Here is a 91,029-nt window from a genome sequence, read left to right on the forward strand (position 1 = left end):
GGGTGACGGCGGGGTTCGAGTTCGATGTGCCGGTGCGGTTTGATACCGACCGGATCCAGGTTTCGGTGGCGTCGTTTCAGGCGGGTGATCTGCCGCAGGTTCCGGTGATCGAGGTGCGGCTATGAGCGGGTATTCGGACGGGTTGCGGGCGCATCTGGCAACGGGTGCGACGACGTTGGCGCGGGCCTGGGAAATCCGGCGCCGCGACGGGCGGGTGCTGGGGTTCACCGATCACGACCGGGTGCTGCGCTTTGACGGTGTGGACTTTGCGCCTGACAGCGGCATGACGGCGCAGGCGCTGCAGCAGACCACGGGGCTGTCGGTGGACAATACCGAGGCGCTGGGCGCGCTGCGGTCAGATGCGATCTGCGAGGCCGATCTGCTGGCGGGGCGTTATGACGGGGCCGAGGTGCGGATCTGGCTGGTGAACTGGGCCGATCCGGGCGACCGGGCGCTGATCTTTCGCGGCCATCTGGGTGAGGTGGCGCGGGCCGAGGGCGCGTTCCGGGCCGAGTTGCGGGGCCTGGGCGAGGCGCTGGGTGCCGAAACGGGGCGGATCTACCATCCGGCCTGTGCGGCGGTTCTGGGCGATGCGCAGTGCCGCTTTGATCTGACCACGCCGGACTATGTGGTGGAACGGGTGGTCGAGGCGGTGACCGACGCGCGGCTGTTTCAGTTTGCGCAGATGGCGGGGTTTGCGGATCGCTGGTTCGAGAAGGGCCGGTTTGAGGTGCTGGATGGGGCTGCGGCGGGGCTGGACGGTGTGGTCAAGAACGACCGGCTGAACGCGGACGGAAGCCGCACGGTGGAATTGTGGCAGCGGTTGGGGGCGGCGGTGGCGCCGGGCGACCGGGTGCGGATCGTGGCGGGCTGTGACCGGCGGGCTGATACTTGCCGGATGAAGTTTGCCAATTTCAACAACTTCCGCGGCTTTCCGCATATTCCAGGTGAAGACTGGCTGACCTCTTACCCGGTGTCGGGGCGCAGCAATGATGGCGGGAGCCTGTTCCGATGATCGGGCTTCGGGCAGAGGCGATTGCGCGCGATTGGCTGGGCACGCCCTATCTGCATCAGGGCGCGGCGCGCGGTGTGGGGACGGACTGTCTGGGCCTGTTGCGCGGCATCTGGCGCACGCTTTACGGCGCCGAGCCCGAGGCGGTGCCGCCCTATACGTCCGACTGGTCCGAACCGCAGCGGGATGAACTGTTGTGGGCGGCGGCGCTGCGTCATCTGGTGGCACTGCCGGGATGCGTGCCGCAGGCCCCGGGTGAGGTGCTGTTGTTCCGGATGCGCGAGGGGGCGGTGGCCAAGCACCTGGGCATTGCGGCCCGGATCGGTGCGGGGGCCAGTTTCATCCATGCCTATACCGGGCATGGGGTGATCGAAAGCCCGCTGTCGCGCCCCTGGCAGCGGCGGATCGTGGCGCGGTTCAATTTTCCTTCAGGAGCCTGATGATGGCGACGATATTGCTTTCGGCGGCGGGGGCCGCGATTGGTGCGGGCTTTGGCGGCACGGTGCTGGGCCTGTCCGGGGCGGTGATCGGGCGCGCGGTGGGCGCCACGCTGGGCCGGGCGATCGACCAGAAGCTGCTGGGCGGCGGGTCGGCCAGCGTCGAGACGGGGCGGGTGGACCGGTTCCGCCTGACCAGCGCCTCAGAGGGTGAGGGGGTGGCGCGGCTGTGGGGGCGGATGCGGCTGCCCGGGCAGGTGATCTGGGCCACCCGCTTTATCGAGACGGCGCGGACCCAGCGTGGCGGCAAGGGTGCGCCGCGCCAGAGTGTGACCAGCTATAGCTATTCGGTCAGCCTGGCGTTGGCGCTGTGCGAGGGCGAGATCCTGCGGGTCGGGCGCATCTGGGCGGACGGGATCGAGCTGGCGCCGCGCGATCTGAACATCCGGGTCTATACCGGGGCCGAGGATCAGCTGCCGGACCCGAAGATCGAGGCGGTTGAGGGGATCGGTCAGGCGCCGGCCTATCGCGGCATTGCTTATGTGGTGATCGAGGAACTGGCGCTGGAGCGGTTTGGCAACCGCGTGCCGCTGTTCAGCTTTGAGGTGGTGCGCCCGGCGCAGGGGCCTTTGGTGGACCCGCTGCCGGATTTGACGCGGGGCATCCGGGCGGTCGCGATGATCCCGGGCACGGGCGAATATGCGCTGGCGACGACGCCGGTGCATCACGATCTGGGCCTGGGTGAGAAGGTGGCGGTGAATGAAAACAGCCCCTCGGGGCTGACGGACCTGCGCACCTCGCTTGTGGCGCTGGAGGAAGAGCTGCCGAACTGTGGTGCGGTGTCGCTGGTGGTGTCGTGGTTTGGCGACGATCTGCGCTGCGGGCAGTGCCGGATCAAGCCCAAGGTCGAGACTGTGGCGGTCGACGGCGTGCCGATGCCCTGGCGGGTTTCCGGGCTGGCGCGGGATGCCGCGCAAGAGGTGGCGCGGCTGGACGGGCGTCCGGTCTATGGCGGCACGCCTGCCGATGCCGCAGTGCTGGAGGCGATCGCGGCGCTGAAGGCGGCGGGCAAGGCGGTGACCTTCTATCCCTTCATCCTGATGGAGCAACTGGCGGGCAATGGGTTGACCGATCCCTGGACGGGGGCGGCGGATCAGCCGGTTCTGCCCTGGCGTGGCCGGATCACGCTGTCGGCCGCCCCCGGCCAGCCCGGTAGCCCCGATGAAACGGCGGCGGCAGAGGCCGAGGTAGCAGCGTTCTTTGGCACGGCGGCACCGGGGGATTTCGCGCCCGCATCGGGGACCGTGGATTATGGGGGGCCGCAGGAATGGTCGTTGCGCCGTTTCATCCTGCATTACGCGCGGCTGTGCGCCATGGCGGGCGGGGTGGATGCGTTTTGCATCGGGTCCGAGATGCGGGCGCTGACGCAGATTCGGGGGCCGGGCAACAGCTTTCCGGCCGTGGCGGCGCTGCGCGCGCTGGCCGCGGATGTGCGCGCGATTCTGGGGCCGGACTGCAAGATCGGCTATGCCGCCGACTGGTCGGAATATTTCGGCTATCAGACCGAGGCGGGGGACAGGTTCTTTCACCTGGACCCGCTTTGGGCGGATGAGAACATCGATTTCATCGGCATCGACAACTACATGCCCCTGTCGGATTGGCGCGCGGGCGAGGATCATGCCGATGCGCATTGGGGATCGATCTACAACCCCGATTACCTGCGCGCCAATGTCGAGGGTGGTGAGGGCTATGACTGGTTCTATGCCTCGCAGGCGCATCGGGATGCGCAGATCCGCACGCCGATCGAGGATCCGCTGGGTGAACCCTGGATATGGCGTTACAAGGACATCCGTTCGTGGTGGGACAACCCCCACCACGAACGGATCGGGGGCCTGCGGCAGGTCGAGGCCACGCCCTGGGTGCCGCGATCGAAGCCGGTCTGGTTTACGGAACTGGGCTGTGCCGCGGTGGACAAGGGCACGAATGAGCCCAACAAGTTTCTGGACCCCAAAAGCTCGGAATCGCAATTGCCGCACTATTCGGACGGGCGGCGCGATGAGCTGATCCAGATGCAGTATCTGCGGGTGATGACTGATTACTGGACAGACCCCGCGGTGAACCCGGTGTCCGAGATCTATGGCGGGCCAATGCTGGATGTGGCGCGGTCGCATGTCTGGGCCTGGGATGCGCGGCCCTATCCGCAGTTTCCGGGCAATCTTGATCTGTGGTCGGATGGCGGGAACCATGCCCGCGGGCATTGGATTTCGGGCCGGGTCACGGCGCAGCCGCTGGCCAATGTGGTGGCCGAGATCTGTGGCGCGGCGGGGCTGGCAGATGTGGATGTCAGCGCGCTTTATGGGGTGGTGCGGGGCTATCAGCCGGCCCCGGGCCTGAGCGGACGGGCGCTGTTGCAGGCGCTGATGCTGGCCTATGGCTTTGATGCGGTCGAACGCGACGGGCGGCTGGTCTTTGCCATGCGCGATGGGCGCGTTGCGGCGCGGCTGGGCCCGGATAGCCTTGCGCTGGGCGAGGGGCCCGCGCTGGAAGCGGTGCGCGCGCCCGAGGCCGAGGTGGCGGGGCGGGTGCGGCTGGCCTATGTCGAGGCCGATGGCGATTATGAGATCCGCGCGGTCGAGGCGCTGATGCCCGATGAGCGGGCCAGCGGCGTGGCGGGGACCGAGCTGGCGCTTGCGCTGACGCGGTCCGAGGGGCACCGCATCGCCGAACGCTGGCTGGCCGAGGCGCGGGTGGCGCGCGATGGGGTGGCCTTTGCGCTGCCGCCGTCACTGGGCCATCTGGGGGCGGGCGATGTGGTCGAGCTGACGCATCAGGACCGTGTGCGGCGCTATCGCATCGACCGGGCCGAGGTTGCGGGGGCGCGGCGTCTTGAGGCAGTGCGGGTCGAGCCGGGGATCTATCAGGCCTCGGATGAGGCGGAGGAGCGGGTTCTGCCCGCGCCCTTTGCTGCCCCCGTGCCGGTTTTGCCACTGTTCCTGGATCTGCCGCTGCTGACCGGCGAGGAGCTGCCCCATGTGCCGCATCTGGCGGTGGCGGCGACGCCCTGGCCGGGCAGTGTGGCGGTTTATTCCGCGCCCGAGGACGCAGGTTATGCGCTGAACCGGCTGATCGAGCGACCGGCCGTGATCGGGCAGACGTTGGTGCCGTTGCCGGCGGCGCGGCCCGGTCTGTGGGACAGGGGCCCGGTGCTGCGGGTTCGGGTCAAGGGCGGCACGCTGGAGGCGGCATCCGCCGCGCGGGTGCTAGCGGGGGCGAATGTGCTGGCGATCGGCGATGGCAGTTCTGACCGCTGGGAGGTGATGCAATTCGCTGAAGCCCTGCCGGTGGAGCCGGGGGTGTGGGACATCTCGATGCGGTTGCGCGGTCAGGCGGGCAGCGATGCGATCCTGCCCGAGGTCTGGCCCGCGGGCAGCATGGTCGTGCTGATGGATGGCGCGCCGCAGCAGATCACGCTGGCGTCCTCGGCGCGGGATGTGGCGCGGCATTATCGCATCGGCACGGCGGCGCGGCCCTATGACGATCCTTCCTATGTCCACCGGGTCGAGGCCTTCAAGGGGATCGGGCTGCGGCCGCTGTCGCCCTGCCATCTGCGGGCGCAGCGGTCGGGGGCGGATTGGGCGATCCGCTGGGTGCGGCGCACGCGGATCGATGGCGACAACTGGTCCGCGCTGGATGTGCCGCTGGGTGAGGCGCGCGAGGCCTATCTGGTGCGGGTGCTGCAGGGGGGCTCGATCCGGCGCGAAGCGGTCACGACCGCGCCGGCGTGGGACTACACCGCCGCGATGCGCGACAGCGATGGCCTGACGGGGGCCTTTGAAATTGCGGTTGCACAAATCTCTGAGGTCTTCGGGCCCGGACCATTCACAGGAGTCACGATCAATGACTGAGACAAACCGACTGGCGCTGCCGCTGCTGCAACCGGCGCAGGCGCAAAAGCATGTGACCGTGAACGAGGCGCTGGCGCGGCTGGACGGGCTGGTGAACCTGGTGCTGCAATCGGTCACGCAGGCGGTGCCGCCGGGGGTGGCGGGCGATGGGGTCTGCTATGGTGTGCCCGTCGGTGCGGTCAATGCCTGGAGCGGGCAGGAGGGCAAGGTTGCGATCGGCACGAACGGTGGCTGGGTCTTTGCGACCCCGGGCTATGGCTGGCGCGGGTTTGTCGCCGATCAGGGGCTGCAGGTGATGCACGATGGCGAGGATTGGGTGCCCGGGGCGCTGACGCTGTCAGCGCATGGTGCGGGGCTGGTCGCGGGGCTGGCCGAGATCGACCATATCGTGACAGGGGGGGACCTTTCTGTGACGCAGGCGATCATCCCGGCGGGCGCGATGGTGATCGGGGTCAGCGGGCGGGTGACCGAGGCCATCGCGGGCACGCTGAGCGGCTGGCGGCTGGGCAATCCGGGGGCCGAGGATCGGTTCGGCACGGGGCTGGGCCTGTCGGGCGGGTCCTGGGTGCGGGGGATGTTGTCCGCGCCGATGACATTTTATGCGCCCGAGCCGCTGGTTCTGAGCGCCGAGGGCGGGGTTTTCGCGGGCGGCGGCAGGGTGCGGCTGGCGGTGCATTACCTGCAGATCAGCCTGCCGGGGCTGTAGGGCGCGTGGGGGCGGATGCGTGCGGTTCTTTGGGGAGATCTGATCGCCGCGGCCCGGCGGGTGTGCGATTTGCCGCAGGCAGAGGCCGAGGCGGCGCTGGGCCGGTTGCTGGATCGGGCCCATGCGGCCGATCTATACCGCAAGCGGTTTGGCCGGGCGCATCCGGCCTGGGGCAATGGCAGCCTGTGGGGGGCGGCGCAGGCGGGGGCCCTGCTGCCCCCCGAACCGCGGCTGTCGGATCCGGGGTTTCTGGCGGCCATTGCGCTGGTTGCCGGGGCATTGCATCAGCGGCGTTGCAATGGCGGGTTTTTTCCGCCCGCGCCTTCCGCTATCAGGGCTGCGACCTATGTGATAGGTTGGACGCACAAGCCGAGAGGTGCCGAGATGGTGGAAACCAAAGCGAAAGTGACCGCGATCGATCCGGTCTGGTCGCGGATCTGCGACGAGGCCCGCGCCGCGGTGCGCGATGAGCCGCTGTTGGGCGGGCTGATCCATTCGGGCGTGCTGCATCATGGCAGTCTGGAACGGTCGCTGGCCTATCGGTTCTCGCTCAAGCTGGCGTCGGGCGAGATGAGTGAGCAGATCCTGCGCGAGATCGCCGATGAGGCCTATGGCGCGGACCCCGATCTGGCGCAGGCGGCGCGGGCCGATCTGGTCGCGGTGTTCGAACGCGACCCGGCTTGCCATCGCTTTTTGCAGCCGCTGTTGTTCTTCAAGGGGTTCCAGGCGCTGCAATCCTATCGTGTGGCGCATTGGCTGTGGCGGCAGGGGCGGCGGGACATGGCCTATTTCGTGCAGATGCGCACCTCGGAAATGTTCGGGGTCGATATTCACCCGGCGGCGCGGATCGGGCGCGGGGTGATGATCGACCATGCCCATTCGATCGTGATCGGCGAGACGGCGGTGGTGGGCAACAACGTCTCGATGTTGCATTCGGTGACGCTGGGCGGCACCGGCAAGGAAGAGGAAGACCGCCACCCGAAGATCTGCGACGGTGTGCTGATCGGGGCGGGTGCGAAGGTGCTGGGCAATATCCGCATCGGCGCGAACAGCCGCATCGCGGCGGGGTCGGTCGTGTTGCAGGACGTGCCCTGCTGCAAGACGGTGGCGGGCGTGCCGGCGCGCATCGTGGGGGATGCAGGCTGCGATCAGCCTTCGGTGTCGATGGACCAGCGGCTGAAGGATCTGGATTGTGGGGGGTGACGGTGTGATCCGCGCCTAAGGCGGGGCGATGCGCACCCGAAGAACGCAATGGGGCCGCCGGGATGCCGGCGGCCCTTCATGTTTCGGGGGGGGCTGGGTCAGGCCAGCATCGCCATCGGGTTTTCCAGATTGGCGACAATGGCCTGCAGCAGTTCGGCCCCCAGCGCGCCGTCGATGACGCGGTGATCGACCGACAGGGTCATCGACATGACGGTGGCCACCTCGATCCCGCCTTCGGCGTTCACCACGGGCTTTTTCAGCCCCGCGCCGACGGCCAGGATCGCGCCATGGGGCGGGTTGATGACGGCGTCGAAGTTTTCGATCCCCATCATGCCGAGGTTCGAAATGGCAAAGCTGCCGCCCTGATATTCCTGCGGGGCGAGCTTGCGCGAACGGGCGCGGGCGGCCAGGTCCTTCATCTCTTCGGAGAGTTTCGACAGGCTTTTCGCCTCGGCATCGAACAGGACGGGGGTGAAGAGTCCGCCCTCGATCGCGACGGCGACGGCAACATCCGAGGCTTTCATCTTCAGCACCCGGTCGCCCGCCCAGACAGCATTGGCAGCCGGCACGGCCTGCAGCGCCAGCGCGCAGGCCTTGATGATGAAGTCGTTGACCGACAGTTTGACGCCCCGGTGTTCCAGCTGTTTGTTCAGCTGGGCGCGGAAGTCCATCAGCGCATCCAGACGCACCTCGCGGCGCAGGTAGAAATGCGGGATGGTCTGCTTGGCCTCGGTCAGGCGGGCCGCGATGGTCTTGCGCATGCCGTCGAGGGGGACTTCCTCATAGCTGCGGCCTTCGTAGAGTTTCGCGACCGCGCTGGCGGACACCGGGGCCGGGGCGGGGGCCGCGGCGGTGGTCGGTGTGGGCGCGGGGGCTTGGGCGGCGGCCGTGGCGCCTTCGACATCTGCCTTGACGATGCGGCCATGCGGACCCGAGCCTTGCAGCGCAGACAGGTCGATGCCCTTTTCCGCCGCGATGCGACGCGCCAGCGGCGAGGCGAAGATGCGCGGGCCAGCGGGGGCCGCGGCAGGGGCGGTCTCAGGCGCTGCGACAGTGGTGGGTGCCGCGGCGACGGTGGGCTGCTGCGGTGCCGGGGGGCTTGCCTTGGCGGCGGGGGCGCTGTCTGCGCTTTCGCCATCTTCCAGCAGGACCGCGATCGGGGTGTTGACCTTCACGCCTGCGGTGCCTTCAGCCACCAGAAGGCGGCCGATGGTACCTTCGTCGACCGCCTCGAATTCCATCGTGGCCTTGTCGGTTTCGATCTCGGCGATGATGTCGCCGGATTTGACCGCATCGCCTTCCTTCACCAGCCAGCGGGCCAGTGTGCCTTCCTCCATCGTGGGTGACAGGGCGGGCATCAGGATTTCGGTTGCCATGGTGCTTCCCCCTTAGCGATAGGTGACTTTTTTCACCGCCGCCACGACCTCATCCGAGGTCACGAGCGCCAGTTTTTCAAGGTTGGCCGCATAGGGCATCGGCACATCCTTGCCGGTGCAGTTGATCACGGGCGCGTCCAGATAGTCGAAGGCGCGTTCCATGATCACCGCCGAGAGGTGATTGCCGATGGAGCCGACGGGCCAGCCCTCTTCCACGGTGACGCAGCGGTTGGTTTTCATGACCGAGGCCAGAACCGTGTCATAGTCGATCGGGCGCAGCGTGCGCAGGTCGATCACCTCGGCAGAGATGCCCTGTTCGGCCAGCTTGTCGGCGGCTTCCAGCGCGTGGACCATGCCGATGCCGAAGGAGACGATGGTGACATCGCTGCCTTCGCGCCAGATCTTGGCCTTGCCGAAGGGAATGGTGAAATCATCGATCGCCGGCACATCGAAGCTGCGGCCATAGAGGATTTCGTTTTCGAGGAAGATCACCGGGTTCGGATCGCGGATCGCGGTCTTCAGCAGGCCTTTGGCATCGGCGGCGGAATAGGGCATCACCACCTTGAGCCCCGGGATCTGGGCATACCAGGCGGCATAGTCCTGGCTGTGCTGGGCGGCCACGCGGGCGGCGGCGCCGTTGGGGCCGCGGAACACGATCGGGCAGCCCATCTGGCCGCCGGACATGTAAAGTGTCTTCGCCGCCGAGTTGATGATCTGGTCGATCGCCTGCATGGCGAAGTTGAAGGTCATGAATTCGACGATCGGCTTCAGCCCGCCAAAGGCCGACCCCACCGCGATGCCGGCAAAGCCGTGTTCGGTGATGGGCGTGTCAATCACGCGCTTGGCGCCGAACTGATCCAGCAGGCCCTGGCTGATCTTGTAGGCGCCCTGATATTCGCCGACCTCTTCGCCCATCAGATAGACGTCTTCGTCGCGGGTCATTTCCTCGGCCATGGCCTCGCGCAGGGCTTCGCGGACGGTCATGGTTTTCATGGGGGTGCCTTCGGGCCAGTCGGGGCTGGTGTCGGCTTTCGGTGCTTGGGGCGCCGGGGTGGCCGGTGCGGCGGCGGCTTGTGCCTTGGGGGCGGGGGCCGCCTGCGGGGCGGCATCGGCGGTTTCACCTTCTTCGATCAGCACGGCGATCGGGGTGTTGACCTTGACGCCCGCGGTGCCTTCGGCCACCAGGATCCGGCCCATCACGCCTTCGTCGACGGCTTCAAATTCCATCGTGGCCTTGTCGGTTTCGATCTCGGCGATGATCTGGCCGGCGCTGACGGTATCGCCTTCTTTTACCAGCCATTTTGCCAGGGTGCCTTCCTCCATCGTCGGCGACAGGGCGGGCATCAGGATTTCGGTTGCCATTCGTCTCTCTCCCTTACGCGTAGATGTCGGTCCAGAGCTCGGAAACATCGGGCTCGGGGCTTTCCTTCGAGAATTCGGCCGCGTCGTTCACGATGGCCTTGATCTCTTTGTCGATGGCTTTCAGGTCTTCATCGCTGGCATGGCCGCCCTGCAACAGCATCTCGCGCACGTTTTCGATCGCGTCGCGTTCGTCGCGCATCTTCTGCACCTCTTCGCGCGAGCGGTATTTTGCCGGGTCCGACATGGAATGGCCGCGGTAGCGGTAGGTCTTGATTTCAAGGATGTAGGGGCCATCGCCGGCGCGGCAGTGGGCCACGGCGCGTTCGCCCGCCGCCTTCACCGCAAGCACATCCATCCCGTCCACGGTTTCACCCGGGATGCCAAAGGCCTCGCCCCGGGTGTAGATGTCGGGGGTCGAGGTGGAGCGTTTCTGCGACGTGCCCATCGCATATTGGTTGTTCTCGATCACGAAGATCACCGGCAGTTTCCACAGCGCGGCCATGTTGAAGGTTTCATAGACCTGGCCCTGGTTCGCCGCACCGTCACCGAAGTAGGTGAAGGTCACGCCGCCGTTGCCCTTGTAAAGATCGGCAAAGGCCAGGCCCGCGCCCAGCGGCACCTGCGCGCCCACGATGCCGTGGCCGCCGTAGAAGTGCTTTTCCTTGGAAAACATGTGCATCGAGCCGCCCTTGCCCTTGGACAGCCCGCCGATCCGGCCGGTCAGTTCGGCCATGACCCCGCCCGGGTCCATGCCGCAGGCCAGCATGTGGCCGTGATCGCGGTAGGAGGTGATGCGCTTGTCGCCTTCCTTCGCGGCGGCTTCCAGCCCCACGACGACGGCTTCCTGACCGATATAGAGGTGGCAGAAACCGCCGATCAGGCCCATGCCATAAAGCTGACCGGCCTTTTCCTCAAAGCGGCGGATCAGCAGCATGTCCCGGTAGTATTTCAGAAGCTCGTCCTTCGAGACATTGGCGCGGCTGGCGCCTTTCGTCTCGGGGTTCTTGCGTGTCGCCATCAGGCAGCCTCCCCTGCGAATGGAATAGTTCAATGTTAAACCATTCCATAGCGCAAGGCCCGCGCCGATGCAATCAGCGGATCACGATCTCATCCGGGCGCACGGTGCCCAGAACGTCACGGGCGCGTTCGTCCAGCAGATCAAGGTCCAGATAGGCATCCGACAGCCGGCTGGTCAGGTTGGCCATCCGCGTCAGGTCCGCGCGCAGGCGGTCGCGTTCAGTCTCCAGCGCGGTGATTTCAGCCTCGATCTGGACGCGCCGGAAGATCCCGTAGGATCCCTGCACGGCGGCGAAGGTGAAATAGGCCCCCATCGCGATGGCTGCGGTGAAGAAGATCAAGGGTCCGAACCCGCGGCGCTTATTGCTCATGTGCCTGTCCCATAGCCGCCCATCCCGCCTCTGCTGGGCGAGTATTCGAATCATGCCACAGGGGCGGGGGAAAGGGAATCCCTGTGGGCGGGGAATTGCCGGAATTCGGCGTCCAAGATGCGAACGGGGGCCGATTGGCCCCCGGTTCCGGATCGTTCATCCTGGCTGCGTTGCGCCGATCAGCCCGCGACCGAGGCGGCGTGGATCGCGTCGATCGCCGCCCCCAGCACCGCGTCGAATTCGGCGTCGGTCTGTTGCGCGCTCAGGCCTTCGGTCAGCGCGCGGCTGAACGAGGCGATGATGCCGGTGTTCTGCGCCAGGATCCGGTTCGCCTCATCACGGCTATAACCGCCCGACAGCGCCACCACCTTCATCACGCGGGGATGATCGACCAGCGGCTTGTAGAAATTGGGCTCGCTGGGCAGGGTCAGCTTCAGCATCACCTGGCGGTCGGCGGGCAGGGCGTCCAGCGCGCGCAGCAGTTCCGCGCGCAGGATCGCCTCGGCCTCGGCCTTGTCGGCGATGGAAATCGTCACCTCGGGTTCGATGATCGGGATCAGGCCATGGGCCAGAACCTGCGCACCCAGATCGAACTGTTGATCGACCACCGCGCGGATGCCCGCGGGATTGGCGGCGTTGATCACCGAACGTTCCTTGGTGCCAAAGATGCCGGCCTTGGCGGCGCGCGCCAGCAGGTCATCCAGCCCCGGGATCGCCTTCATCAGCTGCGCACCGTCGGCCTCGGCCTCAAGGCCCTTGTCGATCTTGAGGAAGGGCACCACGGCGCGCTTGTCCCACAGATAGGTGGCGGTCGGGATGCCGTCGATGTCGCGGTCCATCGTCTGTTCGAACAGGATCGCGCCGATTACCTTGTCGCCGGTGAAGGCGGGCGATTTGATGATCCGGGCGCGCATCGCATGGATCAGGTCGAACATTTCGCTTTCCGAGGAATAGGCGCTTTCCTCAACGCCATAAAGCCGCAGCGCCTTGGGCGTCGATCCGCCCGACTGGTCCAGCGCGGCGATGAACCCCGCCCCGTTGCGCATCTGTTCGGCCTGCTTGGCATTCGGCATGATCTGTCCCCTGCGATGAACCTGTTGAACGGGCAATTCCTTGCGCCCGCAGATAGCCGCTCGGCGCTGGCGGTGCAATTGTGATCGCGCTAACGGGCGGGGCGCCCGGCCCCGTCCCGCAGATCCTTAGCCGGTCTGGCGCATCAGCGCGGCGACGCCCGGCAGGTCCTTGCCCTCCATCCATTCCAGGAAGGCCCCGCCCGCGGTCGACAGATAGCTGAAGCGCGCCGCGACCCCGGCCTTGTTCAGCGCCGCGACCGTATCGCCGCCCCCCGCGACGGAAATCAGCTTGCCCGCCTCGGTCAGCTCGGCGGCCTTTTGCGCGGCGGCATTGGTGGCGGCATCGAAGGGCGAGATTTCGAAGGCCCCCAGCGGGCCGTTCCAGATCAGCGTGCGGGCGCGATCGAAGACGGCGGCGATATCGGCCACCGCCCGGGGGCCGGCATCCAGGATCATCGCATCCGCGGGGCAGGCATCGGCGGCCACCACCTCGGTTGCGGCGCCGGCGCGGAATTCGCGCGCCACCACCACATCGACGGGCAGGTGGATCGTGCAGCCCGTGGTTCCGGCCTTGGCCAGGATCGCGGCGGCGGTGTCGGCCATGTCATGTTCGGCCAGCGACCGGCCCACATCCAGCCCCTGCGCCACCAGGAAGGTGTTGGCCATGCCGCCGCCGATCACCAGGTGGTCGACCTTCTCGATCAGGTTGCCCAGAAGATCCAGCTTGGTCGACACCTTGGCGCCGCCTACCACCGCCGCCACCGGGCGCTGCGGCTTGCCAAGCGCGGATTCAAGCGCCTTGAGTTCCGCCTCCATCAGCCGGCCGGCGGCGGCGGGCAGGATATGGGCGATCCCCTCGGTCGAGCTGTGCGCGCGATGTGCCGCCGAGAAGGCATCGTTCACATAGACCTGACCCAGCGCGGCCATGGCGGCGGCCAGTTCGGCGTCGTTCTTTTCCTCGCCCGCATGGAAGCGGGTGTTTTCCAGCAAGACCACCTCATGGTCGTTCATCGCGGCCACCGCGCGCTTGGCCGGGCCGCCGATGCAATCTTCGGCGAAAGTGACCTTGACCCCCAGCGCCTGCGCCAGCGCGGGGACCAGGGGTGCCAGGCTCAGATCCGGGACGGGTTTGCCCTTGGGCCGGCCGAAATGCGCCAGCAACACCGGCTTGCCGCCCTTGGCCATGATGTCGCGCACCGTGGGCACGATCTTTTCGATCCGCGTCGCGTCGGTCACCCGCCCGTTTTCCAGCGGCACATTGATATCGACCCGCACCAGCACGACCTTGCCGTTCAGATCCACTTCGTCGAGCGTCTTCCAACCCATCGCGAAAACTCCGTTCCTGATTTGGCGCATACTTGCCCCGCGCGGGCGCGAAAGGCAACGTCTGCCCCGCGCTTTGCCCTTTTCTTGGCCCTTCGGGCGGCATAATGTCCCCCCAAAGATCCCGAGGAGAATGACATGGCCGAGATCAAGGACCCCGAAAACACCATCATCATCGAGCTGAAGGACGGCCCCGTCGTCATCGAGCTGCTGAGCGATGTCGCGCCCAAACATTGTGAGCGCATGAAGGTGCTGGCCCGCGCCGGACAATATGACAACGTGGCCTTCCACCGCGTGATTGACGGCTTTATGGCCCAGACCGGCGATGTGGAAAATGCCAATATGGAAAAGGGCTGGGATCCGCGGCGCGCCGGAACCGGCTCGTCGGACCTGCCCGATCTTCCGGCAGAATTTTCCAAGCTGCCGCATGACCGCGGCACGCTGGGCGCGGCGCGCTCGATGAACCCGAATTCGGCCAACAGCCAGTTCTTCATCAACTTCAAGGACAACCACTTCCTGAACGGCCAGTACACCGTCTATGGCCGGGTGATCTCGGGGATGGAACATGTCGACAAGATCGCGCGCGGCGAGCCGCCGGCGAACCCCGACCGGATGATTTCGGTCAAGGTGGCCGCCGATGCGTAAGGCGGGGCTGTCGATCATCGCGGCGCTGGCGCTTTCGGGCGCGGCGCTGGCGGAAGGCACCGGCATTGCCGATACGCCCGGCCCGAACCTGGTGCTGGAGGTGGGCGGATCGACCACGGGGCAGATCGTCATCGACCTGCTGCCCGATGTCGCGCCCAAGCATGTCGACCAGATCACCGCGCTGGCCCGCGAAGGCGCCTATGATGACGTGGTCTTTCACCGCGTGATCGAGGGCTTCATGGCCCAGACGGGTGACGTCCAGTTTGGCAAACGTGGCGGCGACACGCAACTGGCCGGGATGGGCGGGTCCAACCGCCCCGACCTGCCGGCGGAATTTTCCAACCGCTCGTTCGTGCGCGGCATGGTGGGCATGGCGCGCAGCCAGAACCCGGATTCGGCCAACAGCCAGTTCTTCATCATGTTCGACGCGGCCCCGCATCTGGACGGGCAATATACCATCGTCGGTCATGTGCTGGACGGGATGCAGGTCGTCGATGCCCTGGCCAAGGGCAATCCGGCGGCGAACGGTCTGGTGGCTGACCCCGATTACATTGTCAGCGCGACGGTGGTTGAATAAGGCCAAGCCGGGGGGCCAGCCCCCCGGACCCCCCCCGCCGGAGGGTTTTGCACCCTCCGGACCACCTGCAGAGTATTTTGCCAAGAAGAAGCCCGGCCATTTCGGACCGGGCTTTTTTCGTTTCATCAGGGCGGGCTCAGCCCAGTGTGACCAGCGCGTGGCGTTTCTTGCCGGCGGTCAGTTTCAGCGGCTCGACCAGATCGCCCGCGCCGAACATGCGCCCCGGATCGGCCTCGACCTCATCATTGACGCGCGCCGCGCCTTCCAGGATCAGCCGTTTCGCATCCTTGCCGGTCTTGGCCAGGCCCGAGCGCAGGATCAGTTGGGCAAAGCTGATACCCTCGGACACATCGGTCGGGGTCAGCGCCAGCGTCGGCAGATCATCACCCACGCCGCCCTTTTCAAAGACCTCGCGTGCGGTGGCCTCAGCCGCCGCAGCCGCGTCCGCCCCGTGTAGAAGCGCCGTGACCTCGTTCGCCAGGATGATCTTGGCCGCGTTGATCTCTGACCCCTGCAGGGCGCCCAGGCGGTCACATTCTTCCACCGGCAATTCGGTGTAAAGCTTCAGGAACCGGCCCACATCGGCATCGGTGGTGTTGCGCCAGAACTGCCAGAATTCATAAGGGCTCAGCATCTCGCCGTTCAGCCAGACCGCGCCACTGGCCGACTTGCCCATCTTCTTGCCGTCGCTGGTCGTCAGCAGCGGCGAGGTCAGGCCGTAGATTTCGTGGTCCAGCACCCGGCGCGTCAGGTCGATGCCGTTGACGATATTGCCCCACTGGTCCGACCCGCCCATCTGCAACAGACAGCCATAGCGGCGGTTCAGTTCCAGGAAGTCATAGGCCTGCAGGATCATGTAGTTGAATTCCAGGAACGAGAGGCTTTGTTCCCGGTCCAGCCGCGATTTCACCGATTCGAACGACAGCATCCGGTTCACGCTGAAATGCCGCCCGATGTCGCGCAGGAAATCGAGGTAGTTCAGCCCGTCCAGCCATTCGGCATTGTTAAGCATGACCGCGTCATTCGCACCCTCGCCGTAGCGCAGGTAGCGGGCAAAGACCTGCTTCATCCCGGCGATGTTCTCGTCGATCTTGTCGGGTGTCAGCAGCGGGCGTTCTTCCGACCGGAAAGACGGATCGCCCACCTTGGTCGTGCCCCCACCCATCAGCGTGATCGGCTTGTGCCCGGTCTTTTGCAGCCAGCGCAGCATCATGATGTTGAGCAGATGGCCCACATGCAGCGATGCCGCCGTTGCATCATAGCCGATATAGGCCGGCACGACGCCCTTGATCAGCGCCTCGTCCAGGGCCTGATAATCGGTGCAATCGGCCAGATAGCCCCGCTCGATCATCACGCGCATGAAGTCCGATTTCGGATGGTAGGTCATCGTGCTTGTCCCTCTTTGACGGGAATGCGTATATCGGGGCAAGGGTCGAAGGGGAAGTCATGTTGAAATCGGGGCCGGTCTGGGCGGTGGGGGCGATGTCGGGCACGTCGCTGGACGGGGTCGATGCGGCGCTGCTGCTGACCGACGGACGCGCGATCCAAGAGTTTGGCCGCCACGCCTATCGCCCCTTCACCGGCGCCGAACGCGCGGTGCTGCACGCAGCCCTGGGCCGCTGGCCCGGTGAGGCCGGCGTGGCCGAAGCGGCGGAAGTGGTCGAGACCGCCCATGCCGAACTGCTGGCCGGTTTCCCCGAGGCGCAGATGGTCGGCTTTCACGGCCAGACGCTGGCGCATGATCCGCAAGGCATTCAGGGCCCGCCGCGCACCCATCAGACGGGTGACGGCGCCGTGCTGGCCGAGGTGCTGGGCCGCCCCGTGGTCTGGGATTTCCGCACGATGGATGTCGAACTGGGCGGGCAGGGCGCGCCGCTGGTGCCCTACTTCCACTTCGCCTGTGCGAAATGGGCGGGGCTGACGCAGCCGGTGGCCTTCCTGAACCTAGGCGGCGTGGGCAATGTCACCTGGGTCGATCCGCGCCAGCCGGGGCCAGAGGCGCCGGGCGCGGTTCTGGCCTTCGACACCGGCCCCGCCAATGCCCCGGTCAACGACCTGATGCGCGCCCGCCTTGGCCTTGACCGCGATGAGGGCGGCGCGCTGGCGCTGTCGGGGCTGGTGGACGCGGGCGTGCTAGAGGCATTCCTTGCGCATCTCTTCTTCCTGCGGATGCCGCCGAAATCCCTGGACCGCAACGATTTCCACGATCTGCTTTCGGCGGTTTCCAGCCTCGGCAATGCCGATGCCGCCGCTACCCTGACCGCCTGCGCCGCCGCCGCCGTCGCGCGCGGGGCGGAACATTTCCCCGTTCCCCCCGCCGCCGTCTATGTCGCAGGCGGTGGACGGCTGAACGAGGCGCTGATGGTTGAACTTGCGCGCCGCCTGTCCTGCCCCGTGGCGCCGGTCGAGGATCTGGGCCTGAACGGCGACATGCTTGAAGCGCAGGCCTTCGCCTTCCTGGCGGTCCGCGTGGCGCGCGGCTTGCCCACATCCGGCCCCGCCACCACAGGCGTCGCGGCGCAGGTGGGCGGCGGGCGGATCAGCCGTCCGGCCTGACCGACCCTGTTCCGCATCTGGCTTCTTCTTGGCCCAAATACTCACGGCCCGCGGATTGCCACCCGCGGGCCGTGAGTATTTTTTCCAAGAAGAAGGGGGCAGGGCGGGCCTTGCCCCCAGCGGTCTTCAGCCGCGCAGGATCGAGCGGCCGGCGTATTCGGCGGTCTCGCCCAGCATTTCCTCGATGCGGATCAGCTGGTTGTATTTCGCCAGCCGGTCCGACCGGGCAAGGCTACCGGTCTTGATCTGGCCGCAGTTGGTGGCGACCGCCAGATCCGCGATGGTGGCGTCTTCCGTCTCGCCCGAGCGGTGCGACATCACGCTGGTATAGCGCGCGCGGTCGGCCATGCGGACGGCGTCCAGCGTCTCGGTCAGGGTGCCGATCTGGTTGACCTTGACCAGAAGCGAGTTGGCACAGCCTTCCTTGATGCCACGGGCCAGGCGCGCCGGGTTGGTCACGAACAGATCGTCGCCCACCAGTTGAACCTTGTTGCCCAGACGTTCGGTCAGCAGCTTCCAGCCGGCCCAGTCATCCTCGGCGCAGCCATCCTCGATCGAGATGATCGGGTAATCGGCGCAAAGGGCGGCCAGGTAGTCGACGTTTTCCTCGATCGAGAGCGATTTGCCCTCGCCCTTCATCTCATACTTGCCGCCCTTGAAATATTCGGTCGAGGCGCAGTCGAGTGCCAGGTGGATGTCGTCGCCGGGCTTGTAGCCTGCCTTTTCGATCGCGCGCAGGATGAAGTCCAGCGCGTCGCGGGCCGAGGACAGGTTCGGCGCAAAGCCGCCCTCATCGCCGACGCCGGTGGCCAGACCCGCGGCCGAGAGTTCCTTTTTCAGCGTGTGGAACACCTCGGCGCCCATGCGCACCGCCTCGCGGATGTTGCCCGCGCTGACCGGCATGATCATGAATTCCTGGATGTCGATCGGGTTGTCGGCATGTTCGCCGCCGTTGATGATGTTCATCATCGGCACCGGCAGGATGCGCGCATTGGTGCCGCCGACATAGCGGTAGAGTGGCTGCGTGGTGAAATCGGCCGCGGCCTTGGCAACCGCCAGCGACACGCCCAGGATCGCATTGGCGCCCAGACGCGACTTGTTCGCGGTGCCGTCCAGCTCGATCATCATGCGGTCGATTTCAACCTGCTCGGTGACGTCCTCGCCCACCAGGTTTTCGGCGATTTCGCCGTTCACCGCCATCACCGCTTCCAGCACGCCCTTGCCCAGGTAGCGCGCCTTGTCGCCATCGCGCCGTTCCACCGCCTCATGCGCGCCGGTCGAGGCGCCCGAGGGCACCGCGGCGCGGCCCAGCGTGCCGTCTTCCAGGATCACATCGACCTCGACGGTCGGGTTGCCCCGGCTGTCCAGGATTTCGCGCGCGTGGATGTCGATGATCGTGCTCATGGCTCGGGTCCCTTCGGGTGTGTTCCGTTGGCCGCTCTATAGCCCGGGGTTCGCGCCACGGGAAGGGTATGGTGGCGATAACGGCGGTGTTAGCGGCGCAACCGCGCCTCACGCAGCAGGGTGTAAAGCCCCGAGGCCACGATCACCGCGCCGCCCAGCAGCGTGGCGGTATCGACCGCCTCGTCAAAGACCAGCCAGCCGATGATCAGCGCAAAGACCAGCCGGGTATAGCGGAAGGGGGTGATCACCGCGACCTCGCCCAGCCGCATTGCGGCGATCAGCGCGTAATACCCGGCCGTGCCCGCCACTAGCGCACCCGCGATCTGGGCCCATTCGACCGCGTCGGGCGCCACCAGCGGCGTGCCCATCACCCAGGCCAGGATCAGCCCCGCCGGCACCAGGACGCCAAAGCCATAGGTCGCCAGCTGCAAGGATGTGATCGCGCCGGGCACGCGGCGGGTGGCCACATCGCGCCCCGCAAGGCCCAGCACCGCCACGACGGCAAACAGCGACAGCGCAGAAAACCCCTCGGTGCCCGGGCGGATCACGATCAGCACGCCCACGAACCCCACCGTGATCGCCGACCAACGCCGCCAGCCGACCGTTTCGCCCAGGAACAGCGCCGCCCCCAGCGTCACCGCCAGCGGCGTCGCCTGCAAGATCGCCGAGGCCTGTGCCAGCGGTGTGAAGACGATGGCCGAGACAAAGGCGATGGTGCCCACCAGTTCGCCCAGATTGCGCAGGATCACCGATCCCGCGATCAGGTCGCGGTTGATCAGCCGCTCGCCGCGGACGCGCGCGAAGATGGCGTAGATGATCGCCCCGCCCGCGCCCAGCAGCGCCAGGATCTCGCCCACGGGCAGGCGCGCGGACATGGATTTGACGAACATGTCCTCGATGGCAAATCCGGCCATCGCCGCCACCATCAACAGGCTGCCGCGCAGGTTTTCCATGATCTGTTCCGAACCGCCCTTGTCCCTGCGGTCAAATCCCGCGCGGGCAGGCTTTAGCGCGCGGCGGGGGGCGGCGTAAAGCGCGCGATTGTGTGGGTCACATGTTGCTGCCGGGGGGCAGGTTCAGCCGCGCAGCCCCGCAACATCGGCCCAAAGCGGCAGATGATCCGAAGCGTGGCGCGACAACGGCGTGTCCAGAACGCCCGCCCGCACCACCTGCAGCCCCGGGCCCAGCACCAGCCGGTCCAGATGGCCAAAGGGCGCGCGGGCGGGAAAGGTCGGGGCGGGGGCGTGAACGGTGAAACCGGCCAGCGGTTCAAAGCCGCGCTTGCGCGACCATTCGTTGAAATCGCCGATCGCCAGCGCCGGGCGCGGCGCGGCCGCCACCAGATATTCGCCGATCCGGTGCAACTGCGCGCGCCGGTCCACCCGCCGCAGCCCCAGATGCGCCGCGATCAGCCGGAACGGCGGCAGGCCCGCCTCGGACACCTCAAGGGCCAATGCGCCGCGCGGCTCCAGCCCCGGCAGGGTGATCGGATGCACCTGCGAGACCTGCAGCCCCCGCCGCGCCAGCACCGTCTGGCCATGCCAGCCCAGGCTGTTGGGTCCGGTGCGGTCGAAGGGGACCACCTCGAAATCGGTTTCCTCTTCGATCATGCGCGGCGGCAGGGCGGCGGGGCGATGGCCCATCCGCAAATCGACCTCTTGCAGGGCGACGATATCGGCCGAGAGCGCATTGATCACCGCCACCGCGCGATGGGGATCGCGCAGCCCGTCCGAGCCCACGCATTTATGCACATTGTAAGAGGCGATCCGGATGGTCATGTTGCAGATATGGGGGATCATGCGCGCGATTGCAGCGCCAAAATGCACCCCCACGATCAACTTGGTGTGGATGGGGGGCGATGAAGGATCACTGGCGGCGGGTACGGGCGCAGCCCCTGGCGATCCAGATAATCTGGGCGGCGCTGGCGGTGGAATTCCTGGCAGCGCTGTGGGAACGCCAATGGCCGCTGGCGGGCGTCGCCGCGATCACCGGGGCGCTGACGCTGGCGCCGATCTATCTGTCCTCACGCGTGGGGCTGCGTCTGCCGACGGCCTTTCTGGTCGGCATCACGCTGTTCATCTTTGCCACGATCTTTCTGGGCGAGGCGTTTGATTTCTATAACCGTTACTGGTGGTGGGATGTGGTGCTGCACGGCGGCTCGGCGCTTGGGTTCGGGATGCTGGGCTTCCTGTTCGCCTTCATGCTGTTCGAGGGCGACCGCTTCGCCGCCCCCGCCTGGGCGCTGGCGCTGATCGGCTTTACCATCGCGGTCACGATCGGCGCGCTGTGGGAAATCTTTGAATTCGGCATGGATCAGATCTTTGGTCTGAACATGCAGAAATCGGGGCTGGTGGATACGATGGGCGACCTGATCGTGGACGTGATCGGCGCCAGCATCGGCGCGCTGGCGGGCTTTGCCTGGCTGAAGGGGCGGCAGTTGGGCGGCTTTACCGGGGTGTTTGGCGATTTCGTCGCGCGCAACCGCCGCTGGTTTCGCAAGCACCGCGACTGATCAGGTGCCGCAAAAGGTGCGGTGAACGATCTGGTCGGTACGCGGCGCCAGGCTGTAGTCGGCAAAGGCGGGATCGTCGTCAAAGGGCCGGGCCAGCGCCGCGTTCAGGCGCTGGAACGGGGCCAGATCGCCCGCGACCGCGGCCCCGATCGCCTCTTCCACGCGGTGATTGCGCGGGATGCGGGCGGGATTGGCCCGGGCCATCACCGCGCGCGGATCGGCCTCTTGCGCAAGGCGGTCGCGCCACAGGCCCTCCCATTGGTCAAAGGCCTCGGCTTCGGCGAATTCCGCGCGCGCCGTGTCCTCCAGCAGGCCGCGGAAGGTCCGCGTGAAATCGGCCCGCAACAGCGCCATGCGCGACAAAAGCGTCTCGATCAGGTCCAGATCGGCCTCGGTCGCGGCCGCGATGCCGATCTTGGCACCGAAACGCGCCAGCCATTCGGCCTGAAAGGCAGGGCCAAAGCCATGCACCGCCTCGGTCGCGGCTTCAATCGCGGCCTCGCGTTCGCCCATCAGCGGCAACAGGCAGGTGGCGAATTGCGCAAGGTTCCAGGCCCCGATCTGCGGCTGGTTGGCATAGGCATACCGTCCCCCCCGGTCGATCGAGGAAAAGACGCGGTCGGGGTGATAGGCATCCATGAAGGCGCAGGGGCCATAATCGATGGTTTCCCCCGACAGCGCCATGTTGTCGGTGTTCATCACCCCGTGGATGAAGCCAAACGACATCCAGCCCGCGATCAGCCGCGCCTGCGCGGCCACCACCGCGCGCAGCAGGTCCAGCGGGCCATTGGCCTGCGGATAATGGCGTTCGATCAAGTGGTTGCACAGCGTTCTTATTGCGTCCTCGTCGCCCCGCGCGGCGAAATACTGAAACGTGCCCACCCGGATATGGCTGGACGCGACGCGGGCCAGAACCGCGCCCGGCATCGCGCCGGTTTCGCGCAGGACCGGCTCGCCGGTGGTGACAGCGGCCAGCGCGCGCGTGGTGGGCAGCCCCAGCGCCGCCATCGCCTCGGATACGACATATTCGCGGATGACCGGCCCCAGCCAGGCCCGCCCGTCGCCCCCGCGCGAAAACGGTGTGCGCCCCGCACCTTTCAGCTGCAGATCGAACCGAGCCCCATCGGGGGCCACAACCTCGCCCAGCAGGATCGCGCGGCCATCGCCCAGCTGCGGCACCCAGCCGCCGAACTGATGCCCGGCATAGGCCTGCGCCAGCGGCTCGGCGCCTTCGGGCACGGCATTGCCCGCCAGCATCGCAACGCCCGCAGGGCTTTCCAGCCAGTCGGCATCCAGCCCCAACCGCGCCGCCAGGGCCCGGTTCACCGCTACCAGCCCGGGTTCCGCCACCGGCACCGGGGCCTGTCGCGCATAAAACCGATCCGGCAGGCGGGCATAGCTGTTGTCAAAGCGCAGGGTCATCACATCCTCCTTGCCCGCGATATAGGCTGCGCCGCCCCTGTCGCAAGGCAGCGCCCCTGGCGGGCCGGGTCTGAGTATTTTTGCCAAGAAGAAACATGCGGCTTCTTCTTGGTCCAAATACTCCCCCGCCGGAGGCGTCCCGCAGCCGACACCGGCGCGCCGGGGTCAAAGCCGGGCGATCCGGTCGGTCAGCAGCGTATAGAATCCTTCGGCATCGACGCTGCCCATGAGCATCGCATTGGCGGGCCGGTCGGTGACGCGCCACCAGTCGGCCACCGTCATGCCGCGGGTCAGATCGGATTGCGTCTCGATTTCCACGTTCACATGGCGGCCCTGGAACAGGTCGGGGCGCAGCAGATAGGCGATCACGCAAGGGTCGTGCAGCGGCGCGCCCTGACTGCCGTATTTCGCCATGTCGTAGCGTTCGAAGAAATCGGTCCAGCTGGCGACCGCGTGGCCAACGCGGGTGCCAAGCGCGCGGAAGGCCTCGACCCGGGGGCGGGTGGTCAGCACCTTGTGGGTCACGTCCAGCGGCATCACCACCAGCGGCACGCCCGATCTGAAGACGATCTGCGCGGCTTCGGGGTCGACATAGATGTTGAACTCGGCGGCGGGGGTCACGTTGCCAACCTCGAAATAGGCGCCGCCCATCAGCACGATCTCGGCCACGCGGGGGATGATGTCGGGCGCGCGGGCGAAGGCGGTGGCGATATTGGTCAGCGGCCCCAGCGGGCAAAGCGTGACCGCCCCTTCGGGCAGGGCGCGCAGCGTGTCGATGATGAAATCGACCGCGCTCTGGTCCTGCAGCGGCATGGTGGGGTCGGGCAGGGTGATGCCGTCAAGCCCGGTCTTGCCATGCACATATTCCGCCGTCACCAGCTTGCGCGTCATCGGCCGGTCGCAGCCGGCGAAGACCCGGATGTCGGGCCGTCCGGCCAGTTCGCAGACCACGCGGGCGTTGCGCGCGGTCAGCTGCAACGGCACGTTGCCCGCCACGGCGGTGATGCCCAGCACCTCAAGGTCAGGGCTGGCCAGCGCCAGCAGGATCGCCACGGCATCGTCCTGGCCGGGGTCGGTGTCGATGATGATCTTGCGCGGCGCGGTCATGGGCTCTCCTGTTCTTTGGCGGCACAGTGGCTTGGGTGCGCGTTCTTGTCCAGATTGCCCAAAGCGAAAGCCCCGGCGAGGGCCGGGGCTTTGCGGTGTTTGCAACGGGATCAGCCGTCGAAATTGACCTCTTCGATCAGCTTCAGCGCGGCGGGGCGCAGCTTGGCAACGTCAGTCAGGGGCAGGGTGTCGGCGGTGAAGTCGCCCCAGCCCGCGACCAGATCCGAACGTTTCACGCCCTCTTTCAGCGGGAATTCGTGGTTGCTTTCGGCATAGATCGCCTGCGCGCTATCCGAGGCGAGGAATTCCATTAGCTTGAGCGCGGCCTCTTTGTTCGGGGCCGCAGTGGTCATCGCCACGCCCGAGACGTTCAGATGCGTGCCCGTGCCTTCAAAGACCGGGAAGACGATGCGCACGCTGTCGGCCCATGCCTTCTGTTCCGGGTCGGCCAGCATCTGGCCCATGTAATAGGTGTTGCCCAGGCTGATGTCACATTCGCCCGACCAGATCGATTTCACCTGGCCGCGGTCATTGCCCTCGGGCTTTTTCGCAAGGTTGGCCTTGACGCCTTCCAGCCAGGCGCGGGTGTCGGCCTCGCCGTGATGGGCCAGATGGGCTGCGGCCAGGGCGACGTTATAGTCATTGGTGAAGGGGCGGGTGCAGATCCGGCCTTTCCATTTCGGATCGGCCAGGTCTTCGTAGCTGGTCACTTCGCCCTCGGCGACGCGGTCCTTGCTGGCATAGATGATGCGCGCGCGTGACGTCAGGCCATACCAGTGACCGGCCGGGTCGCGGAATTCCGCCGGGATCGCGGCTTCCAGCGCGGGCGAGGCGACGGGCTGGGTCACGCCCGCCTCGACCACCTGCTGCAGGCGCGCGATGTCGACGGTCATCACCAGATCGGCGGGGCTGCGCGTGCCCTCGGCCTGCAGGCGTTCGACCATGCCCTTGTCCACGAAGGCCACATTGACCGCGATGCCGGTTTCCTGGGTGAAGGCGTCAAACAGCGGCTGGACCAGTTCGGGCTGGCGGTGCGAATAGACGTTCACCTCCTCGGCCAGCGCGGGCAGGGCGATCAGGGCGGTGGTGAGGGTCAGGGCGAATCGCGCGGTCATGGGGGACTCCTTTAGTCGGGATATGGGCTGTGTAAACCTGACAAAACTGATCGGGTCAATACCTGATTGGAAAAATCGGGTTTGTGGCGGGCGGGGTCGGGGGGGCTGTCTGCCCCCCTCTTGGCGCGGTGCGCCAATTCACCCCCCGAGGATATTTGCGCAAAGCCGAAGGGCAGGCCGTGGTGCGGCAGTGCGCCGCATCGAGAAAGCATATCAAAACAGTCAGGAATTGGGCGCACCGTTGAAAGGAGATCCCGATGCGCCCGTTTGTCCTGCTGTCCCTTGCGCTGTTGCCAGCCCCTGTTCTGGCCGACAGCGCCCCCCTGCCGCTGAGCTATCAGATGTTCGAAGCGGCGGTGCCGCATGTCGATCTGGAGCTGTGTCCCGCGGATCTGGCGGGTGAGGGGCGGTTTTGCCGCATGGCGATGCTGCACGATGAAATCCACGTCTTTGCCTTTTCCGAAGAGGGCGACCAGCCGATGGTGGGCTTTCGATCCTGGCCGGTCGAACGCATCGCGGCGCAGCTGGACTGAGCCCTGCCCGGGCCCTGGGGCAATTGACAAGGCCCGCGCGGTGCTTCATCGCTCGGGCCCATGCTGAAGATCACCGACCTGACCTATTCCGTCGAAGGGCGCCCGCTGTTTGAAGGCGCCAGCGCCACGATCCCCGATGGCCACAAGGTGGGCCTTGTCGGGCGCAATGGCGCGGGCAAGACCACGCTGTTCCGCCTGATCCGGGGCGAATTGGCGGCCGAGGGCGGAGCGATCAGCCTGCCTGCGCGCGCGCGCATCGGTGGCGTGGCGCAAGAGGTGCCCAGTTCCGCCACCAGCCTGCTGGATACGGTGCTGGCCGCCGATACCGAACGCGCCGCCCTGCTGGCCGAGGCGGGGACCGCGACCGACCCGCACCGGATTGCGGAAATCCAGACCCGGCTGGCCGATATCGACGCCTGGTCCGCCGAGGGGCGCGCGAGCGCCATCCTGAAGGGCCTTGGCTTTGACGCCGAGGCGCAGCGCCGGCCCTGTTCGGATTTCTCGGGCGGGTGGCGGATGCGGGTGGCGCTGGCGGGGGTGCTGTTCGCCCAGCCCGATCTGTTGCTGCTGGACGAACCGACCAACTATCTGGATCTGGAAGGCGCGCTGTGGCTGGAAAGCTATCTGGCGAAATATCCCCATGCCGTGATCATCATCAGCCATGATCGTGGCCTTCTGAACCGGGCCGTGGGCGCGATCCTGCATCTGGACAACCGCAAGCTGACGCTGTGGTCGGGCGGCTATGACCAGTTCGCCCGCGCCCGCGCCGCCGCCCGCGCGGCCCTGGCCGCCGAGGCCAAGAAGCAAGAGGCGCGGCGCGCCCATCTGCAAAGCTTTGTCGACCGCTTCAAGGCCAAGGCCACCAAGGCCGCCCAGGCCCAGGCCCGCGTCAAGATGCTGGAAAAGATGGAGCCGATCACCCCGCCCGAGGAAGCGGCCAAGCAGGTCTTAACCTTCCCCGCGCCCGAACAGCTTTCGCCCCCGATCATCGCGATGGAGGGCTGCGCCGTGGGCTATGGCGGGGCACCGGTGTTGAAACGTCTGAACCTGCGGATCGACCAGGACGATCGGATCGCGCTTCTGGGCCGCAACGGCGAGGGGAAATCGACCCTGTCGAAGTTGCTGGCGGGCAAGCTGGAACCGTCAGAGGGCCGGATCACCCGGTCGGCCAAGCTGCGCATCGGCTATTTCGCCCAGCATCAGGTCGATGAGCTGGACCTGAATGAGACGCCCCTGCAGCACATCCAGCGCCTGCGCCCCGATGAAGGCCAGCCCCGGCTGCGCGCGCGGCTGGCGGGGTTCGGCCTGCTGGCCGATCAGGCGGAAACGCAGGTGCGCAAGCTGTCGGGCGGGCAGAAGGCGCGGCTGTCTCTGCTCTTGGCCACGATCGATGCGCCGCATCTGCTGATCCTGGATGAACCGACCAACCACCTCGACATCGAAAGCCGCGAGGCGCTGGTCGAGGCGCTGACCGCCTATTCCGGGGCGGTGGTGCTGGTCAGCCACGACATGCACCTGCTGTCGCTGGTGGCCGACCGTCTTTGGCTGGTCAAGGGCGGCGGCGTCGCGCCCTATGCGGGCGATCTGGAAAGCTACCGGGCGGAACTGCTGGCCGGCGATCCGGCGGAAAAACCCGCGCCCAAGGCCAAGGACAGGCCCGCGCGCCCCTCGCGCGATGCGATCCTGGCGCTGCGCGCCGAGGTGCGCAAATGCGAAGACCGCGTGACCACGCTGACCGAGATGATCGGCAAGCTGGATGCAATCCTGGCCGATCCGGCGCTTTATGAACCCGGGCGGGCGCAGGATGCGGAAAAATGGATGAAGAAACACGCCGAGGCGCGCGAAGGTCTGACCCGCGCCGAGGCGCTCTGGATGGATGCGCTTGAAGCGCTGGAGGCGGCCGAAGCCCCCTGACCGGGCGGCCCTTTCATCTTGCCCGAAATACCTCGGGGTGAATTGGCCGCAGGCCAAGAGGAGCAGCGCCCCTTGCCCCCTTGGCGAACCGCGCGGCGGGGGGCTTTTCATCGCGCCAGCCCCGTGTTAGCAGGCGCCACAATGCGCGCCGGGGGACCGGTGCACCCGTAACCATTCCAATCGAAAGGCCAGCGCCATGGCGATCGAACGCACGCTTTCCATCATCAAACCCGATGCAACCCGTCGCAACCTTACCGGCAAGATCAATGCCAAATTCGAGGACGCGGGCCTGCGCATCGTCGCGCAAAAGCGCATCAAGCTGTCGCTGGAACAGGCCGGCAAATTCTACGAAGTGCACAAGGAACGCCCCTTCTATGGCGAGCTGTGCGAATTCATGGCGTCTGAACCGGTCGTCGTGCAGGTTCTGGAAGGCGAAGGCGCCATTGCCAAGAACCGCGAAGTGATGGGCGCGACCAATCCCGCGCAGGCCGCTGAAGGCACGATCCGCAAGGAATTCGCGCTCTCGGTCGGGGAAAACTCGGTCCACGGGTCGGATGCGCCGGAAACCGCAGCGCAGGAAATCGCTTTCTTCTTCTCGGGTCTGGAACTGGTCGGCTAAGACCGCCGCGCCGGGGCCCGCAAGGGCCAGAACTACGGGGCCGCCTCTGTCAGGGGCGGCCTTTTTGCTGCGCATTGGCCGGGCCGCGCATCAGGGGGCGGGTTCGGGCATGGGACGTCCGGGGCAGGGCGGGACGGTGGCCGTGCCGGGCAGACGCAACAGCGCCTCAAGCGCGCAATTGTCCGTCACCAGATCGGCCAGCGTCACCGGGTCCAGCGCGGCGTAAAAGGCATCCAGCGCGGTTTGCAGCGCGTGGCGGAACCGGCAGGCCGCGCTGAGCGGGCAGGTGCTGGTTTCGGGGTCGAAACATTCGGCAAAGGGCACGCCCGCCTCAAAGGCGCGTAGCACCGCGCCCACGCTGATCCGGTGCATCGGTCGGGCCAGTCGCAGCCCGCCGCAGCGGCCGCGCTGGGTGTCCAGGAACCCCTTTTGCGCCAGCGTGTTGATCACCTGCGCCAGATGGTTTTCCGAGGCATTGCACAGATCGGCAATCTCATGCTTGCGCACGATCCGCCCGTCATTGACGGCGCAGAACATCAAGGTGCGTATTGCAAGATTGCTTCGGGTCGTCAGTCGCATTCCATCGCCCCCCCCAGGGCCTGTCGAAGACACAGTCTAGCCCCGCGCGCGCCTTTGCGACTTGATCAAGATCAGGCATTCGGGCAGGTTTTATTGATTTGGGTCAAATGCATCATTTCGAAGGCATGTTAATTCTTGAATATAAATGCGGAGGACATCCATGGACACGAAAGCTTTCCCGACCTCGCGGCGGGCGTTTCTGGGGCTTGCCGGCGGGGCGGCGGCGGTGCTGGGGGTCAGCGCAGAACCTGTGGCGGCGGCGAAGGTGCGCACCAGCGCCAAGATCGTGATCGTCGGCTCGGGCGCGGGGGGGACGGCGCTTGCCAACCGCCTGGCCGAACGTCTGGACGGGGCGCAGATCACCATCGTCGACGGGCGCAAGCAGCATTGGTATCAGCCCGGGTTCACGCTGATCGGGGCGGGGCTGAAGCCTGCGTCCTATTCGGTGTCGGGCACCGGCGACTGGTTGCCCAAGGGCGTGACCTGGCTGGCCGAATATGCCGCCGGGATCGACCCCGAGGCGAAGGTGGTCACCACAGAAGGCGGCACCAAACTGCCCTATGATTTCCTGGTCGTGGCCACCGGCCTGACGCTGGACTGGGCCGGGGTTGAAGGGTTTTCGCTGGACATGGTGGGCAAGGACGGGATCGGCGCGCTTTATGCCGGCCCCGATTACGCCGAGGCCACCTGGCGCGAAATGGACCGCTTTACCGACACCGGGGGCGTGGCGCTGTTCGGCCGGCCCGCGACGGAAATGAAATGTGCCGGCGCGCCGCTGAAATACACCTTCCTGACCGACGACTACCTGCGCCGCAAGGGCACGCGCGACCGCTCTCAGGTCGTCTATGCCGCCAACAACAAGGGCCTGTTTGGCGTGCCGATCGTGAATGAGAAGGTGAAACTTCTGTTCCGCGACCGCGGCGTCGATGTGCGCTATGACCACGTTCTGACCGGGATCGATGCGGCCAGCAAGACTGCCTATTTCAAGACCCCCGAGGTCAGCACGATCAACCCCGACGGCACCGTGACGGTCACCCCCGGCACGACCGAGGCGATCAAGTTCGATTTCACCAACGTGATCCCGCCGCAGCGTGCGCCCAAGGTGGTGCGCGAATCGGGCCTGTCCTGGGCGGACAAATGGGTCGATCAGGGCTGGATCGAGGTCGATCAATCCACCCTGCGCCATCTGCGCTACCCGGATGTCTTTGGCGTGGGCGATATCAACGGCGTGCCCAAGGGCAAGACTGCGGCCTCGGCCAAGTGGCACGTTCCGGTGGTCGAGGATCATCTGGTCGCCGCCATCGAGGGGCGCGAGGGCACGGCCGTCTTCAACGGCTATACCTCTTGCCCGATGATCACCCGGATCGGGCGCGCGATGCTGATCGAATTCGACTACAAGGACAATCTGGTGCCGTCCTTCCCCGGCGTGATCGCGCCGCTGGAGGAGCTGTGGATTTCCTGGCTGATGAAGGAAATCGCGCTGAAACCCACCTATAATGCGATGCTGCGCGGCAAGGCCTGAGGAGGGCGGACCATGAAGGAACTTACACTTGGCATGTTGCTGGCCGTCTTCGAGGAAATCTTCGGGCGCGGCCTGTTCTGGACCATGGTCGCGGTGGCGGCGGTGGTGACGGTGCTTTACCTTTATGTGCTGATCCGCGACCGGCACATGTCGGCGCGCAAATTCCTGCTGGCGCAGCTGTTCATGCCGGTGGGGGCAATCGCGGCGGTGGTTTTCGTGCAAAAGGTCACGAATTCCGGCTTTGGCGACATTGGCGGGCCGATCGACTGGCTGGTGTTGCTGGGCGTGGCGGCGGCGGGGGCCATCGGGCTTGCGATCCTGGTCTATACCGCGCAGGCCCTGTTCACCGGCAAGCGCACCCAACCCTGAGGCGGCGCGGCTTTCGTCGCCCGCAAGATGCGATCGAACCGGCGCCCCTTCGGGCGCCGGTTTTTTCATGCGCAGGCGTCCTGCACGGATGTCCGGGTGCGGGGGCAGAGGACGGGGACAGGGGGCAGGGGCGGGGTGCGGCCGCTGACGACACATTGGGGTGGCACGCAGACCTTTGCGCCAAAGGGTGCCGCTGCGCCAAACGCAAAGGCACACCGGATAGGGTGACGCCACAAACACAAAGGGCGCGGATTTCCCGCGCCCTTTTACCACGATACTCGTTATCTTAACCGTCTTACTCGTTACAAAACTTATACGACTTGGTCAGACCCGCGGATCACATATCCTCGGGCTTGGGCGTCGCGGCGGTGCGCACCGGCAGCGTCGGATGCACGACCTCCGGCTGTTCGCCCGTCAGCGTGCCCAGGAAGGCGACGATATCGTCGATCTCCGCGTCGGTCAGCTCGGCGCCCAGCTGCGAGTTGGCCATGATCGCCACGGCTTCCGTCAGATCCCACACATTGCCCGAGTGGAAATAGGGCGCGGTGATGGCGATGTTGCGCAGGGGTGCTGCGCGGAACACATAGTCGTCGCCCGCGGTCTCGGTCACAGCAAAACGACCCTTGTCGCCTTCGGGCAGCACGCTGGCACCGGGCTTTTCAACCACGCCGAAGGGATAGTAATCCTGACCGCCAAAGTTGATCCCGGCGTGGCAAGACGCACAGCCCGTATCGACAAACAGCTGCAGACCGTTCTTTTCCTGATCGCTCAGCGCGCCGTCCTGGCCCATCAGGAACTGGTCAAAGCGTGAATTCGGCGTGATCAGCGTGGCTTCGAACGCCTCGATCGCCTTGGCGAAGTTGTCGAAGGTCACCGGGTCTTCTTCACCGGGGAACGAGGTCTGGAAGGCCTCGACATAGGCGGGCATGGATTTCAGCGTCGCGACCACATTCTCGGGGGTGTTGTTCATTTCAACCCCGGCCTGGACCGGACCCTTGGCCTGTTCGGCCAGGTCGGGCGCGCGGCCATCCCAGAACTGGGCGACGTTGAACACCGCGTTCAGCATGGTGGGCGCGTTGCGCGGGCCCTTTTGCCAGCCGTGACCGATCGACACCTCAAGCCCGTCGATGCCGCCCATGCCGACGTTGTGGCAGGTCTGGCAGGAAAACAGGCCCGATTTCGACATGCGCGGATCGAAGAACAGCATCGCGCCAAGATCGACCCGATCGCGCGAGATGATATTGCCTTCCAGCATCGGCGCCTGCAGCGGGATCGCCTCGAACAGATCCTTGGCCGTGTCGCGCAGCGCGGCGTCATCGGCAAAGACCGGCCCGGCCAGGGCCAGTGTGGCAAGTGGGGCTAGCAACCGTTTCATCGTGAGTCCCTTTCAATCGATGTAGACTAATTCTAATTTCACCGCATCGTGATCGACCTTGATCCAGATCAGATTTGACCTTGGTCAACCTGCGACATCCTGTCCACTGCCGCTTGACCTTGGCCGCGCGCCGGGCAAGGCTGGGGCCAAAGCCGGGGGGTGCGATGGCGCTGGAAGATGCGAAAAATCAGGTAGATATGGCCTTCACGCGGACAGATCCGCGCGGGCTTGCCTTTGAAAACGCCTTTGGCGGCGCGACCAGTTTCCTGCGTCGGCGCTATACCAAAGATCTATCTGGCGTAGACCTTGTGATCACCGGCGTGCCCTTTGATCAGGCCGTCACCCACCGCCCCGGCACCCGTTTCGGCCCCCGCGCCATCCGCGAGGCATCGGCCCTGCAGGCCTTCGATGCGCCCTATGGCTGGTGCTATGATCCGCTTTCCGAACTGACGGTGGTGGATTATGGCGATCTGGCCTTCGATTATGCCCATACCGCCAGCTTTCCCGACCGGGTGACCGACCATATCCGCACGATCCTGGCGGCGGGGGCGGGCACGGTCACGCTGGGGGGCGATCACTTCATCACCCTGCCGATCCTGCGCGCCTATGCCGAACGGTTCGGGCCGATCGCGCTGATCCAGTTTGACGCCCATTCCGATACCTGGGTCGATGACGACATGTCGCGCATCGACCACGGCACATTTCTTTACAAGGGGATCCGCACCGGGCTGGTCGATCCCGCCGCGACCGTCTCGGTCGGGATCCGCACCGACAACCCCGACACGCTGGGCGTGACCATCCTCGATGCGCCCTTCGTGCATCAGGCGGGCGTGGCCGAAACCGTCGCGCGCATCCGCGCCGTGGTGGGGGACCGGCCCTGCTACATCACCTTCGACATCGATTGCCTTGACCCCGCCTTCGCGCCTGGCACCGGCACCCCGGTTTGGGGCGGGCTGGCCAGCTGGCAGGCGGCGGCGATCCTGCGGGGGCTGGCGGGGATCATGCTTCTGGGCGGCGATGTGGTCGAGGTGTCGCCCCCCTATGACAGCACCGGCGCCACCGCCATCGCGGGCGCCCATGTCGCCACCGAACTGATCGCGCTTTATGGCTGGACCCGGCGGCAGGGAGCGGGCGGATGAAGATCGCGGGGCTGCTTCTTGTCGCGCTGGTGCTGGCGGGCGCCGCCTGGGTGCGGCTGGCCCCGTCTGATCCGGCCCGCTGGCATGTCGATCCGCAAACCACGACGGACCCTGGCCGCCCCAATTTCGCGCGCCTGGACCCCGGCCAGATCACCGCACCGCTGCCTGCCCCCGATCTGGCCGCCCGGGTTCAGGCCGCGATGCTGGCGCTGCCGCGCACCCGGCTGCTGGCGGGGTCCGCAGCCGAAGGGCACATGACCTTCCTGACCCGCTCGGCGATCTGGGGCTTTCCCGATTATACCTCGATCCGGGTGCTGCCCACGCGCGACGGCGCCACGCTGGCCGCCTTCGCGCGCGCCCGCTTTGGCCATTCCGACCTTGGGGTGAATGCCGCGCGCCTTGACACCTTGCGCCGCGCGCTTGTTCGCCCCAGATAACCCGCACCCCTTCGGCTTTGCCGAAATATCCCGGGGGGAAAGCGGCCGCGGGCCGCTTGGGGGGCAGCGCCCCCCGCGCGCTTGCCACCCTTGACCCCGCCCAAAACACAGGCCAAACCGCCCCCATGTTGCCGCAAGAGAAACTCGACCAGATCCTCGCCCGTTTCGAGTACCTCGAAGCGCGCCTGTCCGCGGGGGCCACGCCCGCCGAAATTGCCCGTATCAGCCGGGAATATTCCGACCTCAAGCCCGTCGTGACACAGATCGCGGCCTGGCGTCAGGCGCGTGCTGATCTGGCCGAGGCCGAGGGCTGGCTGGCCGATCCGGAAATGCGCGAACTGGCCGAGGATGAACTGCCCCGCCTCAAGGCCCGCATCCCGGACATGGAACAGGCCCTGCGCCTGGCGCTTTTGCCCAAGGACGCCGCCGATGCGCGCCCCGCGATCCTGGAAATCCGCCCCGGCACGGGCGGCGAAGAGGCCGCGTTGTTCGCCGGTGATCTGTTGCGCATGTATCAGCGCCATGCCGAACAGCAGGGCTGGTCGTTTCAGCTTCTGGACCTGACCCAGACCGAACTGGGTGGCGTCAAGGAAGCCACCGCCCGGATCGAGGGCGAGGGCGTCTTTGCCCGGCTGAAATACGAATCCGGCGTGCACCGCGTGCAGCGCGTGCCTGAAACCGAGGCGGGCGGGCGCATCCACACCTCGGCCGCGACGGTGGCGGTGCTGCCCGAGGCCGAAGAGGTCGATATCGACATCCCCGCCGCCGATATCCGCATCGACACGATGCGTTCCTCGGGCGCGGGCGGCCAGCACGTGAACACTACCGATTCGGCGGTGCGCATCACCCACCTGCCCACCGGGATCGTTGTGACCAGCTCGGAAAAGTCCCAGCATCAGAACCGCGCCAATGCGATGGCGGTGCTGCGCGCGCGGCTTTACGACATGGAACGCGACCGGCTGGCCAGCGAACGCGCCGAAAACCGCAAGTCGCAGGTCGGCTCGGGCGACCGCTCCGAACGCATCCGCACCTACAACTTTCCGCAAGGGCGCCTGACCGATCACCGCATCAACCTGACGCTTTATGCGCTGGGGCAGGTCATGGATGGCGATCTGGGCGCGGTGATCGATGCGCTGGTGGCCCATGACCAGGCCGCGAAACTGGCGCAGATGGAGGGGTGATTCCGTGGCGCAAGACCCCAGCGCGGCCCGATCAAACGCCGCCCCTTTTACCGTTGCCGAGGCCCTGCGCAACGCCATCGCGCAGCTGAAGGCGGCGGGCATTGACAGCGCTGCGGGCGACGCGCGCCGGCTTCTGGCCCATGCGATGGGGATCGGCGCCGACCGGCTGACGCTGCATCTGCCCGATGCGCTGGACCCGGGCCCGGCGGCGGCCTTCGCGACGGCGATCGCGGCGCGCTGCGCCCGCCAGCCGGTCAGCCAGATCACCGGCAGCCGCAGCTTTTGGGGCCGCGATTACCGCGTCACCCGCGACACGCTGGACCCGCGCCCGGAAACCGAAACGCTGGTGGCGCTGGCGCTGCAACAGCCTTTCGCGCGGGTGCTGGATCTGGGCACCGGCACCGGCTGCATCCTGCTGACGCTGCTGGCCGAACGGCCCGCCGCACGCGGGCTTGGGGTTGATCTGTCGCCCGCAGCGCTTGAGGTGGCGCGCGACAATGCCGCCGGCCTGGGCCTTGGGGACCGCGCGGAATTCGCCCTGTCGGACTGGTTTTCCGCCATCCGCGGCCAGTTCGACCTGATCGTGTCGAACCCGCCCTATATCGCCGCAGAGGAAATGCCCGACCTTTCCCCCGAGGTGCGTGACTGGGAACCGCATCTGGCGCTGTCGCCGGGCGGTGACGGGCTGGACCCCTACCGCATCATCGCCGCCGGCGCGGGCGCGCATCTGGCGCCGGGCGGGCGGATCGCGGTGGAAATCGGCCCCAGCCAGGGCGCGGCGGTGGCGGGATTTTTCCGCGCCGCAGGGCTTGAACAGGTGCGCGTGCATCCCGATCTTGATGGCAGGGACCGGGTTGTTTCGGCCCAATGCGCGCAATTTGCCGATAGTTGTGGCAAATAGCTGCCAAAATTCGCGGCGTTGCGGCGATTCTCACTTGTCAGGCCGCGCGCGCCATGATTAGTCAGTCGCGCGCTGGTTGGAAAAGGCTCCGCCGCGCGGCTCAGCTTCATATTGCGGGTCTTGTGTTCCGGGGCGTCTTGCGGCGCATCGGAACGGGACCGGCACAGGCCACGATCCCGTCAGGGGTCAAGACACACGAAAGCACATGAGATCATCCAAATCCCGTTCGCGTTCCAAGTCGAACCGCCAGCGCACGATCGGCAACATCATCAACCGGGTGTTTGACAGTTCCGGCCCCGAGGGGAAGGTGCGCGGCACGCCGCAGCAGATCATTGACAAATACCTGATGCTGGCGCGCGATGCCCAGCTGTCCAACGATCGCGTGGCCGAGCAGAATTTCCTGCAGCACGCGGAACATTACACCCGCATGCTGGGCGAGGCGCAGCGCGAAATGGCGCGCGAACAGGAAGCCCGCCAGCAGCATCAGGGTCAGCAGACTCAGGGCCAGTATGGCCAGGGTCAGCAGAATGGCCACGGTCAGCAGGGTCAGGGTCAGCAGGGCGGCAATGGCCACGGCCAGCCGCAGCAGGGCGGCCACCCCGCCCGCGACCGGGCCGAGCCGCGCCACGGCGAGGATCAGCCCGATCTTGCCGCGGATACCGCAGATCTTGCCCCGGTGATCGAGGCGACCGAGGAAGACCGCTCGAATCTGGTGGAAACCCCCGAAAGCCGCCCGGCCCGTCCGCGCCGCGAACCGCGCCCGCCGCGTGGCGAGCGTCCGAAGGACGGCGCGCGCCATGCGCAAGCCGCTGCCGAGGCCGCTGCCGATGCGCCCGCCGCGCCAGCTGCTGCGGAACCGGCCCCGGCCCAGCCCGCGGCTGAGGCCGATGCGCCGGCTGCCGCCGCGAAACCCGGGAAATCTGGTGACAAGCCCGCCGCCCAGCGCAGCCGCAGCCCGCGCAAGCCGCGCGGCGAAGCCAAGCCCGTGCAGCCCGCCCCGGGCGAGGCCCCGGCGGTCGAATGACAGGCCGCTGACCGGGTCCGGTCGGTCGCAGGAAACAGCAAGGCCGCGCCCCGGGGGCGCGGCCTTTGTCATTGGGTCATCGGACGGGCGCGGGGCGCGCGCGCGCTCAGCCCTGCGCCGCCGCGATCACCCGGGCCAGCGCGCAGAATCGTTCCAGGCTGATTTCCTCGGCCCGGGCGGTGGGGGCGATGCCGGCCGCGTCCAGCTTGGCCTCGATATCCGGCGCCACACCCTTCAGCGAGGCGCGCAGCATCTTGCGGCGCTGGTTGAAGCCCGCGGCCACCACCCGGCTAAGGATCGCGGCATCGGCGGGATAGCGCGGTTCGGGCAGGGCGGTCAGGCGCACCACGGCGGAATGGACCTTGGGCGCGGGCACGAAGGCCTCGGGCGGCAGGGTCATCACGATCTTCGCTTCGGCCCGCCATTGCGCCAGGATCGCCAGCCGGCCATAGGCCTTGGACCCGGGTTGGGCGACGATGCGTTCGGCCACCTCTTTTTGAAACATCAGCGTCAGGCTGTCCCAGAAGGGCGGCCAGTCGCGCGGGGTCAGCCAGCGCACCAGCAATTCGGTGCCCACGTTATAGGGCAGGTTAGCGACGATCTTGATCGGCGGGGTCAGATGCGCCAGCACGTCCACCGCCAGCGCATCGCCGTGGATCACCTGCAACCGGCCCGGATAGGCGGCGGCGATCTGGTCCAGCGCGGGCAGGCAGCGTTCGTCCTTTTCCACCGCCAGCACGCGGCGCGCCCCCTCGGCCAGAAGCCCGCGGGTCAGGCCGCCGGGGCCGGGCCCTACCTCCAGCACATCGGCGCCAGTCAGATCGCCCGCCGCCCGCGCGATCTTGGCCGTCAGGTTCAGATCCAGCAAAAAGTTCTGGCCCAGTTGCTTTTTCGCGATCAGCCCGTGGGTATTGATCACCTCGCGCAGCGGGGGCAGGCCGTCGATCGCAGTCATGCTGGCACTCCTGTTGTCGCTTGGGCAATAGGGCAAGCGGTGGCCAAGGGCAACTAGCGCGCCCGGGCCGCGCCCATGCTGGCGGCCATTTTCAGCGCCGCGATCAGGCTGGCGGGGTTGGCCAGGCCGCGCCCGGCAATGTCGAAGGCCGTGCCATGATCGGGCGAGGTGCGCACGAAGGGCAGGCCCAGCGTCACGTTCACGCCGCCGTCGAAATCCAGCGTCTTGATCGGGATCAGCGCCTGATCGTGATAGGCGCAGATCGCCGCGTCATAGCGGGCGCGCGCGGCGGGGTGGAACATCGTGTCGGCGGGCAGGGGGCCGGCGATGGCATGGCCTTCGGCGCGCAGATCGGCGATCAGGGGCGCGATCCAGTCGATTTCCTCATGCCCCATCGCGCCGCCTTCGCCGGCATGGGGGTTCAGCCCCGCCACCGCAAGGCGGGGGTTTTCGATGCCGAAATCGCGGGAAAGGCCAGCCGAGGTGATTTCGACCACCTCGCGCAGCAGCGCGGGCGTGAAGGCGCGCGGCACCTGTGACAGGGGGATGTGGATCGTGGCGGGCACGACGCGAAGGCTGGGGCAGGCCAGCATCATCACCACCTTGGCCCCGCCCGCCAGATGCGCCAGATATTCGGTATGGCCCGGAAAGGCGAAACCCGCGCCATCCTGCAAGGCCTTCTTGTGGATCGGCGCGGTGGCCAGCGCCAGACCCTCGCCGCGCAGCACCAGATCGACGCCGCGCGCGATCACGTCGATCACGCCATGGGCATTGGCCGGATCGGGCTGGCCGGGCCGGGCCGCGGCGGGGAAGGGATGAGGCAACACCGGCAGCGCCGCGCCCGCATGGGACATCGCCTCGGAGGGGTGGGCAATTTCGCGGATCTTCGTGCCGCGCGGCAGATGCGCGGGATCGCCGATCCAGACAAAGGGCAACGCGGCGCGCAGGCTGTCCCAGGCCTTGGCGGCAATCTCGGGGCCGATGCCCGCAGGTTCACCGCAGGACAGGATCACGGGTCTGTCGATGCCGCCGATCATGCCCGCCCCCGCCGCCCGAAGATCAGTCCCGCCGCCGGATCACGGCCTCGGCGCGCAGATCGGCCAGATAGGCATCGGCCATCGCCGTCAGGCGGGCGTTCTGCAGCCGGTTGCGCACCGCATCGCGCGTGGGCGCCGGGGCGTCTTCGCTGGCCAGCGCCTCGCGCTTGCAAAGCATCAGGAATACCGTATCGCCGCCGCGCGTCAGGTTCGTGGACACCTCGCCGGGGTCAAGGCGGGCCAGTTCCACCGCGATATCGGCGGGGATCTGGTCTTGCGGCAGCGTGTCATGGATCAGCCGCGCTTCGGGCTGGCCCTTGACGGCGGCGAACAGATCGACACAGCCATCCACCTGCCCACGCAGGCGCGCGGCCTCGGCCAGGGCCGCGTCAGATCCCGCGCCGGGGATCAGATATTGCGCGAAGTCAAGCTGTTGCGGCGCATCTGTCACCGCGCCGCCTTCGTCAATGGCGCGCAGCATGAACACCGCGACCGCCCCGCCCAGTTCGACCGGCTGGCTGGCCTCGCCCGGGGCAAGCGCCAACAGCGTGCCGCGCAGCGCAGGCGGCAGGTTGGTCAGCGGCAGCCAGTCCAGCCGCCCGCCTTGCGCGCGTGATCCGGCGGCCGACACCTCACGCGCGGCGGCGCCAAAGGCCGCCTCGCCGCGCAGGGCCGACATCTGACGCGCCAGCGCCATCGCCTCGGCCTCGCGGCCGGGGGGGGCGGGTATGATGATTTCGGAAATCAGAACCCGCGCGCCCTTGCCGGTTTCGGCTTCGGGGGCCAGGGCGCGGTCGATATCGGCCTCGGAAATGCGGACCCGCGGCAAGAAGCGGGCGCGCACCACGTCGCGCCAGGCCAGGCCCGCCTCGACGAAATCGCGGAAGGTCTGCGCCTCGACGCCTTCCTGGCCGATCGCCTGGATGAACTGTTCGGTTGCCATGTTCGCGCGACCGGCGAATTCGGACATGCCTTCGGCCAGCGCCTCTTCGGACACGCGGATGCCTGCGCGGCGCGCCGCATCCATGCGCAGCCGGTCGTCGATCAGCGCCTTTTCCGCCTCGACCCGCAGATCGCCGGGCGCGCGCAGAACCCGCAGGAACCGCATCCGCTGGTCGATTTCATAGCCGGTGATGCCCAGATCATTGACCTGGATGATCGGGGCGAACAGATTGCCGCCCACCCCCTGCGCCGCCACGCGGTCCGCCGGAACCAGGGCCGTCAGCGCCAGAAAACCGCCAAGAAGAAAAGAAGCGCGCACCATGTCTTCGTCCGTCCGTCGTCCGTTCCTGCCCGATCCGCCTAGCGCAGACAGCTGCGCCGGGCGCGGTCGATGGTGTCGCTGGTGCCAAATCCGGCCAGCTGCACCGAAAGCCCGATGTCGGTTTCGGGCTCCACACTAGAGGAGGATGTGAACCGACGCGAGAGGGAAAGATCCACGGTGACGCATTCGTTGGCATATTGCACGCCTAGGCTCGCGTTTGCCGCGCGGTCGGCGGTGAAATCGTAGCGGGTTTCCAGCCGGGTCGACCAGCCGTTGCCCCAGCGCCAGCCGCCATCGAGGGTCAGTTCCGATGTGCGGGTCGGGCGGCCCTCATCGGGGTCGGCCTCCATCCACAGATAGCCCGCGGCCAGATCGTGGCGCGCGCCGCTGGTGGCCAGGCGCAATTCGTTGCGCGTGAAGGACCAATCGTCATCCAGCAGTGCCCGGTTCGACAGCGTGATCCCCGCCGCCGTGGTCAGATGCGCCGCCATCAGCCAGTCCGACAGCCGCCCGTCAAGGCCCGATCCGGCGCTGAACTGATCCAGATCTTTCGCCCGCCAGACCCGGCCCGCCTGCACCCCGACCGACCAGCCCGCCGCATCCTGCCGCGTCCAGCCGATGCCAAGGTTCGCGCGCAGGCCCCGTTCGCGCATGTCCGCGCCCGGGAAACGCGACAGCGAAAACAGGTTGCCTTCGTCGAATTCGACCAGAAGGCTGTCGTCATTGGGCACGGGGGTCAGGCTGTCGCGGCTCCAGATCAGCTGGACGACGGGTTCGATCACATCTGTTGCGCTGCCCGCGCTGCGCAGCCAGGGCCAGCGCAGTTCCACCGCCGCCGTGGGCAGGGCGCGGAAGGTGGACCCGTTCATGTCCGGGTCCAGGTCCTGGCTGATGCGGTAGGCATCCAGCGCCAGTTCCCCCTGCGCCGCGGCCAGAATACCCCCGCCCAGCTGCCAGTTGCGCCGCCAGTCCGCCACCAGCGAGGCGCGCACCATGTCGCGCCCGTCGGGCAGGCTGTCTTCATCCGGCCCGTCCGCCAGCAGGTTCGAGGCGCGTTCATGGGCATGAACCTCGGCGGTGACGCTCAGTTCACCGCCGATGGCGCGGGGGCGGTAGATGCGCGTCCATTTCAGATCGCCCGCCAGCGAGGGCTGGGTCTGGTCCGTCTCGCCGTCGCGCAGCGTATGGGTATGGCCCGCCCGGCCCCAGATCATGCGGTCGGCGCGCACCCGGTCCACCGTCATGCCCGACCACAGCCGGTCATCCTCGGTGATGTCATAGTTCAGCAGATAGGACCGGTCCGAGGTCAGCCGCAGCGTCACCCCCAGCCGATAGTCGCGCGGCAGAAAAAACACTCCGTCGCCAAACAGATAGCCCCGGGTCTCGCCCTCGCGGATGTCGTCGCGCGTCACCGCGCCGTCCAGCACGAAGGCGCCCTGGCGCAGCGCCTGGCGATAGCGCAGGCCCAGCGTGCGCGTCCATGAGGTGGCGACATAGGGCGTCACCGTCAGATCGGCGGCCTCCCCCAGCGGGAAGAAATAGGGCAGCTTGATTCCGGTGCCCAGGCTGGATGTGGTGCGTAGCGTGGGCCGCAGCAGGCCGCGCATGCGTTCCACCGTGGGGTCGGGCATGCGCAGATGCGGCAGATACATCAGCGGCACCCCGGCGGCCCGGAACTGCGCGCCGGTAAAGCGGATCTGCCGGGTTTCGGCATCATGGGTCACGCGGCGGGCGCGGATTTCCCACAGCGGCGTGGGCCGGTCGGCACAGATCTGGCACGATGAGGCCACGACCTGGTCAAGATGGGTGTAGCGCCCGGCCTCGCGCCGGATCGAATTGGCCGCCATCTGCAATTCGCGCGCCAGCACCAGTCGCGCGCCCGTCAGAATGCCATCGCGCAGATCGGCCGACAGCTGCGCCTGATCGGCCAGCACGATCGCACCGCGCTGGCCCGGCTCGGTCAGGCGGATCGGGCCCGCGATGGTCAATTGCTCGGTGGATCGGTCATAGACGATGCGCGTGGCGGTCAGCCGGCTGCCGCGAAAGAACACTTCGACCGTGCCTTCGGCGGTGATCCGGTCGTCGCCGGTCAGGATGACGCGATCGGCCAGCAGCGTCGCCGGTGTCTCGGCGGTGGCAAGGGCCGGGGCCGGTGTGGCCAGGTTCTGCGCGGTGGCTGGCGTGGCCAGCGGCGCCAGCGCCAGGACGGGCAGGGTGACAAGCGCCGCAAGGGATGCAATCGTCGCCAGCCGGGCCCGGGCGGGCCACTGGGCGGGCAGGGGGACGATCCGCCCCCGGGGGGCGGGCTTTCGCATCGGGTGGATCTTTGCCATCAGCCTTCCTCCAGATGCAGGATCAGTGCCAGCGCCAGCATCAGCGCCGCGACCGGCGTTGCCCAGGCCGCCAGCGCCACCGGGATCTGCCCGTTGTCGCCCAGAACCTGCGCCATGTTGCGCAGGAAGAATACCGCCATGCCCGCGCCAAGCGCCAGCAGCACCATCATCCCCGACCGGCCCATCCGCGCATAGCGCATGGTGAAGCCCGCCGCGATCAGCACCATCGCCGCCAGCATCAGCGGCAGCGCCAGTTCCATCTGGAACCACACCATATGCCGGCGCGCCGAAAAGCCCGCATCCTCCAGCCCCGCGATGAAGGCGGGCAGATCCCAGATCGGGATCGCATTGGGCGTGCCAAAGCTGTCGCGGATGCGATCGGCCGTCAGATCCGAGGGCAGGCGCAACGTGGGCATGGTGGTGGCGGCGCGCTCGGGGTTCTGCGCGCCCTCCAGCGGCCAGTCCTTGACGTCGCGCAGATCCCAGGCGCCCGCAACCAGCGCGGCCTCGGCGGCGGCGATGCGGCGGATCGGGCCGCGGTCGGGGCCAAAGATCAGGAAGGTCACATCATAAAGCCGCGTCGCATCCAGATTGGCCCGTGCCGCGCGGATCACCGCCTGGGTGTCATCGCCCGCGCCCGAGCCCTGGCGCATCCACACGCCCTCGCGCCCGATCGAGACGGTCTGCTGACCCGCGCCCCCCGCATCGGCGCGGAATTCATCCGACAGCGCCTCATAGCGCTTGGCGGTGGCCGACACGATCGGGTTGCCCGCCGCCACCGCGACCACCCCGATCAGCGCCGCCACCGTGACCGGCGCCACCAGCATCCGCAGCGCCGACCGGCCCGCGGCGCGGATCACCACCAGTTCCGAACTGCGCGCAAGGCCCAGAAACAGCACCACCCCCGACAACAGCATGATCAGCGGCAGGATCAGGTAGAAGGTCGCGGGCACGTTCAGCGCCGCCAGCAGCGCGGCATCCAGCAGGCCAAAGGTTTCGGCCTGAAAACGGCCGACCTGCTCGACCATCTCGATCAGCATCAGGATGCCCAGGAACGTCCCCCCCACCAGCGCAAAGGCCCGCAGAAACCGGCGCGCGACGTAAAACGACAGCGTCATGCCGCGCCCTCCGCCGCCCGGGACCGGCTGCGCCGCATCCGCCGGGGCGCCGCCGCGTGCCACAGCATCGCCCCCGCCAGCGCCGCGCCCACCAGCGCGGGCAGATAGGACAGCGGCCACAGCGTGGCGCGGCGCGCGATCATGTCCTCGGTCGCGTTCGACAGGAACTGCACCGCGATGATCGCCACCACCGCGATCCCGATCTGGCGCCAGACCCCGAAGCGCGAGAAACTGCCCAGCATCAGCGCCGCCACCCCCAACAGCGCCGCCACCGGCGCCAGCAGCGGCTGGGCCAAGCGGTCGTGCAATTCGACCCGGCCGGCCTGCGGCGTGCTTGCGGTCAGCGCCAGGGTCGCGGCATCGGGGGCGACCAGCCGCCAGCTTGGCAGCTCGGCCCAGCTGCGCCGTTCGCGCGTGGTCGGCGTGATCAGCCCGCCGATGTCATAGGTGAAATCGGCAAAGCGCGTCACCGCCAGACGGTTGTCGCTGGCCCGCAGCGTCTGCGCCATGCCTTCCAGCATGATCAGCTTGGGTCCCGTGGCCGACCGCACGATCAGCGCCTTTTCCGCGGTGTAGATCGTCTGCGTGCCGGGCTGGCGCGCATCGGACAGGAACAGGTCCAGCAATTCGCCCGTCGGCGCGATTTCGCGGATATAGATCGACACACCATCGGCAGGGTGCTGGAAACTGCCCTCGGACAGAAAGCGCGCGGTGACGTTTTCGGCGATCTGCGCCTGCCGGTCGGCCAGCCGCGCACGCGCCGCCGGTTCCAGCACATGCACCAGCATCGCCATCAACGCCGCCACGATCAGCCCGAACACCGCCACCGGCCGCGCCAGCCGCCAGGGCGAGGCGCCGGTGGCCTGCATCGCCACCAGTTCCGATTCCTGCGCCAGCCGGTTCACCGCATAGACCGTGGCCGCAAAGGCCGCGATCGGCAGCACCAGGCGGATGACGTAAGGCAGGGTCAGGGCGGTGAATTCCAGCACCACCCGCGCGCTTTGCCCATCCGAAATCAGCTGATCGAACAGCCGCACCGCGCGGTTGACCCAATAGACCGACACCAGCACAAGCGCAAAAAAGCCGAACAGCGCCATGAGCTGCGACAGGATATATCTGTCCAATCTCGTCAAATCCGCCAGCCCCCGGGTCTTTGGTCCTTCTGTAACGCGATGCGGCGCGCGGGGAAAGGCCGACGGGCGCCCGCTTTCCATTTTCGCCCGGCCTCGCTAGGGTCTGGCAAGACCCTGCCGACCCCCGCCCGCAGGCCCCGCCCGCAGGCGCGCGGTCGGCCCGTGCGAACAGACACCGCGTCAGAACAAAGGAACCGCCATGACCGCCCCCGTCGCGATCCGCTTCAGCCAGACCGACCCCGCCGCCTTCGCCACCCGCGAGGGGCGCATCGCGTTGCTGCATCCGGGGGGGGCGCTGTCGGCCACGGCGCGCCGGCTGGACCGGCTGATGCGCGGGGCGCTGGCGCGGGCGGCGGCGTCAGATGCCTTTGCCAAGCTCAAGCCCGGCGAATCGCTGGATCTGTCCTGGCCCGCGGGACTTGCGGCCGAAGCGGTGCAGCTGATCGCCCTGCCGCGCCGCGCCACCCCGGCCGAGGCGCGCAAGGCCGGTGCCGCCGTGGGCCGCGCGCTGGGGCCCAAGGGCGCGCTGGTGATCGCCGAGGCCCATCCCCGCGCCGCCGACGTGGCCTTTGGCCTGGCGCTGCGCGCCTACAGCTTCGATTATCACACCAAACCGAAAGAGGCGCCGGGCCCGGTCGAGGTGATGGCCGCCAAGCCCGAACCGCTGGCCGCGCGCGCCGCCCCCCATGCCGCCCTGGCCGAGGGCGTGTTCTTCACCCGCGATCTGGTCAATGAACCGGCCAATATCCTGACCACCACCGATTTCGCCGCGCGTCTGGCGGCGATGCACGAACTGGGCCTTGAGGTCGAGATCCTGGATGAGGCGGAACTCGACATGCTGGGCATGCGCGCGCTTTTGGGTGTGGGGCAGGGCTCGGACAGCCCGTCCAAGGTTGTGGTGATGCAGTGGAAGGGCGGCAAACCCGATCAGGCGCCGCTGGCGCTGGTGGGCAAGGGCGTGGTCTTTGACACCGGGGGCATTTCCATCAAACCCGCCGCCGGCATGGAAGAGATGACGATGGACATGGGCGGTGCGGGCGTGGTCGCGGGCGTCATGCGCACATTGGCGCTGCGCAAGGCGCGCGCCAATGTGGTGGGGCTTGTGGGGCTTGTGGAAAACATGCCCGACGGGCGCGCGCAACGCCCCGGCGACATCGTGAAATCGATGAAGGGCGACACGATCGAGGTGATCAACACCGATGCCGAGGGGCGGCTCGTGCTGGCCGATGTGCTGTGGTATGCGCAAGACCGCTTCAAGCCCGCCGCGGTGATCGATCTGGCGACGCTGACCGGGGCGATCATCATCGCGCTTGGGCATGAAAACGCCGGGGTGTTCAGCAATGACGACGCGCTGGCGCAGGATCTGCTGAAGGCCGCCGCCGCCGAGGGCGAGGGCGCCTGGCGGATGCCGCTGGCGCCGGCCTATGATGCGCTGATCAAATCGCGCCTGGCCGATATGAAGAACACCGGCGGACGGCCCGCGGGCTCGATCACCGCGGCCGAATTCCTGCACCGCTTCATCCAGGACGGCACGCCTTGGGCGCATATCGACATCGCGGGCGTCGCCCTGCCGCCCACGGAAACCACGCTGGCGCCGAAAGGGGCGACGGGCTGGGGGGTGATGACGCTGGACCGGCTGATCCGCGACCGCTTCGAGGGCTGATCCATGGGCGCCGCGCTCTTCTATCACGTCACCCGCAGCCCGGTGGAAGAGGTGGTGGTGACGCTCTTGACGCGGGCGCTGGCGCAGGGCTGGCGGGTAGACCTGCGCGGCGCCGACCCGGCCCGCATGGCCGCGCTGGATGACCGGCTGTGGCAGGGCCCGCCCGAGGGCTTTTTGCCCCATGGCCGCGCGGGCGGCCCGCATGACGCCCGCCAGCCCGTGCTGCTGACCACCGGCGCTGCGGGGCGCGCGGCTAATGACCCGCAGGCCGTCATGGCGATCGACGGCGCGACGGTCACGCCCGAGGATCTGGCCGCACATGAACGCGTCTGGATCCTGTTTGATGGCAACGACCCCGCCGCGGTTGATGCCGCGCGCGGCCAGTGGCGCGCGCTGACCGGCGCCGGCGCCAAGGCCCAATACTGGAGCGAGGAGCAGGGCCGCTGGGAAAAGAAAACGGAAACCTGACGGCGCGCCATCTGCGCGACCGGTCCCCCGCGGCACCCGGCGGATGCCTCCGGCGGGAGTATTTGGGCCAAGAAGAAATGCGATGCGGCTTCTTCTTGGCAAAAATACTCAAATCGACCGCGGTCCCGGGCGGGCGGCGCGGCGTGGGTTCGGGCGCCGGGGCCGATTGACTTTGGCGAAAGCCCTCCCGTAGCCTGTCGCCATGCGGGTCCATTCCGGATCGGCGCAAAATGCGGGGATACTGAACCCCGCGCCAACACAACACGGGAGATCACAGTGAAGCGAGTCATCCTTTTGTCCAGCGCGCTTGTGGGCCTTGGCCTGCCGGCCATGGCGAATGAAGTGGCGGTTCTTGGCTGGGGCGGCGCCTATACCGTCAGCCAGGTCGAGGCCTATCACAAGCCCTTCGCCGAAAAGACCGGCGTCAAGGTGATTTCGGTCGATACCGACAACCCGGCCACGCCGATCAAGGCGCAGGTCGAATCGGGCAATGTCACGACCGATGTGGCCAGCGTGGAATATGCCGATGCGGTGCGCCTGTGCGATGAGGGCCTGCTGGAGGTGATCGACCCCGCGATCCTGGAACCCGGCGTCGACGGCACGGCCGCGACCGAGGATTTCCTGGACGGGGCGTTGGCCGAATGTTTCGTGGCCACCGACGTCTTCTCGACCGTTCTGGCCTATGACGCGAGCAAGTTCCCCGAGGGCGCGGGCCCCGCGACGATCGCGGATCTGTTCGACACCCAGAAGTTCCCCGGCAAGCGCGGCATGCGCAAGAGCGCCAAGGTCAATCTGGAAATGGCGCTGATGGCCGATGGTGTTCCCGCCGCCGAGGTCTATGACCTGCTGCGCACGCCCGAGGGTGTGGACCGCGCCTTTGCCAAGCTGGACACGATCAAGGGCGACATCATCTGGTGGGAAGCCGGTGCCCAGCCGCCGCAGCTGCTGGCCGATGGCGAGGTTGCGTTGACGGTGGCCTATAACGGGCGCATCTTCAACGCGGCGGTCACCGAGGGCAAGCCCTTTGAGATCGTCTGGGACGGCCAGGTCTATGAGATGGAAGGCTGGGTCATTCCGAAGGGCGCGCCGAACATGCAGAACGCGCTGGATTTCGTCGCCTTCTCGACCGGGTCGGCGCCGCTGGCCAAGGCGGCCGAATTCATCAGCTATGGTCCGCCGCGCAAATCCTCGGCCCCGCTTGTTGGCAATTTCCAGGGCACTGACATGCCGATGGCGCCGAACCTGCCCACCAGCCCGGAAAACCTGGGCAATGCGCTGGCCTCGGATTACGAATTCTGGGTGGATCACGACACCCAGCTGAATGAGCGGTTCAACGCCTGGATTGCCGGCTGATCGCAGCCCAGGGTCTGAAACGTCAGGACCGCGCCTTTCGGGGCGCGGTCCTTTTCTTTCCGGGGTGGGGGGATCGGCGCGCTCAGTCGCTGCCGCGCACTGCGATCATCGCATCGGGGCGCGGGCGAAAGACCCGCTGCACCGCCACGGTGGCCACGGCCAGCCCAATGCCCGCCAGATCGGTGAAAAGCCCGCCCTCGATCATCAGCAATGCCGCGATCAGCAGGCCCGCGCGGATGAACCAGGCCGCGCGCGCGCCCAGAAGCCAGCCCTGCACCGCGCTGGACAGGAAGAACACCCCCACCGTCGCGGTCGCCACCGCGCGCAGGATCACCGGCCAGTCGCCCTGCATCAGCAGCGCGCCGTTGTAGAAGAACATGAACGGCACGATGAAGGCCGACAGCCCGATCTTGAATGACGTGACCGACGTCCGCATCGGGTTGGCGCCCGAAATCCCGGCCGCGGCATAACTGGCCAGCGCCACGGGCGGGGTGATGGCCGACACGACCGCAAAGTAGAAGACAAAGAAATGCGCTGTCAGCATCGGCACACCGAGGTTCACCAGCCCCGGTGCCACGACCGAGGCCGCCACCGCATAGGCCGCCGTGGTGGGCATGCCCATCCCCAGCAGCACCGCGATGCACATCGCAAAGAACATCGCCAGCAGCTGCGAGGTGGCCGCGATGCCCAAGAGCAGGTTCGAAAACCGCGCGCCGACCCCGGTCAGCGAAATCACGCCCACGATGATGCCCGCACAGGCGCAGACCACGATGATCTGGATCGACATCACGCCCGCGATTTCAAAGGCGCGGGCAATGGCGCCCGGGCCCATCCGCCAGGGCGTCAGCCAGCTGACGACGGCGGCCGCCACGGTGGCCAGCGTGCCCGCGCGGATCACCGAATAGCCCATGAACAGCGCCGCGATCAGGATCACGATCGGCAGGAACAGGAAGGCGCGGCGGGCCAGTTTGCGGAACTTGGGCAGCTCATCTTCGCGCATCCCGCGCATGCCCATTTTCGCGGCTTCCAGATCGACCATGAAATAGACCGATACGAAATACAAAAGCGCCGGGATGATCGCGGCCACCGCAATGTCGGTATAGGGGATGCCGGTCACCTCGGCCATGATGAAGGCGCCCGCGCCCATGATCGGCGGCATGATCTGCCCGCCGGTCGAGGCGGCGGCCTCGACCGCGCCGGCGGTGTCCTTGCGATAGCCCAGCCGCTTCATCAGCGGAATGGTCAGCGACCCCGTCGCCACCACATTGCCCGCGCTGGTGCCGTTGATCATGCCCATCAGCGCGCTGGCAAAGATCGCAACCTTCGCCGGGCCACCGCGCGCGCGCCCGGCTGCGGCGAAGGCGAAGTTGACAAAGTAATCGCCCACCTTCGACGCCTGCAGGAAGGCGGCGAAGATGATGAACAGGATGATATAGGTCGAGGACACCGCGGTCGTCGCCCCCAGGATGCCGACATCGGTGTAGACCTGGCTGAAGAACCGCTGCCAGGCGATGGCGGGCGAATTCAGGAAGCCCGGCAGATATTGGCCGGTAAAGACATAGACCAGGAAGATGCCCGAGATCACCACCAGCGCCAGCCCCGCCACGCGGCGCGTCAGTTCCATGATCAGCAGCGTTCCGGCCACCGCGGCGATGGAAATGCCGATCGGCGCAAAGGGGGTGCCGGTCGAATTGCGCATCAAGGTGCCGTAGATCGTGATCAGATAGGCCGCGACAGCCAGGCCACAAATGCTCAGCACCACATCGGGGATCGCCAGCACCGCCCGACCGCGGCTATGGAACCAGCCCAGAACGATGCCGCCCACCGTGGCCAGCATCAGCGGAGCGCCATAGACCCAGGTTTCATTGAAGCGGATGCGTTCGTCGATGCCGTTCCACATCAGCCCGCCCGCGATTTCGCGCTGAAACGACAGCGCGGCACCCAGCGACCACAGCGCCGGGATCAGCAGCGCATAGCCGATCCAGGTGGTGATCTTCGCCCGCCCGTCATCGCGTGGCGCAAAGCGGGTGGCCGAAAACAGCGTGAAGCCCAGCAAAAGCGCCCCGGCGATGTGGACGATGCGGAAATTCCACGTCTCCATCGGCAGGCGCGGCAGGAAGGGCAGGTTCACCGCCCCCCCCGTCATGCGCGAAATCGACAGCCCGTTCAGCGCGGCCAGATGGAAGAACGCATAAAGCCCCGCAATGACCGACACGGCCAGCAGCATCCGCCCCTCAAACAGGCGGCGGTTGCTTTCGACGGGTTCTTCGTCGACGCCCTGGGCGATGATCAGCTCATCATCCTGGCTTTGGGTTGGCGTGGCGTTCATGGATCTGTCCCCCGTCCTGTGACCGCGTTGTTCCGATGGTGCCGTGTTTGGCGCAAAAAGTCGAACGGGGCCGACATCCCGCAAAGGACCGGCCCCGCCCAAGGTCTGTGCGGGATCAGCCGCCGTAGATCATGTCGGCCGGGATCGAGGCGCCGTTTTCATTGAACCAGCGCGCCGCACCGGGGTGCCATTTCAGCACGTTGTTCTTGTCCCAGTGCTCGGGCAGCGATTCCGAGGCGGACGAGTGGATGTTGACCATGCGGGCATTGTCTTCCATCGCGATGCGCGTCGCCTCATAGACGAAGGTTTCGGGCAGGTCGCAATTGGCGATGGCAAAGTTCCACATCGCGACCGAGGCCAGCGGCGCTTCCAGCGTCTTGTAGACGCCCGCGTCGATGTCATAGCGCGACACCGGGAAATCGGCGGTGACCTTGGCCAGTTCATCCTCGTTGAAGCCGATGATGTTGATGTTGGTCTGCACCTCAAGCTGGCTGACGGTCGGGATCGGCACGCCCGCGGCAAAGCCGATCACATCCAGCAGACCGTCCTGCATCTGGCCGCCCAGATCGTCCCAGCCGCCGTTGCGCCGTTCATATTCGACGCCCAGATCGGTCAGCATGCGCGGGAAATAGGTGTCCGCGCTGGACCCGGCCGGGCCAAAGCCGATGCGCGCGCCCTTGGGAATATCGGCGATCGAGCCGATGTTCGAGGATGCCAGCGCCGCCAGGTGGAAGGGCGTCTGATACATCGGGAAGATGGCGCAGGCCTTGTCCATCGCCAGCCCCGGCGCGATCGGGTTCAGGCCGGCCAGCGATTCCGCCGCCGGGCCCAGCGTGGTCAGGCCAAAGGCCAGATCGCCGGTATGCACCAGCGCCATGTTCTGCATCGGCCCGCCGGTCACCTCGCCCGCGCCGGTGATGCCCAGTTCCTCGGCGACAAGGTTCGCCCAGCCCGAGCCATAGACGAAGAAGGTGCCGCCCTGCGATGCGGTGCCCACGGTAAAGCTGCTGGGCCAGCCGGTGCGATCGACGTCTTGCGCAACGGCGCTGCCGGCGATGATGGCGATGGCCGCAACGGACCCCGCGAAAGCGTGGAATTTCATGTGTTCCTCCTCAGCAAGTTTGGCTCAGCGTCTGTGGCTGAACCTGTTAGGTTCTTGTCACGGGTCATGTCACTGGTGACGCAACGGGCCGGTGGCAGCCTGTTGTCAGTCTTAGGCCCTGATCTGGTAAGGTCAACTGTCCAGATCGCCGGATTTTGCCGCAAGGGCCGGTTTTCGTTACGGCAAGCGGCGGTCCGGGCGCGGCGTCCGGGGCGCATCTGTGCACAGATCCCCTGCGCCGATTGGGGAACCGCAACGCCGCCCGCCGTGTTAGCCTTGTTGGCGGTGCCTGCGGCGCGATGCCGCGCCGCGCGGCCCGTTGGCGAACCATAACCCAGGGAAGGACCGCTGCATGAGCAAAGTCAAACTCGCCGTCATCTTCTATTCCACCTATGGCACCAACCATCAGGTCGCCGAAGCCGCCGCCGAGGCGGGCCGTGCCGCCGGCGCCGATGTGCGGCTGCTGCGCGTGGCCGAAACCGCACCCCAAGCGGTGGTCGATGGCCAGGACGCCTGGCGCGCCCAGGCCGACCGGATGGCCGATATCCCCGAGGCATCCGCCGCGGACATGGAATGGGCGGATGCCTATTTCTTCGCCTGTCCCACCCGCTTTGGCGGCGCGGCCAGCCAGATGCGCGCCTTCATCGACACGCTGGGCGGCGTCTGGTCCAAGGGCGCGATGGCGGGCAAGCCGGTGACCGCGACCACCAGCGCGGGCAATGCCCATGGCGGGCAAGAGGCCACGATCCTGAGCCTTTACACCAGCTTCATGCATTGGGGTTCGGTCATCGTGCCGCCGGGCTATACCGACCAGTCGATCTATGCGGCGGGCGGCAACCCCTATGGCTATTCCACCAAGGCCGGCGAATTCGACGATGCGGGCCGCGCCGCGGTGGCCCATCAGGCGCGCCGCCTGCTGGATGTGGCCGCGCGGCTGGCGGGCTGATCGCGCGCGCAACCGCCATTGATGCGCCCCCCAATGCCCCCAAAGCGCGCGGCCCCTAGGCGTGGGCCGCGCGCTTCGCTATGCAGAACACCGATGCCAAGCGTGAGGAGGGGGCGATGACCCAGGCCGACATGAAGACGATCTACATCCTGAACGGGCCGAACCTGAACCTTCTGGGTCAGCGCGAACCCGAGATCTATGGCCATGACACGCTGGCCGATGTCGAACGGCGCTGCGCGGATCTGGCGGCGCGCAAGGGCTTTGCGCTGCAGCTGTTCCAGTCGAACCATGAAGGCGTGATCATCGACACGATCCATCAGGCGCGCCATTCCGCCTGCGGCATCGTGATCAACCCCGGCGCCTTCACCCATACCTCGGTGGCGATCCTGGATGCGCTGAACGCCTTTGCCGGGCCGGTGATCGAGGTCCATATCTCGAACGTCCACAAGCGCGAGGCGTTCCGCCACCAGTCCTACGTCAGCCTGCGCGCCGACGGGGTGATGGCGGGCCTTGGCGTCGAGGGGTATGAGCTGGCCGTGCGCCGGATCTGTTCGCTTTGCAGCGGGGGTGGCGCATGACCATGCCGCACAACAGTTTCAAGGCCGCGCTGGCCGCGGGGCGGCGCCAGATCGGCATCTGGTGCACGATCGGCGACCCGGGCCATGCCGAGGCGCTGGCCACCTGCGGCTTTGACTGGATGCTGATCGACACCGAACATACGGTGATCGGCCCGGCCGTGGTGCAGACCATGCTGCAGGCGGCGGCCCCCTGGCCGGTGGCATGCGTGGTCCGCCCCGGATCGCTGGATGTGGTGGAAATCAAGCGGCTGCTGGATGCGGGCGCGCAAAGCCTGCTGATCCCGATGATCAATTCCGCCGACGAGGCCCGCGCCGCCGTCGCCGCCACCCGCTATGCGCCCCAGGGCATCCGCGGCATGGCCGGGCTGTCGCGCGCCACGCGCTATGGCACCGTGACCGATTACGCCACCCGCGCGGCGCAGGAAATCTGTCTGCTGGTGCAGGTCGAAACCGTCGCCGCGCTGGACCAGATCGAGCCGATCTGCGCGGTTGATGGCGTGGACGGGGTCTTTGTCGGCCCCGCCGATCTGGCGGCCTCAATGGGCTATCCGGGTCAGTCGCGCCACCCCGCGGTCACCGCCGCCGTGCTGGACGCGATTGCGCGCATCCGCGCCGCCGGCAAGCCCGCGGGCATCCTGTCGCAAGACCCCGGCGTGCTGGAGGCCGCTTATGACGCGGGCGCGGGATTTGTCGCCGTGGGCATCGATCAGGCGATCATGCTGAAAGGCGCGCGGGCATTGGCGCAGGATTGGACCGCGCGCGACCCGGGCTGACGGCCCGGTCCAGGCAATCCGGGCTGGGCCCCGATCCGGCGGCGGCGCAAGAAAAGGCCAGCTGTTTCGCCGCCGCGTGGGTGTTTGGGTGAATGTCCGCTTGATGTCGACTGATTTGGAATTCTGTTTCAAAGGGCGCGCTTTTCGGGAATATTGACCCAGAGAAAACGGGATTCCTCGCGGAATACCGGAACAATTTCCCTTGCCTTCCGTGCCGATTTGCCCATTTCAGGGCCAAACGGCAAGCATGGAAAGGGTTTGCAGATGAAACAGTTTCTTGCAGCGACCACCTTCGCGGCACTGATCGCGGCCCCCTCGATGGGGGCGGCACAGACCAACCTGTTCGGCCCGCTGCTGACGCCCGCGGAATTCGCGGCGCTTCAGCCCACGACCGACGCGCTGGTGCTGGATATCCGCGTGTCCGACGGGGACAACAAGGCCGCGGATTATGATTCCGGTCACATCGCGGGGGCGATCCACGCGCCCTACGGGCTGTTCCGCGGCCCGAAGGAAAACCCCGGCGCCGTGCCCTCGGCCGACAAGCTGACCGAGGTGCTGCGCGGTCTGGGCGTCACCCATGACCGGCCCACGCTGATCGTGCATCAGGGCAAGGACGAAACCGATTTCGGCGCCGCCGCGAGGGTTTACTGGACGCTGAAATCCAGCGGCGTCAGCCAGCTGGCGATCCTGAACGGCGGCATGAATGCCTGGACCGAGGCCAGGCTGGACCTGTCGACCGTGCCGGGCGTGGCCCAGCCCAGCGACATCACCGTGACGCTGGCCGATGACTGGCTGGCCACCACCGATGACATCGTGCAGGTGGTCGAGGGCAAGGACAGCGCGCGCCTGGTCGATTCGCGCCCTGAATCCTTCTGGGTGGGCGAACAGGCCCACGGCGCCGCCGCGCGCCCGGGCACACTGCCGCAATCGGAATTCTTCACCCATTCGCGCTGGTTCGGCACGACACCCAGCAAGATCGACGTGGACACCGTCAAGCGCCTGGCCGCCGAGGCGGGCTATACCAACGCCGATGCGCCGCTGGTGTCGTTCTGCAACACCGGGCATTGGGCCGCGACCAACTGGTTTGCGTTAAGCGAGCTGGCCGGGGTTGAACAGGTAAAGCTTTACCCCGATTCGATGGTGGGCTGGTCGCAGGCGGGTCTGCCGATGGACAATGTTCCCGGGCCGATCCGCAACCTGTGGAACCAGATCACGAGCGTGTTCTAAGCCATGGCGCAGGTGGAACATCTGCCCGCCGGTCCCGTGCGCCTGTTCGGGCGGGCGGGGCTTGTGGCGGGGGCGGGGGCGCTGGTGCTGGCGGTGGCGGCGCTTGCGGGCGCGCGCTACGGCCTGCTGCTGCTGATCGGGCTGGGCTTTGGCATCGCGCTTGAGGGGCTGCGCTTTGGCTTTGCCGGGCCCTGGCGCGCGATGATCCTGCGCCGCGAACCCGCGGGCATCCTGGCGCAGCTTTTGGCGATCGCGCTGGTCGCGGTGGTGGCCTTCCCGCTGATCGGCGCCAACCCCGGTGAACTGGTCGGCGCCCATGCCCCCGTCGGCGTGGCGATGATCGGCGGGGCCTTTGTCTTTGGCGCGGCGATGCAGCTGGTGCTGGGCTGCGGGTCCGGCACGCTGGTCAATGCGGGCAGCGGCAATGCGGTGGCGGCGGTGGCGCTGCCGTTCTTTGCCATCGGCAGCTTTGCCGGCACGCTGCATATCGATTGGTGGATGGGGCTGGGATCGGCCCCGGTGGTGGCGCTGTCGGGGACCACGGGGCTGGCGGTGACGCTGGCGGCACTGGCGGCGGTGGCGGCGCTGGTCTGGTGGCTGGGCGCGCCGCATAACCGCAAGCTGCCGCGCCGTCTGGTCTTTGCGGCGCTGGCGCTGGCGGTGCTGGCGGTGCTGAACCTGGTGGTCGCGGGCCAGCCCTGGGGCGTGGTCTATGGCCTGGGCCTGTGGGTCGGCAAGGGCGCGCAGGCGCTGGGGGCGGATCTGTCGGCCACCGGCTTCTGGGCGGCGCCCGGCAATGCCGAACGTCTGGGGCAAAGCCTGCTGACGGATGTGACCTCATTGACCAATCTGGGCATCATCGCGGGGGCCTTCCTGGTCAGCGTCTGGCGCGGCGGTCTGCGTGACCGGGTGGCGCGCCTGCCGGCGCGGGCCTGGATCGCGGCGGTGGTCGCGGGGCTGGCGCTTGGCTATTCGTCGCGGCTGGCGTTTGGTTGCAACGTGGGGGCCTTTTTCAGCGGCATTTCCACCGGCAGCCTGCACGGCTGGGTCTGGTTCGTGGCGGCCTTCGCGGGCAGCTATTACGGCATCAAGCTGCGCCCACTGGTCGGGCTGGAGGCAAAGGCATGACGCGGGCACCTGTGGCATGGGGCGTGCTGGTGCTGATCGGGGCGGTGGTGCTGGCCGATCTGGCGGGCAGCGCGCCGCTGAACCCCTACAAGGCGCCGCCCGCGCTGGCGCTGGGGTCGGGGCAGGCGGCCAGCGGCGCGCATTGCGCGGCCCCGCCGAAGTGACGAAGTTGAACTGGAAAGGGCCGGGATATCCCGGCCCTTTTCCTGTCAGGCCCGTGGCAAAAGCGGGCGAAAGGCGTTCACGATCGGCGCCGCATCGGGCCGGGTGGGCGATCCCCAGGTGGCGACAACCTCACCCGCGGGGCCCAGCAGCACCTTGTTGAAATTCCAGCGCGGCACAAAGCCATGCGCATCGCGCAGCCAGCGGTAAAAGGGATGCACCTCGCCGCGCGCGACATGGACGATATCGGTCATCGGCAGGGTCAGGCCATAGGTCAGGGTGCAGAATTCCTTGACCGCCGCGGCATCGTCCAGTTCCTGGCGGAAATCATCCGAGGGCACGGCCAGCACCACAAGCCCCTTTGGCCCCCAGCTGTCATGCAGCGCCTGCATCTGTTCCAGCTGCGGCGTGAACCCGCACAGCGAGGCGGTATTGACCACCAGCACCGGGCGGCCGCGCCACAGGGCGGTGTCGATCACGCCCCCGTCGATCGAGGGGAAGGTAAAGCTGGGCTGGCTGTCGGCATGGGCCCCGCGTCCGGCCAGGGTGGTGGCCGCAGCGGTGGGCAGGGCGGCCAGAAGGCCAAGGGCGTGGCGGCGGTGCATCATCTCCTCCGGTCGGGACTGCCACAAAGGTAGGGCGCGCCGCGCAAAGGAAAAGGGCCGGAAGATCCGGCCCTTTCGCATGCGTTCGGGGGGGCTTACTTCGGCAGTTCGGCGGTGATGCCTTCGACGTAGAAGTTCAGGCCCGACAGTTCCTCATCAGTGGCGACCTGACCTTCGGCCAGCCAGGCGCTGCCGTCCTGCTTGTTCAACGGGCCGGTGAAGGGGTGGTATTCGCCCGATGCGATCTTGTCGCGAAGTGCCTCGGCCTCGGCCTTGACCTCGGCGGGGACGGCCTCGGTGATTTCGCCGATCACGACCTCGCCATCACCGATCCCGCCCCAGGTGGCGCTGGATTCCCAGGTGCCGTCCAGCATCATGCCGACGCGCTTGACGTAATAGGGGTCCCAGTTGTCGATGATCGAGGAAATCCGCGGCGCGGGGGCAAATGATCCCATATCGGATGCCTGACCAAAGCTGTAGATCCCGGCCTCTTGCGCCTTGGCCTGCGGCGCGGTGGAATCGGTGTGCTGCAGGATGACGTCCACGCCTTCGGCGATCAGCGCGGCGGCGGCGTCCGCCTCTTTCGCGGGGTCGAACCAAGTGTAGGCCCAGACCACCTTCATTTCCACATCCGGGTTCACCTTGCGGGCGTGGATGAAGGACGAGTTGATGCCCTGCACCACCTCGGGGATCGGGAAGGACCCGATGTAGCCGATCTTGTTCGACTTGGTCATATGGCCCGCGATCGTGCCCAGAACGGCGCGGCCTTCGTAGAAGCGCGCGTCATAGGTGGCGACGTTGTCGGCGCGCTTGTAGCCGGTGGCATGTTCGAATTTCACATCCGGGAATTTGGCCGCGACATTCATCACCGCATCCATGAAGCCGAACGAGGTCGCGAAGATCAGCTTGTTGCCTTCCAGCGCCATCTGCGTCAGCACGCGTTCGGCATCGGGGCCTTCGGGCACGCTTTCGACGTAAGAGGTGACGACGCGGTCGCCATAGGCGGCCTCAACCGCCTTGCGGCCCAGATCGTGCTGATAGGACCAGCCCATGTCGCCCACCGGGCCGACATAGATGAAGCCCACCTTCAGCGGGTCCTGGGCAAAGGCGGGCAGGGTGGTCGCGGCGGCCAGCAGGGCGGTCGCGGCGGTGGTGGTCAGAAAGGATCTGCGGTTCATGGGTGCTCCCCGTTGGTTAAGGCCCCTGCGGGCCGGGTGATGGGCCTCAGGTCGAGGCATGGAAGGATCGGCCAAGGGCGGCCGGTGCCGCCTGCGCGCCGCGCCGGTGCAGCGCGGTGATCAGCACAAGCGCCACGATGGTCACGACATAGGGCGCCATGGTCAGCAGATGCACCGGGATCTTGTAACCCGCCGCCTGCATCTGCAGCTGGATCGCGGTGATGCCGCCGAACAGATAGGCCCCCAGCAGCACCCGTTCCGGCCGCCAGCTGGCAAAGACCACGATCGCCAGCGCGATCCAGCCCGCGCCCGCGGTCATGCCTTCGGTCCATTGCGGCACGCGCACCAGGCTAAGGTAGGCGCCCCCCAGACCCGCCAGCGCCCCGCCAAAGGCCAGCGCGGTCACCCGCACCGCCACCACCCGGTAGCCAAGCGCATGGGCGGCATCATGGTTTTCGCCCACCGCGCGCAGGATCAGCCCGGCGCGGGAATGGCGCAGGAACCACCACGTCGCCGCCACCAGCGCCAGCGATGCATAGACCATCCAGTCATGCGAAAAGAGGATGCGCCCCGCCACCGGGATCTCGGCCAGCGGCCCGAAGGGCAGCTTGGGCGTGGGCGGCGGGCGCACCCCCTCAAAGCCCTTGCCGATCAGCGCCGACAGGCCCAGCCCGAACAGCGTAAGCGCAAGCCCCGTGGCGACCTGATTGGACAGCAGAACCTGCGTCAGAAAGGCAAAGATCAGCGCCATCGCGGCCCCCGCCAGCGCCCCGCCCAGAAAGCCCAGAACCGGGCTGCCCGTGGCCACGGCCGCGGCAAAGCCGCCCACCGCGCCCATGATCATCATCCCCTCGACCCCAAGGTTCAGCACGCCTGCCTTTTCGGCCACCAGCTCGCCCGTGGCGGCCAGCAGAACGGGGGTTGAGGCCGCCATCAGCGTGGCGATCAGCACCACGATATCGATACCGCCAAGGATCATGCCGGTGCCCCCCCGAAACGGATGCGGTAATTGGTCAACAAGTCAAAGCCCAGCAGGAAGAACAGCAACATCCCCTGAAACACCTGAATCGCCGCAGCCGGCAGTTGCAGCATCAGCTGCGCCATGTCGCCGCCGATATAGGTCAGCGCCATCAACAGCCCCGCCAGCAGGATGCCGATCGGATGCAGCCGGCCCAGAAAGGCCACGATGATCGCGGTAAAGCCATAGCCCGCGTTGAAGGCATCGGTGATCTGGCCCGATGGGCCCGCCACCTCAAACAGACCCGCCAGCCCCGCCAGCGCACCCGACAGCCCCAGGCACGCCACCACCAGCCGCGCGGGCACCACGCCGGCAAAGCGCGCGGCCTTGGGCGCCTCGCCCGCGACGCGGATGCGGAAGCCCGCGATATGGCGGTGCATCAGAACATAGGTGCCGATCACCGCCAGCAGCGCCGCGACCACGCCCCAGTGCATCCCCGTGCCCGCGATCAGTTCGGGGTTATGGGCGGACGGATATTGCTGCAGGTTGCGCGACCCGGGAAAGCCAAAGCCCTGCGGGTTCTTCATCGGGCCAAAGGCCATGTAGGCCAGCAGGTTCTGCGCCACATAGACCAGCATCAAAGACACCAGGATTTCCGAGACGCCAAAGCGGTTCTTCAGCAGCGCCGGGATCATCGCCCAGACCAGCCCGCCAATCCCCCCCGCGACCACCATCGCCGGGAACAGCAACGCGCTTTCGGCCGGAAAGACCGCCAGCGCCACGCCCGCGCCACAGATCGCGCCGATGATATATTGTCCCTCGGCGCCGATGTTCCAGATGCCCGCGCGAAAGCCAACCGCCAGCCCCGAGGCGATCAGGATCAGCGGCCCCGCCTTGACCAGCAGCTGGCCGCGGAAATAGCCCGCATTGGGGCCGAACAGCGGGTCCCAGAAGATGGTGCGGATCGCCGCCACCGGGTCCTTGCCCAGGGCCGCGAACAAGATGCCCCCCGCGATCATCGTGGCGATGACGGCGATGATCGGGGTCGTGACCGACCACATCCGCGACGGCATCGGCCGTTTGACAAGGGTGATCATGGTGCGGCCTCCTGCATGCCGTGGGCGCCGCCCAGCATCAGCCCGATTTCCTCAAGCGTCAGCTGCGCGGTGTCGCGCGGGGCCGACAGGCGGCCTTCGTTCAGCGCGGCGAACCGATCCGAGATTTCCAGAAGCTCATCCAGATCCTGGCTGATCGCGATCACCGCCGCCCCGCGCGCGGCCAGATCCAGCAGCGCCTGGCGGATCGCGGCGGCGGCGGCGGCATCCACGCCCCAGGTCGGCTGGTTGACCACAAGAACCACGGGGTCCTGCAAAACCTCGCGCCCGATGACGAATTTCTGCAGGTTGCCCCCCGAAAGGGCGCGCGCGGCCACATCGGGGCCGGGCGTGCGCACGTCAAAGGCGGAAATCACCGATTGCGCGAAACTGCGCGCGGCGGATTTGTCGATAAAGCCCTTGCGGGTCAAGGGCTTGCGGACCGTTCCTGTCAGGATCGCATTGTCCGTCAGGCTAAGGTCGGGGGCGGCGGCATGGCCCAGCCGTTCTTCGGGCGCGGCCAGCACACCCAGGCGGCGGCGCGCATTGGGCCCCAGCGCGGCGATGTCGCGCCCGTCCAGCAGCACCGTGCCCGGCGCCGTGGGCCGTTCGCCCGACAGCGCCGCCAGCAGCTCTTCCTGACCGTTGCCCGCAACCCCGCCGATGCCCAGAACCTCGCCCCGGCGCAGATCGAATCCCACGCCGCGCAGCGCCGGGCCAAAGGGCGACAGCGGCGCCAGATCCAGCCCCGCCACCTGCAAGACCATCGCGCCCGCGCGCCGCCCCGTGCGGTCCACGGGCTTCAGTTCCGCCCCTACCATCATCTCGGCCAGTTCGCGCGCCGATTTGTCGCGCGGCGCGCAGCTCGCCACCACGCGGCCCCCGCGCAGGATCGTGGCGGTGTCGCACAGCGCGCGGATTTCCTCCAGCTTGTGCGAGATATACAGGATCGCCGTGCCCTCGGCGGCCAGCTTGCGCAGCGTGTGGAACAGGATCTCCACCTCTTGCGGGGTCAGCACGCTGGTCGGTTCGTCCATGATCAGCAGTTTCGGGTCCTGCAGCAGGCAGCGGATGATCTCGACCCGCTGGCGTTCACCCGCCGACAGATCGCCCACCGTGCGGTTTGGGTCCAGCGGCAGGCCATAGGCATTCGACACCGCACGGATGCGCCCCGCCAGCGCGCGCATCGGCGGCGGGTTTTCCATGCCAAGCGCCACGTTTTCGGCCACGCTCAGCGCCTCGAACAGCGAGAAATGCTGAAACACCATCGCCACGCCCGCGGCGCGCGCCGCGCGCGGTTCGGCCGGCTCATAGGGCGCGCCATGCAGGCGCATCGCGCCCGCATCCGGCTTGACCAGCCCGTAGATCATCTTGACCAGCGTGGATTTGCCCGCGCCGTTTTCGCCCAGCAGCGCATGCACCTCGCCCGGGGCGACGGCAAAGCTGACCCCGTCATTGGCCAGCACGCCCGGATAGGCCTTGGTCAGCCCCTCGACCGTCAACAGCATGTTCTGTTCCGTTCCGTCCCCAGTTCCGTCCCCAGTCACACGGCGCATCCTTTTGCGGTTGGTGCGACCGTTCGGGCCGCCGCGCTCTGGTCCCTCAGTAGCGCGGCTGCGACCCCCACCGCAATGGCCTGCGGATGTTTGCCAAGGCCGGGATCGCCAATCGGGCAGGTGATGCGCGAAATTGCGGCGTCGTGATGGCCAAGTGCCCGCAGCCGCGCCCGAAACCGCGCCGCCTTGCTGGCCGAACCGATCAGCCCAAGGCCGGCACAGCCATGCCCCAGCAGCCGGTGGCACAGCTCCAGGTCCAGCGCATGCGAATAGGTCAGCACCAGATGATGCGCCCCGCGCGGCGCCAGTGCCACCAGATCGGCGGGGTTTTCCGCGATCAAGGGCGTCACGCCCGTGGGCAGGTCGGGAAAACGATCCGCCCCGGTGTCGGCCCAGTGCAGCGCCAGCCCCGGCAGCGGCGCCAGCACCGACACCACCGCGCGCCCGACATGGCCCGCCCCCCAGATCCAGACCGGCATGGGCTGCGGCGCCACCGCCTCGATCAGCCAGCCGTCGCGCAACAGCGGCGGGGCCGCGCCCCGGTCGCGGGCGCGGGCCAGCGCGCGGGCGACAGACAGCGGTATCGTGGCGGGGCCCTCGATCCGGCGGGCGTGAAGGGGGCCGGTCAGCGCGGCAACTGCACCAGCCTCCCAGACCTCATAGGCCAGCGTCACCGCGCCGCCGCAGCACTGCCCCAGCGCCGGGCCAAGGGCGATCCGGTCCAGCCGCGGGGCGGTTAGGGCGCGGGCCTTGGCGATCGCCTCGAACTCCAGCCGGCCGCCGCCGATCGTGCCTTCGGTCGCGTCCCGCCAGACCAGCATCGCGGCCCCGGCCTCGCGCGGGGCCGATCCGCGGGCCTCGGCCACCAGCACCCGCACGAAGGGGCCGCGCGCCGCCGCACGGGCCAGCGTTTCGGGGCACAAAGTCATCGCCCCACCCCCCGCGCGCGGGCCACGGCGGACAGCACCGCCTCGGGCGTGGCGGGGGCGCGCAGGTCGGGGTAATGCGGCCCGCAGGCCGCGCAGGCATCCGACAGCGCCAGAAAGGCCGAAATCCCCAGCATCAGGGGCGGCTCACCCACGGCTTTCGACCGATAGATCGTCTCTTCGCGGTTCTCGCCCGGCCACAGCGCCACGTTGAAGACCGCCGGACGGTCCGAACAGGCGGGGATCTTGTAGGTCGAGGGCGCATGCGTGCGAAGCCGCCCCCGATCGTCCCAGACCAGTTCCTCGGTCGTCAGCCAGCCCGCGCCCTGGACATAGCCGCCTTCGACCTGGCCCAGATCGATCGCCGGGTTCAGGCTGGCGCCGGCATCATGCAAGATATCGGCGCGCAGAATGCGGTTCTCACCGGTCAGCGTGTCGATCACCACCTCGGTCACGGCCGCGCCATAGGCGAAATAGAAAAACGGCCGCCCCCGGCCCGCAGCGCGGTCCCAATCCAGCTTGGGCGTCGCATAGAACCCGGTCGCCGACAGGCTGATGCGCGCCTGATAGGCCGCTGCAACCGCCGCCTCAAAGCTCGTCCCGGTTTCGCCCGCATAGACGCGTCCTTCGGCAAAATGCACCTCGGCCGGGGCACAGCCCGCGCGATCCGCCAGAAACCCCGCAATCCGGCCCCGGATCGTATCGCAGGCGGCCTTCACCGCCATGCCGTTCATGTCCGCCCCCGATGAGGCCGCCGTGGCCGAGGTGTTGGGCACGCGGCCCGTGTCGGTCGCGCTGATCCGCACCCGGTCAATGGGCAGGCCAAAGGCGGCCGCCGCCACCTGTGTCACCTTTCGGTGCAGACCCTGGCCCATCTCGGTCCCGCCATGGTTCACCGCGACTGATCCGTCCTGATAGACATGCACCAAGGCCCCCGCCTGGTTCAGATGCGTCAGCGTGAAGGAAATCCCGAATTTCACCGGGCTCAGCGCAAGGCCGCGCTTCAGCACCGGCTGGCCGCGGTTCCATTCGGCAATCGCGGCGCGCCGCGCGGCCAGATCGGCCGATTGTTCCAGTGCCGCCACCAGATCATGCAGAATGAAATCCTCGACCGGCTGACCGTAATGGGTATCTTGCGCGGCGGCTTCCCCCTTCGGCTTTGCGGAAATATCCTCGGGGGGGCTCGGGGGGGCAGACGGCCCCCCCGCCGGGCCGCTTGCGGGCGCGTAGAAATTGCGCCGGCGCAGCTCCAGCGGGTCAAACCCGGTCTGATGGGCGATGTGGTCCATCACCCGTTCCATCCCCAGCATGCCCTGCGGCCCGCCAAAGCCGCGAAAGGCGGTGGCGCTTTGGGTATTGGTGCGCAGCCGGTGGCTTTCGATCCGCATCGCGGGGATGAAATAGGCATTGTCGGCATGCAGCATCGCGCGGTCGGCGACCGGCAGGCTAAGATCCTGGGCCCAGCCGCAGCGGGCGTAATGGGTGAACTCCAGCCCCAGCAGGCGACCTTCCGCATCCACCCCCGCGCGATAGTCGATGCGGAAATCGTGGCGCTTGCCGGTGATGATGAAATCGTCATCGCGGTCATAGCGCATCCGGCAGGGCCGCCCGGTGGCGCGCGCGGCCAGCGCACAGGCCACCGCCAGCGCATTGCCCTGGCTTTCCTTGCCGCCAAAGCCCCCGCCCATGCGGCGCATTTCCACCCGCACATCATGCAGCGCAAGCCCCAGCGCGTCGGCCACCTTGTGCTGGATTTCGCTGGGATGCTGGCTGGAACAGTGGATCACCACCCCCTCATCGCCGGGCAGCGCCAGCGCCGCCTGGCCTTCCAGATAGAAATGTTCCTGCCCGCCGATTTCAATCTGGCCCGTGACCACATGGGCGGCGCGGGCGATGGCGGCGGCGGCATCGCCGCGGGTCCAGATCACCGGGCCGGTTTCAAATCGGCTGTTTGCCGCCAGCGCCTGATCGATGGTCAGGATCGGCGGCAGGGGCGCGATGTCGATGCGCGCGGCCCGCGCCGCCACCCGCGCCGCGCGGTGGCTTTCGGCCACCACCAGAAACACCGGCTGGCCCAGGTAATGCACCAGGCCCTGCGCCAGCAGCGGCTCATCCCCGGCCGAGGCCGAGACGTCATTGGCAAAGGGCAGATCCTCGGCCCGGATCACCGCGACGACGCCCGGGCTTTGGCGCACCGGATCCAGATCCAGCGCCGCGATCCGGCCATGCGCGACCGGCGACAGGCCAAAGGCCAGGTGCAGCGTGTCCGCGGGGGTGGGGATGTCATCGGTGTAACGCGCCGCCCCCGTCACATGCAGGCGGGCCGAATCATGGGGCAGGGGTTGGGTCACGCTCATGCCCGCACCTCCAGCACCGAAACTGTGGCGCCGCTGCGTTCCAGCCAGTAGCGGTGCAGCATGGCGCGTGCCCCCGCCATCCGGTAGTCGGCCGAGGCGCGCAGATCGTCCATCGGCGTGAAATCGTCGGCCAGCGCGGGCAGGGCGGCTGTTATCGCGGCCTCGGACCAGAGGGCGCCGGTCAGCGCGGCTTCCAGCGCGCGGGCGCGTTTCGGGGTGCCGGCCATGCCGCCAAAGGCGATGCGGGCGGCGGTGATCCTGTCGCGCTCGACCGTCAGGTTGATCGCGCCGCAGACCGCCGAGATGTCCTGATCGAAGCGTTTGGACAGTTTGTAGCAGGCAAGCCCCGGCGCGGTGGCCGGGATCGTGACGCTTTCGACGAATTCGCCGGGGCGACGGTCCTGTTTGCGGTAGTCGAGAAAGAAATCCTCAAGCGGCATTTGCCGCCGATCCGCCCCCCGCCGCAGCGTAAGCCGCGCGCCAAGCGCGATCAGCGCGGGCGGGCCATCGCCGATCGGCGAGCCATTGGCGATATTGCCGCCGATCGTCGCCGCCTGGCGGATCTGTTCGCTGGCAAAGCGGCGCAAAAGGCTGGCGAAGGCGGGGTGCGGGCCTTCCATCGCCGCGCGCAGGGCGGCAATGGTCACGCCCGCGCCGATGGTGATTTCGCCTTTTTTTTCTGTAATCTGGCAAAGATCCTTGCAGCGGTTTGTGAAGATCAGCGGGCCAAGATCGCGCAGATCCTTGGTGACCCAAAGCCCCAGATCGGTCGCGCCTGCGACAAGCGTGGCATCGGGTGTGTCCAGATAGGCCCGGGCCAGGTCATCGGTGGTTTCGGGCAGGACCGCGGGGGCTGTCTGCCCCCGCACCCCCGAGGATATTTCGGCAAAGCCGAAGGCAGGCGCATGGGGTCGGTCTTTCAGCAGCCAGTCGGGCGCGGGGGCGGATTGCGCGGCGCGGGCCGCACGGATGATGGGCGCATAGCCCGTGCAGCGGCACAGGTTGCCGGCCAGGATGTCGTCGTGATCGTGCCGTCCGTTCAGATGCGCCGCGGCCAGCGAGACCACGAAGCCCGGTGTGCAAAAGCCGCATTGGCTGGCGTGTTCGTCGATCATCGCCTGTTGCAGCGGGTGCAGCTGGCCGTCGGGGGCGGCGATGCCTTCGACCGTGCGCAGCGCCTTGCCGTGGATCTGGGGCAGGAACAGCAGGCAGGCGTTCAGCGCGCGGCTGCCGCCCTCGTCGGTGATCATCACCGTGCAGGCGCCGCAATCGCCTTCATTGCAGCCTTCCTTGGTGCCGGTCAGGCGGCGATCCTCGCGCAGCCAGTCCAGCACCGTGCGCGTGGGGTCGGTGACCGTCACATGCGTGGTTTCCCCGTTCAGAAGAAACGAGATATTCATGGTGCAATCCGCCGCGGTCTTTTGCGTCAAGGTCCGGGGCGCCCCGCCCGATGCGGCGTAAAGCGGGGGCGCCTTTTGTCCTGTTGGTCAGGAAACCGCAGGACCGGGCGATTTGGCAAGCCCTTTCCGCCGCCGGGCGGCTGGGCTAGGGTCGCGCCATGACACATCCGCGATTCATCCACCTGCGCGTTCACACCGAATATTCGCTTCTGGAAGGGGCGGTGCCGGTGAAAAAGCTGATCGGGCTTTGCGAAAAGGCCGGGATGCCGGCTGTGGCCGTGACCGATACCAATGCGATGTTCGCGGCGCTGGAATTTTCGGTGCTGGCGCAGGGCGCTGGCGTGCAGCCGATCGTGGGCTGTCAGATCTCGGTCGCGCATGATCCGGCCCAGCCGGGTGAGCGGCCGCGCCCGCCCGCGCCGGTGGTTCTGCTGGCGCAGGATGAAGCCGGTTACATGAACCTGATGAAGCTGAATTCCTGCCTGTATCTGGACAAGGGCGGGCAGTTGCCGCAGGTGACGCTGGACGAACTGGCCACCCATGCGGCGGGGCTGATCTGTCTGACGGGCGGGGCGGACGGCCCGGTGGGCCGGTTTCTGCAGGCCGGGCAGGCGGGCAAGGCGCGGCTGCTGATGGAACGGCTAGCGGCGATCTATCCGGACCGGCTGTATGTGGAACTGCAGCGCCATCCCGGTGAGGGCGGCGCGCTGCCGCAGGCCGAACGCGCGACCGAGCGTGGGCTGATCGAAATGGCCTATGATCTGGGCCTGCCGCTGGTCGCCACCAACGATGTCTATTTCCCCAAGCCTGAGATGTATGAGGCGCATGACGCGCTGATCTGCATTTCCGAAGGGGCCTATGTCGACCAGCAGGAACCGCGCCGTCGCCTGACGCCGCAGCATTACTTCAAATCCGAGGCCGAGATGGCGGCACTGTTCGCCGACCTGCCCGAGGCGCTGGAAAATACGGTGGAAATCGCGCGCCGCTGTGCTTTTGCCGCCTACAAGCGCAAGCCGATCCTGCCGAAATTCGCCGATGACGAGGTTGAAGAGCTGCGCCGTCAGGCCTGGGCGGGGCTGGACGCGCGTCTGGCCGTGATCCCCCATGCCGCCCCGGTTGAAGAATACCGCGCCCGGCTGGAGTTCGAGCTGAACATCATCGAGCAGATGGGTTTCCCCGGCTACTTCCTGATCGTGGCCGACTTCATCAAATGGGGCAAGGCGCAGGGGATTCCGGTGGGGCCGGGGCGGGGCTCGGGCGCGGGCAGCCTTGTGGCCTATGTGCTGACGATCACCGACCTTGACCCATTGCGCTACAGCCTGCTGTTCGAACGCTTCCTGAACCCGGAACGCGTCTCGATGCCGGACTTCGACATCGACTTCTGCATGGATCGCCGCGAAGAGGTGATTCAATACGTCCAGCGCAAATACGGGCGCGAGAAGGTGGGCCAGATCATCACCTTCGGCGCGCTTTTGTCCAAGGCCGCGGTGCGCGACGTGGGGCGCGTGCTGCAGATGTCCTTCATGCAGGTGGACCGCCTGTCCAAGATGATCCCGGTGGAAGGGGTCAAGCCGGTCAGCATCGAAAAGGCGCTGGCCGATGAACCGCGCCTGCGCGAGGCGGCCCGCGCCGAAGAGGTCGTGGCGCGCCTTCTGAACTATGCCCAGCAGATCGAGGGGTTGTTGCGCAACGCCTCGACCCACGCCGCGGGTGTCGTGATTGGCGACCGCCCGCTGGATGAGCTGGTGCCGCTGTATCAGGACCCGCGGTCCGACATGCCCGCGACCCAGTTCAACATGAAATGGGTGGAACAGGCGGGTCTGGTGAAGTTCGACTTTCTGGGCCTGAAAACCCTGACGGTGATCCAGAACGCGGTTGAGCTGATCCAGAAATCCGGCCGCCCGCTGCATGTGGATGCGGCCGGAAACCGGCTGTATGACCCCGCCGAGGGGGCCGAGGATCAGATCAACGCGATCCCGATCGACGACGCCAAGACCTACGAACTTTACGCCCGCGCGCAAACCGTGGCGGTGTTCCAGGTCGAAAGTTCCGGCATGATGGATGCGCTGCGGCGGATGAAGCCCACCTGCATCGAGGATATCGTGGCGCTGGTGGCGCTGTATCGTCCGGGGCCGATGGAAAACATCCCGGTCTATTGCGAGGTCAAGCACGGGCTGCGGCCGCTGGAAAGCCTGCATCCCACCATCGACCCGATCCTGGCGGAAACGCAGGGCATCATCGTCTATCAGGAACAGGTGATGCAGATCGCCCAGGTCATGGCGGGCTATAGCCTGGGCGGCGCCGACCTGTTGCGCCGCGCGATGGGCAAGAAGATCGCCGAGGAAATGGCGAAAGAGCGCCCCAAGTTCATTGAAGGCGCCAAGGCCACGCACAATATCGACGCGAAGAAAGCTGGCGAAGTCTTTGACCTTCTGGAGAAATTCGCCAACTACGGCTTTAACAAATCGCACGCCGCGGCCTATGCGATCGTCAGCTATCAGACCGCCTGGCTGAAGGCGAACCACCCGGTGGAATTCATGGCCGGCGTCATGAACTGCGATATCCACCTGACCGACAAGCTGGCCATCTATGTCGCCGAGACGCGGCGCAACATGGGCATCGAGGTGATCGCGCCCTGCGTCAACCGTTCGCTCGCGACCTTTGACGTGGTCGATCAGAAACTGGTCTATGCGCTGGGGGCGCTGAAGAACGTCGGTGTCGATGCGATGCGCCTGATCGTGGCGGCGCGGGGCGCCCGGCCCTTTGCCGACCTGACCGATTTCGCCCGCCGCTGCGACCTGAAGCGGATCGGCAAGCGGCCGTTGGAAATGCTGGCCCGCGCCGGGGCCTTTGACGCGCTGGACCCGAACCGCAAGCGCGTCTTTGACAGTCTGGACGCGTTGGCCGCCTGGTCGGCCGCGGTGGCCGAGGCGAAGGCGTCCTCGCAGGTGTCGCTGTTTGGCGAGGCGGGCGAGGATCTGCCGCCCCCCCGCATGGCCGATACCGACGACTGGATGCCCGCCGAACGCCTGGCCGAGGAACACAAGGCGGTGGGCTTTTACCTGTCGGGCCATCCGCTGGATGATTATATGCCCGCGCTGAAGCGCAAGAAGGTGATGACGCTGGCCGAACTGACCGCGCGCGCCGAGGCCGGGCCGGTGGTGGCCAAGATCGCGGGCAATGTGGCGGCGCGGCAGGAAAAGAAATCCGCCAAGGGCAACCGCTTTGCCTTTGTCTCGCTGTCCGATCCGACCGGGCTTTATGAGGTGACGGTGTTTTCCGACACGCTGGAAGCGGCGCGGCAATATCTGGAACCGGGGCAGGCCGTGGTCCTGACGGTTGAGGCCAATATGGAAGGCGAGACGCTGAAACTGTTGGCGCGCGGGGCCCAGCCGATCGACAGCGTGGCCGCCGATGCGGGTGGCGCGGGGCTGCGGGTGCATGTCGAAACGCCCGAGGCGGTGGCCGCGGTGGCAGCACTTCTGGACCGCATGCAGCAAGAGGCGCGGGTGCGCGCGCGCGGCCCGGTCAATTTCTGCGTCAACGACCAGGCGCGGGGGGCGGAATATGAAATCTCGGCCGGGCGCGACTTTCCGGTGAACCCGCAGGTCAAGGGCGCAATCCGCGCGCTGCGCGGCGTCGTCACGGTCGAGGAAATGTAGCCCGCCCGCGCCTTGCCTGCGCCTTACCAGTGCGGCGGGCGCTGATCGGCCAGCGGAATGGTGCCGCCGCCATCGACTTCGCGTTCCGCCTCGCGTTCCAGCAGCAGGCCAAGGCGGCGCGTCAGGCGTGCGATTTCTGTTTCCTGACGGGCGACGACATCGGACAGGTCTTCGACCATCCGCGTCAGATAGGCGATCTGTTCCTCGGCCCGTTCGATCCGTTCTTGCATGTCAAACCCCCTGTTGCCGCCCCGCGCCCCATCCGCTACACCCTCGGCCAAGAACAGCACAAGGTTCAGCCATGGCCAAGGACAAAGCCCCCCGTCGCCCGCGCGCGGAGACGCCGAAGGGATTTCGCGACTATTTCGGCGCGGATGTGACCGAACGCAAGCAGATGCTTGATACGATCGCGCAGGTCTATGAGGCGCATGGCTTCGACCCGCTGGAAACCAGCGCGGTCGAAACCGTCGAGGCGCTGGGGAAATACCTGCCCGATGTGGACCGCCCGAACGAGGGCGTCTTTGCCTGGCAAGAGGATGAGGGCGACTGGCTGGCGCTGCGCTATGACCTGACCGCGCCCTTGGCGCGCGTCGCCGCGCAGTTCCGCAACGACCTGCCCAGCCCCTACCGGCGCTATGCGATGGGCCCGGTCTGGCGCAACGAAAAGCCGGGGCCGGGGCGATTCCGCCAGTTTTATCAATGCGATGCCGATACCGTCGGCGCGCCCTCGGTCGCCGCCGATGCCGAGATTTGCGGCATGCTGTCGGATGCGCTGGAAGCCGTGGGCATCCCGCGCGGCGATTACATTGTGCGCGTGAACAATCGCAAGGTGCTGAACGGCGTGATGCAGGTGGCGGGCGTCTTTGACCCGGCCAATCCTGACCATATGCATACAGAACGCGGCATCGTGCTGCGCGCCATCGACAAGTTCGACAAGTTCGGCGAACCGGGGGTGCGCGCGCTGATCGGCAAGGGGCGGTTGGACGAATCCGGCGATTTCACCCCCGGCGCGGGCCTGTCGGATGAACAGGCCGATATCGTCATGGGCTTCATGTCCGCCAAGCGCGACACCGGGGCGGCGACGGCGGCGCGGCTGCGCGATCTGGTCGGTGGCTCGGTGCTGGGGATGGAGGGCGTTTCCGAACTGGAAACAATCGCCGAATTGCTGGACGGTCAGGGCTATGGGTCGGACCGTATCGTCATTGACCCCTCGGTCGTGCGCGGGCTTGGCTATTACACCGGCCCGGTGTTTGAGGCCGAGCTGACCTTTGAAATCCTGGATGAAAAGGGCCGCAAGCGGCAATTCGGGTCGGTTTCCGGGGGCGGGCGCTATGACGATCTGGTCAAGCGTTTCACGGGCCAGGCGGTGCCGGCCACGGGCGTGTCGATCGGGGTGGACCGGCTCTTGGCCGCGCTGCGCGCCAAGGGCCGCATCGGCGGAACGGTTCAGGGTCCGGTCGTCGTGACTGTGATGGACCGCGACCGGATGGGCGATTATCTGGCGATGGCGTCCGAACTGCGCCGCGCCGGCATCCGCGCCGAGGTCTATCTGGGCAATCCCAAGAACTTCGGCAACCAGCTGAAATACGCCGACAAGCGCGAAAGCCCCGTGGCGATCATCCAGGGCGGGGATGAGGCCGCGCGCGGCGTGGTGCAGATCAAGGACCTCGTGTTGGGTGCGAAGATCGCCGCGCAAGCCTCTTTGGAAGAATGGAAATCCCAGCCCGCCCAGGTCGAGGTCGCCCGCACCGACATGGTCGCCACGGTGCGTGCGATGTTGGGCCAGAACGTGACGGGGGCGTAATGGCCAGCAAATCCGACGCCCGCGCAACCGGCGCGCGCCTTCTGGACGCCTTTCGCGCCGAAGGCGCCGTCGAGGTCGATCCCGACATCCTGCAACCGGCCGAGGCGCTGCTGGATCTGTATGGCGAGGATATCCGCGCCCGCGCCTATGTGACCGCCGATCCCCTGCGCGGCGAGATGATGCTGCGCCCCGATTTCACCGTGCCGGTGGTGCAGGCCCATATGGCCAACGGGGCCGAGCCCGCGCGCTATTGCTATCTGGGCGAGGTTTTCCGCAAGCAGGATCATCGCGGCCCCGCGCGCACGGCGGAATATTTCCAGGCGGGATATGAGGTCTTTGACCGCGCCGCCCCCGAACAGGCCGATGCCGAGGTCTTTGCGCTGTTCGCCCGTCTGCTCGCGCCGCTGAACCTGCGCGCGACGATCGGCGATATCGGCCTGCTGACCGCCGCTGTGGCGGGGCTTGATACGCTGTCCACGCGCAAGGCCGCGCTGATGCGCCACATCTGGCGCCCGCAGCGGTTCCACAAGCTGATGGAGCGTTACGCGGGCCTGACCCCGGTGCCCGCCACCCGCGCGGCGCTGCTGGCGGGGCAGGCCGAGCGTGATGCGCCCTGGATCGGCCTGCGCTCGGCGCAAGAGCTGCAGGCGCGCCTGGACCGCCTGCGTGAAGATGCCGCCGCCCGGCCGATCGCCACGCAGGATGTGGCGCGCCTTGATGCGCTGTTCGCGCTGCGCTGCCCTGCGGACCAGGCGGTCGAGGCGCTGCGCGCGCTGGACATTCCCGCCCTGACCCCCGCCATCGCACGCCTTCAGGCGCGGCTTTCGGCGCTGGCGGCGCGCGGGATCGACCTGGGCGCGGTCGGCTTTGATGCCAGCCACGGGCGGACCACGATGGAATATTACGACGGCTTCGTCTTCACCTTCTCGGCCGCCGCGCCGGATTTGCCGCCGGTGGCTTCGGGTGGGCGCTATGACGCGCTGACGCGGGTGCTGGGGCAGGGCAAGTCGATCCCGGCGGTGGGCGGGGTGATCCGGCCCGGCCTGGTCGCGGACCTTGGGGGGTTGGACGCATGACGCTGAAGCTGGGCGTGCCGTCCAAGGGGCGGCTGATGGAACAATGCTTTGACTGGTTCGCGGCGCGCGGCGTGCGCCTGCGCCGGACCGGGTCGGATCGCGAATATGCCGGCGCTGTTGATGGCGCGCCGGGGGTCGAACTGGTGCTGCTGTCAGCGGGGGAAATCCCGCGCGAACTGGCGGCAGGGCGCATCCATCTGGGCGTGACCGGGTCGGATCTGGTGCGCGACAAGCTGGCCGACTGGCAGGCCCAGGTCGCCGATCTGGCGCCGATGGGCTTTGGCCATGCCGATCTGATCATCGCGGTGCCCGCCTGCTGGGCCGATGTCGATACGCTGGAGGATCTGGATGCCGTGGCGCATGCCTTCCGCCGCGCGCATGGCCACCGGCTGCGGATTGCCACGAAATACCACCGCCTCGTGCGCGAATTCCTGACCCGCGAGGGTGTCGCCGATTATCAGCTGGTCGACAGCCAGGGCGCGACCGAGGGCACGGTCAAGAACCTGACCGCCGAGGCGATCGCCGACATCACCTCCTCGGGGGAAACGCTGCGCGCCAACCACCTCAAGATCCTGTCGGACGGGCTGATCCACCAAAGCCAGGCGACGCTGTTCGCCGCCCGCGCGGCCGACTGGTCGGGCGACGGACAGGCGATCCTGCGCGCCTTCTGCGATCGTCTTGGTCTTGGCGCGCCCGAACTCTGACCCCGGCTGTCCTTCGGCTTTGTTCAAATATCCCGGGGGGACCGGGGGGCTGGCCCCCCGGCCTGACCGCCTGTGGTGACCCCGGGGGTTTTGCACCCCCGGACCCCCGCAGGATATTTGGGCAAAGCCGAAGGGATCAGCGCAGGCCGATTTCGGACAGGGCGGCCATCAGGGCGCGGGGCAGGGGCTCTTCGCGGTCGCGCCCCCGAGGCAGGTCGCGCGGGGCGTCGGCGGGGTTCAGGTAGCGCCAGCCCTGGAAGGGGCGGCGGGGCTGGGCCTCGGTGCGGATCACCTCGGGGTCTAGCTGGATGGCGCAGCGGGTGATGCCATCGGCACCGGTGCGTTCGCGCAGGCCCACGATTCGTTGCCGCGCCAGAACCACGCCCTTGAACACCCAGTAAAGCGAACCGCCGGCCAGGATTTCCTCGGCTCGTTTCGGCCACATCCGGGTGACGTGTTCGGCCACGCCGCCGCCGAAATGCGCGGTCTGCCAATCGGTCAGATCCTCGACCCGTTCGGCGCCGACGCAAAGCTTGATCATGTGCAGCGGATCGGCCATTTCGTTCTTCCCCAGACTTTACCCGCTATATAATGCGGTCTGGCGTCGGGGCAATCGTTGACCAGCCCCGGCGCGGGGCGTATCTTGTCGCCTCTTCCCGAAGCAGCGCAAGACCGCAAGGAGCCCGCATGACCCGCTTTGCCGCCCCGATCGCCGAACAGATCTGGGATATGAAATACCGCCTGAAAGAGGCTGACGGCAGCCCGATCGACGCGAGCGTGGAGGATACCTGGCGGCGCATCGCGCGCGCGCTGGCCGCCGTTGAGGCCGATCCCGCGCAATGGGAAGAGCGCTTCTATGCCGCGCTGGAGGATTTCAAATATCTGCCCGCCGGCCGGATCACCGCCGGCGCCGGCACGGGCCGGTCGGTCACGCTGTTCAACTGTTTCGTCATGGGCACGATTCCCGATTCGATGGCGGGCATCTTCGACATGCTGAAGGAAGCCGCGCTGACGATGCAGCAGGGCGGCGGGATCGGCTATGATTTTTCCACCATCCGCCCGCGCGGGGCCGAGGTGAAGGGCGTGGCGGCCGATGCCTCTGGCCCGCTGTCGTTCATGGATGTCTGGGACGCGATGTGCCGCACGATCATGTCGGCGGGCTCGCGTCGCGGTGCGATGATGGCCACGATGCGCTGCGACCACCCCGATATTGAACAGTTCATCACCGCCAAGCAGGATGCAGCGCGGCTGCGGATGTTCAACCTGTCGGTACTGGTGACCGATGCCTTCATGCAGGCAGTCAAGGCCGACGGGCCCTGGGATCTGACCTTCGGCGGCAAGATCTATCACACCGTGCAGGCGCGCGACCTGTGGAACAAGATCATGCGCGCGACCTATGATTTCGCCGAACCCGGCGTGATCTTCATCGACCGCATCAACCAGATGAACAATCTGAACTATTGCGAGACGATCGCGGCCACCAACCCCTGCGGCGAACAGCCGCTGCCGCCCTATGGCGCCTGCCTGCTGGGGTCGGTCAACCTGGCGCGGCTGGTCACCGATCCGTTTACGGCCAAGGCCCAACTGAACCCCGCCGCGCTGGACGATCTGGTCCGGCTTGCGGTGCGGATGATGGACAATGTGGTCGATGCCAGCCGCTTCCCGCTGCCCCAGCAGGCCGAGGAGGCGCGCAACAAGCGCCGGATCGGGCTGGGCGTCACGGGCCTGGCCGATGCGCTTTTGATGCTGGGCCTGCGCTATGGCAGCCCCGAGGCCGCGGCCCAGACCGAAGCCTGGATGAAGCAGATCGCGCGGGCGTCCTACCTCGCCTCGGTCGATCTGGCGCGCGAAAAGGGCGCCTTCCCGCTGTTCGATGCCGACCGCTATCTTGCCTCGGGCAACATGATGAAGATGGATGAGGACGTGCGCGACGCGATCCGCACCCATGGCATCCGCAATGCGCTGCTGACCTCAATCGCGCCCACGGGCACGATCAGCCTTTATGCGGGCAACGTGTCCTCGGGGATCGAGCCGGTCTTTGCCTATGCCTACAAGCGCAAGGTGCTGCAGAAGGACGGCTCGCGCACCGAGGAAGAGGTGGTCGATTACGCCGTGCAGATGTGGCGTGACCTGAAGGGTGATGCGCCCTTGCCCGATTATTTCGTGAACGCCCAGACGCTGGCGCCGCTGGATCACGTGCGGATGCAGGCGGCGGCGCAGAAATGGATCGATTCCAGCATTTCCAAGACGATCAACTGCCCCGAGGACATTTCCTTCGACGATTTCAAGGATGTCTACATGGCCGCCTGGGATCAGGGCTGCAAGGGCTGCACCACCTATCGTCCGAATGACGTGACCGGGTCGGTCCTGTCGGTGTCCGAGACCGAGGAAAAGGCGCCCGAGGCCGACAAAGGCGCCGAGGTGGTCTATCTGACCGAGCCGCTGGACCGCCCCGCCGCGCTGGAAGGGTCGACCTACAAGCTGAAATGGCCGGGGTCCGAGCACGCGATCTACATCACCGTCAACGACATCATCCAGGCCGGCCACCGCCGCCCGTTCGAGGTGTTCATCAATTCCAAGAACATGGAACATTTCGCCTGGACGGTGGCGCTGACGCGGATGATCTCGGCGGTGTTCCGGCGCGGGGGCGATGTGTCCTTCGTCGTCGAGGAGTTGAAGGCGGTCTTCGACCCGCGCGGCGGCGCCTGGATGGAAGGGCGCTATATCCCCTCGATCCTGGCGGCGATCGGCGGCGTGATCGAACGTCACCTGATCTCGATCGGCTTCATCGAGGGCGAGGGCATGGGCCTGAAGGTCGACCCGCATGCCGAACGCATGGCGGTGGGCGACACGCCGCGCGCGCCGGCATGCCCCAGCTGCGGCGCCTATGCGATGCGGATGATCGAGGGCTGCATGACCTGCGCCGATTGCGGGCACAGCAAGTGCGGCTGATGCGGCTGGGCAAGGGCTGTTGTGCGGCGTCGCATCAAATGGCCACTTTCAGAGGTTTTCTGTCCATTCTGATCGCATAACGTGACCACCGGAGCCGAAGGTTCCGGTGGTTCTCTTTTGTAATCAATGCGTTGTGTAGACTTGCGGAAACCTTGTCGAAACCGGTTTGTGAGGGCCGGGCTAGCGGCGACTTTGCTCGCGACATCGATGCGCTCGTGCAGTGGGCCTAGGGCAGCTATCCAGAAGGCGACGAGACGCCCGATCGACATCGAGGCGGACAGCCGGACCTATGGAGCATTCGATGAGCTGCACGGCGCAGTGGACCCCGCCTCCTTCGCGGATCTGCTCCAGCGCTCGGCAAATACCCATCACGGAGTGGTTGGTCCCGAGTTTGTTCAGAAGTTGATAGGAACCTTTGAAAAAAGCGGGGATCAGATCTCGGCCCTCATCGAGAAGCGCGCCAAGACCTGGCTCGGTTGTCTGGCCTTCATTCCCGACGGGCAGACGCAGCGGGTCGCAAAGAGGTTTGCAGTGATTGGCGTGGCCGGCGAAATCGCGACGGTGTTCGGTCTCACGGGTTGGAACAAGGGGGACGCATTGAGTGCTGCAAAAGATGGATTCCATGACTGGTATGACCGCCGTTACGGCGGTCTGCATGAAGAGCTCGCGGCCAGCGTCGCTGCGCTGAAGCAGTTCATGGACACGCATCTTACTGGCTTGCCCATGGTCGCGGGACCGCACGGTGGGGGTGAGCCGAAGGGGTGGCGCGATACGAAGTTTCTCTATCTGACCCCCAAGACTTGGGTGGAGATTTTCCATGGGGCCGACAGCTCGAAAGTCGCTCATGCTCTCAGGGAAGCGCAGATGCTGCGTCCGGAGGGGAACCGGCCGTTGCGTAAGGCCCCGCGTGCCATCCCCGGTCGGCCCCGGCTCTCCACGCTGGACATCGAGCGGGTTCAGGCCTTCAAAGCAGGCTGAAGATTGCGGTGCGGGACCGGACCAGAGCCGGTCCCGCTTGCTATCTGGTCCCGCGGTCCCGGTGGCCCCGGCTGTCTGGTTATCAGACCATTTGATGTCGGCGCAGACGCGCGGAGCGAGTCACTGCCAGGTATGAGGGGGTAGGGGCTCCTTCTTGTCCTAAGCGTCGCGACCGCGCCCCAGTGGCTCGCTCAGGGCCTTTGGAGGGCAGGGCGAACAGAGAGGCCGCCCGCCGGATTCAACGATCCAGGGCGTCTCGGAATCGCGCCCACGCCACTGTCCCGACAACGGCTGGTTTGCGCATGAAGTAGAACGGGATTGGTCTTGGAAGTGTGATTGGGAAATCAAGATCTCGTTCGGGAACGCCGCTCGCCCAGTCGGCCATCACCTTGCCAAACGCTGTTCCCATGGCGACCCCGCGACCGTTGAAGCCAATGCCTGCCAATACATTCGGAGACACGAGGTCAAGGTGGGGGTAGTGATCCTTGGTCATCGCCACGAAGCCGCCCCATGCGTAAGACCAGTTCACATCGCGTAGCTGTGGATAAAGCTTCACGGAAGCGTCACGAAGCGCCTGCATCTGATGCAGAGTGCCTGTTTCAGAATATGCCCCGCGTCCGCCCATCACGAAGCGACCTGCGGGGTCTTTCCGGAAATAGAGCAGAAGTCGGCGGCTGTCCGAGGCTGAGTGGCCGTAGGGCAGAATGGATTTGGCAACGTTGTCTGGCAGGACATCGGTCGCCACCTGGATCGAGCGGATCGGAACGACCGTGCGGCGCATTGGCGGCACCAGTCCATCTGTATAACCATTCGTGCACAGAAGAACCTTGTCAGCACGCACGCTGCCGCCCGCTGTGCGCAAAACGTGGTGGTTGGACATGGATTGCATGCTTGTGACACGGCTATGGCCGTGGATAGCAGCACCCGCACGGATCGCCGCATCCGCCAGCCCCAAGGCATAGTTTAGGGGGTGCAGATTGCCACCGCGCTCGTCGATCATGGCGTTGCGATAATAGTCCGTGCCCAATAAATCGGCGGTTTCCTCGCGAGACAGCATCCGCAGCGGTGCACCACGACGGACCCATTGCGTAACACGATTCCGGACGACATTCTCGCTTTGCTCGCTGTGAACGGGCTGAATCCAACCCGTCTGCGCGGCGGCGCACTGCATGCCGTGGCGTGCGATCAGGTCGAAAACGAGCTGCGCTGCCCCTCCGGACATGGCGACCATCTTGCTGCCCATATCCTGGCCAAAATGCTGCACGATCGTATCCGGATCTTCTTTCAAGCCCGGGTTCACCTGACCGCCGTTCCGCCCCGAGGCGGCCCAGCCAGGGGTCTCGGCTTCCAGAACGATCACGCGCTTGCCGCGTTCAGCGAGATGCAGCGCCGCCGAGAGCCCGGTAAAGCCGCCGCCGACGATTGCGACATCGCAGCTGTGTTCTCCTTCCAACGGAGGGCAGTCGGGCGAGGGGTTCGCGGTCGCTGTCCAGAGCGAGTTGGATATGACCTCGATTTCATTCCTGATCATGTTGTCGCCTTCCTTTCGCTCAATAAACAGCGGGGGTTACGATCCAGAGTGCTTCGGTTACCTGATCACCCTCACACCAGAACCGGATCATCTGTCGTGCGTCGAATGCGAAGCTATCGCCCTCGTTGAGACGCATCACTTGGCCATCGACTTCCAAGCAAAGCACGCCCGAGAGGACGGTGCCACATTTCGCCCCTTCCGCGTGATTGTATGGAGTGTCGCCCGTGGAACCGCCCGGGCGGATGACCAGGCGCATCATCTGGATTCCTGCGCAGGCGTCCGGCGTCATCAGTTCCTTGATCATGCCTTTTGATCCAAGGTCCAGAACCCTGCGCTGATGTTTCCGCACGACGATCGCACTGTCATTTGCGGCGTCGGGCGTATCGAACAGCCACCCCACCGGCATCTCCAGAGCACCGCAGATAGAGCCGAGCGAACGCACTGATGGCATCGTCAACCCCCGTTCGATCTGACTCAGCAGGCCGATTGACACCTCCGCCCTTTGCGCCACCTCCTTGAGCGACAAGCCCCTGACTTTTCGGCGGAGCCGAAGCTTCGAGCCGATGTCGTTGTCTGCGGCTGAGGCCGGTGCGGGGTCGTGCTCGGATGGTGCGGTGGTAGCATTCATGCGGTTGACAACCTCTATGTAATTTCGTCAGACTGAAATAAGTCGACCTGAATTTCAATATATATCTAACCAACGCAGGTCGCGCAACGCAACGGGAGATACCATGACACATCTGACTCGTATTGTTCGCGGTGCAGCAGTGGCTCTGTTGACCAGCGGCTTCGTTACTGGCGCTACGATGGCGCAAGACGTGACCCACAAGGTTGGCTCGACACCCTCTGGCGTTCCCTTCACCTTCCTGGATGTGAAGACCAACCAGATCGATGGAGTGATGGTCGACATCATCCGGGCGATTGGCGAAGATCAGGGCTTCAAGCCGGAGGTCGAGGCAACGCAGTGGAGCGCGTTGATTCCTTCGTTGACCAGTGGAAAGATCGACATCATTGCCGCCGCCATGTATGCAACCGAGGAGCGCGCCAAGGTCGTAACGTTCACTGACACCGTTTACACCTATGGCGAGGGCCTTTTCGTCAAGAGCGACGATGCCGGCAGCTACAAGAGCCTGGACGACCTCGCGGGCAAGACGGCCGGTGTTCAGGTCGGAACCGCTTATGTCGAACCGCTCAAGGTCAGCGGGAAATTTGCGGATGTGAAGGTCTATGACACCATCGCCGATATCATGCGCGACGTGGCGCTTGGGCGGATTGACGTCGGTTTTGGGGACCGGCCAATCGTGGCCTATCAGCTGTCCCAGAGCGCGTCCGATGTGCGTCTTGTCCCGGAATATGAAAGCCAGGTGACGGGCAACGTCGCGATCGCAGTTCGTCAGGATGACGCGGATCTTCTTGCCAAGATCAACGCTGGTCTTGCCAACATCAAGGCCTCGGGGAAGCTCGACGAAATCATCGCGAAATGGGGCATCAACTGACCCTGGCATCGGGGCGGCGTAGGTTTTCGCCGCCCCTTTCAGCATGAACTAAATCCGCAGGAGGTTGAATGACGGGGTTTTTCACTAAGGCGGGTGATTATCTGCCGATCCTGATGGATGGTGTGTTCCTGACGCTGATCGTCACGTTCTTCTCGGTCATCCTGAGCACGGTTTTGGGTTTTGTCTGGGCCATCATGATGTGGTCCCGGATCCCGGTTCTGGCGGGCATCAGTCGGACGTTCATCACCGTCATTCGCGGTATCCCGATCATTGTGCAGCTGTTCTACATCTATTTCGTCATGCCCGAAGTCGGGCTCAACCTTACCGCGGTGCAGGCGGGGATCATCGGGCTGGGTATCGCCTATTCTGCTTATCAAGCAGAGAATTTCCGCGCAGGGATTGAGGCGATCGACCGTGGGCAGATTGAAGCCGCACACTCGATCGGCATGACAGACAGTCTTGTGATGCGTCGGGTCATCATGCCACAGGCCGTCCGGATCGTCCTGCCGCCGTTCGGCAACACGATCATCATGATGCTGAAGGATTCCTCGCTTGTCTCGACCATCACGGTTGCGGAACTGACCCGGCAAGGCCAGCTGATTGCGGCCTCGACGTTCGACAACATGACCGTCTTCACCTTGGTGGCATTCATCTACCTTGCCCTGAGCCTTCCGCTCACATTCCTGACCCGGCATCTTGAACGGAGGTATTCCCAGTCATGATTTCAGTTCAGGACATCTACAAATCCTTCGGATCGCTCGAGGTGATCAAAGGGGTCAGCTTCGACGTTGCGAAGGGTGAGGTCGTCTGCATCATCGGACCGTCGGGATCGGGGAAATCCACCATTCTGCGCTGCATCAATGGCCTCGAGACGTATAACCGTGGCGCGATCACGATCGAAGGGGCCAAAGTCGACCCCGAGGATCGTTCGATCGTCGACATCCGAACGCAGGTCTCGATGGTTTTCCAGCGCTTCAACCTTTTCCCGCATCGAACCGCGCTGGAAAACGTCATGGAAGGCCCGATTTTCGTCAAGGGCGTGAAGCGTTCCGAAGCGCGCGATCAAGCGGTAGAGCTGTTGGAAAAGGTTGGCTTGGCGGGCAAGTTCGATACGCGCCCGGGTCAGCTATCGGGCGGACAGCAACAGCGCGTGGCGATCGCGCGCGCCCTGGCGATGCGTCCGAAGGCCATTCTATTCGATGAGCCGACTTCCGCCCTGGACCCCGAACTGGTTGGTGAGGTTCTCTCTGTCATGCGCGATGTCGCCTCGGAAGGCATGACGATGGTTGTCGTGACCCATGAAATGGGGTTCGCCAAGGCCGTTGCCGATCGGGTCTTGTTCCTGGAATCCGGGACAATCGTCGAACAGGGGTCCCCCGATGAGGTGTTGCGCAATCCGCAGCATCCGCGCACGCAGGACTTTCTGCATCGGGTGATCCACCCGATGGATTGACGCACAGGTGCAAAGAGCGATCGCTGTCAGGCGACTTCGGTATGCAATGCGGATGCGGGGCGGGCTATTCGGAAAGGCAGCAGTGCGGGATCGGTGGCGCGACGAGCTTTCGCAAACGCCACTTTTGGGGGATCTCAGGCGCGCGATTACGTTCCTTGGCGCTCCTTGTCGCGTGCGCCCGACTGCGCGCCTTCGTGTGCCCTTTGGCGCACGCCGTCGTTCGCATCTGAAGAGGTCGGAAAACGGTTAGTGCGCCCCGCCAGTGTCGCAAGCTTCTCGCCGATGCCGTCGACCGCCACGAAATGCCCGGTGCTGATCTCTACGGTTTCAAACCGTTGCGGCAGCTCACCAGCTGGCAAAAGCAGCCTCGGTCGGGCGATCTCCATGCCGAGCGCATCGATAGCGGTTCCGCGCCGGGCGGGGTCGGGCACAGGCACGGCAGCGAGAAGCTTGCGCGTATAGGGATGGACGGGGCGAGAAAGCACCTCGGCTGTTGGTCCGGTCTCGACAATCTGGCCCCCGTGCATCACGGCGATGCGGTGGCTGACGCGTTCGACCACAGCGATGTCGTGGCTGATGAACAGGAACGAGACGCCGGTTTCGGCCTGCAGGCGTGCCATGAGGTCGGTCACCTGACGCGCGACCGAAACATCCAAGGCCGAGACAGCTTCATCAGCAACGATCAGGTCCGGGCCTGCGGACAGCGCGCGGGCGATGCACAGGCGCTGGCGTTGCCCGCCCGAAAACTGATGCGGAAACCGGTCGAGCGCATCTTGTGGCAGACCAACCTGTGCCAGCAGATCGGCCGCCAGGTTACGGCTTTCGGCGGCGGTGGTGCGTCCGTGGATCAGGGCGGGCTCGGTGATCAACTTATGAACTGGAAGGCGTGGATTAAGACTGGCGAAGGGGTCCTGAAAGACGATCTGGGCGTGGCGACGGTGCGCGCGCAGGTCTGCGGCAGAAAGCGCGGTGATATCCTCGCCCGCCAGCCTGATGCGCCCCTCCGCGGGTTCGACCAGCCGCAGCACCGCGCGCGCAAGCGTTGATTTCCCGCAGCCGGATTCGCCGACCAGCCCCAGCGTCTCTCCGCGTTCGATCCGCAGCGAAACGCCGTTGACCGCGTGATAGGTCTGACCTGACTGAGGCAACAAGCCGCCACCCACGCCAAAACGCACGGCAAGATCCGTCACTTCGAGCACGGGATCCGCGCGTTTCAGGGCCTTCGGCGCGCCGCTTCCCAGTTTTGGCGTCGCCGCCATCAGCCGCTGCGTGTAGGGCGCTGCGGGGCGGGCGAAGACGTCGTGCACCGGGCCTTCTTCCTGCTTTTCGCCATTGGCCAGCACCACGACCCGGTCGGCCAGTTCGGCGACCACGCCCATGTCATGGGTGATGAACAGGACACTCATTCCGGTTTCCGCCTGCAGGCTGCGGATCAGGGCCAGGATCTCTACCTGGTTGGTCACGTCGAGCGCTGTGGTCGGCTCATCGGCGATCAAAAGGTCCGGTCGGCAGGCAAGGGCCGCAGCGATCATCACGCGCTGGCGCAGGCCTCCGGACAATTCATGCGGGTATTGGCGGAGGCGACGCGCAGCCTCGGGGATACGGACCTTTTCAAACGCCTCCTGCGCGGCGCTCAATGCCGATCTACGATCGAGTCCCTGATGCAGGCGGATCACCTCGGCCACCTGTTCGCCAAGAGTAAGCACTGGGTTCAGCGCGGTCATCGGCTCCTGGAACACCATCGAGACGCGGTTGCCCCGCACCTCGCGCATCTGCCGGTCGCTGAGGGCTGCGAGATCAAGTTGGGGCGTGCCGTGAAGCAGGATGCGCCCCTGCGCAATCCGCCCGCCCTCACGCTCGATTAACCGCAGGATCGCCAACGCAGTCGCGGATTTGCCGGACCCGCTCTCCCCCACCAGAGCGACGGTTTCGCCGCGCTCGACAGAAAAGCTGAGGTCTTTCACGGCGGGATGCGATCCGAAGGCGAGCGAGAGGTTCTCGATGCGTAGCAGGGGCGGGCGTGTCATGGGTCAGGCTCCGTTTGCAGGGGCGCGGCGGGCGCGCAGTTCCGGATGGCTGTTGAAATCGGGCAGTGGCGGGGTCCAGCGATGTGCCTGCGGACGGAAACCGAAGCGGAACGGATCGTCCCCGACCACTTCCCAGGTCACGGTCTCGCCCAGTTCGATCATGCCCATAGCCCCGGCCGGCTCGCCCCCGGTGGTGAAGCTTTCGGTCAAGGATTGCTGGGTCAGATGGGTGATGCCGTCCACCGTCGTGACCGTGTTCCAATGCACATGCCCCGCGATGCAGACGACCGGGACGCGGGCCAGAGATAGCGCAGTGCGGGCGCGCTCGGCCATCGGATAGGTCGAAGAGCCGGGGTTGTTCTGGAAATAGTAGTTTCCGGTCTGGGCGTGGCCCGAAACCGGGACGTGGCTGACCACAAGCGTCGGGCGGTCGGCTGCCTGCATCGTGCGCGCAAGCCAGACCAGATCGGCCTCATCCAGAAGGAAGTTCTGCCCGCCCGGGACCAGCGCCTCGTCGCCACGACGGATGCGGCTGTCGGCGCGCCACAGAACGATGCGCCAGCCTCCAAGGTCCTGCACCTCATGCCCGAGAGCTTGCCCCAGGATCGCCTCGTTTTCGGCGACGCTGAGGTAGTCACGATCATGGTTGCCATTCAGATGCCAGATTGGCGCCTTGACCGCGCGGAAAGCCTCGGCCACTTCGGCCTGAAGTTTCAGGTCGGTTTCACGGTCCACGTCAGAGATGCGGTCGCCCATGTCCAGAACATGGGTGGCGCCGGTGTCATCCACGTAACGGGCGAATTCCTCCATCAGCGGCAACGCCATGTCGCCGCGCTTGGCGGTCGAGGGCTGGCCGTGATGGATGTCGGTGACGATGGCGATGCGAACAGTCATGGTGTTTTCCTTGATGAAGATGGACCCGCCACCACAGTAGGGTGGCGGGTCCGGCCTGTATCAGTTGGTCAGCGCGACCGAACCGGCGCGGAAATCCAGCACATAGGGAATGTGGCCGGGCTTCGGCGCCCAGTTCAGATCGGTCCGCATCGCCCAGCTTTCATAGGGGCGATAGAGCGGCAGAACGGCCGGGTCCTTCGCCATGTGATCCATCAGCTCGGCATAGGCCGCCTTGCGCGCCTCGATGTCCTTCGAGAACCGGAAGCGATCCCAGATCTCGGCATAGGTTTCGTCCGTGTTGAACCGGCCTTCGGATTGCGAGGGGCCGCCGGGCGCCCACATCACGCCGAAGCTGCCAAAGGGGTCGTTGAAATACATCGGGTTCGACCAGTTCCGTGCCATCATCTCGGGGTCGTTGCCGGACCATTTCGGCAGGTCGCGGATCGAGGCCTTGATCCCCACGGCATTCCACATCTCGGTGATGGCCTGCGCGGCCAGCATGCCGTTGGTGTAGTAAGATCCCTGGGTGTCAAACGTAATCTCGGACCCGTCATAGCCCGCCTCGGCCAGCAGTTCCTTGGCGCGTTCGGGATTGTATTCGAAGGTCTTGAGTTCGGGCATGTAGAACGGACCGAACTCTTCCATCGTGTGGCTGTCGGGCACGACAGCCTTGCCCAGCCAGAGCGCCTCGTTCAGAAGGTTGCGGTCGATCGCCAGCATCAGCGCCTGACGGATGCGGGCATCCTGCAGCTTGGGATGGTTCTGGTTCATGATCATGACGTGGAACAGCGGCGTCGCCCCGCCCACGACCTTCAGCGTCGGATCGGCCTCAATGGTTGACAGCTGGTCGGGCGCGATGTTGGTGGCGATGTCCGCCTCGCCGGTGCGCAGCGCGGTCAGGCGGCTGGCCACTTCGCCCACCTGGATCACGTTGACCCGGTCCAAGGGGGCCTGCTCGCCCCAGAAGCCGTCAAACCGTTCCCAAACGATCTTCTGGCCCGGGACGAATTCGGCGATGCGGTAGGGGCCGGTTCCGACCGGGGCCATTGCGAAGGCCTCGTAATCGCTGTCTTCGGCCACCTTCGGATCGCCGGACAGGGCCTTGGTGTAGTCTTCGGGAATGATGAAGGTCTGCTGAAGGTTAAGCAGCGTCTCGAACAGGGGCTCCTCGCGCTTGACGTGGATGCGCACGGTGTGGTCGTCGACCTTCTCCGCGTGGTCAAAGTTCGACAGGCGGTCGCGCATACGCACCTGGTAGGGCGGGAACGTCGCCTGGAACATGCGGTTGAGCGAAAACACCACGTCATCCGCAGTCATCTGCTCGCCGTTGTGGAACGTCACGCCCGGGCGCAGCTTCAGCTCCATCACAGTGGGCTCGATCAGCGTCCATTCCGTCGCAAGGCCCGGTTGCCATTCCGGATCGGCCTTGGAGTAATCCTTGTGGATCAGCGGGTCGAAGCTGTTGAAATAGAACTGCGAGCCGACGTTGGAATGGTCCTTGCCCGGGTCGAGGTAGGACGAGACATTCGCGGCCGCGACCGTGAGTTCCGCAGCGCCCGCCATGCCCGACAGGGCGGCGACAAGCGCTGTAGCAGTCAGAAGGTGTTTCATCGGTCAATCTCCTTCGGAGGGTTGAGAGGGGAGGTCGTAAGGCTCAGCGGGCCCGCAGGCGCACGTCGGCGCGGTCGCGCAGCCAGTCGCCAAGGATCTGGACACAGAAAGTCACCGCCAGGATCAGCAAGGCCGGGGCCAGGACGATCCAGGGCGCGTTGGGCATGTAGTCACGCCCGACACCCACCATCGCGCCCAGCGTCGCGGTTGGCGGCTGCACGCCAAGGCCAAGGAAAGACAGGGTGCTTTCCAGCAAGATGATGTTCGACAGGCTCAGGGTGAACTGCACCACCACGGGCGAGACCACATTGGGCAGCACATGGGTCAGCGCGATGCGCAGCGGGCTGGCACCCGCCGCCCGGGCTGCTTCGATAAAGGGCATCTGCATCAGGCGCATGACCTCGCCGCGCAGAATTCGCGCATATTGCTCCCATCCAGCCAGGCCGAGAACCAGCACCATGACGGTCAGGGAGGACCCGAAGACCGACAGCATGAACAGGGCGACCAGCGTGAACGGAATCGCGATCTGGGTATCGACTGCCGTCATGATCACGGCGTCGATGCGCTTGCCCGCAACGCCCGCCAGAACGCCCAGGAGCCCGCCCAGCATCAGCCCGAGCGTCGCGCCCATCAGGGCAAGCGACAGGGTGAGCCGCAGCCCATAGAGGCAGCGTGACAGCAGGTCACGGCCCAGTTCATCCGTGCCAAGCCAGTGGCCCGGGCGGGCACCCTCGAAGCCAAGTGGCGGGCGCAGGCGCGAGATAAGGCTTTGTGCCGTTGGATCGAAGCCCGCGATCAGGGGCGCTGCCAGCGCGGCCAGGGCCAAGGCTGCGCCAAGCACGAGGGCCAAGCGCTGGATGCGGTCGCCCGAGGCCCAGAAGGCGCCAAGGGCCGTGTTGCGGGCGATCATGGGGAAAGCGGTCATGGATTATCTCCGCGCGCCACTGCGGCGCAGGCGCGGATCGGCCCAGGTGTAGGCAATATCCACGCAGGTGTTGATGAGGATCACGGCCAGTGCGACGGTCAGCACGCCGAATTGCAGCACCGGGTAGTCCCGCCGGATCGCGGCATTGACGAGCAGCTCGCCCATGCCGGGCCAGGCGAATATGGTTTCCACCACAACCGAGCCGGAAGCGGCGAGCGCCGCGATCTGAAGGCCCACCACCGACAGGATCGTGATGCCTGCGTTGCGCAGTCCGTGCTTGACCACGACACGCCCCTCGTCCAACCCCTTGGCCCGCGCCGTGCGCATGTAGTCTTGGCCCAGCACGTCGAGCATTGCATTTCGGGTAAAGCGCATGATGGCTGCGATCATGGCCGCCGAAAGCGTCACGGTGGGCAGGATGAAATGCCAGGGTGTTCCGTTGCCCACGACCGGCAGCCAGTTCAGCCAGAATGCGAAGACCAGCACCAGAAAGACCGCGAGCACGAAGTTCGGAACTGCATAGCCCATAAAGGCCACGGACATCACGGCGCTGCCGATCCAGCTGTTGCGCCACAGGGCCGCGACTACACCCAGCGGAATCGCCAACAGCAGGGTCACCGCCGTCGCCGCCAGCAATAGCTGCGCCGATGGCCAGAGCCGTTCCGCGACCATGGTCGAGACAGGGCGACGCTCGATGAAGGACAGACCGAAGTTGCCGTCGAAGAGCGCCCCAAGGAAGGCGCGATACTGATCCCACCAGGGCCGGTCCAGTTCGTAATAGCGGATCAGCGTGGCGCGATCTTCGGCGCTCAAGCCTTCGCCGATGATGAAATCCAGCGGGCTGCCTGACATCCGCGTGGCAAAGAACACCAGCGTGACGATGACAAAGAAGGTGAAGGCCGCGCGGAAAAGTCGGCGCAAGGCAAGCGTGATCATGCGAAGACCTCCTCACTTTGGAAAACACTGCCGGGGCGCCGTAGCAGGACGAAGTCGATACCGGCACGCTGCGCGGCGATCCCGTCCGTCTCGGGGGTATCCCCGAGGAAAACCGCCTCCGAGGCCGCAACACCTGCCCTTGTCAGGGCAATCCGCGCGAGGTCAGGTTCGGGCTTGCCCATCGCCGGCATCGCAAGGCCGGGCAGTGCAGCCCGCAGCGCCGCCATCAGGGCCCCGGTTTCGGGCACGGGAAAGCCTTCGGCGTCGGGATGACTGGGATCGGGATTGGTTGCGACCACCGGCAGGCCGCGCGCAGCGTGATGCATCAATCCTGTCAGATCGGAAAAGGAGAAACCCGGATCTCGCGCAAGAATAGCAAGATCTGGCGCGGTTAGATCCTCGATCAGGCCCAGTCGCGCGGCCAACCTGCGCAGAACCGGGGAGGCATACAGGGCCACGCGCGCCCCAGGCCGGTCCTCTGCGATCCGGCGCAGGGTCTCTTCCCCGGCAAGCAGGATGCGGGCGGGGGCAATCATTAACCCCATGCTTGCCAGCCGGGTAGACAGCGTCTCTGCTGTATCGGTCGAGTTGTTCGACACGATCCAAAGCCTCTCTCCGCAGCGTGCGAACAGTTCCGACACGAAAGGCAGCACTGAAGTCCCGGAGATGAGACAGCCATCGAGATCGGATAGAACCGCCGCGCGCTCTGGCCCGTCACCCGCAAGAAACTGCCTCAACCCGATTGCTGTCGTCATCCTTCGCCGCGCCTTCCATTCTCGATTCGCGCCATCCGTGCTCCGACGCGTCCTTGTTGGGTTCGTGGTAGGCGGCGCGTGTAACCGCGCTGTTACGGATCACGGTTAGACCTTCACCTCATGAAACCCTTGCCCTCACCCGATCCCATCCGCGCACTGACGCTTCCCCGGCTCAGGGCGCTTCTTGCCGTTGTCGAAGCAGGCAGCTATTCCGCCGCGGCCCGCTTGCTTGGCCTGTCGCATTCCGCTGTCGCGCAGCAGATACGGGACCTGGAGGCCGCCTTTGAGGTGCATCTCTTTGACCGGGTGAATGGCAGTCTTCGGGCAACGCCGCTGTGCAGCGAGTTGTGCGATATCGGTCAGCGCATTCAGGAGGCGGAGCGCGATGCACTTCGCGTTCTGGGGCGGCGAACCGGGGCGGGGGCACATCTGCTGCGCGTGGGCCTAGGCAACTCCATGCCCGGGATCGCGATCATCGGGGAGCTGGTCACGGACCACCCGTCGGCGTCGGTCGTCGTGCAGACCGGATCGCACCGCAGCATTCTGGGCGCGCTGTTGCGGCGCGAGGTGGATGTCGCTGTGCTGCCGGATCTGCCGCCCGACGCGCGCTTCCGGCGCGCGCCCGTGCTGACGCAAGAGGTCGTGGCGATAGTCAGTGCTGATCATCCTCTTGCAAGTCAGGCGCGGGTTTCGCTGGCCCGTCTGGTGCAGGAGCCGCTGATCTTCCGCTCGGCTGGCTCATCGACCCAGAAAGTCGTCGATCGTGCCCTGCGACTTGCGGGCCTATCCGCACAGCCCCGTCTGGTCGCGGACACGCGCGACGGCGTTTACGAGGCGGTCGCCACCGGCATAGGTGTCGGGTTCATGTGGCGTCACGGCACCTATCGTGCCGATGCGGTCCGACGGCTGGAAGTCGCGGAAATGCGCGCACCCGTCGAAGAGGTGGTCTTCGCCTTGTCCGATGAGCGCGGGCCCTTGGTCGAAATGTTCTTTCATGCCGCAGAACGGCTCAGGCTCGCAGGCGCGGAAAAGGAAAGCTGACATCGACATGCGCGTCGCTCGCGAGACGAACTTCTGAGCCGAAGGATCAGGGATTTCTCGCTTCACATCGTGGCCCAAGATGCAACGATATGCCCTGCGACCCTCCACAGGGCACCGATGCGGGATTGGGGAACGGCAGCAGAGCGGGATCGATGGGGCGTGGAATTGGCTTTTCCCTGCGCGGAGCCTGGACAGCGGGCCGAAAATCTCTAACCTGGCGGCTGCTTCGAGGTTTTCGCATTGCCAGATCTGTTTCCAGATTGCCCGATCTGCCGCACCGCGGGTGCCTTTGCGGCGCCCAGGCATGTAGCGCGTTGGGTTGATCTGACGGCGACCGAGCAGTTCGCCCTTCTGGCAAAAATGGGTGAGGCGCTTGCTGCGGGCGCGACTGGATTTCAGATGGTCGTCGAATACGGCCATTTGAAGCTGCGCGAGATGGGATCACCGAGCCGGGCGCGACTGGCAACAGGTGCCGATGATCCGCTGTTGCCCCTGATTGCCAAGAGCATCGACGATGCTGAACGCGTTGACCTGGCGATCGCCTTTGCGATGGCGTCTGGGGTCCAACTGATCGAGCCGTGGTTTCGTGACCTGCTGGACCGAGGTGGCCGGCTTCGGATCGTGGTCGGCGACTATATGGACGTAACGGAACCTGCGGCGCTGCATCGGCTGTCCGATCTCGAAGGCGCGGCGGTGCGTGTGTTCGAGACAGGAACAGGCAGTTTCCACCCCAAGGCCTGGCTGTTTCGGGCCGAGGCTGTGTGGAAACGCGGTGTTGACGTCGGAGGCGTGGGCGATTGGAGCACTTCGGGCCACCGCGCTCGT

General features: G+C 66.5%; 81 protein-coding genes and 1 pseudogene (1 of these 82 only partly in view). 41 read left to right on the plus strand and 41 right to left on the minus strand.

The window, feature by feature from the left end:
* The 7 genes and pseudogenes from MXB90_RS07005 to cysE form a co-directional block, all read left to right on the plus strand.
* On the plus strand, positions 1 to 125 hold the final stretch of the coding sequence (locus MXB90_RS07005; protein ID WP_250042832.1) for a DUF2460 domain-containing protein. The gene continues 508 nt to the left of window position 1, outside the view; the window shows 125 of its 633 coding nt (coding positions 509-633); the start codon falls outside the window, past its left edge; it ends in the stop codon at positions 123 to 125.
* Positions 122 to 1,015, plus strand: a complete 894-nt coding sequence (locus MXB90_RS07010; protein WP_250042834.1) for a DUF2163 domain-containing protein — start codon at positions 122 to 124, stop codon at positions 1,013 to 1,015. Before MXB90_RS07005 ends, MXB90_RS07010 begins: the two co-directional genes overlap by 4 nt.
* Positions 1,012 to 1,452: a C40 family peptidase gene (locus MXB90_RS07015; RefSeq protein WP_250042836.1), complete on the plus strand. Its 441-nt coding sequence runs from the start codon at positions 1,012 to 1,014 to the stop codon at positions 1,450 to 1,452. Before MXB90_RS07010 ends, MXB90_RS07015 begins: the two co-directional genes overlap by 4 nt.
* Positions 1,453 to 1,454: 2 nt before the next feature.
* On the plus strand, positions 1,455 to 5,354 hold the full coding sequence (locus MXB90_RS07020) for a baseplate multidomain protein megatron (protein WP_250042846.1): 3,900 nt from the start codon (positions 1,455 to 1,457) through the stop codon (positions 5,352 to 5,354).
* On the plus strand, positions 5,347 to 6,060 hold the full coding sequence (locus MXB90_RS07025) for a DUF2793 domain-containing protein (RefSeq protein WP_250042848.1): 714 nt from the start codon (positions 5,347 to 5,349) through the stop codon (positions 6,058 to 6,060). The genes MXB90_RS07020 and MXB90_RS07025 overlap by 8 nt, the downstream gene beginning before the upstream one ends.
* Positions 6,061 to 6,075: 15 nt before the next feature.
* Positions 6,076 to 6,327 (plus strand): annotated as a pseudogene (locus MXB90_RS17840) (DUF7742 family protein); the annotation flags it as partial.
* A gap of 117 nt (positions 6,328 to 6,444) precedes the next feature.
* Positions 6,445 to 7,263, plus strand: a complete 819-nt coding sequence (gene cysE / locus MXB90_RS07030) for a serine O-acetyltransferase (protein WP_250043029.1) — start codon at positions 6,445 to 6,447, stop codon at positions 7,261 to 7,263.
* Between the two features lie 98 nt (positions 7,264 to 7,361).
* Here the strand turns inward: cysE and MXB90_RS07035 are convergent, their stop codons facing one another.
* The 6 genes from MXB90_RS07035 to MXB90_RS07060 form a co-directional block, all read right to left on the minus strand.
* Complete coding sequence (locus tag MXB90_RS07035; protein WP_250042850.1) at positions 7,362 to 8,639, minus strand: pyruvate dehydrogenase complex dihydrolipoamide acetyltransferase; 1,278 nt, start codon at positions 8,637 to 8,639, stop codon at positions 7,362 to 7,364.
* A gap of 12 nt (positions 8,640 to 8,651) precedes the next feature.
* Complete coding sequence (locus MXB90_RS07040; RefSeq protein WP_250042852.1) at positions 8,652 to 10,001, minus strand: pyruvate dehydrogenase complex E1 component subunit beta; 1,350 nt, start codon at positions 9,999 to 10,001, stop codon at positions 8,652 to 8,654.
* A gap of 13 nt (positions 10,002 to 10,014) precedes the next feature.
* Positions 10,015 to 11,019, minus strand: coding sequence for a pyruvate dehydrogenase (acetyl-transferring) E1 component subunit alpha (gene pdhA / locus MXB90_RS07045; RefSeq protein WP_250042855.1), 1,005 nt, complete (start codon positions 11,017 to 11,019; stop codon positions 10,015 to 10,017).
* 73 nt (positions 11,020 to 11,092) lie between these two features.
* Positions 11,093 to 11,389 carry an FtsB family cell division protein gene (locus tag MXB90_RS07050; protein WP_250042856.1) on the minus strand — a complete coding sequence of 99 codons (297 nt, stop codon included), beginning with the start codon at positions 11,387 to 11,389 and terminating at the stop codon, positions 11,093 to 11,095.
* Between the two features lie 179 nt (positions 11,390 to 11,568).
* On the minus strand, positions 11,569 to 12,462 hold the full coding sequence (locus MXB90_RS07055; RefSeq protein ID WP_250042857.1) for a fructose bisphosphate aldolase: 894 nt from the start codon (positions 12,460 to 12,462) through the stop codon (positions 11,569 to 11,571).
* Between the two features lie 126 nt (positions 12,463 to 12,588).
* The gene (locus MXB90_RS07060) at positions 12,589 to 13,788 is read right to left on the minus strand and encodes a phosphoglycerate kinase (protein WP_250042858.1); all 1,200 of its coding nucleotides are present in this window, start codon (positions 13,786 to 13,788) and stop codon (positions 12,589 to 12,591) included.
* Positions 13,789 to 13,923: 135 nt separating this feature from the next.
* Here MXB90_RS07060 and MXB90_RS07065 point away from each other — a divergent pair, with 135 nt between their 5' ends.
* Both MXB90_RS07065 and MXB90_RS07070 read left to right on the plus strand, forming a co-directional pair.
* Positions 13,924 to 14,430: a peptidylprolyl isomerase gene (locus tag MXB90_RS07065; protein ID WP_250042859.1), complete on the plus strand. Its 507-nt coding sequence runs from the start codon at positions 13,924 to 13,926 to the stop codon at positions 14,428 to 14,430.
* Positions 14,423 to 15,007 carry a peptidylprolyl isomerase gene (locus tag MXB90_RS07070; RefSeq protein ID WP_250042860.1) on the plus strand — a complete coding sequence of 195 codons (585 nt, stop codon included), beginning with the start codon at positions 14,423 to 14,425 and terminating at the stop codon, positions 15,005 to 15,007. Before MXB90_RS07065 ends, MXB90_RS07070 begins: the two co-directional genes overlap by 8 nt.
* A 136-nt stretch (positions 15,008 to 15,143) precedes the next feature.
* On the opposite strand, the gene tyrS is transcribed toward MXB90_RS07070, so the two are convergent.
* Complete coding sequence (gene tyrS / locus MXB90_RS07075; protein WP_250042861.1) at positions 15,144 to 16,394, minus strand: tyrosine--tRNA ligase; 1,251 nt, start codon at positions 16,392 to 16,394, stop codon at positions 15,144 to 15,146.
* 59 nt (positions 16,395 to 16,453) lie between these two features.
* Here tyrS and MXB90_RS07080 point away from each other — a divergent pair, with 59 nt between their 5' ends.
* Positions 16,454 to 17,563, plus strand: a complete 1,110-nt coding sequence (locus MXB90_RS07080) for an anhydro-N-acetylmuramic acid kinase (RefSeq protein ID WP_250042862.1) — start codon at positions 16,454 to 16,456, stop codon at positions 17,561 to 17,563.
* Positions 17,564 to 17,689: 126 nt separating this feature from the next.
* On the opposite strand, the gene eno is transcribed toward MXB90_RS07080, so the two are convergent.
* The 3 genes from eno to MXB90_RS07095 all read right to left on the minus strand — a co-directional run bounded on the left by eno (position 17,690) and on the right by MXB90_RS07095 (position 20,766).
* Positions 17,690 to 18,967, minus strand: a complete 1,278-nt coding sequence (gene eno / locus MXB90_RS07085; protein ID WP_250042864.1) for a phosphopyruvate hydratase — start codon at positions 18,965 to 18,967, stop codon at positions 17,690 to 17,692.
* 89 nt (positions 18,968 to 19,056) lie between these two features.
* Positions 19,057 to 19,920 carry a DMT family transporter gene (locus tag MXB90_RS07090; protein ID WP_250042866.1) on the minus strand — a complete coding sequence of 288 codons (864 nt, stop codon included), beginning with the start codon at positions 19,918 to 19,920 and terminating at the stop codon, positions 19,057 to 19,059.
* A gap of 123 nt (positions 19,921 to 20,043) precedes the next feature.
* Positions 20,044 to 20,766: an endonuclease/exonuclease/phosphatase family protein gene (locus tag MXB90_RS07095; RefSeq protein ID WP_250042877.1), complete on the minus strand. Its 723-nt coding sequence runs from the start codon at positions 20,764 to 20,766 to the stop codon at positions 20,044 to 20,046.
* A 59-nt stretch (positions 20,767 to 20,825) separates the two neighbouring features.
* Here MXB90_RS07095 and MXB90_RS07100 point away from each other — a divergent pair, with 59 nt between their 5' ends.
* Complete coding sequence (locus tag MXB90_RS07100) at positions 20,826 to 21,479, plus strand: hypothetical protein (RefSeq protein ID WP_250042879.1); 654 nt, start codon at positions 20,826 to 20,828, stop codon at positions 21,477 to 21,479.
* On the opposite strand, the gene MXB90_RS07105 is transcribed toward MXB90_RS07100, so the two are convergent.
* From MXB90_RS07105 to MXB90_RS07115, 3 genes are all read right to left on the minus strand, one after another.
* Entirely contained in the window at positions 21,480 to 22,901 is a 1,422-nt protein-coding gene (locus MXB90_RS07105; protein ID WP_250042882.1) for a protein adenylyltransferase SelO, read from the minus strand. It abuts the gene before it with no gap.
* A 165-nt stretch (positions 22,902 to 23,066) separates the two neighbouring features.
* A complete protein-coding gene (locus tag MXB90_RS07110; protein WP_250042883.1) occupies positions 23,067 to 24,008 on the minus strand; it encodes a nucleoside hydrolase in 942 nt (313 codons plus the stop codon).
* 110 nt (positions 24,009 to 24,118) lie between these two features.
* Positions 24,119 to 25,123, minus strand: coding sequence for a Fe(3+) ABC transporter substrate-binding protein (locus MXB90_RS07115; RefSeq protein ID WP_250042886.1), 1,005 nt, complete (start codon positions 25,121 to 25,123; stop codon positions 24,119 to 24,121).
* 257 nt (positions 25,124 to 25,380) lie between these two features.
* On the opposite strand from MXB90_RS07115, the gene MXB90_RS07120 reads away from it, so the two are divergent.
* From MXB90_RS07120 to ndk, 3 genes are all read left to right on the plus strand, one after another.
* Positions 25,381 to 25,656: a hypothetical protein gene (locus MXB90_RS07120; protein WP_250042888.1), complete on the plus strand. Its 276-nt coding sequence runs from the start codon at positions 25,381 to 25,383 to the stop codon at positions 25,654 to 25,656.
* 60 nt (positions 25,657 to 25,716) lie between these two features.
* On the plus strand, positions 25,717 to 27,570 hold the full coding sequence (locus MXB90_RS07125) for an ABC-F family ATP-binding cassette domain-containing protein (protein WP_250042890.1): 1,854 nt from the start codon (positions 25,717 to 25,719) through the stop codon (positions 27,568 to 27,570).
* 196 nt (positions 27,571 to 27,766) lie between these two features.
* Positions 27,767 to 28,189, plus strand: coding sequence for a nucleoside-diphosphate kinase (gene ndk / locus MXB90_RS07130; RefSeq protein ID WP_250042892.1), 423 nt, complete (start codon positions 27,767 to 27,769; stop codon positions 28,187 to 28,189).
* Positions 28,190 to 28,279: 90 nt separating this feature from the next.
* Here the strand turns inward: ndk and MXB90_RS07135 are convergent, their stop codons facing one another.
* The gene (locus MXB90_RS07135) at positions 28,280 to 28,768 is read right to left on the minus strand and encodes an RrF2 family transcriptional regulator (protein WP_250042894.1); all 489 of its coding nucleotides are present in this window, start codon (positions 28,766 to 28,768) and stop codon (positions 28,280 to 28,282) included.
* A 160-nt stretch (positions 28,769 to 28,928) separates the two neighbouring features.
* Between MXB90_RS07135 and MXB90_RS07140 the strand changes: the two genes are divergently transcribed.
* The gene (locus MXB90_RS07140) at positions 28,929 to 30,290 is read left to right on the plus strand and encodes an NAD(P)/FAD-dependent oxidoreductase (protein ID WP_250042896.1); all 1,362 of its coding nucleotides are present in this window, start codon (positions 28,929 to 28,931) and stop codon (positions 30,288 to 30,290) included.
* A 12-nt stretch (positions 30,291 to 30,302) separates the two neighbouring features.
* The gene (locus tag MXB90_RS07145; protein ID WP_250042897.1) at positions 30,303 to 30,659 is read left to right on the plus strand and encodes a DUF5368 domain-containing protein; all 357 of its coding nucleotides are present in this window, start codon (positions 30,303 to 30,305) and stop codon (positions 30,657 to 30,659) included.
* A gap of 337 nt (positions 30,660 to 30,996) precedes the next feature.
* Here MXB90_RS07145 and MXB90_RS07150 read toward each other — a convergent pair whose 3' ends face one another.
* The gene (locus tag MXB90_RS07150) at positions 30,997 to 32,034 is read right to left on the minus strand and encodes a cytochrome-c peroxidase (protein ID WP_250042899.1); all 1,038 of its coding nucleotides are present in this window, start codon (positions 32,032 to 32,034) and stop codon (positions 30,997 to 30,999) included.
* A 164-nt stretch (positions 32,035 to 32,198) separates the two neighbouring features.
* On the opposite strand from MXB90_RS07150, the gene speB reads away from it, so the two are divergent.
* The 5 genes from speB (at position 32,199) to MXB90_RS07175 (ending at position 36,716) form a co-directional block, all read left to right on the plus strand.
* Complete coding sequence (gene speB / locus MXB90_RS07155) at positions 32,199 to 33,173, plus strand: agmatinase (RefSeq protein WP_250042901.1); 975 nt, start codon at positions 32,199 to 32,201, stop codon at positions 33,171 to 33,173.
* On the plus strand, positions 33,170 to 33,610 hold the full coding sequence (locus tag MXB90_RS07160; protein WP_250042904.1) for a DUF1499 domain-containing protein: 441 nt from the start codon (positions 33,170 to 33,172) through the stop codon (positions 33,608 to 33,610). Before speB ends, MXB90_RS07160 begins: the two co-directional genes overlap by 4 nt.
* 125 nt (positions 33,611 to 33,735) lie before the next feature.
* Positions 33,736 to 34,791, plus strand: a complete 1,056-nt coding sequence (prfA, locus tag MXB90_RS07165; protein ID WP_250042906.1) for a peptide chain release factor 1 — start codon at positions 33,736 to 33,738, stop codon at positions 34,789 to 34,791.
* 4 nt (positions 34,792 to 34,795) lie between these two features.
* On the plus strand, positions 34,796 to 35,692 hold the full coding sequence (gene prmC, locus MXB90_RS07170) for a peptide chain release factor N(5)-glutamine methyltransferase (protein WP_250042908.1): 897 nt from the start codon (positions 34,796 to 34,798) through the stop codon (positions 35,690 to 35,692).
* 205 nt (positions 35,693 to 35,897) lie between these two features.
* Positions 35,898 to 36,716 carry a DUF4167 domain-containing protein gene (locus MXB90_RS07175; protein ID WP_250042911.1) on the plus strand — a complete coding sequence of 273 codons (819 nt, stop codon included), beginning with the start codon at positions 35,898 to 35,900 and terminating at the stop codon, positions 36,714 to 36,716.
* A gap of 106 nt (positions 36,717 to 36,822) precedes the next feature.
* On the opposite strand, the gene rsmA is transcribed toward MXB90_RS07175, so the two are convergent.
* The 6 genes from rsmA to lptF are packed head-to-tail and all read right to left on the minus strand — an operon-like array spanning position 36,823 to position 44,556.
* Positions 36,823 to 37,671 carry a 16S rRNA (adenine(1518)-N(6)/adenine(1519)-N(6))-dimethyltransferase RsmA gene (rsmA, locus tag MXB90_RS07180; RefSeq protein ID WP_250042913.1) on the minus strand — a complete coding sequence of 283 codons (849 nt, stop codon included), beginning with the start codon at positions 37,669 to 37,671 and terminating at the stop codon, positions 36,823 to 36,825.
* Positions 37,672 to 37,724: 53 nt separating this feature from the next.
* Entirely contained in the window at positions 37,725 to 38,708 is a 984-nt protein-coding gene (pdxA, locus tag MXB90_RS07185; RefSeq protein WP_250042917.1) for a 4-hydroxythreonine-4-phosphate dehydrogenase PdxA, read from the minus strand.
* Between the two features lie 22 nt (positions 38,709 to 38,730).
* Positions 38,731 to 39,972, minus strand: coding sequence for a peptidylprolyl isomerase (locus MXB90_RS07190; RefSeq protein ID WP_250042918.1), 1,242 nt, complete (start codon positions 39,970 to 39,972; stop codon positions 38,731 to 38,733).
* A 38-nt stretch (positions 39,973 to 40,010) separates the two neighbouring features.
* Complete coding sequence (locus tag MXB90_RS07195) at positions 40,011 to 42,305, minus strand: LPS-assembly protein LptD (RefSeq protein WP_250042921.1); 2,295 nt, start codon at positions 42,303 to 42,305, stop codon at positions 40,011 to 40,013.
* Positions 42,305 to 43,423 (minus strand): LPS export ABC transporter permease LptG, encoded by a 1,119-nt coding sequence (gene lptG / locus MXB90_RS07200; protein ID WP_250042923.1) that lies wholly within the window; start codon positions 43,421 to 43,423, stop codon positions 42,305 to 42,307. The genes MXB90_RS07195 and lptG overlap by 1 nt, the downstream gene beginning before the upstream one ends.
* On the minus strand, positions 43,420 to 44,556 hold the full coding sequence (gene lptF / locus MXB90_RS07205; protein ID WP_250042925.1) for an LPS export ABC transporter permease LptF: 1,137 nt from the start codon (positions 44,554 to 44,556) through the stop codon (positions 43,420 to 43,422). Before lptF ends, lptG begins: the two co-directional genes overlap by 4 nt.
* 199 nt (positions 44,557 to 44,755) lie before the next feature.
* Between lptF and MXB90_RS07210 the strand changes: the two genes are divergently transcribed.
* The 3 genes from MXB90_RS07210 (at position 44,756) to MXB90_RS07220 (ending at position 48,040) form a co-directional block, all read left to right on the plus strand.
* Positions 44,756 to 46,219, plus strand: coding sequence for a leucyl aminopeptidase (locus MXB90_RS07210; RefSeq protein WP_250042927.1), 1,464 nt, complete (start codon positions 44,756 to 44,758; stop codon positions 46,217 to 46,219).
* A 3-nt stretch (positions 46,220 to 46,222) separates the two neighbouring features.
* Positions 46,223 to 46,687, plus strand: coding sequence for a DNA polymerase III subunit chi (locus MXB90_RS07215; RefSeq protein ID WP_250042929.1), 465 nt, complete (start codon positions 46,223 to 46,225; stop codon positions 46,685 to 46,687).
* A gap of 276 nt (positions 46,688 to 46,963) precedes the next feature.
* Positions 46,964 to 48,040, plus strand: a complete 1,077-nt coding sequence (locus tag MXB90_RS07220; RefSeq protein WP_250042931.1) for an ABC transporter substrate-binding protein — start codon at positions 46,964 to 46,966, stop codon at positions 48,038 to 48,040.
* 82 nt (positions 48,041 to 48,122) lie between these two features.
* Here the strand turns inward: MXB90_RS07220 and MXB90_RS07225 are convergent, their stop codons facing one another.
* Entirely contained in the window at positions 48,123 to 50,369 is a 2,247-nt protein-coding gene (locus MXB90_RS07225) for a TRAP transporter permease (protein ID WP_250042934.1), read from the minus strand.
* 115 nt (positions 50,370 to 50,484) lie between these two features.
* A complete protein-coding gene (locus MXB90_RS07230; RefSeq protein ID WP_250042936.1) occupies positions 50,485 to 51,471 on the minus strand; it encodes a TAXI family TRAP transporter solute-binding subunit in 987 nt (328 codons plus the stop codon).
* A 352-nt stretch (positions 51,472 to 51,823) separates the two neighbouring features.
* On the opposite strand from MXB90_RS07230, the gene wrbA reads away from it, so the two are divergent.
* The 6 genes from wrbA to MXB90_RS07260 all read left to right on the plus strand — a co-directional run bounded on the left by wrbA (position 51,824) and on the right by MXB90_RS07260 (position 56,287).
* A complete protein-coding gene (wrbA, locus tag MXB90_RS07235; protein ID WP_250042939.1) occupies positions 51,824 to 52,417 on the plus strand; it encodes an NAD(P)H:quinone oxidoreductase in 594 nt (197 codons plus the stop codon).
* A 131-nt stretch (positions 52,418 to 52,548) separates the two neighbouring features.
* Positions 52,549 to 52,995, plus strand: a complete 447-nt coding sequence (aroQ, locus tag MXB90_RS07240; protein WP_250043030.1) for a type II 3-dehydroquinate dehydratase — start codon at positions 52,549 to 52,551, stop codon at positions 52,993 to 52,995.
* A complete protein-coding gene (locus tag MXB90_RS07245; RefSeq protein WP_250042942.1) occupies positions 52,992 to 53,768 on the plus strand; it encodes an HpcH/HpaI aldolase family protein in 777 nt (258 codons plus the stop codon). The genes aroQ and MXB90_RS07245 overlap by 4 nt, the downstream gene beginning before the upstream one ends.
* A gap of 264 nt (positions 53,769 to 54,032) precedes the next feature.
* Positions 54,033 to 54,995, plus strand: coding sequence for a sulfurtransferase (locus MXB90_RS07250; protein ID WP_250042945.1), 963 nt, complete (start codon positions 54,033 to 54,035; stop codon positions 54,993 to 54,995).
* Between the two features lie 3 nt (positions 54,996 to 54,998).
* A complete protein-coding gene (locus MXB90_RS07255; RefSeq protein ID WP_250042947.1) occupies positions 54,999 to 56,123 on the plus strand; it encodes a YeeE/YedE family protein in 1,125 nt (374 codons plus the stop codon).
* On the plus strand, positions 56,120 to 56,287 hold the full coding sequence (locus MXB90_RS07260; protein WP_250042949.1) for a hypothetical protein: 168 nt from the start codon (positions 56,120 to 56,122) through the stop codon (positions 56,285 to 56,287). The genes MXB90_RS07255 and MXB90_RS07260 overlap by 4 nt, the downstream gene beginning before the upstream one ends.
* Positions 56,288 to 56,332: 45 nt before the next feature.
* Here MXB90_RS07260 and MXB90_RS07265 read toward each other — a convergent pair whose 3' ends face one another.
* From MXB90_RS07265 to xdhA, 8 genes are all read right to left on the minus strand, one after another.
* Entirely contained in the window at positions 56,333 to 56,890 is a 558-nt protein-coding gene (locus tag MXB90_RS07265) for a glutathione peroxidase (RefSeq protein WP_250042952.1), read from the minus strand.
* 95 nt (positions 56,891 to 56,985) lie between these two features.
* Complete coding sequence (locus MXB90_RS07270) at positions 56,986 to 58,068, minus strand: BMP family ABC transporter substrate-binding protein (protein ID WP_250042954.1); 1,083 nt, start codon at positions 58,066 to 58,068, stop codon at positions 56,986 to 56,988.
* Between the two features lie 46 nt (positions 58,069 to 58,114).
* Positions 58,115 to 59,047: an ABC transporter permease gene (locus tag MXB90_RS07275; RefSeq protein WP_250042956.1), complete on the minus strand. Its 933-nt coding sequence runs from the start codon at positions 59,045 to 59,047 to the stop codon at positions 58,115 to 58,117.
* Positions 59,044 to 60,123, minus strand: a complete 1,080-nt coding sequence (locus MXB90_RS07280) for an ABC transporter permease (protein WP_250042957.1) — start codon at positions 60,121 to 60,123, stop codon at positions 59,044 to 59,046. Before MXB90_RS07280 ends, MXB90_RS07275 begins: the two co-directional genes overlap by 4 nt.
* Positions 60,120 to 61,628 (minus strand): ABC transporter ATP-binding protein, encoded by a 1,509-nt coding sequence (locus MXB90_RS07285; protein ID WP_250042958.1) that lies wholly within the window; start codon positions 61,626 to 61,628, stop codon positions 60,120 to 60,122. The genes MXB90_RS07280 and MXB90_RS07285 overlap by 4 nt, the downstream gene beginning before the upstream one ends.
* Positions 61,629 to 61,663: 35 nt before the next feature.
* Positions 61,664 to 62,605 (minus strand): xanthine dehydrogenase accessory protein XdhC, encoded by a 942-nt coding sequence (xdhC, locus tag MXB90_RS07290; protein ID WP_250042960.1) that lies wholly within the window; start codon positions 62,603 to 62,605, stop codon positions 61,664 to 61,666.
* Complete coding sequence (gene xdhB, locus MXB90_RS07295; RefSeq protein ID WP_250042962.1) at positions 62,602 to 64,959, minus strand: xanthine dehydrogenase molybdopterin binding subunit; 2,358 nt, start codon at positions 64,957 to 64,959, stop codon at positions 62,602 to 62,604. The genes xdhC and xdhB overlap by 4 nt, the downstream gene beginning before the upstream one ends.
* Positions 64,956 to 66,359: a xanthine dehydrogenase small subunit gene (xdhA, locus tag MXB90_RS07300; protein WP_250042965.1), complete on the minus strand. Its 1,404-nt coding sequence runs from the start codon at positions 66,357 to 66,359 to the stop codon at positions 64,956 to 64,958. The genes xdhB and xdhA overlap by 4 nt, the downstream gene beginning before the upstream one ends.
* A gap of 158 nt (positions 66,360 to 66,517) precedes the next feature.
* On the opposite strand from xdhA, the gene dnaE reads away from it, so the two are divergent.
* Positions 66,518 to 70,021: a DNA polymerase III subunit alpha gene (gene dnaE, locus MXB90_RS07305; RefSeq protein WP_250042970.1), complete on the plus strand. Its 3,504-nt coding sequence runs from the start codon at positions 66,518 to 66,520 to the stop codon at positions 70,019 to 70,021.
* Between the two features lie 23 nt (positions 70,022 to 70,044).
* Here the strand turns inward: dnaE and MXB90_RS07310 are convergent, their stop codons facing one another.
* The gene (locus MXB90_RS07310) at positions 70,045 to 70,251 is read right to left on the minus strand and encodes a SlyX family protein (RefSeq protein ID WP_250042972.1); all 207 of its coding nucleotides are present in this window, start codon (positions 70,249 to 70,251) and stop codon (positions 70,045 to 70,047) included.
* Between the two features lie 71 nt (positions 70,252 to 70,322).
* Here MXB90_RS07310 and hisS point away from each other — a divergent pair, with 71 nt between their 5' ends.
* Genes hisS through hisG form a run of 3 tightly spaced genes read left to right on the plus strand, consistent with a single transcriptional unit; the run spans position 70,323 to position 73,605 of the window.
* Entirely contained in the window at positions 70,323 to 71,825 is a 1,503-nt protein-coding gene (hisS, locus tag MXB90_RS07315) for a histidine--tRNA ligase (protein ID WP_250042975.1), read from the plus strand.
* Positions 71,825 to 72,901, plus strand: a complete 1,077-nt coding sequence (locus MXB90_RS07320) for an ATP phosphoribosyltransferase regulatory subunit (RefSeq protein ID WP_250042977.1) — start codon at positions 71,825 to 71,827, stop codon at positions 72,899 to 72,901. The genes hisS and MXB90_RS07320 overlap by 1 nt, the downstream gene beginning before the upstream one ends.
* Positions 72,898 to 73,605 (plus strand): ATP phosphoribosyltransferase, encoded by a 708-nt coding sequence (gene hisG, locus MXB90_RS07325; RefSeq protein ID WP_250042980.1) that lies wholly within the window; start codon positions 72,898 to 72,900, stop codon positions 73,603 to 73,605. Before MXB90_RS07320 ends, hisG begins: the two co-directional genes overlap by 4 nt.
* A 136-nt stretch (positions 73,606 to 73,741) precedes the next feature.
* Here the strand turns inward: hisG and MXB90_RS07330 are convergent, their stop codons facing one another.
* The gene (locus MXB90_RS07330; protein ID WP_250042983.1) at positions 73,742 to 74,164 is read right to left on the minus strand and encodes a DUF1489 family protein; all 423 of its coding nucleotides are present in this window, start codon (positions 74,162 to 74,164) and stop codon (positions 73,742 to 73,744) included.
* 128 nt (positions 74,165 to 74,292) lie between these two features.
* Between MXB90_RS07330 and MXB90_RS07335 the strand changes: the two genes are divergently transcribed.
* Together MXB90_RS07335 and MXB90_RS07340 are read left to right on the plus strand one after the other, a co-directional pair.
* The gene (locus MXB90_RS07335; protein WP_250042985.1) at positions 74,293 to 76,557 is read left to right on the plus strand and encodes an adenosylcobalamin-dependent ribonucleoside-diphosphate reductase; all 2,265 of its coding nucleotides are present in this window, start codon (positions 74,293 to 74,295) and stop codon (positions 76,555 to 76,557) included.
* 318 nt (positions 76,558 to 76,875) lie between these two features.
* Positions 76,876 to 77,535 (plus strand): hypothetical protein, encoded by a 660-nt coding sequence (locus MXB90_RS07340; protein WP_250042988.1) that lies wholly within the window; start codon positions 76,876 to 76,878, stop codon positions 77,533 to 77,535.
* A 238-nt stretch (positions 77,536 to 77,773) separates the two neighbouring features.
* Here MXB90_RS07340 and MXB90_RS07345 read toward each other — a convergent pair whose 3' ends face one another.
* Both MXB90_RS07345 and MXB90_RS07350 read right to left on the minus strand, forming a co-directional pair.
* The gene (locus tag MXB90_RS07345; protein ID WP_250042991.1) at positions 77,774 to 79,066 is read right to left on the minus strand and encodes an NAD(P)/FAD-dependent oxidoreductase; all 1,293 of its coding nucleotides are present in this window, start codon (positions 79,064 to 79,066) and stop codon (positions 77,774 to 77,776) included.
* Positions 79,067 to 79,085: 19 nt separating this feature from the next.
* Entirely contained in the window at positions 79,086 to 79,694 is a 609-nt protein-coding gene (locus MXB90_RS07350) for a helix-turn-helix domain-containing protein (protein WP_250042994.1), read from the minus strand.
* A 103-nt stretch (positions 79,695 to 79,797) separates the two neighbouring features.
* Between MXB90_RS07350 and MXB90_RS07355 the strand changes: the two genes are divergently transcribed.
* From MXB90_RS07355 to MXB90_RS07365, 3 genes are all read left to right on the plus strand, one after another.
* On the plus strand, positions 79,798 to 80,562 hold the full coding sequence (locus MXB90_RS07355; protein WP_250042997.1) for an ABC transporter substrate-binding protein: 765 nt from the start codon (positions 79,798 to 79,800) through the stop codon (positions 80,560 to 80,562).
* Between the two features lie 68 nt (positions 80,563 to 80,630).
* Positions 80,631 to 81,284: an amino acid ABC transporter permease gene (locus tag MXB90_RS07360; protein WP_250042999.1), complete on the plus strand. Its 654-nt coding sequence runs from the start codon at positions 80,631 to 80,633 to the stop codon at positions 81,282 to 81,284.
* Complete coding sequence (locus MXB90_RS07365) at positions 81,281 to 82,015, plus strand: amino acid ABC transporter ATP-binding protein (RefSeq protein WP_250043001.1); 735 nt, start codon at positions 81,281 to 81,283, stop codon at positions 82,013 to 82,015. Before MXB90_RS07360 ends, MXB90_RS07365 begins: the two co-directional genes overlap by 4 nt.
* A 146-nt stretch (positions 82,016 to 82,161) precedes the next feature.
* Here the strand turns inward: MXB90_RS07365 and MXB90_RS07370 are convergent, their stop codons facing one another.
* Genes MXB90_RS07370 through MXB90_RS07395 form a run of 6 tightly spaced genes read right to left on the minus strand, consistent with a single transcriptional unit; the run spans position 82,162 to position 89,163 of the window.
* The gene (locus MXB90_RS07370) at positions 82,162 to 84,042 is read right to left on the minus strand and encodes an ABC transporter ATP-binding protein (protein WP_250043003.1); all 1,881 of its coding nucleotides are present in this window, start codon (positions 84,040 to 84,042) and stop codon (positions 82,162 to 82,164) included.
* Positions 84,043 to 84,045: 3 nt separating this feature from the next.
* Positions 84,046 to 84,936: a metallophosphoesterase family protein gene (locus tag MXB90_RS07375; protein ID WP_250043005.1), complete on the minus strand. Its 891-nt coding sequence runs from the start codon at positions 84,934 to 84,936 to the stop codon at positions 84,046 to 84,048.
* Between the two features lie 60 nt (positions 84,937 to 84,996).
* Entirely contained in the window at positions 84,997 to 86,547 is a 1,551-nt protein-coding gene (locus tag MXB90_RS07380) for an ABC transporter substrate-binding protein (RefSeq protein WP_250043010.1), read from the minus strand.
* A gap of 43 nt (positions 86,548 to 86,590) precedes the next feature.
* Positions 86,591 to 87,472 carry an ABC transporter permease gene (locus MXB90_RS07385; protein WP_250043012.1) on the minus strand — a complete coding sequence of 294 codons (882 nt, stop codon included), beginning with the start codon at positions 87,470 to 87,472 and terminating at the stop codon, positions 86,591 to 86,593.
* 3 nt (positions 87,473 to 87,475) lie between these two features.
* Positions 87,476 to 88,408, minus strand: coding sequence for an ABC transporter permease (locus MXB90_RS07390; protein WP_250043015.1), 933 nt, complete (start codon positions 88,406 to 88,408; stop codon positions 87,476 to 87,478).
* Positions 88,405 to 89,163 carry an HAD-IIA family hydrolase gene (locus MXB90_RS07395; RefSeq protein ID WP_250043017.1) on the minus strand — a complete coding sequence of 253 codons (759 nt, stop codon included), beginning with the start codon at positions 89,161 to 89,163 and terminating at the stop codon, positions 88,405 to 88,407. The genes MXB90_RS07390 and MXB90_RS07395 overlap by 4 nt, the downstream gene beginning before the upstream one ends.
* A gap of 120 nt (positions 89,164 to 89,283) precedes the next feature.
* Between MXB90_RS07395 and MXB90_RS07400 the strand changes: the two genes are divergently transcribed.
* Together MXB90_RS07400 and MXB90_RS07405 are read left to right on the plus strand one after the other, a co-directional pair.
* Positions 89,284 to 90,204 carry a LysR family transcriptional regulator gene (locus tag MXB90_RS07400; protein WP_284040763.1) on the plus strand — a complete coding sequence of 307 codons (921 nt, stop codon included), beginning with the start codon at positions 89,284 to 89,286 and terminating at the stop codon, positions 90,202 to 90,204.
* A 240-nt stretch (positions 90,205 to 90,444) separates the two neighbouring features.
* A partial coding sequence (locus MXB90_RS07405; RefSeq protein ID WP_462982238.1) for a phospholipase D-like domain-containing protein occupies positions 90,445 to 91,029 on the plus strand: 585 nt, incomplete at its 3' end.

The sequence above is a fragment of the Phaeovulum molybdatiresistens genome, from assembly GCF_023544865.1.
Taxonomy (GTDB): Bacteria; Pseudomonadota; Alphaproteobacteria; order Rhodobacterales; family Rhodobacteraceae; genus Pontitalea.

Excerpts from the sequence above, each read along its gene's own strand:
- hisG (WP_250042980.1), top strand. The coding sequence starts at position 72,898 with ATGACGCTGAAGCTGGGCGTGCCGTCCAAGGGGCGGCTGATGGAACAA.
- MXB90_RS07095 (WP_250042877.1), bottom strand. The coding sequence starts at position 20,766 with ATGATCCCCCATATCTGCAACATGACCATCCGGATCGCCTCTTACAAT.
- ndk (WP_250042892.1), top strand. The coding sequence starts at position 27,767 with ATGGCGATCGAACGCACGCTTTCCATCATCAAACCCGATGCAACCCGT.
- pdhA (WP_250042855.1), bottom strand. The coding sequence starts at position 11,019 with ATGGCGACACGCAAGAACCCCGAGACGAAAGGCGCCAGCCGCGCCAAT.
- MXB90_RS07280 (WP_250042957.1), bottom strand. The coding sequence starts at position 60,123 with ATGATCACCCTTGTCAAACGGCCGATGCCGTCGCGGATGTGGTCGGTC.
- hisS (WP_250042975.1), top strand. The coding sequence starts at position 70,323 with ATGGCCAAGGACAAAGCCCCCCGTCGCCCGCGCGCGGAGACGCCGAAG.
- MXB90_RS07245 (WP_250042942.1), top strand. The coding sequence starts at position 52,992 with ATGACCATGCCGCACAACAGTTTCAAGGCCGCGCTGGCCGCGGGGCGG.
- MXB90_RS07160 (WP_250042904.1), top strand. The coding sequence starts at position 33,170 with ATGAAGATCGCGGGGCTGCTTCTTGTCGCGCTGGTGCTGGCGGGCGCC.
- MXB90_RS07215 (WP_250042929.1), top strand. The coding sequence starts at position 46,223 with ATGGGCGCCGCGCTCTTCTATCACGTCACCCGCAGCCCGGTGGAAGAG.
- MXB90_RS07070 (WP_250042860.1), top strand. The coding sequence starts at position 14,423 with ATGCGTAAGGCGGGGCTGTCGATCATCGCGGCGCTGGCGCTTTCGGGC.
- MXB90_RS07260 (WP_250042949.1), top strand. The coding sequence starts at position 56,120 with ATGACGCGGGCACCTGTGGCATGGGGCGTGCTGGTGCTGATCGGGGCG.
- MXB90_RS07105 (WP_250042882.1), bottom strand. The coding sequence starts at position 22,901 with ATGACCCTGCGCTTTGACAACAGCTATGCCCGCCTGCCGGATCGGTTT.
- MXB90_RS07025 (WP_250042848.1), top strand. The coding sequence starts at position 5,347 with ATGACTGAGACAAACCGACTGGCGCTGCCGCTGCTGCAACCGGCGCAG.
- pdxA (WP_250042917.1), bottom strand. The coding sequence starts at position 38,708 with ATGATCGGCGGCATCGACAGACCCGTGATCCTGTCCTGCGGTGAACCT.
- MXB90_RS07250 (WP_250042945.1), top strand. The coding sequence starts at position 54,033 with ATGAAACAGTTTCTTGCAGCGACCACCTTCGCGGCACTGATCGCGGCC.
- MXB90_RS07335 (WP_250042985.1), top strand. The coding sequence starts at position 74,293 with ATGACCCGCTTTGCCGCCCCGATCGCCGAACAGATCTGGGATATGAAA.
- MXB90_RS07120 (WP_250042888.1), top strand. The coding sequence starts at position 25,381 with ATGCGCCCGTTTGTCCTGCTGTCCCTTGCGCTGTTGCCAGCCCCTGTT.
- MXB90_RS07115 (WP_250042886.1), bottom strand. The coding sequence starts at position 25,123 with ATGACCGCGCGATTCGCCCTGACCCTCACCACCGCCCTGATCGCCCTG.
- MXB90_RS07140 (WP_250042896.1), top strand. The coding sequence starts at position 28,929 with ATGGACACGAAAGCTTTCCCGACCTCGCGGCGGGCGTTTCTGGGGCTT.
- cysE (WP_250043029.1), top strand. The coding sequence starts at position 6,445 with ATGGTGGAAACCAAAGCGAAAGTGACCGCGATCGATCCGGTCTGGTCG.
- xdhA (WP_250042965.1), bottom strand. The coding sequence starts at position 66,359 with ATGAATATCTCGTTTCTTCTGAACGGGGAAACCACGCATGTGACGGTC.
- MXB90_RS07080 (WP_250042862.1), top strand. The coding sequence starts at position 16,454 with ATGTTGAAATCGGGGCCGGTCTGGGCGGTGGGGGCGATGTCGGGCACG.
- MXB90_RS07255 (WP_250042947.1), top strand. The coding sequence starts at position 54,999 with ATGGCGCAGGTGGAACATCTGCCCGCCGGTCCCGTGCGCCTGTTCGGG.
- MXB90_RS07125 (WP_250042890.1), top strand. The coding sequence starts at position 25,717 with ATGCTGAAGATCACCGACCTGACCTATTCCGTCGAAGGGCGCCCGCTG.
- aroQ (WP_250043030.1), top strand. The coding sequence starts at position 52,549 with ATGAAGACGATCTACATCCTGAACGGGCCGAACCTGAACCTTCTGGGT.
- MXB90_RS07090 (WP_250042866.1), bottom strand. The coding sequence starts at position 19,920 with ATGGAAAACCTGCGCGGCAGCCTGTTGATGGTGGCGGCGATGGCCGGA.
- MXB90_RS07375 (WP_250043005.1), bottom strand. The coding sequence starts at position 84,936 with ATGACTGTTCGCATCGCCATCGTCACCGACATCCATCACGGCCAGCCC.
- MXB90_RS07365 (WP_250043001.1), top strand. The coding sequence starts at position 81,281 with ATGATTTCAGTTCAGGACATCTACAAATCCTTCGGATCGCTCGAGGTG.
- MXB90_RS07175 (WP_250042911.1), top strand. The coding sequence starts at position 35,898 with ATGAGATCATCCAAATCCCGTTCGCGTTCCAAGTCGAACCGCCAGCGC.
- MXB90_RS07195 (WP_250042921.1), bottom strand. The coding sequence starts at position 42,305 with ATGGCAAAGATCCACCCGATGCGAAAGCCCGCCCCCCGGGGGCGGATC.
- prfA (WP_250042906.1), top strand. The coding sequence starts at position 33,736 with ATGTTGCCGCAAGAGAAACTCGACCAGATCCTCGCCCGTTTCGAGTAC.
- eno (WP_250042864.1), bottom strand. The coding sequence starts at position 18,967 with ATGAGCACGATCATCGACATCCACGCGCGCGAAATCCTGGACAGCCGG.
- MXB90_RS07145 (WP_250042897.1), top strand. The coding sequence starts at position 30,303 with ATGAAGGAACTTACACTTGGCATGTTGCTGGCCGTCTTCGAGGAAATC.
- MXB90_RS07100 (WP_250042879.1), top strand. The coding sequence starts at position 20,826 with ATGAAGGATCACTGGCGGCGGGTACGGGCGCAGCCCCTGGCGATCCAG.
- MXB90_RS07350 (WP_250042994.1), bottom strand. The coding sequence starts at position 79,694 with ATGAATGCTACCACCGCACCATCCGAGCACGACCCCGCACCGGCCTCA.
- MXB90_RS07355 (WP_250042997.1), top strand. The coding sequence starts at position 79,798 with ATGACACATCTGACTCGTATTGTTCGCGGTGCAGCAGTGGCTCTGTTG.
- MXB90_RS07390 (WP_250043015.1), bottom strand. The coding sequence starts at position 88,408 with ATGATCACGCTTGCCTTGCGCCGACTTTTCCGCGCGGCCTTCACCTTC.
- MXB90_RS07035 (WP_250042850.1), bottom strand. The coding sequence starts at position 8,639 with ATGGCAACCGAAATCCTGATGCCCGCCCTGTCACCCACGATGGAGGAA.
- MXB90_RS07330 (WP_250042983.1), bottom strand. The coding sequence starts at position 74,164 with ATGGCCGATCCGCTGCACATGATCAAGCTTTGCGTCGGCGCCGAACGG.
- MXB90_RS07190 (WP_250042918.1), bottom strand. The coding sequence starts at position 39,972 with ATGGTGCGCGCTTCTTTTCTTCTTGGCGGTTTTCTGGCGCTGACGGCC.
- MXB90_RS07270 (WP_250042954.1), bottom strand. The coding sequence starts at position 58,068 with ATGAACCGCAGATCCTTTCTGACCACCACCGCCGCGACCGCCCTGCTG.
- MXB90_RS07065 (WP_250042859.1), top strand. The coding sequence starts at position 13,924 with ATGGCCGAGATCAAGGACCCCGAAAACACCATCATCATCGAGCTGAAG.
- MXB90_RS07275 (WP_250042956.1), bottom strand. The coding sequence starts at position 59,047 with ATGATCCTTGGCGGTATCGATATCGTGGTGCTGATCGCCACGCTGATG.
- xdhC (WP_250042960.1), bottom strand. The coding sequence starts at position 62,605 with ATGACTTTGTGCCCCGAAACGCTGGCCCGTGCGGCGGCGCGCGGCCCC.
- MXB90_RS07395 (WP_250043017.1), bottom strand. The coding sequence starts at position 89,163 with ATGACGACAGCAATCGGGTTGAGGCAGTTTCTTGCGGGTGACGGGCCA.
- MXB90_RS07050 (WP_250042856.1), bottom strand. The coding sequence starts at position 11,389 with ATGAGCAATAAGCGCCGCGGGTTCGGACCCTTGATCTTCTTCACCGCA.
- lptG (WP_250042923.1), bottom strand. The coding sequence starts at position 43,423 with ATGACGCTGTCGTTTTACGTCGCGCGCCGGTTTCTGCGGGCCTTTGCG.
- MXB90_RS07015 (WP_250042836.1), top strand. The coding sequence starts at position 1,012 with ATGATCGGGCTTCGGGCAGAGGCGATTGCGCGCGATTGGCTGGGCACG.
- MXB90_RS07345 (WP_250042991.1), bottom strand. The coding sequence starts at position 79,066 with ATGATCAGGAATGAAATCGAGGTCATATCCAACTCGCTCTGGACAGCG.
- MXB90_RS07010 (WP_250042834.1), top strand. The coding sequence starts at position 122 with ATGAGCGGGTATTCGGACGGGTTGCGGGCGCATCTGGCAACGGGTGCG.
- rsmA (WP_250042913.1), bottom strand. The coding sequence starts at position 37,671 with ATGACTGCGATCGACGGCCTGCCCCCGCTGCGCGAGGTGATCAATACC.
- MXB90_RS07310 (WP_250042972.1), bottom strand. The coding sequence starts at position 70,251 with ATGCAAGAACGGATCGAACGGGCCGAGGAACAGATCGCCTATCTGACG.
- MXB90_RS07380 (WP_250043010.1), bottom strand. The coding sequence starts at position 86,547 with ATGAAACACCTTCTGACTGCTACAGCGCTTGTCGCCGCCCTGTCGGGC.
- dnaE (WP_250042970.1), top strand. The coding sequence starts at position 66,518 with ATGACACATCCGCGATTCATCCACCTGCGCGTTCACACCGAATATTCG.
- MXB90_RS07040 (WP_250042852.1), bottom strand. The coding sequence starts at position 10,001 with ATGGCAACCGAAATCCTGATGCCCGCCCTGTCGCCGACGATGGAGGAA.
- tyrS (WP_250042861.1), bottom strand. The coding sequence starts at position 16,394 with ATGACCTACCATCCGAAATCGGACTTCATGCGCGTGATGATCGAGCGG.
- MXB90_RS07020 (WP_250042846.1), top strand. The coding sequence starts at position 1,455 with ATGGCGACGATATTGCTTTCGGCGGCGGGGGCCGCGATTGGTGCGGGC.
- MXB90_RS07210 (WP_250042927.1), top strand. The coding sequence starts at position 44,756 with ATGACCGCCCCCGTCGCGATCCGCTTCAGCCAGACCGACCCCGCCGCC.
- MXB90_RS07320 (WP_250042977.1), top strand. The coding sequence starts at position 71,825 with ATGGCCAGCAAATCCGACGCCCGCGCAACCGGCGCGCGCCTTCTGGAC.
- MXB90_RS07285 (WP_250042958.1), bottom strand. The coding sequence starts at position 61,628 with ATGCTGTTGACGGTCGAGGGGCTGACCAAGGCCTATCCGGGCGTGCTG.
- MXB90_RS07150 (WP_250042899.1), bottom strand. The coding sequence starts at position 32,034 with ATGAAACGGTTGCTAGCCCCACTTGCCACACTGGCCCTGGCCGGGCCG.
- wrbA (WP_250042939.1), top strand. The coding sequence starts at position 51,824 with ATGAGCAAAGTCAAACTCGCCGTCATCTTCTATTCCACCTATGGCACC.
- MXB90_RS07265 (WP_250042952.1), bottom strand. The coding sequence starts at position 56,890 with ATGCACCGCCGCCACGCCCTTGGCCTTCTGGCCGCCCTGCCCACCGCT.
- speB (WP_250042901.1), top strand. The coding sequence starts at position 32,199 with ATGGCGCTGGAAGATGCGAAAAATCAGGTAGATATGGCCTTCACGCGG.
- MXB90_RS07060 (WP_250042858.1), bottom strand. The coding sequence starts at position 13,788 with ATGGGTTGGAAGACGCTCGACGAAGTGGATCTGAACGGCAAGGTCGTG.
- MXB90_RS07360 (WP_250042999.1), top strand. The coding sequence starts at position 80,631 with ATGACGGGGTTTTTCACTAAGGCGGGTGATTATCTGCCGATCCTGATG.
- MXB90_RS07110 (WP_250042883.1), bottom strand. The coding sequence starts at position 24,008 with ATGACCGCGCCGCGCAAGATCATCATCGACACCGACCCCGGCCAGGAC.
- MXB90_RS07055 (WP_250042857.1), bottom strand. The coding sequence starts at position 12,462 with ATGCCGAATGCCAAGCAGGCCGAACAGATGCGCAACGGGGCGGGGTTC.
- MXB90_RS07230 (WP_250042936.1), bottom strand. The coding sequence starts at position 51,471 with ATGAAATTCCACGCTTTCGCGGGGTCCGTTGCGGCCATCGCCATCATC.
- MXB90_RS07385 (WP_250043012.1), bottom strand. The coding sequence starts at position 87,472 with ATGACCGCTTTCCCCATGATCGCCCGCAACACGGCCCTTGGCGCCTTC.
- MXB90_RS07400 (WP_284040763.1), top strand. The coding sequence starts at position 89,284 with ATGAAACCCTTGCCCTCACCCGATCCCATCCGCGCACTGACGCTTCCC.
- MXB90_RS07135 (WP_250042894.1), bottom strand. The coding sequence starts at position 28,768 with ATGCGACTGACGACCCGAAGCAATCTTGCAATACGCACCTTGATGTTC.
- MXB90_RS07370 (WP_250043003.1), bottom strand. The coding sequence starts at position 84,042 with ATGACACGCCCGCCCCTGCTACGCATCGAGAACCTCTCGCTCGCCTTC.
- MXB90_RS07225 (WP_250042934.1), bottom strand. The coding sequence starts at position 50,369 with ATGAACGCCACGCCAACCCAAAGCCAGGATGATGAGCTGATCATCGCC.
- xdhB (WP_250042962.1), bottom strand. The coding sequence starts at position 64,959 with ATGAGCGTGACCCAACCCCTGCCCCATGATTCGGCCCGCCTGCATGTG.